Source organism: Pararhizobium sp. P1_E7 (assembly GCF_056405855.1).
In genome coordinates, this window is record NZ_JBFUBH010000009.1 from 56,837 (window position 1) to 172,179 (window position 115,343).

The following is a 115,343-nucleotide window of genomic DNA, read 5'->3' on the forward strand; positions in this document are numbered from 1 at the left end:
TTCTTGGAGGTGACGAAATCGAGCACGGCCTGGCTGTCGTCGAAATGGCCGAGCTTGCGTTCGTCGGCGCTGATCATGCCGCGAATGACCGGCATCAGTTTTTGCGCGACGGCGCGGCGTTCGGCTGCCGGAAGTACGGGCTTGACTGCGCCGCCGAAGGCCGGAGCGGTGTTTTCCGTCTCGAACCAGGCAATCGCCTTGTTGATGATCTCGACGGTGGTCTCGTACGCTTCCTTGGCGGTATCGCCCCAGGTAAAGAGCCCGTGGCTCTCGAGGATCAGACCGCGCGCATTCGGGTTCTCGGAGCAGAATTTTGAAAGCCAGAGGCCAAGCTCGAAACCGGGGCGCTTCCAGGGCAGCCAGCCGATATCGTCGCCGAAGATTTTTTGGGTCAGCTCGCGGCTGTTCTTGGAGGCAGCAATCGCGATGATTGCGTCCGGATGCATGTGGTCGACATGCTTCTTCGGCACATAGGCGTGCAATGGTGTATCGATCGAGGCTGCGCGCGGGTTGAGGTTGAAGGTGCAATGCGGCAGGTAGCCGACCATCTCGTCTTCATGCTCGAGGCCGCGATACAGGCCCTTCAGCGCTTCGAGCTTTTCCATATAGAGCGTGGAGAAGCCGTCCATCTTGATCGTGCCGACATCGCCGCCGGAGCCCTTGACCCAGAGAACCTCGACCGTGCCGCCGCCGAGCGGGTCTTTTTCCATGACCTTGGCAGAGGTGTTGCCGCCGCCGTAATTGGTGATCCGCTTGTCTGAGCCGAGAAGGTTGGAGCGGTACAAAAGCCGCTCCGGCTCGCTCATTGCGGCGGCCTTGGCGTCGTCCCAGAGATTGGCAAGGCGCGAGCCTTGTTGCTTGTCGAGCATCTGCATTTCCTCCCGGTCAATTCTGCGCAGGCCCGGTAGATTTTGCGGGACAAAGAGCGCATTCGTTACGATCAGATCACACAAAGATCGGCCGGATGTCAATCATAAACGATCAAAAACAATCATATTGCATTGCACAATGAAAAAATATGACTGATTGTGATTGACAATGCGCGATTGTGATGGAAGCATGGACACTATTGGAGGAGCCGAATGCACGAGAAAGAGCGACATAGGATTATTCTGTCAGCTGTCCAGGACAAGCCGGTCATCACCGTGCCTGAACTGGTGGATTTGACCGATAGTTCCGAGGCGACGATCCGCAGGGATATCGCGGCGCTGCATGTGCAGAAGCGGCTGCGCCGGGTGCGTGGCGGCGCTGAAGCCATCAATCCACCGCAATTCGTCGGCCTTGCCGGCCGCCCGTTCAGCGTCAACGAAGGCCTGCATGCCCGCCAGAAGCAGGCGATTGCCAAGGAGGCGGTGGCGCTCTGTCAGGATGGCGAGCCGATCATCATCAATGGCGGCACCACCACGTTCCAGATGGTGCATTTCCTGGCCAACCGCCGCATGCAGGTCTTCACCAACTCGTTTCCGATTGCCGAGCATCTGCTCAAGCATTCGAAGAACACGGTAATGCTCTCGGGCGGCACGATCTACCGCGAGCAGAACATCATCCTCAGTCCCTTTGATAATGACGTGACGCGCAATTTCTATGCGCGCCGCATGTTCATGGGGGCCCAAGGGCTCGGTCCGCTCGGTTTGATGGAGGGCGACCCGCTGCTGATCCAGGCGGAGCAGAAGCTGATCGACCAGGCCGACGAACTCGTCGTTCTGATCGACTCGTCGAAATTTCACAAACGCTCCAGCCTCATTCTCTGCGGGCTGAAGCGCATCGCCACGGTGATCACGGATTCGGGCATCGAGGACAGGCACGTCCGGATGCTCGAAGATGCTGGCGTCAATTTGGTCGTGGCCAATACGAAGTCGGCCACGCTTGAGGAGAATGCTTCCTCGTCGGCGTGAACCCGGCGGGAGGAGGGAGTGGGAACCGCCGAGGGCTTCACGCCCGCCGGCAGAGTTTGAGAGCATAAAGCCGGATGAACGCGATCATTGTGACCGCGCGGCTTCAGGGAGGAGAACGTCATGAAAATTCTAAAAGCACTGATGGTCACGACGGCGGTTTCGCTGGCGCTGATGGCTGGCACCGCGCATGCCGAAAACAAGAAGATCGCGCTGGTCGTCAAGGCGCTGGGCATCGGCTTCTTCGAAGCAGCCAACAAGGGCGCCCAGGAAGCCGCCAAGGAACTCGGCGATGTCGAGATCATCTATACCGGCCCGACATCGACGACGGCCGAGGGCCAGATCGAAGTGATCAATTCGCTGGTGGCACAGAAGGTGGATGCCATTGCCATCTCCGCCAATGACAAGGACGCGCTGGTTCCGGCGTTGAAGAAGGCGATGGATCGCGGGATCAAGGTCATCTCCTGGGACAGCGGCGTCGCGCCGGAAGGCCGGGCAATGCATCTGAACCCCTCGTCCAACCCGCTGATCGGCAACATGATTATTAAGCTCGCCGCCGATCAGCTGCCTGAAGGCGGCGATGTCGCGGTGCTTTCGGCCTCGGCTACCGCCACGAACCAGAACACCTGGATCGAGGAAATGAAGAAGGTCCAGGGCAATTACAAAGGCATCAACGTCGTTGCCACCGTCTATGGCGACGACCTTGCCGACAAGTCCTACCGCGAAACGCAGGGGCTCATTCAGTCCTACCCGAACCTGAAGGCGATCATCGCTCCGACCTCCGTCGGCATCGTTGCTGCCGCCCAGGCCGTTGAAGACGCCGGCAAGGTCGGCCAGATCAACGTTACCGGCCTTGGCCTTCCTTCGGAAATGGCAGGGCACGTCAAGGCCGGTTCGTCCAAGTCCTTCGCTATCTGGAACCCGATCGACCTCGGCTATTCCGCCACCATGATCGCCTATGATCTGATCGGCGGCGCAGAAGCAAAGCCGGGTGCGGAACTGAAGATGGGCCGGATGGGCACCGTCAAGCTCGACGACAACAACGAAGGCGCGATGGCCGATCCGTTCGTCTATGACGCCAAGAACGTCGAGGAATTCGCCAAGATCTTCTGATCTGGCGGTTTTAGCGCTCTGCCCCTCATCCGCCCTCGTCTTTCATTGAGAAGATTGGCGGCCACCTTCTCCCCGTTGTGACGGGGAGAAGGACCAAGCGGCAAACGCCGTAATCCTTTCTCCCCGCATGCGGGGAGAGAGCTGGGGTGAGGGGCAATCGCGCAAGCGATAGCTTGCCGACAGTTTTCAAATTCAATCATACCGGTGGATTGCCTCTTGCTGCAGGAAACGACCACATCGCGGATGAAACCCGCCATCGCGCTTGAGGACATCACCAAGTCCTTTCCGGGCGTGCGCGCTCTCTCCGGCGTCTCTCTCGCTCTTTACCCGGGCTCCGTCACTGCGCTGATCGGCGAAAACGGCGCGGGTAAATCGACCCTCGTCAAGATCCTCACCGGCATCTACCAGCCGGATGGCGGCACGATCCGGGTCGGTGGCGAGGAAACCCATTTTCCGACGGCCCTCTCCGCGGCGCACGCCGGCGTCACCGCGATCCACCAGGAAACCGTGCTGTTCGACGAGCTGTCGGTCGCCGAAAACATTTTCCTTGGCCATGCGCCGCGGGGTCGCTTCGGCCTGATCGACTGGAACAAGCTCAATAACAATGCGCGCGACTTGCTTGCCCGCGTCGGCGCTGAAATCGATCCGACCATCCGGCTGCGCGATCTCGGCATCGCCAACAAGCATATGGTGGCGATTGCCCGGGCTTTGTCTATCGACGCCAGCGTCGTCATCATGGACGAGCCGACGGCTGCCCTGTCGCACAAGGAAATCCACGAGCTTTACGAACTGATCGACCGGTTGAAAGCGGACGGCAAGGCGATCCTGTTCATCAGCCACAAGTTCGACGAGATTTTTCGCATCGCCGACCGCTATACCGTTTTCCGCGACGGCGGCATGGTCGGCGAGGGGCTGATTGCCGATGTGACGCAGGATCAGCTGGTCAAGATGATGGTCGGCCGGGACGTCGGCCAGGTCTTCCCGAAAGTGGACGTGGCGATCGGCGAGCCGGTGCTCACTGTTTCCGGCTATCGCCATCCGACCGAATTCGAAGACATCAATTTCGAGCTTCGCCGCGGCGAAATCCTCGGCTTCTACGGTTTGATCGGTGCCGGCCGCTCCGAGTTCATGCAGTCGTTGATCGGCATCACCCGGCCCTCCGCCGGTGCCGTCAAGTTGAATGGCGACGTGCTCGTCATCCGCTCTCCTGCCGAGGCAATCGAGGCCGGCATTGTCTATGTGCCGGAGGAGCGCGGCCGCCAGGGCGCGATCATCGGCCTGCCGATCTTTCAGAACGTCACGCTGCCCTCGCTACAGAAAACCTCGCGGGCCGGCTTCCTGAAGCTTGCCAATGAATTTGCCCTGGCGCGCGAATATACCCAGCGCCTCGACCTGCGCGCCGCCTCGCTCGATCAGGATGTCGGCACCTTGTCCGGTGGTAATCAGCAGAAAGTGGTGATCGCCAAGTGGCTGGCGACGCAGCCGAAGGTGATCATTCTCGATGAACCGACCAAGGGCATCGATATCGGCTCCAAGGCTGCGGTGCACGCCTTCATGAGCGAACTGGCAGGGCAGGGATTGAGCGTCATCATGGTCTCCTCGGAAATCCCCGAAATCATGGGCATGGCCGACCGCGTCATCGTCATGCGCGAGGGCCGCATCGCCGGGCGTTTCGAACGCGCCGAACTGACGGCTGAAAAACTGGTGCGGGCCGCCGCCGGCATCCGGGAGGCCGCATAATGGCAAAGCTGCTCAAGAACCGCGAAGTCCTGCTGGTCATCGCCATCATCGCGCTGGTCTTCCTGATCGCGCTGCGCTTCCCGGGCTTCGTTGCGCCAGCCAATCTGGCGCGCGTCTATAATGACACCTCGATCCTGATCATCCTGGCGCTCGGCCAGATGGCGGTCATCCTGACGCGCTGCATCGATCTGTCGATGGCCGCCAATCTGGCGCTGAGCGGCATGGTTGCGGCAATGATCAATGCCGCCTTTCCAGGGGTGCCTATCCCGCTGGTCATCCTCGCCGTCGTCGCCCTCGGTGCTGCTCTCGGTTCGGTCAACGGCCTGCTCGTCTGGAAGCTCGATATCCCGCCGATCGTCGTGACGCTCGGTACGCTCACCATCTATCGTGGCCTGATCTTCCTGCTCACCAACGGCGCCTGGATCAACGCCCATCAGATGAGCGACGCCTTCAAGGCGCTGCCGCGCGCGCCGCTGATCGGTTTTCCGGTCCTGTCATGGCTGTCGGTTCTGGCGATCGCCGCCGTCTATCTCCTGATGACCCGCACGCCCGTCGGCCGCGCCTTCTTTGCCGTCGGCGGCAATCCGCATGCGGCCGTCTATACCGGCATCGATGTCGGCCGCACGCGCTTCCTCGCCTATTGCCTGTCCGGCGGACTGGCTGGCTTGGCCGGCTATCTCTGGGTGTCGCGCTATGCGGTCGCCTATGTCGATATCGCCGCCGGTTTCGAGCTCGATATCATCGCGGCCTGCGTCATCGGCGGCATCTCGATTGCCGGTGGTATCGGCTCGGTTGGCGGCGCCGTGCTCGGCAGCCTGTTCCTCGGGGTCATCAAGAATGCGCTGCCGGTCATCAACATCTCGCCCTTTGCCCAGCTGGCGATCTCCGGAATGGTGATCATCATCGCCGTCGCGGTCAACGCCCGCACCGAAAAGCGCAAGGGCCGGGTCATTTTGAAGAAAGCGGAGGCGGTCTGATGGCGGGGCAAAATCTTTCACCCAGGATCATCCCGGACCGGCTGCAGAGCCGAAGCAGCCGGGTGCTGAAGAGCTGGGAAAGCCTGCTTCTGATCGTCGCGGCCCTGATCTTCGCGGTCAACTCGTTTGCTTCGCCCTATTTCCTTGACCCGTGGAACCTGTCCGACGCCACGTTCAATTTCACCGAAAAGGCGCTGATCGCCTTTGCCATGGCGCTGGTCATCATCGCCGGCGAAATCGACCTGTCCGTTGCCTCGATCATCGCCTTGTCATCGACGGCCATGGGGCTGGCCGTGACGATGGGCGCCGATACGCCGATGCTCGTTGTTGTCGGCCTTGGCACGGGGCTCCTCTGTGGTGCGGTCAACGGGGTGCTGATCACCGGCCTCGGCCTGCCGTCGATCGTCGTCACCATCGGCACGATGAGCCTGTTCCGCGGCCTGTCCTTCATTATATTGGGGGACCAGGCCTATACGGGATATCCGGCGAGTTTTGCCTATTTCGGCCAGGGTTATGTCTGGTGGGTGTTCTCGTTCGAATTCGCGCTGTTCGTGCTTTTTGCCGTTGTCTACAGCGTGCTGCTGCACAAGACGAATTTCGGTCGCGCCGTCTACGCCATCGGCAACAACCAGACAGCCGCACTCTTTTCCGGCGTGCGCGTCGGCCGCGTCAAGTTCATCCTGTTTCTGCTGACTGGCCTGATGGCCGGCATAGCCTCGATCTGCCTGACTTCGCGGCTTGGCTCCACCCGTCCGTCGATTGCCTTGGGCGTCGAGCTGGAAGTGGTGACGATGGTCGTTCTCGGTGGTGTCAGCATCCTTGGCGGCTCCGGCACCATCCCGGGCGTCGTGCTTGCAGCCTTCATCATGGGCATGGTCACCTTCGGCTTTGGCCTTCTGAACGTGCCGGGTATCGTGATGTCGATCTTCATCGGCGTGCTGTTGATTTCCGTCATTGCCTTGCCGATCCTGTGGTCACGCGCCCGCCGCCGCACGGCCCATTGAGGAAGCTAATGGAAAAATACGCTTTTCGCATGCGGCTCAACCCCGGCATGGCTGAGGAATACAAGGCCCGGCACGACGCCATCTGGCCGGAATTGTCAGCGCTCCTGACATCTGCTGGCGTGTCGGATTATTCCATCCATCTCGACGAGGAGACCAATCTGCTGTTCGGTGTTCTCTGGCGGCAGGACGATCATACGATGGCCGATCTGCCCAAGCATCCGGTGATGCAGAAATGGTGGGCCCATATGGCTGATATCATGGAGACGAAGGCGGACAACGAGCCTGTCGCCGTGCCGCTCACAACCGTCTTTCACATGAAGTAAGCGTATGAAAACCATCGCCGTCATCGATATCGGCAAGACGAATGCCAAGGTCGCTTTGGTCGATCTCGACCGTTTCGAGGAAACGGCAGTGCGCAAGACCGCAAATGCCGTTGTTGCCGAGGGCCTTTATCCGCACTTCGACGTCGAGCGCCTCTGGCGCTTCATCGCCGAAAGTCTTGCCGCGCTGAATGCTGAGACGCCGATCGAGGCGATCTGCGTCACCACGCATGGGGCAACGGCTGTGCTCATCGACAAGAACGGCGATCTCGCCTTGCCGCTGCTGGACTATGAACACACCGGACCCGATATGCTGGCTGCGGACTACGACAAGGTTCGCCCGCCCTTTGCCGAGACCGGCGCCGCCCGGTTGCCGATGGGGCTGAACATCGGCGCCCAGATCTATTGGCAGGAACAGACCTTCCCGGACCAATTCGCCGGTGTCGCCGGTATCCTCACCTATGCGCAATACTGGTCCTACCGCCTGAGCGGCATTCTCTCCACCGAACTGACGTCGCTTGGTTGCCACACCGATTTGTGGAACCCCTATTCTGCCGATTTCTCCACCATGGTCGATGCGCGCGGCTGGCGGCCGCTGTTTGCGCCGGTGCGGCGCGCAAGCGATATCCTGGGGGGACTGACCTCGCAGGCCGCGAAGGACACTGGCCTGCCGGAAGGCTTGCCGGTCTATTGCGGCATCCACGATTCCAACGCCTCATTGCTCCCGCATGTGCTGACACGGGCAGCACCTTTTTCCGTTGTCTCGACGGGAACCTGGGTGGTGATGATGGCGATGGGTGCAAGGAAGGTGGTGCTGGACGAGGCGCGCGACACGCTGATCAACGTCAACGCGCTCGGCGATCCCGTCCCATCGGCGCGCTTCATGGGCGGACGGGCATTCTCGATGCTTATCCCTGATCCGGCGGTCACGGTGTCGGAAGAAATCGAGGCGGAGGTCGCCGCGGCCGAATGGATGCTTCTGCCCTCGGTGCCGGAAGGCTCTGGCCCTTTCCCGCATGCCCGGGCAGGCTGGACCTGCGACGAGGCGTCCTTGACCGGCCCGCAGCGTCTCGCGGCCGTATCCTTCCATCTGGCGATGATGACAGCCAGTTCTCTCGATCTGATCGGCGCCCAAGGCGAGATTGTCGTCGAAGGGCCGTTCGCTGCGAACCCGGCCTATCTGCGTATGCTCAAGGCAGCAACCGGCCGGCCCGTGCTGATCGGCAGCCAGAGTGCTACCGGCACCAGTCTTGGCGCTGCGTGCCTTGCCGATGCCAGCCGGGCACAGGCGCATACGGTGGCGTTTAAAGGTTCCATTCCGGACGCGTATGTCAGGTACGCGGCCAGTTGGACGAAACGCGCCCAAGCCTTGTAGGCGCCAACTGCCGGAACACACGGATATGAGTTGGCGTGTCTTCGGCGAGCCTAGGCCGGCTGATCAGCGTTGAAGATCGCCGACAACAGTCCTGGAAACCTTGCCTCCAGATCATCCCGCCGCAGTGACATATAGATGACGCGGCCTTCAGGTCTTTGCCGGATCACGCCGGCTTCGCGCAGCACGCGCCAATGATGCGTCATCGTCGATTTCGATACGTCCGCAGCGATGTCGCTGCAGATGCATTCGCCGGTAGCGATCTGTTTTACCGCCGCCAGCCGGATCGGATTGCCCAGAGCCAGCAGGATATCGGGGAGGCGAAGGTCTTCACGTGTGGGATGATGATCGTTCATGAAGGGAAGATAATAAACCGTTCGCGTACAGTCAAACTTTTTGGGCGCCGCGCGTTGACAATAGTACGACTATACCCGTACTATCAAATTATCAAGACTGCGCAGCCTTGTCCCCGCAACAAAGAGATATCAATCATGTCATCTTCTCCCGCAACCGGCGATCACCGGCGGCTGGGCTGGACATTGTTCCTGCTCGCCTTCGCTCAACTGGTCATCGCCGTGGATTACAATATCGTCTTCGTCGCGCTGCCCGATATCGGGACGCAACTGGGTTTCTCGCGCCAGACGCTGCAATGGGTCGTCAGCGCCTATGGTGTCGCCTTTGGCGGCTTCCTGCTTTTGGGCGGCCGCGCCGCCGATCTTCTCGGCCGCCGCCGGGTCTTCATATTCGCTTTGGCGCTCTACGGCGCATCGTCGCTGGTCGGCGGACTGGCGGCAAGTCCGAGCGCCATCATCATCGCCCGGGCCATCCAGGGTGTCGGCGGTGCACTGCTGTTTCCGGCAACATTGTCGCTGGTGACAACGTTGTTTGCCGAAGGCCGCGAACGCAACCGCGCTTTGGCTGTCTGGGGCGGTGCCGGAGCCTCGGGCCTGACTGTCGGCGCGCTGCTCGGTGGCGTCCTCACCAGCGCCTATGGCTGGCCTGCCGTCTTCTTCGTCAACGTGCCGCTTGTCGCCATCATCATCGCCGGCGCCCTGATCGTCATGCCGCGTGATGTTGCGCATGGCTCGCACCGCAGCTTTGACCTACCCGGCGCGCTGACGGCAACGACTGGCATCACATTGCTGGTCTACGTTCTCGTGCAGGGGCCGGAATCGGGCTGGGCGTCCCCGCCGATCCTGTTGGCGCTGATTGGCGGGCTGATCCTGCTTGCGGCCTTTTTCGTTATCGAAGCGCGCAGCAGCGATCCTTTGATGCCGTTGCGGTTGTTCTCCAACCGCTATGCGCTGGCGGGCATGCTGTTGACACTCTTCTTCGGCGCCACGCTGGGTGCCTTGCCCTACTTCGAAACCGTGTTGTTCCAGGGAATGCTCGGCTTTGACGCGCTGTGGACCGGTCTGGCATTCCTGGTTCCGGCCATCGCCATCTTCGTGGGCACGCAACTGGGTGAACGCATGGCCACCGGCTCGGGCGTTCGCACCAGTCTTGTCATCGGCCAGGTTCTGAGCGTCGCCGGCATGGTTGCGTTCGCCTACGGGATTTTGCCGGAATGGGGCTATGCCGGCCTGGTTCCGGGCATGGCCGTATTGGGCGTCGGCCAGGGCATGGTGTGGACGGCGATGTGGATCGTGGCGGCGACGGGGGTTGCCCACGAAGAGCAGGGCGTCGCCTCGGGCATGGCGTCGACCAGTCTGCAGGTCGGGCTGGCCGTGGGCCTCGCCATCCTGGTCGCCGTCGCCAACGGCGTTGCAGGGTCAGCCGGCGAAACGGCTGCTGCAGCCGGCCTTGTCGAAGGCACGCGGTTTGCCGTTTATCTGGCCGCTGTCGGAACGGTTTTGGGGTTGATCGTCGCTCTCACTCTGCCGCGCCGGGCGGGGATCCCGGCCGGTATTCAATACGCTCCAGCCGAATGAACCTGTGGCCCGCCCTTCGGGGCGGGTCTTTTCGGTCGACCCGATCAATGAGCGCGCTCAAGCAAAAGACAAAATTGAGAGACTGCAGCCGCAAAGATATCCGGTGCTTCCTGCATCCGAGGAAATGCAACGATGCGCCGCATCTTGCAACGCATATGCTTCGAAGTTGAAGTGCGGTTTAACTATTTCTTAGAAAATCCGGGCATTCAACGACTGACGATCATCCTCGATATTCAAGAGGATGGAGACCGCTGCCAGTGTAAGGGTGGCGATAAGCGTCGCGCTTATTCCCAGAACAATCATTGCCCGTTCCTTCTACGTCATCATCATGATGCCGCTGCACTTTGTCCGGCTATGCTTGCGCATGGCTTATGCCGGTCAGAATAGGCAGTAGTTAATGGCGGGGTACCTCAAGATCAACTCTCAAGTTTTACCATTGAAAACCTGTTGTTTCTCCAGCGCCCTGAAAGCCCCGGTCCGCAGGCGGTTGCGCCCGGTCGGAGCAATACCGGGTTAATTTTAGTGAAAGAAGATACGGACCATCAACCGTTAACCTTCAAGCAAGGAATTAACCATAAACATGGTCATACACGTTGGAGTGGGAAAATCTACTTCCCTGGAAGGCATGACGCCGTACCGACGAACCGGTTCTGATCCGGTATGCACTTTCACCGGATATCTCTTGGGAACGAAGCGGCCGATCGCCGTGGGTAGCCGGCATTAAAGCCGTCCCCACTTGGCGTCTTGCAAGACGGCACGCTTGGGCACCGCTCCTTTGAAACATCCGTTGGGTGGATGCGCCGCGTGCCTTTCCAAGGCGTGTGGCCATGCAGCAAGAGTTTGATTTTCTACAGAATACCTCTGAAAGCCACATGGTTTCCAGAGATGACATACCGGACCGGGGAAAAGCGTGAGGCAGGAAACATCGCCAGATCAAACGAGGAAAGCTCAGGCAGGCAGCCTGCTCGAGCGTTTGCGTTTTGCCGGGCTTGATGACGGCCAGACCGACGTCCTGCGCAAACATCGCCAGTCGCTTGGAGCCGAAGTCGAGCTCGCCTTGCGCGACCTGTTCCAGCGTCTCCAGTCCTTTCCGGATGCCGCGCGCCATTTCACCAGCGACCGCCAGATCGACCGGCTGCACGACCTTCAGTCCTCGCATTGGAGCGTGCTCACCGATGCCCGTTTCGACAGCCTCTATGCCGAGCGCGTCAAGGTGCTGTCGGATACCGAAAGCAAGATGGGGCTCGATCCACGCTGGCAGATCGCCGGCCATGCGGTGGTGCTCGAACGCCTGATCTGTTCAATGATCGAGCAGTTCTGGCCGAAATCGATGCTGTCGCTCGGCAAGGCCAACAGGAAGGAGCTGGCCGATCTTGTCGCAGCTCTGGTGCGCACCGTTTTCGTCGACACCGAAATTTCCGTTTCCCTGCGCTTCAACGAGCAGCGCCACAGCCACCAGCGCCAGCTCGCCGAACAGCGCAAGGCGGGTGAAGCAGAGGCGTTGGCCTTGTTTGGCGATGTCACCCAGGCGCTTGGCCGCGGCGATCTCTCCGTTCGCACGCCCAATGACGTGGCCGTTGCCTACCAGCCGCTGGCCCAGGACCTGAACGGCGCGCTCGATGCCACGCAGAACGCGTTCATCGGCATCTCCGATCGCACTGCGAGGATTGAAACATCGTCGCACGACCTTGCCGGCCAGACCGGGCAATTTGCCGTAAGAGCGCAGGAACAGTCCGAAGTGCTCGGCGAGACCGTCAGGTCGCTTGGCGCAATCGCCGATCGGGTCAAGCATAATGCCGGCCAGACACGGGCGGCGGAAAAGAGCGTCGCTGCAACGCGTCAGTCCGCCGAGCATAGTGGCGAGATTGCCGGACAGGCGATTTCTGCCATGGCGGATATCGAAGCGTCGGCCGAAAAGATCGGCCAGATCATCGGTGTTATCGACGAGATCGCTTTCCAGACCAATCTTTTGGCGCTCAATGCCGGCATCGAAGCTGCGCGTGCGGGTGAAAGCGGCCGCGGGTTTGCCGTCGTTGCCCAGGAAGTTCGCGCCTTGGCGCAACGCTCGGGCGATGCGGCCCGCGAGATCAAGCAGCTGGTATCGAGCACGAAATCCCAGGTGGAAGCGGGCGTCGAACGCGTCGGCCGCACGCAGGACGCCATCAGCAGCATTGTCGAGCAGGTTCGCGGTATCAACGATGCCATCGCCGGCATTGCCAATGAAACCGCCGAGCAGGTCACCAGCCTTCAGACTGCGACCTCCGATCTTAGCCGTATCGGCGCCGAAATCGGCGCGAGTGCCCATCAGGCGGCCGGCGCCAAAGAGACCTGCGACGACCTGCACACCGTTATTCTCGAACTTGGCCAGACGATCCGCCAGTTCCATGTCCAGCGGCAGGCGCCGAAGGCCACGGCTATATCGTCCTATTCAACCCCGGCCATCGTGTCCCCAACCGGACGGCAGGACGAAATCGCCGGCGGAAGCAATGACGATTTTGAGGACGGCTACGGCCTTAAGGGTCGCCTTGCCGGGTTGGGGCGCTGATGCAGAGCCGCCGCAAACACACTCTGCCGGGATCGGCGATTTTCGAACTGCAGCATGTGCGCTGGCGTCGGCGTGCCGGAAACCAGTTGAACCATCCGTGTAAATTACTCCCAGCCAGACAAGGAAAGTAGAGATGGCAGCCAAGAAAGCCGCTCGGAAAAGCTTGAGCCTCGCACCGGTCCTCGACCTCAACGAGGCCAACGCGCTGCACGGCAAGTTGATGGGTTTGCGCGGCAATCCGCTGGTGATCGACGCATCGGCCGTCGAGCGCGTCGGCGCACTGTGCGTTCAGGTCCTGATGGCCGGGGCCAAAAGCTGGGAAGAGGATAAACAGTCTTTCACCTTCGCCAAGGTGTCGGACGCATTTGCAAAGACGACACAGCTCATCGGGGTCAATATCGACCATCTGGTGGCAAAGGAGATTTGAGACATGAAAAAGAAAGTTCTCACAGTCGATGATTCCAGAACCATCCGGAACATGCTTCTGGTCACACTGAACAATGCCGGTTTCGAAACGATCCAGGCGGAAGACGGTATCGAGGGCCTTGAAGTTCTCGAAGATGCCAATCCGGACGTCATCGTGACGGATATCAACATGCCGCGTCTCGATGGTTTCGGTTTCATCGAGGGCGTGCGCAAGAACGAGAAATACCGGGCAATCCCGATCCTGGTCCTGACGACGGAAAGCGATGCGGAAAAGAAGAACCGCGCGCGTCAGGCAGGCGCTACCGGCTGGATCGTCAAGCCTTTCGATCCGACCAAGCTGATCGATGCTATCGAGCGCGTAACCGCATAACGCCAGGATTCCCCTCATGGATATGAACGAAATCAAAGAGATTTTCTTCCAGGAATGCGAGGAGCAGCTCGCCGAACTGGAATCCGGTCTCCTGAGGCTCAATGACGGCGACCGCGATCCGGAAACGGTGAATGCGGTTTTCCGTGCGGTCCACTCCATCAAGGGTGGTGCCGGCGCTTTCGGATTGGATGATCTTGTCTCTTTCGCACACGTGTTTGAGACCACGCTTGATTGCGTTCGTTCCAACAAGCTGGAACCGACCCAGGACGTCCTGAAGGTGATGCTGAAATCGGCCGACGTGCTGGCCGACCTCACCAATGTCGCGCGCGACGGCGGCAGCGTCGATCAGGCCCGCTCGGTGCAGCTGATCCGCGAACTCGAGGCGCTTGCCAAGGGCGAAGCGCCACCTGCCGCTTCGGCTTTGGAACCGGCTGCACCCAAGGCCGCTGCGGCAAAGCCTGCTGCCGTTGCCAAGCCCGCGCCGGTCGAACCGGTTGTCAATGAGCACGGCTTTGCGCCCGTCGCTTTCTCCTTCGAGGATTTCGGCGGCGATGACGATGAAACGCCAGGCGATCTTCCGGCCTACGACATCGTCTTCAAACCGAAGTCGGAACTCTATACCAAGGGCAACGAAGCAACGCTGCTCCTGCGCGACCTCTCGCGCCTCGGTGAAATGAGCATCCATTGCAACATGGATAGCCTGCCGCCGCTCGACCAGATGGACCCGGAAGCCGCCTATTTCTCCTGGAAGGTGTCGATCAAGACCGACAAGGGCGAAGACGCCGTGCGCTCGGTCTTCGAATTCGCCGAGTGGGACTGCGATCTTGACGTGACGGCTCTGGAAACCGGTGAAACTGCGGAATCCGACAGCGACGACCTGCCGATGCAGCCGGTCCCGTTCGATCTCTCCGCGCTCGATGGCGAGCTCGATGTGCCGCTCGGCGTGGTCGAAGAGGAAGAACAGATCGCTGCAGTCCAGCAAGCGGTCGCTGCCGCCGAAGCGGCATCCAATGTCGTCCAGATGGCCGCCGGCGCATCGCGCGCTACCGCAAGCGACAAGGGCGCAGCCGCCGCAGCGGCCCAGAACAATGCCCAGCAAGCCTCCTCGGCCGCTGCCCCGACCATCCGCGTCGATCTCGATCGTGTCGACCGGCTGATCAACCTCGTCGGCGAACTGGTCATCAACCAGGCCATGCTGTCGCAAAGCGTCATTGAAAATGACTCGAACGGCGTTTCCTCGATCAACATGGGTCTGGAAGAGCTGCAGCAGCTGACCCGTGAGATCCAGGACTCGGTCATGGCGATCCGCGCCCAGCCGGTGAAGCCGGTGTTCCAGCGCATGGCCCGCACGGTCCGCGAAATTGCCGATATCACCGGCAAATCGGTTCGCCTCATCACCGAGGGTGAAAACACCGAAGTCGACAAGACGGTCATCGACAAGCTCGCCGAGCCGCTGACCCACATGATCCGCAACGCCGTCGATCACGGCCTCGAGATGCCGGAAAAGCGAATTGCCGCCGGCAAGAATGCCGAAGGCACCGTCAAGCTGACCGCCAAGCATCGCTCGGGCCGCATCGTCATCGAGCTTTCCGACGACGGCGCCGGTATCAACCGCGAGAAGGTTCGCCAGAAGGCGATCGACAACGACCTGATCGCAGCCGATGCCAACCTGTCGGACGAGGAAATCGACAACCTGATCTTCCACGCAGGCTTTTCCACCGCCGACAAGGTCTCTGACCTTTCCGGACGCGGTGTCGGCATGGATGTAGTCAAGCGCTCCATCCAGGCGCTCGGCGGCCGCATCAACATCTCTTCGAAACCGGGACACGGCTCGGTTTTCACAATGAGCCTGCCGCTGACGCTCGCCGTGCTCGACGGCATGGTCGTGACGGTTGCCGGCCAGACGCTGGTCGTGCCGCTGACGGCGATCGTCGAAACCCTGCAGCCGGATGCGGCAGCAATCCATTCGTTCGGCGCGACGCAGCGGCTGATCTCGATCCGCAACTCGTTCTGCCCGCTGGTCGATGTCGGCCGCATCCTCAACTTCCGCGCAACCCAGGCCAATCCGGTCGAAGGCGTGGCGCTTCTGGTGGAATCCGAAGGCGGCGGCCAGCGCGCTCTGATGGTCGATGCCATCCAGGGCCAGCGTCAGGTCGTCATCAAGAGCCTTGAGGCCAATTATACCCACGTGCCCGGCATCGCCGCGGCCACCATTCTCGGCGACGGTCGCGTCGCTCTCATCCTGGACGTCGATGCCGTCGTTTCGGCGTCGCGCGGCCAGTCCCTTCAACTCGAATCATCGCTGGCTGCCGCAGGGTAGGACTTATGACGTATCTGGCAAAAAATCTGGCGAATGGTGGACGCGAGCTGATCGCGTTCCGCATTGGGAATCAGGAATTCTGCGTCAACGTCATGTCCGTGCGGGAAATCCGCGGCTGGACGCCGGCAACGCCGATGCCACATGCGCCGCAATATGTCCTTGGCCTGATCAACCTGCGCGGCGCGGTGCTGCCGATCATCGACCTTTCCGCCCGTCTCGGCATGAAGCCGGCCGAACCGACAGTGCGCCATGTCATCATCGTGACGCAGGTCGAGAACCGGGTCGTCGGCATCCTCGTCGAGGCGGTCTCCGATATTCTGACGATCAAGGACGAAGACATCCAGCCGACACCGGATATGACGTCAGAGTTCGAGCGGACATTTGCCCGCGGCATCCTTGCGATCGAAGGGCGGATGATCTGCCTGATCGAACTGGAAGCCGTGTTTCCTCATACTGAAAGTGAAGCTGCATGAGCATGCCGGCCGCCTTTGACAGCAAGCTATCCCCGGACGAGTGCCTGGCGAGCGGAGAATATCCGCTGACCCGCCGCGACCTCGTGGAGATCGCTGCGATGATTTATGCCGACGCCGGCATCTACCTGAATGAATCGAAGGCTTCGCTCGTCTACTCGCGGCTTTCCAAGCATATCCGCAACATCGGCTTGAAGGGGTTTCGCGAATATTGCCAGCTGGTTTCATCGCCGGCCGGTGCCGCCGAACGCCGCGACATGCTTTCGCACCTGACGACGAATTTCACCCGCTTCTTCCGCGAGAACCATCATTTCGAGCATCTGAAATCCGACGTTCTGCCGGAACTTCTGGCGCGCGCCAGAAATGGCGGCCGGGTGCGGATCTGGTCTGCGGCCTGCTCGGACGGGCAGGAGCCCTATTCGATTGCGCTGACGGTTCTGTCGATGCTGCCGAATGCGGCGGACTACGATTTCCGTATTCTTGCGACCGATATCGACCCCAAGATCCTGGCACTGGCCCGGGCCGGCGCCTATGACGCGACCGCCCTTGAGACCGTCAGTCCGGCGATGCGCAAGCAATGGTTCACTGAAACCTCGGTCAACGGCCGCCAGAAGTGGCAGGTCGATGACCGGGTGAAGAAACTGATCACCTTCAACGAACTGAACCTGATGGCGCAGTGGCCATTCAAGGGACAGTTCGACGTGATCTTCTGCCGTAACGTCGTCATCTATTTCGACGAGCCGACCCAGATGAAAATCTGGTCACGGTTTGCCGGCATGCTCAATCCCAAGGGGCATCTCTATATCGGTCATTCCGAACGTGTGTCCGGCGACGCAAAATCGGTGTTCGACAATATCGGCATCACCACCTATCGCTACACCGGCAAGCCTCATGGAGGCCGCTCATGAGTGCTGCGCGCGTTCTTGTCGTTGACGATTCCGCCACGATGCGCGGGCTGATCACCGCCATCTTGAGCAGCGATCCGGAGGTCCAGGTTATCGGCCAGGCTGCGGATGYCATGCAGGCCCGCCAGGCGATCAAGGATCTCGATCCCGACGTCGTCACGCTCGACATCGAGATGCCCAACATGAACGGGCTGGAATTTCTCGAAAAAATCATGCGCCTGCGCCCGATGCCGGTCATCATGGTTTCGACGCTGACGCACAAGGGCGCGGAAGCGTCGCTGGCGGCTTTGGAAATCGGTGCCTTCGATTGCGTCGGTAAACCGCTGCCGGGCGATCCGCATCCGTTCCGCGATCTGGCTGAAAAGGTCAAGGCAGCTGCCCGGTCGCAGCGCAAGCACATCATCACCGGCAACAAGATCGCGGCGCCGAGTGCTGCCAACGCCAACGGGGCTTCCGATTATAGAGCTGGAAGAAAGATCATCGCGATCGGCTCGTCCACCGGCGGTGTCGAAGCACTGATTACCGTCCTGCAGAAATTCCCGGCCAATTGCCCGCCGACGGTGATCACGCAGCATATGCCGCACACATTCACGAAAAGCTTTGCCGAGCGTCTCAATCGCCTTTGCGCGCCAACGGTCACTGAGGCCACGGACGGCGCCCGGCTGGAAATCGGCAAGGTTTATCTGGCCCCCGGCGGAGAGCGTCACCTGCAGGTCGTCAATCCCACGTCACCCAGCTGCCGTCTCCTGGATCGTGAGCCGGTGAATGGCCATCGCCCGTCCGTCGATGTGCTGTTCGATTCCGTCGCGGAACTCGCTGGCCGGAATGCGGTCGGCGTCATTCTCACCGGTATGGGCCGTGACGGCGCATCCGGTCTTTTGAAAATGCGCCACGCAGGCGCCCGCACATTCGGTCAGAATGAAAAAACCTGCGTCGTGTATGGAATGCCGAGGGTTGCCTATGAACTGGGCGCCGTCGAAACCCAACTACCCCTCGGCTCAATCGGGGAAGAAGTCCTGAAAAGCACCGCCGCCCGAAGAGAAGGAAGCGAATAAATGTCCCTAGCGGAAAAAATCAAAGTTCTGATCGTTGACGATCAGGTCACCAGCCGCCTGTTGCTGGGTGATGCCCTGCAACAGCTTGGTTTCAAGCAGATCACCGTCGCTGGCGATGGCGAGCAGGGCGCCAAGATCATGGCGGCACAGCCGCATCATCTGGTGATCTCCGATTTCAACATGCCGAAGATGGATGGCCTTGGCCTGCTTGCGGCCGTGCGCAACAATCCGGCCACCAAGAAGGCTGCCTTCATCATGCTGACGGCCCAGGGCGACCGCGCGCTGGTCACCAAGGCTGCGGCGCTCGGCGCCAACAACGTGCTGGCCAAGCCCTTCACGATTGAAAAGATGAAAGCTGCGATCGAAGCCGTATTTGGGGCATTGAAATGATCACTGAGGCTGCGATCAAGCGCGTGCATGTCATTCAGGGCGAATGGAAGGTGGTCAACGATCCGGACGTCGTGCTCTCGACCATCCTCGGTTCCTGTGTGGCAGCGTGCATGCGTGATCCGGTCGCGGGCGTCGGTGGCATGAACCATTTCCTTCTGCCAGGTTCGGCGGATGCGATTTCATCAGGCGGCGATGCAACACGTTACGGCGTGCATCTGATGGAACTGCTGATCAACGGGCTCCTGAAGAAGGGTGCTCGCCGCGAGCGGCTTGAGGCGAAGATCTTCGGCGGTGCGAAGACGATCGCCCGCTTCTCCAACGTCGGTGAGCAGAATGCGCTGTTTGCGCGCCAGTTCCTGATGGACGAAGGGATCCAGGTGGTCGGTGAGAGTACCGGTGGAGATCACGGCCGCAAGCTCGAATACTGGCCGCTCAGCGGCCGTGCCCGGCAGTATGCGCTGACGGGCGTGGAAACGCAGAAAGCCGTCGCCCAGGAACAGCGCCCGAGGCCTGTTCCCAAGCCGGCCGACAATGCGATCGAATTTTTCTAGCGCTTGGGCGCTATCCCGGGGAGCCCCGGGATGTGCTTTGGCAAAGTGTTTAGCGTAGCCGTTCGGCAGGGGTAGTTCCGGACGGCATTTGTTGCCAGCGTGAGGGCGTTTAATGCTGACTGAAATGAAGAGCCATATGCCTCACGTCGATGAGGCGCTTCCGGATGTGATGATGCGCATCGTCTCGGAACTCTACGATGTGGCGTATCTCATCGAGCGGATCGAACCGATGCTCAGCGATATCCATGGCGAGGCGGTTTTGGAATCGGCTGATCGGATCAAGGTCCTGCAGGGCATCGATCTGGCCGTCCAGAAGACGCGCGGGCTTGCGGAGTTCATCGATACCGTCACCGCGGCCATTCCGCAGTCGTGGCTTGTCGATGTGACCACCGCGCTCAATCTCGTCAAGCTTGCCGACATGCAGAAATCGCTTGGAAACGGCATGCTGCGCCACGGCCATTCCCAGCCGCTGACCGAGGCGGCAGGCGATTTCGAGGCTTTCTAGCCGATATTGTCGCTCTTTCAATAGTTTGCGCCGCCTCGACAACCATATCGAGGCGGCGGTTTTGTTTTTTGAACCGTCGTTGAAGCCGCGGAAGTTTTGTACGGCAGCCAAAAGCGCGCTTCCAAGACAAGTTCGCGCAAGTTTCGTTTTCTAGTGTGCCAATCGGGACTGGTAGATTTACGCGTGATTTGACGAAGCACAGGCGCCGGATCGGCCCAGCAACCCGAATGTTTGGATCTGCGTATGTTCACTCGCCAGGCGATGTTGTCTGAACGGAACATGTGCCACTGGGTGCGGAAACAGAATGAATCTGTTGGATCAACTTTCGACGGTCACGAAAAACCTGGCCGGTCTCGGACAGGGTAAGCTCATCGCGCTGGTTGCAGCCGGAGTTATCGCAGTCGGTATCGTTCTCGCTGCCGGGCTCTACGTCAACAAACCCTCGTATGAAACGCTCTATGTCGGCCTTGAAAACAACGACCTGAACCAGGTCAGCGTTGCCCTTGCCGAGGCCAACATCAATTTCGAAGTCGGCTCCGATGGGACAAGCATTCAGGTGCCGGTTGGCACGACTGGCAAGGCCCGGCTGTACCTGGCCGAGCGCGGCCTGCCCAACAGCGCCAATGCCGGTTACGAACTCTTCGACAATGTCGGTTCGCTGGGTCTCACCTCCTTCATGCAGGAAGTCACCCGGGTCCGCGCCCTCGAAGGTGAGATCGCCCGCACGATCCAGCAGATTTCGGGAATTTCCGCCGCCCGCGTCCACATCGTCATGGCCGACCGCGGCAGCTTTAGAAAGGCCGAACAGAACCCGACGGCCTCCGTCATGATCCGCGCCAGCGCCAATATCGGCCGCAATGCTGCAGCCTCGATCCGCCATCTGGTGGCTTCGTCGGTTCCGGGCCTGGGCATTGACGACGTGACGATTCTGGATTCCACCGGCCAGCTTCTGGCCTCCGGTGACGATCCTGCCAACAGTGCGATGAACCAGTCGCTTGGCATCATCCAGAACGTCCAGAGGGAAATCGAAAGCAATATCGACAAGGCTCTGACGCCTTTCCTCGGCATGGACAACTTTCGCGCCAGCGTCACCGCCAAGCTGAACACCGATACCCAGCAGATCCAGGAAACGGTCTTCGATCCGGAATCGCGGGTCGAGCGTTCGACGCGCGTCACCAAGGAACAGCAGAAATCCAGCCAGCAGCAGCCCGACAATGCCGCGACCGTTCAGCAGAACGTTCCGCAGGCGGCTCCCACGGGCGGCGCTACCGGACCTCAGTCGAACGACCAGACCGAGAAGAAGGAAGAGCAGACCAATTACGAGATCAACTCGAAGACCGTTGCCACCGTCAAGAGCAGCTACACTCTGGAAAAGCTTTCCGTCGCCGTGGTGGTCAACCGCGGCCGGGTTGCCGCCATGGTCGGCGAAGGTGCGGACCAGGCGAAAATCGACGCCTATATCCAGGACATGCAGAAGATCGTCGCATCGGCCGTTGGCCTGGACCCGGCGCGCGGCGACATGATCACCTTGACGGCGATGGATTTCGTCAACACGCAGCTGCTCGACGAAGCGGTTGCCGGTCCGGGTATCATGGAAACGCTGACCCGCAATCTGGGCGGCATCATCAATGCGCTTGCCTTCGTCGCGGTGGCTTTCGTGGTGGTGTGGATGGGGATGCGTCCGCTGGCCCGCTCGATGGGCCTGGGTGGCGGCGCCGCTCAACTTGCCGAGAACGAACCGGTCGGTCTGGAACTGCCGGACTTCTCGCCAGCTGCGAACGGCGGTGCCGGAGGCGCGCTCATGGAAGGCTTCGGATCCGACTTCGGCTTCGACAGCACCGACGACCTGCTCAGCCTGGGGGACGACAGCGAAGGCGGCTTCAACCGGCGCGTCAAGGAAGGCCCGGAGCGGCGGCTTGCCCGCATGGTGGAAATCAGCGAAGAACGTGCCGCCAAGATCCTGCGCAAATGGGTCGCCGAGAAAGCCGCCTGACAACGGACGCTGTCTCTGTCGCATACCAAATGCTCAGAAAACCCACTTTGCCGAACCGGCCCCCGAAAGTTGGACATCAACCTTCGGGGGCCGGTTCGTGCGGGGGAATTTTTTATTTGCACAGGATAATGTGTAACCCAACTCAGGGTAGTTGGCTTCCGACAGGATTTCACCCTGGGTATAGGATGAAATTCGGACCGCGCATCTGGATGGAGCGGCAGCGGGTGGCAATGGGATTTTGCCTCGAAAAGCTAGACTCGCGGCCGTTTCCTGTATTGCTTTGTCATCCGGCCACGGCCGCAAGAATCGGGCGCAGCCTGGAAGATGTAACGCGGCATCCCGGGATTCGTTATATTTAACAAATTGTTAATTTTTCTCTGGGGAAAAGGACGTTTGTCTGCCGGTTTGATCGTGGGGAGGCAGGTATTGATTCCAGATGTCAGTACTAATTCAGTTTCTGTGAACTATTATAAGAGATGAATTTTGAATATTTCTTCGATTTGCATTCACGGAAGGGATTTAAACCGTGGGCGGCGATGATGTAATTCGGCAACATCAATTGAAACAAATAGAAAAATGAAAACTTGACAAATGGCGGCGATTCAAAAATCTCCGATTTGATTTGCTGTTTTAGTGTTTCGAAAGACACGCCGCACGGCTCCGTTTGATGAGAAACGAGGTTTTCCGGGCGAAGATTCTTCAAAAGAAAGAAATGATTACAATCATTTAGGATTTTCTGGTTTTATGACTTCCAGTCCCTCATCGATTTCCTGCGCATTTGAGTGCGAATCGATTCATGGATTTCTCAAATAGTAAACCCCAATAAGGGGGCAGTAGTTTTTCGCGAGGGGCGATGTACATTTTATGTAGTGATTCGCGTACCTGATTCGCGTGTGTCGAAGAATGCGGAACGCTTCGATACAGTTGCCGGCGGTGGCGGTGAAAACGCTTGATTGAGCACGGACGAATCCATCACGGGGGTAATGTCATGGATGCTCTACAGACAGAGGTTGCGACGTGGCCGTTGCCAGGGTCGGTCGCGCGCGGTGTTGGGCGGGTTCCTTCCAAAGAGCAGCTCATTCGCAGGCTTGGCGAGTTCGCCGGACGCGGCAATCTGAACAAGGGGCTGGCGGCCCTGACCGACTATGTGGGGGCAACCCACTATTTGCTCGCGCGCTATGATCTGTCGCAGGATGAAGGCCTGGATTTTGTCGTCTGTTCGGACTGGCCATTCGACGTGGTCAAGCGCCTCGGAAAGGTGATGTCGCAACTCCACGCCAAGACCAACGAGATGGAGAAATGTCTTTCGGTGATGCAGCCGGTGTTCATGAGCCTGCCCGACGACATCGACATCAGCCGCGGCATCAGCCGCGAATATTGCGCCATAACCTTCAATGTCGGGCGCGCCCGGCTGTCGCTGATGCTGCTCTTCCCGCAGGACGTGATCCTTTCGCAGGAAAGCCTGCGGGACGTCGGTCTGCTGACCGGTTATTTTGCAAGCTTCACAAATGAGCGCGGCGTGCGCACCGACCGAGATTTCGAACTGACGGAACGCGAGCTGGAATGCCTCTTCTGGATCGCCGAGGGCAAGACCAGCGACGAGATTGCGGTCATCCTCGGCATCTCGCGCAACACGATCAACAATTACATCACCAGTGTCATGCGCAAGACGGCAACGAAGACCCGCTCCGAGGCCATCGCCTATGCCGTCCGCAACAATCTCGTCTAGGAGGCCGGTCATGACCTATTTCCTCCCGCATGGGCGCGCAGGCGATGACGCCAGGACAGTCAGGCAACAGGCGAGGGCGTCAAGGGCGGCAACGCTGGTGACGCGGCTGCTGGCGATGCAGAAGCAGATCAACGCCAAGAATTTCGCCGTTCTGCGGCTGAACGGAAACGGCCTTCCGGCAACGCGCAAGTTGAGCTGTGTCCTCGATAATTGGGGCGCCGATACCGAGGTCATGGCGCATGAACTGGTCGCTGCCTATGGCGGCGAAATGCTCGCGCATCTCGATGCGTCGCTGCTGCCGGTGCTGTGGAACGGCATAGGCGAGCATCAGGCGGCGGAGACGCCGGACTTTGCCCGCTTCACCCAGCGTCTTTCCGCTCGCATCCTGCCCTATTCCGGGATTGCCCTGCCGGTCAGGCTTGGCGCCCAAGGCAATGGCTATGTCGTCTTCATGGGAAGCTATATCGACGTGTCGAGCGAGATGATCATCGATCTGCATGGTCGTAGCTGCCAGATCATGACCGATCTTCTCGCAGCCGACGAAAGACGCATGCTTCCGTCCGAATCGCTCAGCGACCGCGAGATCGGCTGCCTGCAAATGGCCGGCGACGGCTATATCAGCGAAGAGATCGCCGAGAAGATGGGATTGTCGGTGCATACGGTCAACGCCTATCTCGGGGCCGCGACGACCAAGCTGGATTCGGTCAACAGAATCCAGGCGATCGCCAAGGCTATTCGTCTCGGTTATATCAGCTGATTGTTTTTTGGCCGTCATGGCCTGTATCCGGAACTCTGCTCGACCGGAATTCAATTCGCCCGAAACTCAACTCGCAAGAGCGGTCGGATAGGATTTGACGAATTTCGCCGCGTTCAGGCTCTGGGCCAGGAACGCCGTATTCTCGTCCGGATCGCTGGACGGGCTTTGAAATGCGATATGGTTGATCTCTAGACCGGCCGAATCCTTGCCCAGGGCCAGCTGCGCATAGACGGTAACGCCGTCCGGCTTCAATTCGAGATCGAGCGTAATTTCCGGCTCGGTGCCCCAGTCGAGCGAATAGTTGCCGCCGATGCCGAAGTTCACGATACCGGGAAGAAAATAGAGTTCTGCGGCCGATGACACCAGGTCCGCCAGGCTCCCATGCGATTCAAAACGCAGCATCGCGATAAAGTCGGCGGCATCGATCAACCGCAATTCCGTCGCAACCGGACGGATCGCATCGGCTACTATTTTCTCGCGTTGTTCCGAATATTCGCATTTTTTCATTGGGATCACGTCATCCGTTTCGGCTGCGTTGCATAGATCCGGTGAATGAGTTCGGCGACCGCCTTGTAAAACACCGGTGGAATCACACTATCCACCGAGACTTGCGCAAACATTGAGCGTGCGAGAGGCGGGTCTTCGAAAACCGGGATGCCGTTTTTCTCCGCGATCTCGCGGATTTTCAGCGCGACGAGGTCCTGCCCCTTGGCGACCACCACCGGCGCATCGCCCTCCTCGCGGACATAGCGCAACGCAACGGCATAGTGCGTCGGGTTTGCGATAACCAGCGTGGCGCGCGGAACCGAGGTAATCATGCGCCTGCGGGCCCTGTCACGGGCAATCGAGCGAAGCCGCGCGCGGATGATCGGGTCGCCCTGCGACTGTTTCAGCTCTTCCTTGACCTCTTGTTTCGTCATTCTGAGTTCGGTGTACCAGTGGTGTCGTGTCCAGAAGAAGTCGGCGATGGCGATGACGGCCGTCGAGATCAGAATGACGATCATGATCTGGTTGAAGTCTTTCGATATCGTCCCGAAAATCGTCAAGGGATCGGAAAACATCGAATCGAGCGTGGCGTAATAGTCGTTCCACAGCGTGAGCACGATGATCACCGAAACGATCGCCACCTTTGCAAATGCCTTGGCGAATTCAACGATGCCTTGAATGCCGTAGATGCGCTTGAAACCGCCGATCGGCGAAATCCGGTTCATCTTCGGTGCAACGCGGTCGAGTACCGGGCTCGGCAGGTTCTGCAGAATGGACGAACCGATCCCGAATACGATCAAAAGCACGAAAAACGGGATGAGCAACGCGCCGGCCTTCCAGAAGAGGTGCGACACCAGCGCAACGACGTCCGTTGCCGTATTGAGCTGCCAGGCTTCCGGTTGCTCGAAAATATCCTTCAGGGATTCAGCCACTGTGGCGAACCCCTGCGGCAGGAAAAAAACGACAAAGATATAGATGGCCACGACCGAGGCGAACATGGTGACCTCGCGCGAGAAGGGCGTGTTGCCCTTCTCGATGGCGTCGGTCATTTTTTTCTCGGTCGGCGATTCTGTTTTACTGTCTTTGTCCTGATCGTCCGACATCGGATGAAGACCTCTTGCATCTGGCGGCAGCAATGATTGCTGTCAAACCTGTTGTGAGCCGGGGCAAGAGGGCATGCAAGGAAGATATGCGCGCGAAGCCAACGCTTCACAGAAAGTAGGCGGATGCGGGCGGGCGCCTGCAGTGCCGCGCGTCATTCATGACGTGCAAAGGTCGCTGTAGCAGCAAAAAGCCCTTCAACCGGGGACGGGTGAAGGGCTTTGCGTAGCGGTTCGGCGGTAAAGCAGCGGTCGGCCTAATTAGGCTGCCACCGCCTCCTTTTCCTTCAGTTCTATCTGGCCGCTCGCCGCGAGGCGAATGGCTTCCTGCGTGATCGAGCGGCGGGCAATGGCGATATCGCGCGGATTGATGCCGGTGTCGCCAGCCGCAAGATCCGATTCGATCATGCGGCGCTGGCGCGCGCCGATCGAGGCAAGCACCGATTCGCGCAGTTCCATGCTGGAGCCGCGCAGCGCCATGGTGATGATGTCGCCCGATACGTCGTTGAACAGCTGCACGCGGCTGCGCTGAGGCATGTAGAGAACGTCGTCGAACAGGAAGATCTTCGGGCGAACCTTCTTGACCGATTCGGTACTGAGCGATTCCAGCGAGGCAAGCAGCGTATCGACCTGGGTCTTTTCCAGCTCGTTCATGACCTCGGCGATCTTCATCGATCCGGCCGAGTTCCTGTCGGCGTCGATTTCGCGCATCAGTTCGACGACACGAGCCTCGATGATCTGCGCCGCCTTGGGGCTGACGCTCTTCATGTTGACGGCACGGTTGATGATGTCGGCACGGCCGCTTTCGGGCAACTGCAACAAAACCTTTGCGCCGAACGTCGATGGCATCATCGACAGGACATAGGCGATGGTCTGCGCATGTTCCTTGCCCAGGCTCTGGGCGACGAAAACCGGGTCGGAATCCTGCAGGCGGTCCCAGATATTGGCTTCATAGGCGGCAAAGGCCGTGCGGCGGCCGAGCAGTCCATCGACTTCATCCGGCGTCAGGCCTTCCTCGAGAATGCCTTCGATGGCCTTGGCATTGTCCATCAGGCCGGCGCCTTCGGTGAACAGGTCCTCGAACTCGTTCACCAGGATTTCCAGTTCGTGGGGTGGGATCGAGCGAAGCGACTGCGCTGAAGCGATGATGCCCTGCAATTCACTCTGCGTGAAGAATTTCAACAGCTTGCCGGCAATGGGCTTGCCCATTGCCAGGAGAACCGCGGCGGCTTTGTCCATCTGGGTGAGTGGCCGGGTGGGCGCCGAAGCTTCGAAATTGTCGAAATCCATCATGGATTGATCCTCATGACCCTAACCGGGTTCAAACTTTACTGGTACCCTTGATTTCGATGAGTTTTACACCGAAACGCGTTTCGTCTTCGTCGAGCACGGTGATTTCGCCGCGGCCGATGACCCGGCCGTTGACGACGATTTCCACCGGTTCGCCGATCCTGCGGTCGAGTGCGATCGTTGCACCTTCCGTCAGGTTCATCAGGCCGGAGACCTGCATGCGGCTGGTGCCGAGAACGATCTGGACGTCGATCGGAATGTCCATGATCAGGTCGAGGTTGGCCGCCATGCCGCTGCCGGGTTCGCCGGCAGGCTGATCCTCGRGCGTGTCGCCGCCGAATGCCGCTCCGCCGAACGAGCCGGCGTCGAAGGTTGACGAAGCCGTACCCTGCTCGATATCGGCAAAGCCGCTGCCGGCGCCGAAATCACCGCCGAAGCTGCTGAGATCGCTTTCAGCTGCGAATGTGCTGCCGAAATCCGATGCTTCGCCGACAGCCGGTGCAGCAGCGAAATCCATGCCGAAATCGTTGTCCAGCCCGGTCCCGGTGGCATCGCTTTGCAGGACGCCACGCAGATCGTCGATGGCCTGATCGAGCTCGGCATCGCCGCCGCTCAGAATCGCCTGGTCTTCTTTTGGTGCTTTCTTCGGTGCCATGTGCAAACTATTCCAGTTGAAACTTGCCCCAACCATGTTGCCGGGGTGGGCAGGGGGTTTTTAACTCATCAGGTGGTGGAGAATGTCGCTCTCCGAACCGTGGGTATCCTTGATCCGCACCGTGTATTTCGCGCCGGATCGCCCGAGTTCGCAGATATAGAGGTCGCGGCCGTTGGCATTGATCTCGACGCGCACATCCTTGGCATCCTGGAACGGAATGACGTCGCCGGGTTGAAGGCGGCTGATTGTGTCGAGCGTCAGGCTTTGCAGCTTGATGCGCGCTTCAAGGCTCACAGTGGAACGGCGGACCTGCTGTTCGAGCTGTTCGCCCCACGCACCCTTGGCCTTGCGGCCCTGACCGATGCCCTTGGGGAAAATGACCGCCGTCTTCAGCAGGGTCTGCTGCGGGACGATGATCGAGAAGGTCGAAAGAACCGGGCCGAGACCCATCGTGACGTTGATGCAGGCGGCATAGACATCAACGACATCCGGATCGGCAGCCGGCCGCTGGCTGGCATTGTAGGGGCGCCCGACCACCGGCTCGAAGCTCCCGGCAACGCTGACCGCCGATTTCAGCACGTCGGCGACCTTTTCGAAGATCATCGTGGCAACATCGAGCTCGATGTTGGAGAGCGACCGGGGCTTGGGTTCCTCGATGGCGTTTGCCGGTGCGCCGAGGAGTATCTCCATCAGCGTGATGATCACCGGGCTGTCGCAGCTGATGACGAAATCGGAGCACCAGTTGCGCAAGGTCGTGTCGCACAGGGCGACGCCATTGCCGAGATTGGCGATCAATTCGCTCTTCAGGCCCATGTCGAAGCCCGCGTAACCGATCTCGATGGCCAGGCCGGTTTCGTTGTGGAAAATGTCCGGCAGGAATTCGGCAAAGACATGCCCGATCTCGCCGCACAGCTTGCCGATTGTCTTGGTATCGCCGAGCGCGCCGGTCATCCGGGCGAGCAGTTTGCGGTCGAAAGTGTATACGTTGTTCTTGCTCGCTGAGGTCATCGGATCAGGCCGCCTTGCTTTCGCCGCCGCCGCCGGGGTTCATCATTTCCTGCTCCACGGCGTCGATCGAAGGACGCTCATAGGCCGAAATGGTCTTGCGGCCGTATTCGAGCGCGACCTGCGGAACCGAGCCGTTCATGTAGGCGAGCAGGGTCTGCTTGACGATGATGTAGAGGCGGTTCTGCTTGTCGCGAACGGCCTTGATGTTGGCGATCACGGGGCTGGCGATACAGTAGGACAGGAAGATGCCGAGCATGGTGCCGACGAGGGCGGCGGCGATCTTGCCGCCGAGAATCTCCGGTGCTTCGGAAATGGCGCCCATCGCCTTGATGACGCCGAGAACGGCCGCGACGATGCCGATGGCCGGGAAGGCGTCGCTCATTGTCGTCAGTGCGTGATAGGGCTTCATCTTGTCATGGGTGATGGTGTTGATTTCCTCGTCCATCAGCGCCTCGATCTCGTGCGAACGGGCGTTGCCGATGATGATGAGGCGGACGTAGTCACAGATAAACGCCGTCAGTTCCTTGTTCTTCAAGACGGTTGGAGCCGACTGGAAGATTGAGGATTCATCGGGGTTGTCGATGTGGCTTTCGATCTCGTTGCGCGATTTCGTGCGCAGGTCTCGCATCAGGCTGTAGAGAACACCCAGCGTGTCGAGATAGTTGCGTTCCTTCGGCACCTTGTGGGTGAAGGCCTCGCCGAGTGCCTTGCCGGTATCCTTCAGCACCTTCATCGAATTGGCCATGATATAGCCGCCGACGCCCGCGCCGCCGATGATGACGAGCTCGAAGGGCTGGTTCAGGACCTCCATATGGCCGCCCATGGCAATGAAGCCGCCGAGGATACAGCCCAATGTCAAGAGGAGCCCGATGATGATGTTCATTTCGATACCTGCCGCAATGGTGGATTTTCGACGGTATCGTTAGGCCGCCAGCCTTGCGTGAGGCTGGCTGTCGGCCACATTTGCGGGGCCTTGCGGGGAAACAGGTTCGCGCAAGCAACAGCCGTCAGGTTTCCGTTCAATCGGCGCGTGGTGCGTCATTTCCAATGGATGAACGGGGACACGTCGTGACGACGACTTACACCAGCTACCAGATGATAGTCGGCAACCTCACAAAGTCACTGGAGCGGGTGTCCGAGCAACCGGACGTGGCGCGCGAGACCGAATATTACCTGGCCCATATCGGCGACGTCAAAACCATCGACGATTTCTTCGCCGATACGCGTCTTTACAACTACGCCATCAAGGCCCATGGCCTGGAAGACATGGGCTATGCCAAGGCGTTCATGCGCAAGGTGCTGACCGAAGGCATCGACACGGATGACGCGTTTGCCAAGCAGCTGACCGACAGCCGCTATTCGGATCTGGTGGAATCGCTGAATTTTGCCCGCAACGGCACGGCAGCGACCTCCTTTGACAAGGCCCAGAAGGGCGTCGCCGACAAATACATGCGCCAGACGCTGGAGCAGGCGGCAGGCGAAGAAAACGCCGGCGTCCGCCTGGCGCTCTATTTCGAGCGTACCGCTCCATCGATTACCAGTGCCTTCGGATTGCTGGCCGACGACGCCCTGGCGCAGGTCACCCGCACCCTGCTGCAGATGCCGGACGAATTTGCCGCTGCCGATATCGACAAGCAGGCCGCCGCGATCGAAAAGGCAATCGACATCAAGGACTTCAAAGATCCGGCCAAGCTGTCGAAGCTGCTCGAACGCTTTACCGCTCTTTGGGAACTCAACAATTCTTCGGACCCCTACGATCCGCTCGCCGTCTTCGGTTCATCGAGCGGTTACGGCATTTCCTCCGATCTCCTCCTGTCCATCAATACGCTGAAACTCGGGGGACGCTGAGATGCAGACCGGTCTCTATGTTGCCGTCTCATCGCAGATGGCGCTTGAAAAACGCATGAACACGCTGGCCGACAACGTCGCCAATTCCGCCACGGTCGGCTTCCGCTCGACGGAGGTGAAATTCAATCAGGTTCTCGGTGACACGCGGCCGACAAAGGTATCGTTCGTTTCCGAGGGCAAGGAATTCCTCAATACCAACAATGGCGGCCTCAGCCAGACGGGTAACCAGCTGGATTTCGCCATCAAGGGCGATGCCTGGTTCCAGATCGAGACGCCCGGCGGCCAGGCGCTGACGCGTGACGGCCGCTTTACCATGACGGAAACGGGCGATCTGGTCACGCTGCGCGGATATCCGGTGCTCGACGCGGGCGGTGCTCCGATCCGGCTCAATTCGCAGGCCAGCGAAATCAAGGTGAGCGCCGATGGCGCCATTCACCAGGATGGAACCCAGGTTGCGGCGCTCGGTCTCTACGAAGCCAATTTCAACAACGGTTTTTCCCGCCACGATAACAGCGCGGTCATCCCCAACACCGCGGCGGAGCCGGTCGTCGATCGTTTCGATGTCGGCGTGATGCAGGGCTATGTCGAGGAATCCAACGTCAATCCGGTTCAGGAAATGTCGCAGCTGATCATGGTGTCGCGCGCCTTCGAGAACATTTCGGCTCTGATGCGTGACAGCGAGACGTCGTTGAGTGAAGCGATCAAGACGCTCGGCGGCAGCAAGTAACAGGCTTGTTGCTCGACAGGACTAAAGCCACGCCCGGACGCTCCTTTCCGGCATCGCGGGCAGACGGCAGGAACCGGAATGCACAACGACAAAATTCAGATCAGCAATTCATCGACGTCGCTTGCAGCGCTCGCCGGTCTCGTCGGGCGCTATTCCAATCCGGAATTCTCGATCGCACCCGGCGGCCATGTCCAGACGATCTCGGCGGGATACTATACCGTGACCGGCCTTTCCCGGCATGTTCGGCTCGGTGATTTCGTTGCGCACAAGAGTTCGACCGGCGTCCACCTTGGCGAGGTCGTCAAGGTCGAGCAGGAAACGGTGGTCGTCTGCCCGATCGAACCGGGCGATCCGATCGGCATTCACGACACTGTGATCCGCAAGGGTGCCTTCCGCATTGCCCCGACGGAATCTTGGTGCGGCCGCACGATCAATTCGCTGGGCGAACCCATTGATGGACGCGGCCCCCTACTTCAGGGCGATATCCGCCGGCCCATCTCCAATACCGCACCGCCGTCGATGACGCGCAAGCGCGTCGAACACGGATTTCGCACCGGTGTGCGGGCGATCGACATCTTTTCTCCGCTCTGCCTGGGCCAGCGTCTCGGCGTTTTCGCCGGCTCCGGCGTCGGCAAATCGACACTGCTATCGATGCTCGCGCGGGCCGACGCCTTCGACAAGGTGGTCATCGCGCTGGTCGGCGAACGTGGCCGTGAAGTGCGCGAATTCATCGAGGACACGCTCGGCGAAAACCTGTCCAAGTCGGTTGCCGTCGTGGCGACCAGCGACGAAAGCCCGATGCTGCGCAAGATGGCGCCGCTGACGGCCGTGACCATCGCGGAACATTACCGTGATCAGGGCGACAATGTGCTTCTGATCGTCGATAGCGTCACCCGTTTTGCCCATGCCATCCGTGAGGTTGCCACCGCATCGGGCGAGCCGCCGATTGCGCGCGGCTACCCGGCGTCCGTCTTTACCGAGCTGCCACGGCTTTTGGAGCGCGCCGGCCCGGGTGCCGAAGGGGCAGGGACGATTACAGCGATCATCTCCATTCTCGTCGATGGCGACAATCACAACGACCCGATCGCCGACTCGACCCGCGGTATTCTCGACGGACATATCGTCATGGACCGCAGCCTTGCCGAAGAAGGCCGGTACCCGCCGGTCAATCCGCTTGCTTCGGTTTCGCGTCTGGCGCGAAAAGCTTGGTCGCCGGATCAGGAAAAACTTGTCGCGCGCCTGAAATCGTTGATCCATCGTTTCGAGGAGACCCGCGATCTTCGTCTGATTGGCGGTTACCGGCCGGGCAGCGATCCGGATCTGGATATGGCGATCAAGCAGGTTCCCGTCATCTACGACATTTTGAAGCAGACACCCGGCGAGCGGCCGGCCTTCGACGCGTTCACCGACCTTGCAAATGCGCTGAAGGCGGCAGCCAACGCCGGTCAGGCCGGGACTATGCGGAGGGGATAAGGCATGTTTGATTACGACGCCGATGAAATCGTGCCGCAGCGCAAGCGCAGCGAACGCACGCCGCTGATCGACAAGGCGCTGGGTGCGACGGGCGTCGCGCTTGCAGCCGCTGCCACATTCTTTCCCTGGTATGCCTTCCTGCACCAGGACAAGTTCTCGATGCCGGCGCTTTGGCAGGGCAACACGCGCGACGTGCCGGGCCGAGAGGGCCACGGGGGCGCTCCGTCGCCCGCCACGATGATGAACCGCGATGCGGCAACGCAGGCGGCCATCGACCAGCTGACGACGGCCACGGTTCCCAATGCCGGCGAAGCCAAGAAACCCGGCGTCCAGGAAGATCTGGAGCAGCCGTTCCCGTCCGCCACCGGCTTCAAGCTGATGCATGTCGCCAACGGCCGCGCGCTGATCGAAGACAGCAACGGCATGTATATTGTCCGCATCGGTTCCGCACTTCCCGACAACAGCCGTCTTGCGACATTGGAACAGCGCGACGGACGCTGGGTGATGATCACGTCCAAGGGCGACGTGATCCAGGCCGATTGATCCGGCAATTTCCGCTCATCGACAATGACCACGGCCCCATCGGTCTGAGAGATGGCCCAAGGGGTCGCCGTGGCCTTCCTGGCGTCGCGTGCCGGTCGTCATTTTCCGTTTTCCCGGCTCGGGCGGGCCAATTGCTTGGCAAGCCACCCTGCTTTCGCGGCGCCGGCGTCTGCCACCGGTCAATGCGCCATCCACTTCAGTCCCACGCAAGATTGCTTGCCTAGGTTCTCCAGCAACAAGCATGGAGTCGCATGATGCAACCTATACAGCTTTTCGATCTCGCGTCCCGGCAGGCGCAATGGCTGGCAGTCCGCCAGAACGTCGTCGCCGGGAACATCGCCAATGCCAACACGCCGCATTATGCAGCCAAGGACGTCAAGCCGTTCGAAAGCGTGCTGCAGCAGACCGGCTTTCAGATGGCGGCCACCAACCCGGCGCATTTTACCGATGGCAGCAGTGCTGCACAGGTGACGGAAACCAGCATGCTTGACGATGTCGAGGTCCAGCAGTCGGGCAACAGCGTCCGGCTGGAGAAGGAATTGATGAAGACCGGTGAAGTCAAGCGCGACTACGAGCTCAATACCGGGCTGGTCAAGGCATTTCATCGGATGATGCTCATGACGGTACGGAAATAACGGCCATGGATCCTCTGGTTTCAGCTCTCAAGGTTTCGGCCTCCGGTCTCGAAGCGGAATCGACGCGCCTGCGCGTCGTTTCGGAAAACATTGCCAACGCGCGGTCCAGCGGCGATGCGCCGGGAACAGACCCGTATCGCCGCAAGACGGTCAGTTTCGCAGCGGAAATCGACCGCGCCAGCGGCGCATCGACGGTCGAGGTTCAGCGGCTCGGCACGGACGATTCCGACTTCTCCGTCGAGTTCGATCCGGGCAACCCGGCGGCCGACGGCAAGGGCATGGTCAAGATGCCGAACGTCAACGTGCTGGTCGAAATGGCCGACATGCGGGAAGCGAACCGTTCCTACGAGGCCAATCTCCAGACCACGAAGCAGGCACGTGACCTGATCTCCGCAACAATCGACCTTCTCAGGGCTTCACAATAATGATCGACGCAATCAAAACCATCAGTGCGGCAATTTCGACCGTCAAGGACACGGCCTCAACGTCGAGCGCATCGTCCGCCCAGAGCATTCTCGGTGGCGCCGCAACGGCCGGCAAGTCGCAAAGCTTTGCCGACGTCATGGGCAACATGGCGTCCGAGATGGTGGGCAGCCTGAAGCAGTCGGAAGTCAACTCGATCCAGGGCATTCGCGGCGAGGCCAATACCCGCGAAGTCATCGATTCCGTCATGAATGCCGAGCAATCGCTGCAAACCGCCATCGCCATCCGGGACAAGGTCGTCAGCGCCTATCTCGAAATCGCACGTATGCCGATCTAAAGGATAAAACAATGAAGGCTCTTTCGATCGCCGCGACAGGCATGAACGCCCAGCAGCTGAACCTGGAAGTGATCGCGAACAATATCGCGAACATCAATACCACCGGCTACAAGCGCGCTCGGGCCGAATTCTCCGACCTTCTCTACCAGACCGAGCGTGCCCAGGGCGTGCCGAACCGCGCCAATCAGGCGATCGTACCGGAAGGTGCCATCATCGGTCTCGGCGTTCAGACCTCCGCCGTCCGCAACCTGCATCTGCAGGGCAGCTTGATCAGCACGGGCAACGACCTCGACATGGCGTTGATCGGGCGCGGCTGGTTCCAGATCGAAACGCCGGATGGCGAGACCGCCTATACCCGCGCGGGGGCTTTCAATACCAATGCCGACGGTCAACTCGTGACGATCGATGGCTATACTGTCGTGCCGGCAATCACCGTGCCGCAGAATGCAAGCCAGATCACCGTCAGCGCCTCGGGCGAAGTCTCGGTCCGTGTCGGCAACGACACCATTCCGACCGTTCTTGGTCAGCTGACGATTGCAAACTTCGTCAACGAGGCAGGTCTTGAGCCGCAGGGTGACAATCTTTTCAAGCAGACGCCAGCCTCCGGCGAGGCCGTGATCGGTACGCCGGCTGATCCGGGCTACGCACAGATCAAGCAGAAATATCTCGAAGCCTCGAACGTCGATCCGGTCAAGGAAATCACCGACCTGATCTCCGCTCAGCGCGCCTATGAAATGAATTCCAAGATCATCCAGGCCGCCGACGAAATGGCTGCGACGGTTAGCAAGAACCTGAGATAAAAGAGGGAATGGCAAACATGACGTTTCGCCGGACTGCCAATCCATCGCTGTTGAAAGCCGCCACCACCCGCAAAGGTTTCCTTCTGCGGGCGCTGGCCGTCGCCGGACTAACCTGCGCCGGGCTGATGTCCTCACAGCCTGCTCTGGCCGAAAAGCGCATGGCTGTCATTCCGACCCAGACGATCTATCCGGGCGAAACCATCGATGCCCAGCGTTTGGAAGAGGTCGAGGTGACCAACCCGGCTTTGACCGGCGATTATGCCGTTTCTGCCGCACAGGTGACCGGCAAGGTGACCAGCCGCACCCTGCTTCAGGGGCGCGTCATTCTGGTTTCGGCCTTGCGTGAGCCCTACGCGGTTGAGCGCGGCAAGGCGGTCCGGATCGTCTTTACCAATGGACCGCTCACGATCACTGCCGGCGGCGCGCCGCTGGAGAATGCCGCGATCGGCGATCTGATCCGGGTGCGTAACACCGATTCCGGTATCATCGTCTCCGGAACGGTGATGGACGACGGTACAATTCACGTGGTGGCAAAATGATCTTTCGTTTCGGCAAATGGTGCCTGGCATTCGCGGCGGTTCTTTCGATGACGATTGCGCCGGCGCAGGCCGCGTCGCGCATCAAGGACATCGCCTCGCTGCAGGCAGGCCGTGAAAACCAGCTGATCGGCTACGGTCTGGTGGTCGGGCTCCAGGGCACCGGCGACAGCCTGCGTTCGGCGCCATTTACCGCGCAATCCCTGCGGGCCATGTTGCAGAATCTCGGCATTTCGACGCAGGACAACGAATCCCGTTCGAAGAACATCGCTGCCGTCCTGGTCACGGCCAATCTGCCGCCCTTTGCCAGTCCCGGCAGCCGTATCGACGTGACGGTCGGGTCGCTTGGCGATTCCACCTCGCTTCGTGGCGGCACGCTGGTCATGACCTCGCTCTCGGGCGCCGACGGGCAGATCTATGCGGTTGCGCAAGGGTCGGTTGTCGTCACCGGTTTCAGCGCGCAGGGCGACGCCGCATCCGTGACGCAAGGGATCACCACGTCCGGCCGCGTTCCGAACGGCGCCATCATCGAGCGTGAATTGCCGGCCAAGTTCAAGGATGGGTTCAATCTCGTTCTCCAGCTGAGAAATCCGGACTTCTCGACCGCCGTCGGCATGGCTGCAGCCATCAACCGCTATGGCAAGGCCCAGTTCGGCGGCAGCATCTCCGAGGCCCGCGATTCCCAGTCGGTTGTCATCGACAAGCCGAAGATGGCTGATCTTTCGCGTCTGATGGCCGATATCGAAAATCTCGTCGTCGAGACCGATGTGCCCGCCCGCGTGGTCATCAACGAGCGAACGGGCACGATCGTCATCGGACAGGATGTGCAGATCAACAAGGTCGCCGTCAGCTACGGAACATTGACGGTTCAGGTCACCGAAACGCCGACCGTCGTGCAGCCTGAACCATTTTCGCGCGGCCGCACCGAGATTGAGCCGAATACGACAATCGAGGCGTCGCAGGATGGCGGCACCGTTGCGATCCTCGATGGTTCCAACCTGCGCTCGCTGGTAGCCGGCCTCAATAGTATCGGGGTGAAACCGGACGGCATCATTTCCATTCTCCAGGGCATCAAGACAGCCGGTGCCCTCCAGGCGGAGCTTGTCCTGCAATGATGACGCATCGTTTTCCCATGGTTTCGAACGGCCTGCGCCGCCGGCTGATGATGATCGCCGCCGGCTGCACCATGCTGGCCATACCCGGCGCCTTCGCGCAGGAGGTCGCCGCACCGGCGGCCGGCATCCCGGCGAATGGGGATGAGATCCAGCAGTTCTGCACCAATATTGCCGATGCGGCGCGCGACCAGCGTTACCTCTTGCAGAAGAAGGACCTGGAGAAGCTGCAGGCCGATATCGACGAACGCATCGCAACGCTCGAGAAGCGGCGCAACGAATACGAGGACTGGCTGAAGCGCCGCAACGATTTTCTCAAGCGGGCCCAGGTCGGCCTCGTGGGAATCTACAAGACGATGAAGGCGGATGCGGCGGCGGCCAAGCTGGAGCTGGTCAATCCCGGCGTCGCAGCGGCGATTATCATGCAGCTGCCACCGCGCCAGTCGAGCCTGATCCTCAGCGAAATGAGCAGCGAGAAGGCGGCGGTTGTCACCAACGTCATCTCCAGCGCCACAGACCCGGACACATCGAAGGAACCGTCATGAGATATCCGATTTCGGTCCTTCTCGCCGCCAGCCTGCTGTCGGGATGCCAGAACCAAACGTTCAACGAGATCGGCAGGGCACCGGCCATGAGCCCGATCGGCAGTGGGCTGCAGTATGCGCAGACGCCGCAGATGGCGATGTATCCGAAGGAGCCGCGCCAGGTCATGAACGGCTATTCGCTCTGGAGCGACAATCAGTCGGCTCTGTTCAAGGATGCCCGCGCGCTGAAGGTCGGAGATATCCTGACCGTCGATATCCGTATCGACGACAAGGCATCCTTCGACAACAAGACGGATCGCAGCCGCACCAACGACAGCGGTTTCAACATCGGTGCCAATGGCAAATCCGAATCGAGCGACTTTGGCTGGAAGGGTGGGCTCGACTATGGCTCGAACACCAAGTCCAAGGGCGAGGGCACCACGGAGCGCTCGGAAAAGCTCGTCCTGCTAGTCGCGGCCGTCGTCACCGGCGTGCTCGAAAACGGCAATCTGTTGATCAGCGGTTCCCAGGAGGTTCGGGTCAACCATGAAATCCGCATTCTCAATGTCGCCGGCATCGTGCGGCCTTACGACGTCGATGCGAAGAACATGATTTCCTATGAGAAGATCGCCGAGGCACGCATATCCTATGGCGGGCGCGGCAGGTTGACCGAGGTTCAGCAACCGCCATGGGGCCAACAGGTCATGGACATCGTTTCGCCGATCTGACGGCCGACAGCGCCGCAGCCAACTCTTGATGGATTTTGAAGATGGAAGATGCCGATCTCGCCAGTGCCGGCCCGAAAAAGTCATCGCCGCTCATCGTGATCGCGGCGCTTGCCGTGCTGACATTGATTGCAGGCGGCGGTGGCTGGCTGGTCGGCGGCATGCTCGCGCCTAAACCGCTCAGTGCCGAGGAAGCCAAGATCGTCGAGGATGCCAAGGCGGCGATCGCCTTGAAAAACGCAGGGCAGAAACCTGCGGGCGAGGCCGGCAAGAAGGACGAGGGCTTGCCGAAAATCGCGACCGAGGCCAATGGCGTCGTTCAACTTGATGCGATCACCACCAACCTTGCCTATCCCACCGAAAACTGGATACGGCTTGAAGTGGCGCTGCTTTTCAAAGGTGCGCCGGACGTCGCGATGGCAGAGCAGATTCATCAGGACATCGCCGCCTATCTCAAAACTGTGTCGCTACAGCAGATTGAGGGACCGCGCGGATTTCAGTATCTCAAGGATGACATCGAAGAACGGGTTGACCTTCGCTCCGAAGGACGCGTAACCAATGTCATCTTCAGGACATTTGTTATCCAATGATTCGCTCATGATCCGGACTATCGCATTCATAGCCGCCATGGTGGCGATGTCGGGTATCGCGGGAGCGCAAGGCTTTCCCGCCGATATCCTCAACACGCCTATCGACGGCTCCGTCGCGTCCTGGATCATCCGCACCTTCGGCCTGCTGACCGTTCTGTCGGTCGCACCGGGTATTCTCATCATGGTGACGAGTTTCCCCCGTTTCGTCATCGCCTTTGCGATCCTTCGCACTGGCATGGGGCTCGCCACGACGCCGTCCAACATGATCATGGTCAGCCTTGCGCTGTTCATGACCTTCTACGTCATGGCGCCGACCTTCGATCGGGCCTGGCAGAACGGCGTCAATCCGCTGCTGCAGAACCAGATCACGGAAACGGAGGCGATGACGCGCATTTCCGAGCCGTTCCGGGAATTCATGCTAGCCAATACGCGCGACAAGGACCTGCAGCTGTTCATCGACATCGCCAAGGAGAAGGGACAGACCGTCGTCGTCGGCGACAGGGTCGATCTGCGCGCCGTTGTGCCTGCCTTCATGATTTCGGAAATCAGGCGCGGCTTCGAGATCGGCTTCCTGATCATGCTGCCGTTCCTGGTGATCGACCTGATCGTCGCGACGATTACCATGGCGATGGGCATGATGATGCTGCCGCCGACATCCATCTCGCTGCCGTTCAAGATCCTCTTCTTCGTCCTCATCGACGGCTGGAACCTGCTCGTCGGCAGCCTGGTGCGTTCTTTCAGCTGATCCCGCGTCGTGGTTAATGGTTCGTCTCTTTTTCGAGGCGGATGTATCCCATGAAGAGCCAATCAAGTAATTGAATTATATACATAATTATTGATTGGTCGCAATCTGGGTCACTCGTCTTAGCGGCCAGGGCCGGATGCCCGTCGGCGCGCCATTTAAACATATCGCAACGTTTGCCTGCGACATTACCCTCACATAACGGATTTGGATTTCCTGACAGACAGGAGCCGAGTGGCATGATGCCGAGCCGTTATCACCGGTAAGTATTTAGTCCGGTATGTCCCCAATCTTGTATTTTGTATCTAGAGGGACAACCCCAATGACAAGCATCCTGACAAACTCTTCTGCAATGGCAGCACTCTCGACGCTGCGCTCCATCAGCTCGGACATGGAAACGACCCAGGGTCGCATTTCGTCCGGCCTGAAGGTTGGCTCCGCTGCCGACAACTCCGCTTACTGGTCGATCGCAACGACCATGAAGTCGGACAACAAGGCTCTCTCCACGGTTCAGGACGCTCTCGGTCTCGGCGCTGCCAAGACAGACACAGCCTATACCGGTTTGAATGCAGCCATCGACGTCATTTCCGAAATCAAGGCCAAGCTGGTTGCCGCCCGCGAACCGGGTGTTGACAAGCTGAAGATCAACAAGGAACTGACGGAACTCAAGAACCAGCTGTCCTCGACCGCTGAGTCTGCTTCCTTCTCCGGTGAAAACTGGCTCTACAACGATACGACGACTGCAGTCGGCACCAAGGAAATGGTCGGCTCGTTCACCCGTAACGCTGCTGGCAACGTTTCGGTCGGCGTTCTGAAATTCGATGCCTCGACATCGGTTCTGATCGACACGGACGACGCAACCCGCGGCCTGCTGACCAAGGACTATGACGCCGACGCCGAGCTCGCAACCCCGACCGGTACGGCCCAGAACTTCTTCCTGGTCGACGCCGGTTCGACCACCTCTGCGGCTGGCTCGGAAATCAAGTTGACTGCGACGACCAGCGACGCTGACGTCGAAGCCATGATCCGCGTCGTCGACGCGATCCTGAGCGATGCAACGGACTCCGCTGCAACTCTCGGCGCGACCAACCTGCGCATCAGCATGCAGGACGACTTCATGGCCGACCTGATGGACGTGATCGACAAGGGTGTTGGCCGTCTGGTCGATGCCGACATGAACGAAGAGTCGACCCGCCTCAAGGCTCTGCAGACACAGCAGCAGCTCGGCATCCAGGCTCTCTCGATCGCCAACTCGGACTCGCAGAACATCCTGTCGCTGTTCCGTTAATCGAAAAAACGGCGCGGGCTGGCCATCCCCCCCCCAAACGGCCGGTCCCGCGACCTACAGAAAACCGCATCTCGCAAGAGGTGCGGTTTTTTCTTTGTCTTTGAAAAAGTTTCCGGCCTTTAGGTTTTCCTTAACCATGATGGTGTTTTCTATGGTCATCGAAACAGCGGGTTAACCAAGAAATTTAACGCGTTAGCAGGCATGAAGCTGGCTGCTGTTTCCCGGTAACGGCCGGAATGTCCCTTCCATTTCATCTGTTCAAAAGGGGCAGTTTTACCATGACAAGCATTCTCACCAATTCGGCTGCAATGGCAGCACTCTCGACGCTGCGCTCGATCAACGCCGGCATGGAAACGACGCAAGGCCGCGTCTCCTCCGGCCTGCGCGTCGAAACCGCTGCCGACAACGCCGCTTACTGGTCGATCGCAACGACCATGAAGTCGGACAACAAGGCTCTCTCCACGGTTCAGGACGCTCTCGGTCTCGGCGCTGCCAAGACGGACACAGCCTATACCGGTTTGAACGCAGCCATCGACGTCATCTCCGAAATCAAGGCCAAGCTGGTTGCTTCCCGCGAACCGGGTGTCGACAAGCTGAAGATCAACAAGGAACTGACGGAACTCAAGAACCAGCTGGCCTCGACAGCCCAGTCGGCTTCCTTCTCCGGTGAAAACTGGCTCTACAACGATACGACGACTGCCGTCGGCACCAAGGAAATGGTCGGCTCGTTCACCCGTGACGCTGCCGGCAACGTTTCGGTCGGCGTTCTGAAGTTCGATGCATCGACATCGGTGCTGATCGACACCAATGATGCCGCCGCCGGCCTTCTGACGAAGGACTACGATGCCGACGCCCTGCAGAAAACGCCGGTTGGTACAGCTCAGAACTTCTTCCTGATCAACGCCAGCTCGACCAGCACTGCTGCCGGCGCCGAAATCGTCCTGACCGCAACGACCAGCGACGCTGACGTCGAAGCCATGATCCGCGTCGTCGACAAGATCCTCGGCGATGCCACGGACGCTGCTGCTACCCTCGGTGCGACCAACCTGCGCATCGACATGCAGGACACCTTCATGGCCGACCTGATGGACGTGATCGACAAGGGTGTTGGCCGTCTGGTCGATGCCGACATGAACGAAGAGTCGACCCGCCTCAAGGCTCTGCAGACACAGCAGCAGCTCGGAATCCAGGCTCTCTCGATCGCCAACTCCAACTCGGAAACCATCCTCTCGCTCTTCCGTTAATCGGAACAGGCAAGACGATAGCGCCGGCGGGCAGATTTCATCATCGATCCGCCGGAGATTCCACAAGCCGCGTCCCTCAAGGACGCGGCTTTTTCGTTGTTACGTCCTTGGCGATGATGCCGTTAACGAAACAGCAATTGAGATTTATTTTCGTTCATTTTGATTACTGACTTGCTAACGCGCTTAATGATTTGTTAACCATATGATTGTTAAGTGTTCGTTAAGAGCGACAGGCTGTCCTTGGGCTAAACATTGGGCAGTTTGCATGACGCTGGTCCCGTCGCTACCGGTTATCGATCCGGAATGTTCCGTTTAATTTTCGAACTGGGGCAATGACCAATGACCAGCATTTTGACCAATTCCGCCGCCATGGCGGCTCTCCAGACATTGCGTTCGATCAATTCGAACATGGAAGAAGTGCAGAACCGCATTTCGTCCGGTTACCGCGTCGAAACCGCAGCCGACAATGCGGCCTACTGGTCGATCGCGACCACCATGCGTTCGGACAACGCCGCTCTGTCGACCGTTCAGGACGCGCTCGGGCTGGGCGCGGCGAAGGTCGATACGTCCTATGCCGGCATGAGTTCCGCCATTGATGTTGTATCCGAGATCAAGGCCAAGCTGGTCGCTGCGCGCGAACCGGGCGTGGACAAGACGAAGATCAACAAGGAACTGACCGAACTCAAGAACCAGCTGGCGTCCGCAGCCGAGTCCGCGTCGTTTTCGGGTGAAAACTGGCTCTACAATGACAGCACGACGCCGGCGGGAACCAAGTCGATCGTAGCATCCTTCAACCGCTCGACGAACGGCACGGTGTCTGTCTCGACACTGGACTACAACACGGCCGCATCGATCCTGATCGATACCAAGGATGCCTCGCTCGGCCAACTGACCAAAGCGATGGCGGTGGTCCAGCCGAACGGCGCCACGACCGCGGCTGCGACCTATCACCTGATCGCGGTCACCGGCGGCACGGCACCCGCAGGCTCGGATCTCGTCGAACTCACGTCCACCACCAGCTATGACGATATCGAGGGCATGATCAGGGCTGTCGATTCCATTCTCAGCAACCTGACGGATTCCGCTTCGACGTTGGGCGCCATTACCAGCCGTATCGATATGCAGGAAAACTTCGTCGCCAACCTGATGGATGTGATCGACAAGGGCGTCGGCCGCCTGGTGGACGCAGACATGAATGAAGAATCGACCCGGCTCAAGGCGCTGCAGACGCAGCAACAGCTCGGCATCCAGGCGCTTTCGATCGCCAACACCAATTCGGAAAACATCCTGCGCCTGTTCCAGCAATAGGCTCGGACGCGCCGGACCGGCGGGCATGAAACCGGTTCCGGCATCCTAAAGCATGTCGCGCAAAAGTGCGCAGCGGTTTTGCGCGACATGCATAAAATCAAAGACCTAAAGCGCAGCAAGCTTCTCTGCAAGATCGCGACGCGCTTTAGTCGCCGCCTCACATTTCATGGGGGCCGCGAACTCTTTTCCGCCCAGCCGCCGGTCATCGGTAGGTGGAAACGGTTGGACCGCGCTCATTGCCCAAGCGCGGTCCAACACCTCAATCGGTCCCGCCAGACAGAGCTTTCTCAGCGAGACCGGATATATCCGCGACCTACATTTTCGCACAAGTTTGACCGGATAGTCTCCAACCGCAGCCATCCTCGTCCAGGTTGCCAGCCGCCATGAACGCGTGCTGCCGTTGTGTGCTGCCCGCGCCGGGTTTCCCGGCGGCGGGCTGGTACGGATTGAAAATGTCGGGCCGTGCGGCACTCCCGCTCCGCAGGGTCCTGAAGGAGACATTCCGGAAGTGTCACAGTCTTATGTTTTCAGGCTTGTCAGCCCGATGCCGCCCGCAATCGAACTGGCGGTCGGCCTGGTCGTGACGATGGCTCGTGTCATCGGGGGCGGCCGATGAGTGCCTCCATCTCCCGCTATCTCAAGGATTTCAGTGCTCCGAAGGTCGATCTGTCGCTGGTTCCGCCGCGATACTTTCCGGATTTGGACGACGACTTTCCGGCCGAAGGTGCTTTTGCCATGAAGCCTCAGGTCCAGCCGCAAATCGATATCGACGCTGAGCGCCGTGAGGCGTTCGCGCAAGGACGCCGTGAAGCGGAAAGCGAGCAGCTTGCCCTTCACCAGGCCGAAATTGCCGCGTTGAACGCGCGCCATGCAGCCGAGCTTGAGGCGATGCGCGTGCGCTGCGACAACGAGATCGCCGCGATGATCTATGATCGCTTTTCCGATATGGGCTCGCAGCTTGCGACCATGCTGTCCGATCAGACGGCACGGGCGCTGGCGCCTGTGTTGAGCGACGTGCTTCTTCAGAAATCCATCGCTGACCTCGCCCGGATGATCACGCTGTCGATCGGCTCCGGCGAGGGCGCCAGGATCCTCGTGAAGGGGCCTGCAGCACTGTTTGAGGCGCTGAAGCAACATCTCGATGACGAGACTCTGATTTTCCGCCACCAGGAGACCTCTGACATCGATCTTTCGGTCGAGTTCGGCGACTCGATCCTGGTGACGCGCATGGCCGCCTGGGCCGATACCGTTGGCAAGGTGCTGGCATGAGCGACAACGAAGGCCACCACCACGGCAAGAATGAAATCATTGTCATCAAGCGTCACGGCGGCGGTCACGACGGACATCACGGTGGCGCCTGGAAGATTGCCTATGCCGACTTTATGACGGCGATGATGGCATTCTTTCTCGTCATGTGGCTGATCAACGCGGCCAATCCGCAGACGAAGGCAGCGCTCGCCTCCTATTTCAACCCTGTGCAGCTGACTGATGCCAAGCCGTCCGAAAAGGGCGTCAAGCAACCGGCCAAGGACGCCAAGGGTGAAGAAGACCAGATGAAGTCGAAGGTCGATGGCACCGAGACGAAGACCGGCGGCTCGGCGAAAAACGGCGACGACCTGACGGCGACGTCCGGTGAGGAGACCCAGTATTCCGACGCCGACTTCTTCGAGAATCCCTATTCGGTGATGTCCGAGATCGTCAACGAAGTCGGCCGCAACGCCAATATCAGCGCCAAGGGCGATGGCGGCGCATCGACGTCTGGACCCGCGACCGGCGCAGATGGCGGCGAAGCCTACCGCGACCCCTTCGATCCGGATTTCTGGACGAAGCAGGTCGAGTTGCAGAATGCGGAAAAGGGCGGTGACAGTCTCGAAGCCAAGGCCGGCGACGGTCCGGCAGAGGCTTCCCAGGAAAAGATCGTCGCGTCCGCCGATCAGGCCGAAGCAGCAAACCCGTCCGATAAGGCTGCCATGGAGATGACGGCAATCGATACGCCAGCATCCGGCGAGGCAGCCGGCGCGAACGCCACACCGGTCAAGTCCGATGAAAACGCCGCCAAGGCCCTGAAGGCCGAGATCGAAAAGGAAATCGGCGGTTCGGCCGGCAAACTCGCCGAAGGACTGCTGGTAACGCCGACCGAAGGCGGGCTGCTTGTGACGATCAGCGAACAGGCGGACACCCCGATGTTCGGGCTCGGTTCGGCCGTACCTGAAAAGGACATGGTGATTGCCATGGAAAAGATCGGCAAGCTGCTTTCTGCCCGCAGCGGCGCCATCGCCATTCGCGGCCATACTGACGGACGGCCGTTCAAGAAGGGCGCCTACGACAACTGGCGGCTGTCGTCCGACCGCGCCCAGAGCGCCTATTACATGCTCATTCGCGGCGGCCTTGCCGAAAGCCGCGTCAGTCAGATCAGCGGTTTTGCCGACAAGCGCCTCCAGGTTCCGGAAGACCCGCTGGCGCCGGCCAACCGCCGTATCGAAATCCTGCTGCAGACGAACCAGGGCTGATGGCAATGTTGAAGGCGATCCGCACCCTCCTGCTCAGCGCATGTGCCATCGGGGCAGTCCCGGTAACGGCTGCGCATGCGCAAGGCCCGGAGGATTTGCCGCCCTACAAGATGCTGCGGTCCTTGCAGTATATCCAGGATGCCATCGTTTTAGGGGATCATTCGGCAGCCGAAATGCAGCGCTTTATGCTGGCGGCGATCGACAAGAGTCTGCGGGAGTCGGACCCCAAGGTCTTTGATGACCCACGCAATGTCGATGCGGCATTCATCTATGCGATGAGCGGCGGCAACCCGGAAACCTTGTCCTATCTCGCCAACCACGACATTGAGGGCAATTTCGATACCCGTGTCGTCGATGCGCTGAGCCACTATCTGGCCGGCAAGGGCGGGCTGATGGTGGAACATCTGGCCAAGGCCATTCCGGAATACCGCAACTCCCGGGTCGGACCCTATCTCTATCTGGTCCTTGGCAATGCCACGGCGCAGCAGAGCCCGGCCAGGGCGCTGCAATATTACGACTGGGCGCGCCTGACGGCGCCGGGAACCAATATCGAGGAAGCCGCCCTGCGGCGCTCGATTGCGCTGGCGACCCGTGGCGCCATGCCGGACAAGGGCTTTGCCTATTCGCTCTCCTATGCCCGGCGCTTCCTGACGTCGCCTTATGCCAGCCAATTTGCCGACGTCTTCGTCGAGCTGGCCGTCGCCAATTACAATGCTGAGACGGAAACCAAGATCCAGGAAATTCTCGGCTTCATGGACAGGCCACGGCAGCGTGAGGTCTATTTGCGCATCGCGCGGCGCGCGGCGATCGGCGGCATGCAGGAGYTGGCAACGCTTGCCTCGACGCGCGCCCAGGACCTTTCGGATGTCGCGGATGCAGGTCCAAAGGCCCTGGCAAGCCTCTACTCCGGCCTCGTCGGAATTCCGTCCAAAGGCATTCTCGAGGCGGTCAAGGATATCAGCTCCATTCCAGAAGCCGAGCTTTCGCCGCGGGATCGCGCATTGCGTCAGGCCGCAACCGTCATCGCGCAGGAAGTCCTGCGTGCGCCCGATCCCGAAAGCCTGACGCAAGCATCTGTTTCTAATGTCAAATCCGAAATTGCTGTGGAAGAGAATACCGCAGATACAGGCAGTGGCGAAAGCCCGTTTGCAGCACCGGAGTCGCAGGCGGCCTTGAAGGTGGCCCAACCGGATGTGGTGGCGCAGGCGGCGGCGTCAGAACAAGATCCGGCTGATCCGGTTCACGATGCGTTTCTGAGCACGGGCCGCTCGAAGCTCGACGAGATTGATTCTCTCCTGAAGGGGGAAGGCGAACAATGACATTTGTGGACGACAACCTGCTGGGAACCGCCCCGGTCCGGCCGGGCAAATCCGGATCCAAACCGGCTGGCAAGTCACATGATATGGACGCCGCAAATCAACGGTCCGCCTTCGAAAATGCCTTCGCTGACGCCGGCAAGAAAAAGCAGCCGGCCGTTTCGATCGGCGCCAAGCCGGCCGTCGAAGGCAGCCTCGCACCGAACCTCACACCGTCTGCGGCCGAGGCGCTCGCTGCATCAGCCACGGAGAGCGGCATCGATGCCTTGGCTGCCGATGGTCTCTCTTCTTTGCAGGGGCTTGCAACGGAAAACGATGGCTCGATGAAATCCACGCCCGGTCCTTCCACCACCGCAGACCCTCATGCCACGGGCAAGACACCATCGGCGCATGGGTCGCCAGCCACTGCAAGAGGCCTGCAGAAATTCTCGCTAACGCAGGCCAGCCTCGCCGGCATGGGCGAGGATACCGGAAAACCCATCGATGGGCCTATCGGCGAGACGATCGCGGGCCTCATGAAAAACGCCGAAGCGAGTGCCGCCAGGAGTGGCGACAAAACCGCAATGGCGGCTGAGATATCGGCGGCGAACCCGCCGGACGACGCGGCGGACGCTCAGACTGGCGATGTCAGTCAGTTGCTCAGCCTTCTGGATGCAACACAGAAGTCGGTTGCCGCAAGCCAGCCCGCGGGGGCAGAAACGACGCCGGGAATGTCCGAGTTCCAGGCGCTCGCCGAACGCGCCGGCAAGGCGAAGCCGGCCGCGAGAGACGCGGCCACGGCCGGGGCAGATACGGCGGGCGATGCGAACGCGGTCAAGAATGCCACCCAGGCAGGGTCCGATCAGGTGTTCCGTTTCGCGCGTGCCGATGGCAAGGGGCAGGCGGTTTCGATGAGCCTCACCTCGGACGGGGACAAGGCAGTCGCCAAGAACGAGGCGTCTGCGGTGGCGGCCAAGGCTGAAACCGTCACCGTGCTGGAAGCGCGCCGCTATCTCGGTCTTGCGCCGGCCAGCAATGCAGCGGCCGTGACCAGCCAGATCACCAACAGTCCGGAATGGGCCCGTGCGCTCCAGCCCGGCGCCGGAGTTCAGGCCCCGTTGACGCAGGCATCGACGGGCAAGGTTCTCAACACGCTGAAGATCCAGATGCATCCGATCGATCTCGGCATGGTCACGGCAACGCTGCGGCTCAAGGACGACGAGTTGCATGTCGAGATCAAGGTGGAAACCGGCGATGCCTTCCGGCAGCTGAGCGACGATCAGAGCGCCATGGTCAAGGCCTTGCGCGCGCAGGGCTTCGCCGTTGATCAGGTCAACATCGTCTTCAATGCTTCGGATGCTTCCGGCAGCAGCAATGGGCAGCAGCAGGCGCAGCCTCAGGCAGGCCAGCAGGGCCGCGAGACGGCTGGAGATGGCGCCAAGGGTCAACGCAATGACAATGGCAGCCAGGAACAGGGCCGCGAAAGGTGGACGGGCAATGAAGGGACGGGCGATGCGACTTCTGCTGCTGAGCTTAACCGCGCTGGTGACGTCTATATGTAACGCGCAGGCAAGCCCCGGCGTGTGCGAAAGCGAGATCACGGCGGCGGCGGCGAAGTATCAGATACCGGCCGGTATTCTCTATTCCGTCGGGCTGACCGAAACCGGCCGGAAGGGGTCGCTGCAGCCGTTTGCGATGAATATTGAAGGAAAGGCGTATTTTGAAAACAGCGCGGGTGACGTGTTGCAGCGCTTTGCCACAGCACGGGCGCAGGGCGCAAAACTGATCGATCTGGGCTGTATGCAGATCAACTACTACTTTCATGGCGAGAATTTCAGCTCGCCGGACGAGATGCTCAATCCGAAAAAGAATGTCGAATATGCCGCCCGGTTTCTCTCCAATCTTCATGCCCGGCATGAGACTTGGACAATGGCCGTCGCCCGCTATCATGCCGGACCGAACAACGATCCCGCGCAGAAAAAATATGTCTGCCGTGTGATCGCCAATCTGGTGGCGACGGGCTATGGAAAATGGACGCAGAATGCCTCGAATTTCTGTCAATAAATTCAACTACAGGATGAATTATTAATTTCTTCTATTGCGCAATACGATTGCGTCAACATTGAGTTGGAAAAGCGGCAACAAGCGATTTCTTAATATGACGTTAACGTTTCCACATCAAATTTAGTGCCATCTTTGAGCTTGGCCACTATATCTAGTTCAAATCGGCACAGAAATCCTAATCTAGTATTAATTTCAGCCAGTAACATTCCATAGTTGTTCATGAATCCCCCGATTCGTACCTCTTAACCATAGAGGCACCATACTGATTCGGAGGCGGACGAATGATCGTGCTGGTTGATGAGCGTGAGCTTGTAAAAGACGGATATACTTCCCTGTTCGGACGGGAGGGCGTACCCTCCCAGGGGTTCGATCCAAGCGAATTCGGCGATTGGGTTTCAAAGGCGGCCGATAGCGATATCGATGCCGTCGAGGCGTTCCTGATCGGCCAGGGCGAAAGTGCGATGAGCCTTCCCCGCGCTATCCGGGATCGCTCGACGGCCCCGGTCATCGCCATCAGCGACAGCCCTTCACTGGAAACGACGCTGGCGTTTTTCGACTGTGGCGTCGATGACGTGGTGCGCAAGCCGGTTCATCCCCGCGAAATTCTGGCGCGGGTGGCAGCAATCCGCCGCCGCCTGAAGGCTTTGGTGAACTTCACCGACATCGGCCCGATCCGGGTGTTTTCGGATGGCCGGGATCCGGAAGTCCAGGGCGAGGTTTTCGCCTTGCCGCGCCGCGAGCGCCGCATTCTCGAATACCTGGTAGCAAATCGCGGACGCCGCGTTTCCAAGTCGCAAATCTTCAACGCCATCTACGGCATCTTCGATGAGGATGTCGAAGAAAACGTCGTCGAAAGCCATATCAGCAAGCTGCGCAAGAAACTGCGCAAGCGGCTCGGCTTCGACCCGATCGATTCCAAGCGTTTCCTCGGCTACTGCATCGATTGGAGTTGACCGTGTCGCGGGGTTTCGGATGTGCGGCATCCGGTGCCCCTAGACAGGTTCACGCAAGGCCCACCCCATAGTCTTTCCATAACGATGAAAACGAGGATCGGACATGAGTCTTTACGGAATGATGAGAACCGGTGGTTCCGGCATGAATGCTCAGGCAAACCGCCTGGGTACGGTCGCTGAAAACATCGCCAATGCCAACACGACAGGCTACAAGCGRGCATCGACGGAATTCTCCTCACTGATCCTGCCGACGAGCAACGGCTCTTACAATTCCGGCGGTGTCGAAACCAAGGTGCGCTACAGCATTTCGGAACAGGGCCCGACGACCTACACCACGTCCGGCACAGACATGGCCATCAACGGTGGGGGGTTCTTCATCGTCTCCGGCGCCAATGGCGCCAACTTCCTCACGCGAGCCGGCGCCTTTACGCAAAACGGCGACGGCGACCTGGTCAATTCCGCCGGCTATACGCTGATGGGCTACGAATACGAGGAGGGCGTCGATCCGACGGTCGTCGTCAACGGCTTTGACGGTCTGTCCAAGGTCAACCTCTCGTCCGATGGCCTGGTTGCCCAGGGATCGAGCAAGGGTGCCATGGGTGCCAACCTTAACTCGGGCGATGCTGTCGGTACCGAGTCTTCGACGTCGCTCAGCGTGTACGATAGTCAGGGCAATTCGCGTCTGCTCGATTTCGTCTACAAGAAGACTGGTGCAAATGCGTGGACGGTCGAAGTTCGTGACCGTGCGACCTACAGCGCCGGCCCTCCGGCCCTGGGTGTGCTGGCAAACGATACGCTGACCTTTGATGCCAACGGTGTACTGACGCCAGCCGGCAAGACCGTGACGACCACGGCAATTACCGGCCTGCCGGGAACCGGTGCAAATCTGGCGGCGCTGACGATCGATCTCAGCAAGACCACTCAGCTCGGCTACAAGTTCAATGCGGACGGCGGTTCCATCGATGGCAACGCTCCCAGCAAGGTGGCCGGCTACCAGATCGACAAGGAAGGCATCGTTTACGTCAAGTACGAAAACGGCAAGCTCGATCCGCGCTATCGCGTAGCACTGGCCAACGTCCAGAGCCCCGACAATCTCGTTCCGCAATCGGGCAATGTCTATTCGCAGGGGGTGGATTCGGGCGTCATCGTCACCGGTTTTGCCGGTTCCGGCGATTTCGGCAGCATCCAGTCCGGCGCCCTTGAGGGCTCCAATGTCGATATCGCCAACGAACTGACGGCGATGATCGAGTCCCAGCGTAGCTACACGGCAAACTCGAAGGTCTTCCAGACAGGCGCCGACCTGCTGGACGTTCTTGTGAACCTGAAGCGGTAATTGAAAAGGTACGATCTGCGTCATGTCGCTGTCATCAGCCATCAACACTGCACAGACGATATTCAACAACACGGCGGCTCAAACGGCGCTCGTTTCGAAGAATATCCAGAATGTGAGCAATGCGGATTATTCGCGCCGCATGGCAATGCTGGGCACGAGTGGCAACGGCGCGCAGATCGTATCCATTCAGCGCGCCCAGAACGACGCGCTGCTGAAACAACATTCCATCAGCATTTCGCAATCTTCCGCGCAGGACGCACTTCTGACCGGCCTGGAAGCCGTGAAGTCGGCGCTCGGCGGCAATGGATATGAAACCTCGCCGTCGAATTACCTCAAATCATTCCGCGACGCGCTGCAGACCTTTGCAGCGACACCCGGCAATACGGCCATCGCAGCGACAACCGTGTCGAGCGCATCGGACCTTGCCACTTCGCTGAACAAGACGTCTGCCTCCGTTCAGGACGTCCGCTACGATGCCGACAAGGAAATCGACGCGTCGGTTCAAAAGCTGAACGGGCTTTTGGCCGAATTCGAAAAGGCCAATAGTGCCGTGCAGGGTGCGACAGCCAGTGGCACGGATGCCAGCGATGCGCTCGACCAGCGCGACAAGCTGCTTCGCCAGATCTCCGAGATCGTCGGTATCTCGACAGTCACCCGCGCCAACAACGATACTGTGATCTATACGTCCGATGGCACGGTCCTGTTTGAAAACAGCCCGCGCGCGGTGACATTTGCGGCGACGCCCGGTTTCGGCGCGACGACCGCCGGCAACGCGATTTACGTCGATGGCGTGCCAATGAAGGCCGGCAAGGGCGCCGACACGACCGCCGAGGGCAAGCTTGCCAGCCTGCTCCAGCTGCGCGACGAGACAGCGCCGAAATTTCAGTCGCAGCTGGATGAGATCGCACGCGGTCTGGTGACGCTGTTTCAGGAAAACACCACGCCGGCGACGGTGGCGCTGCCCGGTCTTTTCACCTGGGCAGGCGGCACCGTTCCGGCGCCTGGCGTAACGGTCGCCGGCATGGCGGAATCGCTGAAGATCAACCCGCTGGCCACAACCACCCCGACGCTCATCCGCGACGGTGGCTTCAACGGCCCGGGCTACAAGTCGAATACGACAGGCAACTCCGGCTATACCGCCCTTCTCGACGGCTTCGTGACATCGCTGAGCGCCGACATGGCTTTCGACCCCGCGACGGGCCTCGACGGTACAAGCAGTATCCTGGATTTTTCGGCGTCCTCGATCGGCTGGCTGGAAGAGTTGCGCAGCAACGCATCCACCGCGAACGATAACAAAACTGCCCTTTTGTCGCGCACGCAGGACGCATTGAGCAACGTCACGGGCGTCAGCCTTGACGAGGAATTGTCACAGCTGCTCGACCTTGAGCAGTCTTACAAGGCATCGGCGAAATTGGTGAGTACGGTGGACGCCATGATGACGTCCCTTCTGCAAGCTGTAGGATAAAATAATGAAAACGTCTTTCGTTTCCAATCTGGCCGTTCAAAACGCCATGCGCCTGACCATTCAAAAGGGTCAGGTGGAAATGATGAAGCTGAACGACGAGGTGTCGACCGGGGTGCATGCGGACTACGGTCTGGCACTTGGGGCAGCCACGTCGAAATCCGTCAGTATCACATCGCAGCTTGACCGGCTGGCGACCCTGAAAAGCACCAACTCGATCGTCACGCAAAGACTTGCCGGCTCTCAGGAAGCCCTGAAGACGATGCAGGATGCAGCACAGAAATCGCTGACATCGCTGATGGCTTTCCGCGACAACAATACCGCTGACCTTCTGAAGATCGCGCAGGACCAGAACTCTGCGGCGATGACGACGTTCACATCGGCGGCCAACACCTCCTTGAATGGCGAGTACCTGTTCTCGGGCATCAACACCGATGTCGAGCCTTTTACGGAATATACGCCCACATCCGCCGCCAAGGCGTCTTACGATGCGGCGCTATCGACCTTTATTGCAGCGCAGCCACCCCAGGTGCCGCCACTGACCTCCGTGAGCCAGTTCACCAAGGCGCAGATGACCGACTTCATCGAGAATTCGCTGGCGCCGATGTATGAGGACCCGTCGGTTGCCGGTTCGAAATGGACGGATTGGTCGGACGCATCCAGCCAGAATATGACGAGCCGCATCAGCGCCAACGAAGTCATTCAAAGTTCGACCAACGTCAACGCCGAGGGAGCGCGGAAGTTTGCCCTTGCAAGCCTCATCTCCACCGAACTTCTCAGCGTCAGCCTGAGCGACGACGTGCGTGGCGCGGTCACCGGCAAGGCGATCGAGTACATGGGCGAAGCCGTCACCGGCCTGATCAGCATGCAAAGCAATCTCGGCCTGTCGCAGGAGCGCGTCAAGAAGGCCAACACCTCGATCGAGGCGCAAACCAAGATCGTCAAGGCTCACCAGCTGGATCTTGAGGGTATTGATACTTTCGCTGCCTCCACCATGTTGAAGACTTTGCAGACCCAGCTCGAGACTTCCTACACGCTGACCTCGCGGCTTCAGCAGTTGAGTTTGATTAATTTCCTCTGATGCGGTGAGGACCAGGACAAACATGAAGGATGTCTGAATGTATCAGTTTTCATACGCCGAGATCATGGAGGATGGCGTTGCCGACTCCAAGGATCGGGAACGGCAGGTGCTCGATCGCTCGATTGCGCTGCTTGCAGCCGCAAAGCGGCAGACGGGCTACTCGAGGGAGGCTATCGAGGCGATCTATTACACAAGGCGGGTCTGGATCCGGTTCATCGAGGACCTTCGCGCTTCGGACAATCAGCTGAATGACGAACTCCGAGCCAATCTTATTTCCATAGCCATCTGGATTCTCGGTGAGACAGAAAAGATCCGCAAACGCGAATCTTCGAATTTCCAAGGCATAATCGACATTACAACCATCATCAGGGATGGACTCAAATGAAAAGCACACTGCGTATTTCGCTCAAGTCTGGCGAACGAATTTTTGTCAACGGAGCGGTGCTGCGTGTCGACCGGAAGGTGGCCGTCGAATTCCTGAATGATGTGACGTTCCTGCTCGAGAACCATGTTCTGCAGCCGGAAGATGCGACCACCCCGCTGAAGCAGCTCTATTTCATCGCCCAGATGATCCTGATCAATCCGGAAGGCGCCGAGCAATCGACCAACATGTTCCGCAAGTCGGTGGTCATGCTTCTGAATTGCTTCAAGAACGAAGAGATTGTTTCCGAGCTCAAGAAAATCGACGGAATGGTCACGCAAGGCCGCGCCTTCGACGCCTTGAAGGCCATTCGCGGCCTCTACGCCATCGAAGACAAGATCCTGAACAACCAGGAAATCACCCCCGCAACGATCGAACAGATTCGCAAGGAGATCGCACCATGGCGGTAAGCGGCGTCAATTCTGCCAGCAATTACGTCCCCTCGGCGTCCGGTACGGAATCCGGCACCGACAAGGCGTCGGCGAACCTGAACTACGATAGCTTCCTGAAACTGCTGGTCGCCCAGATGAAGAACCAGGATCCGACCGAGCCGATGGATTCGACGCAGCAGATCGCCCAGCTGGCGACCTTCTCGCAGGTCGAGCAGACGATCAAGACCAACACCAATCTGGAAAGCCTGCTTCAGCGCACCTCGCTCAGCGAAGCCAATGCGGTGATCGGCAAGACGGTGACCAGCGCCGACGGCAAGACAACTGGTGTCGTCAAGGAAGTGAAGCTATACTCCGATGGAATCATCGCGGTGCTTGATTCCGGCAAGGAACTTGTCGTAGGCCCGGGTGTTACCGTAAAGTGATAGCTGATGAATGAGGCGGATGCCCTCGATATCGTGCAGGCGGCGATCTGGACAGTGGTCGTCGCTTCAGGGCCCGCCGTCGCCGCCGCCATGGTTGTCGGCGTCGTCATCGCCTTCATCCAGGCGCTGACCCAGGTTCAGGAAATGACCCTGACCTTCGTACCGAAAATCCTTGCCGTGCTCGTCACCATCGCGCTTTCCGCCTCGTTCGTCGGTGCGCAGATTTCCATTTTCACCGACCTCGTCTTTTCCCGCATTCAAACCGGGTTCTGATCTTACCGAGAAATGGGCCGGGCAGCCGCGAAAAGCGCGCCGCCCTCTTCTTTCCGGCATCGATGCCACCTTCGCGCAAGTTTGGTGCGTTAGGCCTGCTGCTTAGTTTGGGCAGCAGGTATGAATGCTGCCCGCCTCTCATGAAGAGACGGAAGTTCCGATGGCACAACCTCCTGCACTCGTTATCCCGAAACTGGCGCCAAAGGGCCGGGATATCGGATTTGCGCTCGGTATCGTAGCGATCCTGTCGATCCTCTTTCTGCCGATACCGCCGTTTCTGATCGACATCGGACTGGCCTTTTCCATCGCGTTCTCCGTTTTGATCCTGATGGTCTCCCTGTGGATCCAGAAGCCGCTGGATTTCTCGTCTTTCCCGGTCATCCTGCTGATCTCGACCATGACCCGCCTGTCGCTCAACATCGCGACGACGCGCGTCATCCTTTCGCATGGACATCAGGGCCACGATGCGGCCGGCGGTGTCATTGCCGGCTTTGCCGAACTCGTCATGGGCGGTGATTTCGTCATCGGTCTGATTGTCTTCCTGATCCTCATCACCGTGAACTTCATCGTCATCACCAAGGGTGCGACGCGTATCGCGGAAGTCGGCGCGCGCTTCACCCTCGATGCCATTCCCGGCAAGCAGATGTCGATCGACGCCGACCTTTCGGCGGGCCTGATCGACGAGAAGGAAGCGCAACGGCGCCGGCGCGAGCTGGAAGAGGAAAGCTCCTTCTATGGCTCGATGGACGGTGCCTCGAAATTCGTGCGCGGCGACGCGATCGCCGGCCTTCTCATCACCGCCATCAACGTCTTCGGCGGCATTATCATCGGTTATGTCCGTCATGACATGTCGATCGGCGAAGCCGCCGACGTTTTCGTCAAGCTGTCGGTCGGCGACGGTCTCGTTTCCCAGATTCCGGCGCTGATCGTGTCGCTTGCCGCTGGCCTGCTCGTGTCGCGCGGCGGCACGTCGGGGTCCACCGACCAAGCGGTCGTCAACCAGCTCGGCGGTTATCCGCGCGCACTGATGGTAGCGTCCGGCCTGATCCTTATGCTGGCCTTCATGCCGGGCCTCCCCTTTGTTCCGTTCGCCGTTCTCGGGGGCGGCATGGCTTTCCTCGGCTGGATGATCCCCCGCCGGCTGGAAGCGGCCAACAAGCTCAAGCGCGAGCAGGACCAGCTGACGGCGCAGCACAAGACGGAAAGCGAAAAGGACTCAGTCAAATCGGTCCTCAAGACGGCGGAAATCGAACTGCTGCTCGGCAAGCAGGTGTCCACGCGTCTGCTCGGCGCCCATCAGGAGTTGGCGTTCCGCGTCGGCAAGATGCGTCGCAAGTTCGCCGGGCAATACGGTCTCATCGTTCCGGAAATCAAGGTGTCGGACGATATCAGCATCCCGGACAAGGCCTACCATATCCGCATCCACGGCACGACGATCGCGTCGAACACGGTACGTGTCGGCGAAGTTATCGTCGTCACCGGCGGTGGCCGCAAGCCGAGCGTTCCAGGCGATGAAATCCGCGAACCCGCATTCGGCATGCCGGCGGTCTCGATCCTCGAAACGTTCACGGAAGACTTGAAGCGCGAAGGTTTCCATCCGATCGACAACGTTTCCGTGGTGTTGACACATCTGTCCGAAGTGATCCGCAACAACCTGCCACAGCTTCTGTCCTACAAGGACGTCAAGATCCTGATCGAGCGGCTGGATCCGGAATACCGCAAGCTCGCGGACGAAATCTGCACCTCGCACATGTCCTATTCGGGTCTGCAGGCGGTGCTGAAGCTGCTCCTGGCCGAGCGCGTCTCGATCCGCAACCTGCATCTGATCCTCGAAGCGGTCGCCGAACTCGCACCGCATGTCAGGAAGACCGAGCAGATCGTCGAGCATGTCCGCGTGCGCATGTCGCAGCAGCTCTGCGGCGATCTCGCCGACAACGGCACGTTGCGCGTCCTGCGTCTCGGCAGCAAATGGGACATGGTCTTCCATCAGGCGCTGAAGCGTGACGCCAAGGGCGATATCGTCGAATTCGACATCGATCCGCGGCATCTGGAGGAATTCAGCGAGCAGGCGACCAAGGTTATCCGTGAACATCTCGACCGCGGCATGCCCTTCGTACTGGTAAGTTCGCCCGAATCCCGCTCTTATGTCCGCATGATCATCGAGCGCCTTTTTGCAACATTGCCGGTTCTCTCGCATGTCGAGCTCGCCAAGGGCCTCGAAATAAAGATCATTGGCTCGATTTCATGATCACCGATCCTGAAGGCACAGTGCTGGCGCTTTTCGCCGCATTCTGCCGGATCGGCGCCTGCATCATGGTCATGCCCGGATTCTCCACGGCACGCGTCTCGGTGCAGATCCGGATCTTCGTCGCCCTGGCGATCTCGATGGCGATCCTGCCGATCATGTGGGACGATATCTATCCGCAGATTTCCGGCAAGGGTCACACCTATATCTACATCGTCGCGACCGAAACCGTTATCGGCGGTGTCATCGGCCTGATTGCGCGCTATTATGTGCTTGGGCTGCAGTTCACCGGCACGGTGATCACGATGATGATCGGTTTCAACGCCCCGCCGGCCAACGACGTTTTGGAAGACACCGCCGAAAACCAGCTGACCAACCTGATCAGCTTTGCCGGCCTGATGGTGCTCTTCATGCTGGATTTCCACCATGTCATCCTGTCGAGCATCGTCGATTCCTACAAGGTGATGCCGCTCGGCGTCGGCTTTGATCCGCAGGGCGTGCTGATCACGCTCACCAACGCACTCGAGACCACGTTCTACATCATGCTGCGGCTGGCTAGCCCCTTCATCATCTACGGCCTGCTGTTCAACGTCGCGATCGGCATGGTCAACAAGCTGGCGCCGCAGATGCCGCTCTACTTCATCTCACTGCCCTATCTGATCATGGGCGGCATGTTCCTGCTCTATCTCGGCATTGCCGCGATGCTGAAACTGTTTGCCGATGGCTTCGGTCCGATGATGCAAGGGATCTAACCAGATGAAGAGCCGGTCTGAAAAACTCAAGCGCCTCGTTGCCGTACAGCGGCATCTGGAGCAAATGGCAGAGAATGAACTGGCCGAAACGGCCAGGCAGCGCCGCGAGCTGGGTGAAACCATTGACGTTGTGGTTGATGCCATGGGGTCGGCAAGCCCGTTGCACGCGATGTTTTCCGGGCACTATGCCTCGCAGCTCGGCCGCCTTGCCATGAAGGACCAGATGCTTCTGGATATCCAGCAAGGACATGAGGCCCGGGTTCTCAAGGAACGGGCAAAGGGCGACCGGCTCAAGGAAAACATGAAGGACGCCCGCGTTCTGGAGGACCGGATCGAGGCGGACGACGCCATCTACGATCTCGTCGACCAGCATGTGATGAGCGGGTCACCAGCTTCCGGTAAGGTTGGCCGGTCATAGTACGGCTTCAGGTCCGGCCGCATATATCGACCGAACCGTTCGCTAAAATGCTGAATTTGTGGAGTTATCGCTGGCGTTGATCAACGCGTCCGCAAGGCTCCGTGACCGAGAGGACACCCGTATGGCCATTTCTCCTCCAAGTGACCTGGTGATGGATGTCGTGCGTGCTGCCGATCCGGCCGAGGTCCAGGAAGCGCAGGCGCGGCTGAAGGCCAATCGCGCCGCCTTTCAGGCGACGAGCCTTGCCGAAAATGGAAACGGTTTTGCCAACACGGTCGCAGTCCTCAACCAGGACAGCCCGACCAACAGCCTTGGCGACATCACCAATCGGGCGGAAGCCAAGAAGATCCCGGAAAGCTACCGCAAGTTCGAAGCCATGGTGCTGCAGAATTTCGTGAAGTCGATGCTGCCCTCCGAAAGCGAAGAGGTCTACGGCAAGGGCACATCGGGCGACATGTGGAAGAGCATGATGGCCGAGCAGATCGGTAACGTCATGGCGCAGGGCGACGGCATCGGCATCGCCGAGCGCATGGTGACCGACCGGATCGTCGGATCGGACGGAACCAACCGGGTCAACGCATCGCTCGACGGCAACGACAACAATGTCGCGCTGAGCATGGTGCAGGAATACGAGCGCAAGGCGGTCGCCAATTTCCTGGGAACGCAAGACAATAACGAACAAGCCTGAGGCTATCCCGGCGGATCGGCCGGGCTGACCTGACACAGAAGTTTCGCGCGCATATCACGCCAAGGGCTCAGACCCGCGTGCCGCCAGCGCCAACGGGAGCCATATGATGGAAGTTGCAGCATCGAGTGACGTGCGTATCCAGAACGTGCTGGGACGTCTCGAAATGATCCTCGACAACGAGAATAGCCGGATCGGCGTTGATCCGAGCTTCGACCTGAAGACGTCGAATGCGCGCAAGAGCCGTTGCCTCTACGAGCTGACGATGCTGCATCGCGACGCCTCGCCGGACCAGATCTCGCCGTCTTTCGTGTCGCAGACACGGCACATCAAGACCAAGCTGATGACCAATTCGCAGAAGGTCAACGCGCATATGGAAGCCTGCCGTTCGGTGGTCGATCTGCTGAAGGCTGCCGTCCAGGACGCGGACGCGGATGGCATTTATTCCGAACAGCAGTTCCGCTACGGCGATTTCTGATGCTGAAGCTTGTTTTCACCGGTGTCTGGATTTGCGCCGTATCGCTCGGATCCGTCTATTTTTCGATCCAGCATGCATCGGCGCCGGTGGAAACGGATGCGGAGACCGAACGCCGCGCCTTGCAGGAATATGTGCCGGGCGAGTTGATCACCGTTCCGGTGATCACAGATGGCGCGGTGCAGGGATACTTCCTCACCAAGCTTTCGTTCTCGGTCGACAAGGCCAAGGCCAAAAGCATGGAAGTGCCGTTCAAGGAATCTGTGACGAACGCCCTGTTCGACATTCTCGTTGGCCAGAAACTGATCAATGTCGCCGATACCAGCAATTTCGATCTCGCCAACTTCAAGACGGTCGTCAAGGACCAGCTCAACAAGCAACTGCGCGACGAGGTGATTTTCCAGGTTCTGGTCGAGCAGCTCGAATATCTGTCGAAGGCCGACGTTGCCCGTGTTGCCAATGCGGCGAACGAAAAACAGCGCAAGGCCGTGCCGATCGTCGACAAGAATGGCCAGGTTGCCAACGATGAGATGCCCGAGAGCGAGAAGCGCGCGGCCGCTGCAGGCCATTGAGCAGGGCTCAGTTTTTCTCCGGGTTGCGATACTGCTCGTTGACGCGGCCGAACTCCATCATCAGCCGCCCGCACGCCACGTAGAAATGATAGAGCCCCGCCGATGGCAGGCGGCTCGATCTCCATAGCGAAATGCCGCGAAACGGCGAGGCGGCCAAAAGGGCCAGAGATCGAGCAATCGTCCTGAGGCGGCCTTTGAACCCCGGGGCGGCGCGGTGTTCGAGCAATGCCGAAATCGCACCGTTCCTCAGGCTGCGCGCCCTGATCCAGGACAGTTCCGTCCGCCGCGCCGGAATGGTCTCGGCCACCCAGCCATCCGCTGCCCAGGCAAATGTAAAACCGTTCTCCTTGCAGCGGCGATAGAAGTCGCTGTCTCCGCCACCGATGAAATTGAACTGCGGATCGAGAAACGGTCTCGGCATGGCGTTAAGCACGGGGCGCGTGATCAGGACGTTGCCCGAAGAATACAAAATCGGCACCGGGCCCGTCGTATCGTAGTGGGGCAGGAAGACCGGATGTCGCTTGCGGTCATTGCGGGTCTTGTCCTCGAAATCGGGAAGCTGAGGCCCGCCGACTAGGTCCGCTCGCGTCTGCCTGTGTACCGAAACGAGACTGTCGAGCCAGTCGGGCGCTGCAAGTTCATCGTCATCGATCACGGCGATGGCCTGCAGATTGGGATAGGTGGCGAGCGCCATCGCCCAGCCGGCATTGTAGGCGTGGCAATTGCCGCGCTGATGCGCGATCACCACGAGCGCGCTGATCCGGTGGCCGGCAAGGAACATTTTCGCCGCGTTTGCGCCTTCCAGTCTCTCCGCGTCATTTTCAATCACAACGATGGCGAAGGGGCTGCCCGGAGCCTGCGAAATAACGGTTTTCAGCGTCTTGAGAAGGTGCTCGGGGCGCCGGAATGTCGGCAGCGTGACCACGAGCTCGATGCTCTCATCGCTATCGGCCGCCGTCCGGTAAAACACAGTCGCATCCTGGTCAGGCAGGGTCATGGCGGTACCCGTTGAAGGCAAAGTTCTGGCAAGCACTAAAGCAAATCTTCCTGAACAGATACTGAATTCCGAAGTTCGCTTTCGAACGAATGGTTTAAAGCTCGTTTCACGCCGTGTTGCTACAGTCCGGGCAGTTGTTCTCAAGTCTCGTGTGGCCGCATGCATCTGGTCTTCGTTTCCTCGCTGGTGCCGGTGGAGAACCCTTCATCGGGGTTCGACATTGCCAACCGCGCCGTCCTCGATGGCCTTCGCGCCCTTGGCCACCGGGTGAGCGTGATCGGCTATCTGCAGCCGGGGCAGACACAGGCTCCGGGTGGAGACGTGCATCTTCTGGGCGAGCTCGAAGTCACCAATGCGAAGGTTACCACTGTGACCAAACTGCGCTGGCTGGCAAAGGCATGCCTCCATCGCACAACGCTGTCGTCGGCGAAGATGCTTGCGGTCAGCCGCGAGCATGTCGAGACGCTACTGCGGCGTCTGCAGCCGTTCGACGGCATCGTCCTCAACTCCGTGCAATTGCCCGGCGCCTTTGCTGCCACCTTCCAGAAACATAGGACGATCTATGTTGCGCACAATGTCGAAGCAGGTTCGGCGCGTGAAAATGCCCTTACCGCGTCCGGAGTGCTGCAGCGGTGGTTGTTCAGTCGTGAAGCCCGTCACCTCGAAAAGCTGGAGCGGACATTGACGCAGGCGGCCTCGGCGATCTGGACCTTTGCGGAGGCGGATCGCTTCGGCTTCGGCCGCGCTGTCTCCAGCCGCGCAACCGTCCTGCCCCTGGTAACGCGCTGGGAGCAGACGGAGAGGCGCGCCGGCAAAAAGCCGGAATACGATCTGGCCCTGATCGGGACGTGGAGCTGGCAGCCGAACCGGATCGGCCTCGACTGGTTCCTCTCAGAGGTTGTGCCGCGGCTGCCGGGAGATATGTCGATCGGCATTGCCGGTCAGCTGCCGGATGCGCCGGCAATGTCCCATCCTGGAATACGGTTGCTCGGACGGGTGCCCGACGCGGGCGCCTTCGTCGAATCCGGCGCCGTTCTGCCGCTGATCAGCCGCGGCGGCACGGGAGTGCAGCTGAAGACCATCGAGACCTTCGAACTCGGCATGCCCAGCGTTGCGACGCGCGCATCCTTGCGCGGCATCGGCACGATTCCTGGCAATTGCGCGGTCAGCGATGATCCCGCCGAATTTGCAAGCTTGCTGATTGAGAAGGTCGCGCAAGTGCGAGCGGGGAATCGTCAGCGCCTGCCGGGGTCGGTTTTTCATCAGGCCCAGAAAACCAGGCTGCTCGAGACGCTGGATGAGGGGCTGTCGCGGTTCGGCAAGCCCGCCATTGCATCTGGCCCGGCTTTTCCAAGAGACGAAGCGCGGCAGCCGGTAACCAAAGCTGCGGGTACGCCTTATGGTCTTGCCGTGCATGAGGGGGGAAAATCCCGATGAATGTTTTCCCGGGCACATCGATCGTTGCCTCGCAGCGTATGATCCTCGACATGCCGGTCTGCGATTTCGGCTGGGCGGATGCCTTCGCCTTTGCCGACGAAGTTGCCTCGCTGCCGATCGGGCAGACGGTAATCTCGTTCCTCAACGCCAACAATGCCAACCTGATGCTGCATGATCCGGAATACCGGGCGGTGCTTACCCGTCACATCGTCCTGCCCGACGGGCATGGCGTCGATCTCGCGTCCCGGCTATTCCATGGAAAAGGCTTTCCGGCCAACCTGAATGGCACGGATTTCGTCCCGGCGCTGATGACCTACATGACGACGCCGAAGCGCGTTGCCATGATCGGGGCACGGCCGGAGGTGCTCAGGCGTGCGGCGGAAAACTTTCACAAGCACGCGCCGTGGCACGAGTTCATTGCGGTTGCTGATGGCTATTTCGACGTGGCCCAATCCGGCGAAGTCATGGCCAAGGTTCGCGCCGTCAAGCCGGACATCCTGCTGATTGCGATGGGTAGCCCGAAACAGGAAAAATGGATCGACCGCCATGTGGGTCCCGGCCATGCCCGGCTGGTGATCAGCGTCGGCGCGCTCTTCGACTTCATGGCCGAGGAAGTGCCGCGCGCGTCGCCAACCGTCCGGCGCCTGCGTCTGGAATGGTTGCACCGGCTGATCCACGAACCGCGCCGGCTGTGGCGCCGTTATCTCATCGGAAATCCGTTGTTCCTCTATTATATTCTCCGCCATAGGCTGAGCGGGCGTGAACCACCGCGGCAAATCGGCGGGCAACGCGCGCGATCGCGATCGTTCTGACGGAAACCATCATGCGCACTGCCGTTGTTACCGCCTCCTACGCCAATGATTTCGAGCGCTGCCGGCTGCTATGCGAAAGCATGGATATGCGGTTGAAGGGCGATTGGGTCCATTATCTGCTGGTCGCGCCCTTCGACGTCGCTCTGTTCCGGCAATTGGAAGGCTCGCGCAGGCAGGTCGTCAGCGAGAGCGATCTTTTGCCCTGGTGGCTGCGTGCCATTCCCGATCCGCTATCGGCCGGCCGGCGCAAGCTCTGGATCAGCCCCTACAGCTTGCCCCTGCGCGGCTGGCATGTGCAGCAATTGCGCCGTCTGGCTCTGTCCCGCCACATCGGCGAGGCGGCGATGCTCGCCGTCGATTCCGACGTGGTGCTGTTGCGTGATTTCGATCCGGCCGATCTGTGGCAGGGCGACCGCCTGACGCTCTATCGCAAGGAGGGCGCGATCGGCAAGCGCATGCGCTCCAACCATCTCGAATGGCTCGCCCATTCAGATCAGCTCCTGGGGATCGGTCCCTTCAGCCTGCCTGCCAATGATTACATCAACACGCTGATTGCCTGGCGCACCGACACCTGCCGGGCTCTGCTTGAGCATATCGAGGCCCTTCATGGCCGCAACTGGATCCGCGCCGTCATTCGCTCGCGCCAGTTTTCGGAATGCCTGATCTATGGCCGCTTTGTCGATGAGGTGTTGATGGGGCAGGGGCATGTAGCGTCTCCCGACGGGCTTTGCCACGTGCTCTGGTTCGACGACAGCTACGCGCGCGATATCGGTGGGCTCAGGCATTTCCTGGGTGAGATGGCGCCGCACCAGATCGGTATCGGCGTTCAGTCCTTCGTCGGCCACGATCTCGCCGACATCCGCAACATCATCCGCGAACGTGCCGCCTGATCCCCTTTAGATGACGCGGCCGGTTCCGCGCCGCAAGGCGGAATAGGTGAGGGCGAAGGAGGCGGCGTAGAGGGCCAGATAGACGCCGTTGAGCATCGGCGCCCAATAGGCGACATCCGTGCTGGTCTTGAAGAGCACGGCGAGCAAGGCGACCTTGATCACCCCGGCAATCACCAGATTGACCATCCGGCGCACCGTGCGGCCAGTCGCATAGAGCAATTCGGATTGATATTCGACCAGGTTGCGGAACGATGGGACGAGCAGCACTGCCATGAGATAGGGCGCAGCCTGCGCGACGTTGTTTCCCAGCCCGCGCGGGAAAATCCACAGATAGACCGCCATCGCCGTTATCGCCAGGAAGGATATGGCGGCCACCAATGTCTCGATCGTCAGCCGGGTGCGCCAGGATGAGATCGTTCCCGGCGTGCGCATGATCTTCTGGACCAGCAGCGTGTTGAACGAGCGCACCGGCAAGGCCGTCAGGTCGGCAAGCCGCATGATGATCGCATAGATGCCCGAAACCTCCGGCCCGCCGATCGCCAGAACCGCGATCTTGTCGAATTCCGACTGGATGTAGAACAGCACCTCGGCACCCGCGACCGAGACCGAATCCGCCCAGCGGCGAATGTAGAGCGCCGGGCGCCAGCGAAACCGGACTTTCGGAAAGAACCAGACGATCGCGATCACGAGAGCGAGCAGGTTGGCGCCCAGGTAAAACAGCGACCAGGTCCCCAGCGAAGCCGTCTGTGACAGCGAAAAGGCAAGTGCGGCGGCGGTGCGGATGCCGGTGCCGATCACCACCAGAAGGGCGGCGCGGCCAAACCGCCCGAGACCATTGAGGACGATGACGACGACCTCAAGCCCGCGCCAACAAAGGATTTCGGCGGCCATCAGGGCTAGGAAAACCACAAGCGCGATATCGCGTGCGAAAACGGCGTAGTAGGTCGCAAGGCAAAGGATGGCGATCAACGGCAATGACAACAGCGCGCCGGCGGCAAAGCCTGCGCTATAGGTGCCCACCAGCAAGGGCTTGACGGTAGCAACCCGGTAGAGAGGCGACATGAAGCCGAAGGCAAGCACCCGCGAGATCATGATGCCGGCGGCCGATGCCGTGGCGAACAGGCCGAATTCGGCGATCGAAAGCCCGTTGGCAACGCAGATGAAATAGACCAGCGACAGCACAAGCCTGCCCGCTGACCCGCTCGTCATCGAGATATAGGCGTGAATGACGCTGGCGTGGCGTGCGTAGAGGGTCTTTGCGAGATGGATCACGAGTGGGGTCCGGATGTGCTGTCCCGGTTCTAGCCGGTAAAGCTTAATGAGCGGTTCGATATCCCGGACTTGCGGTGTTTCGGGCTGGCAAATTGCAATCCGTTAACGGTTTGTTTTCCATAAAAACTTAAGCTTCGTTCACAATTCGTCACTTTGCCCAATTGCGGGCGTTTGCAGGCATCGATGTTCGACCCGGAAGACAACAAAAGGACTGCGGCGCGCCGCTCCCCGGCCGAACTTGGGTCGAAGGAGGGGGGGGTGTCTTTGCGTTCCCGCCCGACGGCGCGTAGCGGAGCGCCGGTTGCGCGCACCGCCGGCGAATTGCTGGACCGTCTGGGCAGCCCCGCCGTCAAACCGAAAATATCAGGTAGCGATCGGCAGCCCGCCAAAGCGGTGCCGGAAAAGGTCTCCGGGCGTTTTCCCGGCTGGTTCAAAAACAAAAAACCAACGCAGGCCGGTCCACCGCAAGCCGATATAATCGTCAGTCCTGAGATCCACTACGGGAAGGAGCAGGATCGGCCGCTGATCGACATCCGCACCATCATGACGTCCGTCTGGCAGCTGCGGAAGACGGTCGCGGTGCTGACGGCCGCTGGTGCCATCGGTGGCGTGATGCTCGCCATAGCGACCCCCAGTGTCTATGTTTCCCAAAGCAAGCTCTATGTCGATCCGCGCGAAGTCCGGTTGACGGATTCCGATCTTTCCAAGGAAAGCCTGGCGACCGAGGCGATCCTGGCGCTGGTCGACAGCCAGCTCGAAGTGCTGCGGTCGCGGACCGTTCTGGAGAAGGTCGCCATCGATCTGGGGCTCGACCGCGACCCCGAATTCGGCGGTGTCTCTACCGGCAAGGGCGGACTTGCCGATGGCATCGACGTCATCCGCGATATCGTTTCCCCCGGCAAGGCGCAGCCGGCGCCTGCCTCCGGGGTCAATCCGCGCACGCTGGAAAAATTGAGCGATGCCGTTACCGTATCGCGCGATCCAAAAACCTTCATCGTGACCATCGAGGTCAAGAGCCGCGATCCGGCCAAATCGGCATTGATCACCAATCGCCTCGTGGCGACGTTTCTCAACGAGGAGCAGGCCGCCCAATCCGGCTTCTTCCAGCGGACCACCAAGGCACTCGACAGCCGGTTGGCCGATTTGCGCACGGAGCTGGATACGGCCGAAAACGCGGTTGAGAAATTCAAAGCCGACCATGACATTGTCGGCGCTGCCGGGGAGTTGATTTTCGACAAGCAGTTGCTGGCCCTCAACGATCAGGTGGGCGCCGTCCGCAATCGCATCGCCGAAGCTCGGGCAAAAGCTGATCTTGCCACGAAGATCCGGTTGAACGACGTCCTCAGCGGCGCATTTCCCGAGGAGGTCAGTTCGGTGACGCTTCAGGAACTGCGCAAGCAATATTCCGAGGCGCGCGCGCAGTTGGGGGCGCTGGATGCGAGCCTTGGGCCGCGTCATCCGCAACGGCTGGCCGCCGTCCAGTCGCTCGAAGTGGCGCGCTCCGAAATCGGCAGCGAGCTTCGCCGCATCGCAGCGACGGCGCAGACCGAGCTGGACCGGGCGATCCGGACGGAAAAAGATCTCGTCCAGCAGCTGGCGGTCCAGAAGGCACAGCAGATGAATTCGTCCACCGGCTTCATCGAGCTGCGTGAACTGGAGCGCAAGGCCAACGCGACGCGGACGATCTACGAGTCCTTCCTCAAGCGGGCGAGCGAAACGGGTCAGGAAGAGAAGCTGACCTCGAAGAACATCCGGGTGATCGCCTCGGCGCAGCCGCCGCTTCAGGCCACGGGACCGTCGCGCAAGCTGATCGCGATCGGCGGTCTGATCGCAGGCTTCATGGCGGGGGTCGGATTGGGCATCGCGCTCGGTGCCTATCGCAGCTTGAAGGATATGCTTCAGCGGTCGAGCCGGCCGCTTACGGTCGTCCCAAAGCGTGATCCGCCCGGTCAGGACGATCATCATCCGGACGGCCCGGGCACGCTACAGGATATCGACGATCCGTTGCCGTCACCGGTGGCGTACCGGACGCGGATGCCCTCGGCGCATCATGCGGCGGCGTCAGCCGCAGCGCTCTCTGCTTTCCCCACGCGCGGTCATGCTGCATCGGCAAGCCTGCACGACTATCTTCGTGAGATGCAGGACGACGAAAAAGACGGCAGGGACATCGCCGAGGTGCAGGAAAATCTCCGCGCCCTGCGATCGCGTGTCGAACACTATGCGAAACTGCGGGCCGGCGGCCGGCGGTAATCCCCGAACAAGATGGAAACTGCAGGTGGGACGGCGTTGCCGCCAGGCCGAGCGGATCGGCCTTGAATTAATTCGATCTGAACAGCATAGGACGCATTGAGGCTAACGATATTTTTTGCTGAAACTAGAGTGACAGAACAAACGAGAATCTGGGAGAATACCGTGACGACCGTGATTGATGGCAAGCAAGTTGCAGCGTCGGTGATCGATGCAGTGAAAACCGCGTCGCTGGCGCTGAAGGATCAGACCGGCATCAAGACCGGTCTCGCCGTTGTCATCGTCGGAAACGACCCGGCAAGCCATGCCTATGTCTCTTCCAAGAGCAAGATGGCCAAGGAATGCGGCTTTACCTCGGTTCAGCACACTCTGCCGGAGGAAACCACGCAGGATGAGCTGGCGGCCCTGGTCCAGACACTCAACAAGGATGACAGCCTGCACGGCATCCTCGTTCAGCTTCCGCTGCCGAAACATTTGAATTCCGAGCCGATCATCCAGTCGATCCTGCCGGAAAAGGATGTCGATGGCTTGCATGTCGTCAATGCCGGTAAGCTGGCGACCGGCGATCTCGATGGCGGTCTCGTATCCTGCACGCCGGCCGGCGCAATGGTCTTCGTCAAGCGCACCCATGGTGCCGATCTTTCCGGCCTGAATGCCGTCGTCATCGGCCGCTCCAACCTGTTCGGGAAACCGATGGCGCAGCTGCTGCTCGCAGCCAACGCGACAGTGACCGTCGCGCATTCGCGCACCAAGGATCTGGCCGCAGTCTGCCGCAATGCCGATATCCTGGTCGCCGCCGTCGGCCGCCCGGAAATGGTCAAGGCCGGTTGGGTCAAGCCCGGTGCCACCGTGATCGATGTCGGCATCAACCGTATTGCAGCGCCTGAAAAGGGCGAGGGAAAGTCGCGCTTGGTCGGCGACGTCGCCTTTGACGAATGCGCCGAGGTGGCCGCCGTCATCACCCCTGTGCCGGGTGGCGTCGGCCCGATGACCATTGCCATGCTGATGGCCAACACGGTCATCGCCGCCTATCGCAAGGCCGGCAAGACGGCGCCGAAGTTCTGATCCACGGCGGCGTTTGACGGCCTACGTTTTCGGGGCAGGGCCGGTCGAGGCCCTGACGATCAGTTCCGTTCGCCACAGTTCCTGTTCCGGGTATTCGCCGGTCTTGAGGATACGTGAAATCAGCCGGGTGGCGATCCGCGCGCCCGCCGCGCGCAGCGAGGAGCGCGTTGTCGTCAGCGGAACGCTGAAGTTTTCAGGCTTCAGCATCGGCAGTACGTCGTCATGGGCAATCAGCGAAATGTCGCGGCCGATCTGCAGTCCCGCCCAGGTGATGGCCCTGACAGCACCGAGCGCAATCACCGTACTGGAACAAAGGACGGCGGTCGGAGGCTCTTGCTGTTCCAGAAAATGCTGCATGGCGCGGTGGCCGTACTCATCGGTCATCACTGAGTTCTGAACCAGAGCTTCGTCAAAGCGCAGGCCGTTTTCCTCAAGTGCGCGCCGCATGCCCTTCATGCGGCGAATGGAAAAGGTGAGATTTCCCGGCCCGTTGATCAGCGCGATCCGCCGGTGCCCCAATTGGATAAGCACGCGCGTCGCGTCGTAAAAGGCGCCGGTATTATCGATATCCAGAAACGGGTAGTCGGCCGGTTGGCCGATCGCCCGGCCGTGTACGACGAACGGGATCGACAGAGATTTCAGCATCTCAATACGCGGGTCGTTGGCGCGCACATAGGCCAGGAACAGGGCATCGACATTGCCGCTGGCGGCCAGCCGCTTGAACGTTGTCTCCTCATCGTCGGGCGCGCTCGGATTGATGACGAAATGGAAATCGTGCCGGACGGATTCTTCACCGAGCCCTGCCAGGAATTCGCCGAAATGCACGTCGGAATCGATCCCTTGCGCGATCGGCATGACCAGCCCGATCGAGCCGGCCCGGCCGGTCGCAAGCCTTTGGGCCGCACGGTTCGGCCGGTAGCCGGTCTCGCGTACCGCGCGCAGGACCCGCTGGCGTGTTTCGGCGTTCACTTCCGGATAGCCGTTGAGCGCCCGGCTGACTGTCGTTTGCGACAGGCCCAGCATCTCCGCCAGCTGCTTCAAATTCACGTTCATGGCAGGCGCGCCCTCCCAAAGCGCTTTAATTTTTCTTTTGTTTTCGCTTTCCATCCTACCGCGCGACAAATTTTGTATCACCAGCGTTACTTTTCAACCAGAAAAATCGGCCTTATTGCGCTGCAAACCTTCGCCGCGGTGCATGATTTTGGGCATTCTTCGCTACTAACGGGAAAACTCTTGACTTCCTGCCCGTCGAGATGGTTTGTTAGAAAACTCAAAGCGCTTTGAATTTTTGGGCGCAATGATGTTCACCCGGCATCAATGGGTCGGGTCTTTCTCGGGAGGAAATGACGTGAAAAGAACATTCTTATTGGGAGTGGCGGCGCTGGCGCTGATGGCCGGTGCCACGAATGCGGCCGAGTTGAAATTCAAGCCGGGTGAAGATTCCAAATTCAACTGGGCGAGCTTCGAAGAGTTCAAGAAGGGCCACGATCTCAAGGGCCAGACGCTGACGATCTTCGGACCGTGGCGCGGCGAAGACGAGGCCCTGGCGCAGTCCATGCTGGACTATTTCCGTGATGCGACAGGCGTCGATGTGAAGTATTCCTCGTCCGAAAACTACGAACAGCAGATCGTCATCGACACCCAGGCCGGCAGCCCGCCGGACGTTGCCATTCTGCCGCAGCCGGGCCTGATCGCCGATCTGGCGTCGAAGGGTTACCTGACGCCGCTGGGCAACGAGACCCAGAAATGGCTTCTCGAAAATTACGCCGCCGGCCAGTCCTGGGTCGATCTGTCGACCTATGCCGGCAAGGACGGCACAAAGGCCCTCTACGCATTCCCCTACAAGATCGACGTGAAGTCGCTGGTCTGGTACGTGCCGGAAAATTTCGAAGATTCGGGCTATGAAGTCCCCAAGACCATGGAAGAGCTGAAGGCCCTGACCGAGAAGATCGTCGCCGACGGCGGCACGCCGTGGTGCATCGGTCTGGGTTCCGGCGGTGCGACCGGCTGGCCGGCAACCGATTGGGTCGAAGACATGATGCTGCGGACGCAGCCGGCCGACATCTATGACAAATGGGTCACCAACGCGATCCCGTTCAACGATCCGGCTGTCGTCGGTGCGATCGATGAATTCGGCTGGTTTGCCAAGAACGACAAGAATGTCGATGGTGGCGCTGCAGCAGTCGCCTCGGCAGACTTCCGCGATAGCCCCAAGGGCCTGTTTGCGTCGCCGCCGAAGTGCTACCTGCACCATCAGGCGTCGTTCATTCCGTCCTTCTTCCCGGAAGGCACCAAGGTCGGCGAAGATGCTGATTTCTTCTACATGCCGCCTTACGCAAGCAAGCCCGAGCTCGGCAACCCTGTTCTGGGCGCCGGCACGCTGGCCATGATCACCAAGGACACGCCGGCGGCGCGCGCCTTCATCGAGTTCCTGGAAACGCCGATCGCGCATGAGGTCTGGATGGCCCAGACCAGCTTCCTGACGCCGCTGAAGAGCGTCAACAAGGATGCCTATGCCAACGGCCCGATGAAGAAGCAGGGCGAAATTCTGCTCAACGCAACGACCTTCCGCTTTGACGGTTCCGACCTGATGCCGGGCAAGATCGGCGCGGGCGCGTTCTGGACCGGCATGGTCGACTATGTCGGCGGCAAGTCGGCGCAGGACGTCGCTGATGGCGTCCAGAAGGCATGGGATTCGATCAAGTAAAGATCGGCTGCCCTGCTCATCGAAAAGCGGCTCCGGGCGAAAATCCCGGAGCCAATTCAAAAGACTGCGAGGCCTGAAACCCGGTTTGCGACGCTGTCCGAAAGATCGGGCAAGGCGCAGCCGCTTGGGTAAGGCTGACAAAAGAAGCCCTTTTGAACGGACACACCAAGCCAGCCTCGTTCGAGGCGGCGCAAATGAACGTGTGACTATTCTGGCCGCGCGTGATCGCCCGCAAGATCGGGAACCATGTGCCAAGGGGCGGCAGGCCGCGTATCCGGCCTTACATTCCTGGGGAGGAAGTTGCCATGCAGCAGTTGATATTCGCCATCGCCACGATGGCCGCGGGGGTTCTTGCCTGCGCCGCCTATTTCTTCGGCACGAACTGGATCCTCGACAAGCTCTTTCCGTCGAAGGGCCTGACGGGGCCTGTCGCCTCGCGCAACCTGCGCATCACCAATGCCATCCGGCCTTGGCTCTTCCTTGGTCCGGCGTTGTTCTCGCTGACCATCTACCTGATCTATCCGGTGATCGCTTCCGTCTGGCTCAGCCTGCATGACCGGGCCGGCGAGAATTTCGTCGGCTTGAACAACTTCCTCTGGATGTTCAACGACGGTGAATTCCGCCAGTCGATCTACAACAACTTCCTCTGGCTGCTGGTCGTGCCCGCTGCCGCCACGTTCTTCGGCCTGATCATCGCGGCACTCACCGACCGCATCTGGTGGGGCAATATCGCCAAGACGCTGATCTTCATGCCGATGGCGATCTCCTTCGTCGGCGCCTCGGTCATCTGGAAATTCATCTATGACTACCGCGCCGAAGGCACCGAGCAGATCGGACTCCTCAATGCGGTCGTCGTCTATTTCGGCGGCACGCCGGAAGCCTGGGTGACGCTTCCCTTCTGGAACAATTTCTTCCTGATGGTCATCCTCATCTGGATCCAGACCGGCTTTGCCATGGTCATCCTGTCGGCGGCGCTGCGTGGTATTCCGGAAGAAACGGTCGAGGCCGCCGTCATCGATGGCGCCAACGGCCTGCAGATTTTCTTCAAGATCATGATCCCGCAAATGTGGGGCACGATCGCCGTCGTCTGGACCACCATCACCATCCTGGTGCTGAAGGTCTTCGACATCGTTCTCGCCATGACCAACGGGCAATGGCAAAGCCAGGTTCTCGCCAATCTCATGTTCGACTGGATGTTCCGAGGGGGCGGCGACTTCGGCCGCGGTGCCGCCATCGCCGTCATCATCATGGTGCTGGTGATCCCGATCATGATCTGGAACATCCGCAACGCTGCCAAGGAAATGGAGGGCCACTGAGATGATCGCTTCTTCCCGCTCGCCACTCGTCTGGCTCGTTCATCTCTCCGTGATCCTGCTTGTCGTCCTGTGGACCCTGCCGACCGCCGGCCTTTTGATCTCGTCGCTGCGTGACAAGGATCAGCTCGCCGTTTCGGGCTGGTGGACGGCTCTCTCCACATCCACCCAGAACCTCGTCTTCCGCGCCCCGGGTGCCGATACGCAGGTCGAAAAGGACGGAAAATTCGTCATTGCCGGAAAAATGCTCGAAGGCCAGACCGGTCAGGTCTCTGCTTTCGGCTTCAACAGCAAGGACCCGGCCGCCTTCAAGCCCGGCGATACGGCCGAGCTGAACGACGGCGAAAAGCTGACAGTCCAGGCCGACGGCACTTTCGAGATCGTCTCGGACAAGGCCATGGAAGGCACGCGCGGCCAGCGCATCTTCTATACTGCCGCCGTTCCGCCGCGCTTTACCTTCGACAACTACCGCGAAGTCATGCGGGCCGCAGGCATCGGCGCGTCCTTCATCAATTCGCTGACCGTCGCCATTCCGGCAACGATTATCCCGATCCTGGTTGCCGCCTTTGCAGCCTACGCCCTGGCCTGGATGAAGTTTCCCGGCCGGGCAATCCTGATCGCCGTTGTCGTCGGCCTTTTGGTCGTGCCCTTGCAGATGTCGCTGATCCCGCTCTTGAAATTGTACAACGGCGTCGGCGCATTTCTCGGCGTTCCGGCCAAGACCTATGTCGGCATCTGGCTGGCGCACATGGGCTTCGGCTTGCCGCTCGCCATCTATCTGCTGCGCAACTACATGGCCGGCCTGCCGCGCGAAATCATGGAGTCGGCCCGCGTCGACGGTGCCAGCGATTTCGACATTTTCGTCAAGATCATCCTGCCTCTGTCGTTCCCGGCGCTCGCCTCGTTCTCGATCTTCCAGTTCCTCTGGACCTGGAACGACCTACTGGTCGCCATGGTCTTCCTCGGAACCGGTAACAACGAACTGGTCCTGACGGGCCGCCTGGTCAACCTGCTCGGCTCGCGCGGCGGTAACTGGGAAATCCTCACGGCCTCGGCCTTCATCACCATCATCGTGCCCCTGATCGTCTTCTTTACCCTGCAACGCTACCTCGTGCGCGGCCTGCTGGCGGGATCGGTCAAGGGCGGCTGAGATTTTTCGATATGACAAGGACGTCTACAGGAATGAATACGAGCATGACTGAGCCAAGGGGTTCTACATTGCAGGCCGACCGGGACTGGTGGCGTGGTGCGGTGATCTACCAGATCTATCCGCGCTCCTACCAGGACTCCAACGGCGACGGCATCGGCGACCTGAAGGGGATCACCGCCCGCCTGCCGCATGTCGCGTCGCTCGGCGTCGATGCGATCTGGATTTCGCCGTTCTTCACCTCGCCGATGAAGGACTTCGGCTATGACGTGTCGAATTATACCGGCGTCGATCCGATCTTCGGGCTGCTTGCCGATTTCGATGCGCTGATCGCTGAGGCGCACCGTCTCGGCATCCGCGTGATGATCGATCTGGTGCTGTCGCATACCTCGGATCAGCATCCCTGGTTCGTCGAGAGCCGCGCCAGCCGCTTCAATCCGAAGGCGGACTGGTACGTCTGGGCCGAATCCAAACCGGACGGCACGCCGCCCAACAACTGGATGTCGATCTTCGGCGGCTCGGCCTGGGCCTGGGACCCGACGCGGCTGCAGTATTACATGCACAACTTCCTGACCTCGCAGCCGGACCTCAATCTGCACAATCCCGAGGTTCAGGACGCGCTTCTGGCCGTCGAGCGTTTCTGGCTGGAGCGCGGCGTCGATGGTTTCCGGCTGGATACGATCAACTTCTACTTCCACGATCTGGAACTGCGCGACAATCCGGCGCTGGCGCCGGAGCGCCGCAATGCCAATACGGCACCGGCGGTCAATCCGTACAACTATCAGGAACATCTCTACGACAAGAACCGCCCGGAAAACCTCGACTTCCTCAAGCGCTTCCGCGCTGTGATGGACGAGTTCCCGGCAATCGCTGCCGTCGGCGAGGTCGGCGACAGCCAGATCGGCCTTGAGATCGCCGGGCAATATACGTCCGGCAACGACAAGATGCACATGTGCTACGCTTTCGAATTCCTGGCACCCGATCCGCTGACACCGGCCAGCGTCGCGCAGGTGCTGCATGATTTTGCGCGTGCAGCACCGGAAGGCTGGGCCTGCTGGGCTTTTTCCAATCATGATGTCGTGCGCCATGTCAGCCGCTGGGGCCTCGGCATCGCCGATCAGGACCCCCACGCAAAGTTCCTCGCCAGCCTGCTGATGACTTTGCGCGGCTCGGTCTGCATCTATCAGGGCGAAGAGCTTGGTCTGACCGAAGCCGACCTCGCTTTCGAAGACCTGCAGGATCCCTACGGCATCCAGTTCTGGCCGGACTTCAAGGGTCGCGACGGTTGCCGCACGCCGATGGTCTGGGACAAGGATGCCGTCAACGGCGGCTTCGGCGCGGGCAAGCCCTGGCTGCCGGTGCCGAAGGAACATCTCGGCCGTGCGGTTTCAGAGCAGCAGGCGGACCCCAATTCGGTCCTCAACCACTACCGGCGGTTTCTCGCATTCCGCAAGCACTACCCGGCTTTTGCCAAGGGCGAGATCGAGTTTCGCGCCTATCAGGCGCCGCTGCTCGGCTTCGAACGAAAATTCGGCAACGAGACGATCCTGTGCCTCTTCAATATGAGCGCAGAGCCCGTCACCACTGCCCGGCCGGCCGAAAAGCTCGATGTGCTCGAAGGGCATGGCTTCTGCTCGGCATTGAACGGCGACACCATCACGCTACCGGCCTGGAGCGGCTTTTTTGCCCGGGTGGACTAACCAGATCAAACCGGTTCGCACAAGAGAACCGGCCAAAAACGAGAGAATGAAGGGGAGGATGACATGGCAGGTTTGCAACTGAAGAATATCCGCAAGTCCTATGGCGCGGTGGATGTCATCCATGGCATCGATCTGGATATCAAACAGGGCGAGTTCGTCGTCTTCGTCGGCCCGTCCGGCTGCGGAAAATCGACCCTGTTGCGGATGATCGCCGGCCTTGAGGAAATCTCCGGCGGCGAGATGTATATCGCCGAGCGGCTGGTCAACGAAGTGCCGCCCTCGCAGCGCGGCATCGCCATGGTCTTCCAGTCCTATGCGCTTTATCCGCACATGACGGTCTATGACAACATGGCGTTCGGCATGCGTATCGCCAAGGAATCAAAGGAAGAGATCGATCGCCGCGTCCGCTCGGCTGCCGATATCCTGCAGCTGACCAAATATCTCGACCGGCTGCCGAAGGCGCTGTCCGGCGGCCAGCGTCAGCGCGTTGCCATCGGCCGTGCCATCTGCCGCGATCCGAAGGTCTTCCTGTTCGACGAACCGCTGTCGAACCTTGATGCAGCACTGCGCGTCGCCACCCGCATCGAGATCGCCAAACTGAACGAATCCATGCCGGATACGACGATGATCTACGTGACCCACGACCAGGTGGAGGCGATGACGCTCGCCGACCGCATCGTCGTGCTCTCGGCCGGTCATATCGAACAGGTCGGCCCGCCTCTGGAACTCTATGAACGTCCGGCGAACCTCTTCGTCGCCCGGTTCATCGGCTCGCCGGCGATGAACATCATCCCGGCCAAGATCGTTAGCACCGGTGCCGAGACCTCGGTTGAACTGCCGGGCGGCAAGCGTGACGTGCTGGATATCCCGACGGCGGCGTCCGAAAATGGCAAGGCGGCAAGTTTCGGCGTGCGGCCGGAAGACTTGAGGGTCTCGACCGGCGACAGCTTCCTGTTCGAAGGCACGGTGGCCATCATCGAAGCGCTTGGCGAAGTGACGCTGCTCTACATCGAAGGGCTGGTTGCCAACGAACCGATTATCGCCAAGGTGCCGGGTATCCTTGATATCAAGCGCGGCGAGAAAGTGCGCTTCACCGCCGACAAGGCAAAGCTGCATCTGTTCGATGCGAGCGGAAAAAGCTACCGCACGTAGAGCCAGGCAAGAGGTTCAAGACCCGCCTGGGCTGTGTTTCCGGGCGGTTTTTTTAGTGTGTTGTGCCAGATTTGGTCGCTGACTCACGCTCTGTTAAATCTCCGCCGCTAATGTTTCAAAAAACAAACGCGCATGGAGCAGAAAGATGCGGGGACAGGCATCCGATAAACCGACATACCTCAGCAGGGAAGAGTCCTTCATGTACGACCGGGAAGCCAATTTCCCGATGGAGGATACCCGTAACGATGCCCGGATCGAATATACCGAAAACGGCATGCTCAATCTCACCTCGCGCCGCTGCGAACTCTTGAAAATATCGAAAAGCAGCGCCGTTCTCGGCATCGCCACGCAGTTCAAGCTGCCGCAGAATTTCTATCTGGATATTCCCAGTGCCCGCATCGGCATGGTCGGCTGCATCGTCAAGCGTGTGCATGCCAACAACCTGATCGAGGCGCGCTTCCTGCGTCTGATGTCGGAGCGCGATCTCAATCGCATCTTCGTCTATTCGACGCACCCCAATCATCGCAATCGGGTTCTCGACATCTACAGCTGATCTCTTGCCGCCTCATCATTGGGATTGCGTCCGGCTTTCTCTTCCCTTGCGGGGAGCATGCCGGCGGTCCGTTGTCGGCTGTGCTTGACTTCGCCGGCAGGAGGCGGATTGATAGGGCCGAGTGACTAATACCAAGGATCAACGATGGAAATCCATAGTATGAGCCACCTTCGGTCGGCTTCTCTTCGTCTCCGGCGGCGTCGAGGCTCTTGCACGATGCTTTTGCATCGTGACTGCGACCCTCTCCTGGCCGGAAGCGAAGATCGAGTCGATCCTATGGGTTTCCATCGTTGATTCTTGGTATAAAGCGAGAGGATGACCGATGAAACGACCCTATCGCCTTTCCTGTCATTGCGGCGATTTCTGCCTTGAAGTCGATGACGAAATTTCCGAACTGGTCGAATGCAATTGTTCGACCTGCCGGCGCTCGGGCTTCCTGCATTGGAAAGTTGCCGCCAACAAGGTGACGCTCCTCGGCGAGAAACGGCGTATGTCCACCTATGTCTGGCGTTGCATCACCGAAGGCCATCATTTCTGCCCGACCTGCGGCGTTGCCTTGATGCGCAGCGGCTATCCCGGTGAAAAAGTGTCGGTTAATGCCCGGTGCATCGAGGGCATCGATATCTTCGAACTGAACTTCGAACGCTATGACGGCCGCAGCGACATGCATCCGGGGCCGCTGCCGTAAATCAGGATAGAGAAAAGCTCTCGATTTGCCGTCGAGAGCTTCCGATTTCAGTGAAAGAAGACGCTGGCGCCGTGATCGGCAGAGCCCGTCGCCGCGCGGAACGGAGCAAACAGCTCGCGTCCCATGCCGAATTCGTTGCCGGACAGATCGGCCTCGGCCGGAGCCCGGCCGGCCAGTTCTGCTGCATCGACCAGAACCTGGATCGTGCCGTGGATGGCATCGAGCCGGATGATGTCGCCTTCGCGGATCTTGGCGATCGGTCCACCATCCTTGGCTTCCGGCGTCATGTGGATCGCCGACGGCACCTTGCCGGAAGCGCCCGACATGCGGCCGTCGGTGACGAGCGCCACGGTCTGGCCACGGTCCTGCAGGATGCCGAGCACAGTCGTCAGCTTGTGCAGTTCCGGCATGCCATTGGCCTTCGGCCCCTGGAAACGGACGACGGCGACGAAATCGCCTTCCAGCTTGCCTTCCTTGAAGGCGGTGTTGAGTTCCGCCTGATCGTGGAAGATCTTGGCCGGGGCCTCGATGACGTGGCGTTCCGGCTTGACCGCGGAAATCTTGATGACGGCCTTGCCGAGATTGCCGGTCAGCATCTTCAGGCCGCCTGAATGCTGGAAAGGATGTTCGACGGTCGAAAGCACCTTCGGATCGTGGCTGTGCTCCGGCGCCGGTTCGCGGGCAACGGTGCCGTTCGCACCCAGCTTGACGTCGATCGCATAGGCGTCCAGTCCCTGGCCGAAAACGGTGCGCACGTCGTCATGCAGCAGGCCGTGCTTCAGGAGCTGGCTGATCAGGTAGCCCATGCCGCCGGCCGCGTGGAAATGGTTCACGTCGGCAAGACCGTTCGGATAGACGCGCGCAAGCAGCGGGATGACGTCGGAAAGCTCGGAAATATCCTGCCAGGTCAAGACGATGCCGGCCGAACGGGCCATGGCGACAAGATGCATCGTGTGGTTGGTCGAACCGCCGGTGGCATGCAGGCCGACGACGCCGTTGACGATCGAGCGCTCGTCGATCATTTCGCCGGCCGGGGTGAACTCGTTGCCGAGAGCGGTGATCGCCAGTGCACGCTTGGTGGCTTCGCGGGTCAGCGCATCGCGCAATGGTGTGCCCGGATTGATGAAGGAGGCGCCGGGCAGGTGGAAGCCCATGATCTCCATCAGCATCTGGTTGGAATTGGCCGTGCCGTAGAAGGTGCAGGTGCCCGGGCCGTGATAGGACTTCGATTCCGCTTCCAGCAATTCGTCGCGACCGATCTTGCCCTCGGCAAACAGCTGGCGGACGCGGGATTTTTCATCGTTCGGCAGGCCTGTGGTCATCGGTCCGGCCGGAATGAACACTGCGGGCAGGTGGCCGAAGGTCATCGCGGCGATCATCAGGCCGGGAACGATCTTGTCGCAGACGCCGAGATACACGGTGCTGTCGAACATGTTGTGCGAGAGGCCGACGCCGGCCGCCATGGCGATCAGGTCGCGGGAAAACAGCGACAGCTCCATGCCCGGCTGTCCCTGGGTGACGCCGTCGCACATGGCCGGCACGCCGCCTGCGACCTGCGCGACGCCGCCGGCTTCGTGGGCCGCCTGGCGGATCAGCGCCGGATAGGTCTCAAACGGCTGATGGGCCGACAGCATGTCATTGTAGGAGGTGATGATGCCGAGGTTCGGCACCTCGTCGCCGGAAAGCGCCACCTTTTCTGAGGGGGAACAGACGGCGAAGCCATGGGCAAGGTTGCCGCAGCCAAGAACCGAACGGGTAACACGCTTGGATGCCGCTGAGCGAACACGGGCCAGATAGGGCTCGCGAAAAGGCTTTGAGCGTTCGACGATACGGGCGGTGATCGCGGCGATACGGCTGTCGGCGGACATGGCAATCCTCTTCCGGAGTGTTCGGCACTCCTGTGGTCTGCATGGTTTCGTTTATCCGGGTCTTGGGTCCCCGGATCTCGGGCTAAAAGCATGTCGCGCAAAAATGTGCAGCGGTTTGCGGTAACGGCATGCGTAAAGTCAAAGGCCTAAGCGCAGGAAGCGATCCTGAGGGATCGCGACGCGCTTTAAGGTGCCCAGTAGATCTGAAGCGGGGAGGCGGCCCGGCGCAATATCGCCCGGATCGGCATCTCCGCCTCGTCACCGGGCGCCTCAGCCTTGGTAAGAACGTCCTTCTTGGCCATTCCCTCGATATGGAGCACCAGAAGTCGGGCATCCTGAAGGCTGGAGAATGTGAATGTCAGGCGCGGCTCGCCGGCGCCTTCGGCTTCCATCGTCATCACGCCGCGTGGCGTGGTGGGGTCAAGCGCCTCTGCCAGGCGCGAACCGCCCGGAAAGAACGAAGCCGTATGTCCGTCGCCGCCCATGCCGAGGATGGCCACATCGAACGGACAGCCGATGCCGGCGGTCTGCTTCGTGGCGGCTGCTGCGGCCTCTTCAGCCGCTGCCGTCGGATAGTAGAGTGGCTGGAAGGAGGCCGAAGCGGCGGCATCGATCAGCAGGTTGTCTTTGACAAGCTTTTCGTTCGAACGGTCGCTGTCCGGCTCTACGAAGCGTTCATCGATCAGCGTCACCGTCACCTTCGGCCAGTCGATCGCCTTGCCCGACAACGCCTTGAAAAATGCCTTCGGGGTCGAGCCGCCGGAGACGGCAATGTTGCCTTCGCCGCGCTCTGCAATCGCGGCGGACAGGGCAGCGGCCACCGCGTCTGCCAGGCCGTCCGCAAGGGCCGCTCCATTGTCAAATACATGCATCGCAGCCGTCATGGCCCTTGTCCTCAGATCACTTCATGCCATGTGCGGCCGTCACGCTCGATGAGCGCGATGGCCTGGCTCGGTCCCCAGGTGCCGGCGGTATAGGACTGGACCTGCTGGTTGACGGCTTCCCAGGATTTCAGGATCGGATCGACCCAGCGCCATGCGGCCTCGACTTCGTCGCGGCGCATGAACAGTGTCTGGTTGTTGCGCACCACGTCGAGCAACAGCCGCTCATAGGCGTCGGCGCTGCGGGCATTGAAGGCTTCGGCGAAGGTCATGTCGAGCGAGACGTTGCGCAGGCGCATGCCGCCCGGGCCCGGATCCTTGATCATCAGCGACTGCTTGACGCCTTCGTCCGGCTGCAGGCGGATGATCAGCTGGTTGGCCTCGATCCGGCCGGCGGCGTCGTCGAAGATCGAATGCGGGATCGGTTTGAAGGTGATGACGATTTCCGACATGCGGCCGGCCATGCGCTTGCCGGTGCGGATGTAGAAGGGCACGCCGGCCCAGCGCCAGTTGTTGATCTCGGCCTTGATGGCGACAAAGGTCTCGGTGTTGGACACGCCGCCTTCGAGTTCCTCGAGGTATCCCTTGACTGCGCCGCCGGCCGAAGCCCCGGCCTTGTACTGGCCGCGCACCGTCCTTTTCTCGACATTGCCGGGATTGATCGGCTTCAGCGCGCGCAGCACCTTCAGCTTTTCGTCGCGCACGGCTTCGGCGTTCATCGACGGCGGAACTTCCATGGCCACAAGGCAGAGAAGCTGCAGGATATGGTTCTGCACCATGTCGCGCAGCGCGCCGGCCTTGTCATAGTAGCCTGCACGGCTTTCCAGCCCGACCGCCTCGGCAACGGTGATCTGGATATGGTCGATATAGGAAGAGTTCCACAGCGGTTCGTAAAGCGTGTTGGCAAAGCGCAGTGCCATCAGGTTCTGCACGGTTTCCTTGCCGAGATAGTGGTCGATACGGAAGATCTGGTCTTCCTTGAATACCTTGCCGATCGTGTCGTTGAGTTCGAGCGCCGAGGCAAGATCACGGCCGATCGGCTTTTCGACGACGATGCGCGTTGTCTTGGTGATCAGCTTGTGGTCGCGGATCTTTTCCGAGATATCGCCGAAGATCGCCGGGGCGACGGCGAGATAGAAGGCACGGACGCGATCCTTGCCTTCGTCCAGAAGCGCCTTCAGCTGATCCCAGCCATTGTCCGTTTTGGCGTCGACCGGCACGTAGAAAAGACGGTCGGTAAACGTCTTGACCTGCGCGTCGTCATACTCGCCTGCCTTCAGGTGTTCCTTGAGGGCATCGGCCGCAAACTTGCGATACTCTTCGTGGCTGAGCACGCTGCGCGATGCGCCGATGATGCGCGTCGGATCGGTGAGTTGGCCATCCAGCTGGCGATGATAAAGGGCAGGAAGCAATTTGCGTTCGGCAAGGTCGCCGGTGCCTCCGAAAACCACATAGTCAAAGGGTTCCACAGGAATGATCTGGCTGCTCATGAGAATCTCGATCTCGTTCTGGTCTGAGGAGTGTATAATCTAATCGATTTAAAAGCGCTAGGGTGCGGCGCAACAAAATGCGTTTCGTCCGCCTTTCAGGGGGTGGCTTTTAAAATTTGTCGCGCAAGGCATACCAGCTGAGTGCGACGAACAAAAGCACGGAGCGGAACCGCGTGCCACCGGGGAATGCCGGAATGTTCAGCTTCCTGAACAGGTCGAGGTCTGAGCGGTTGCCGGTCACCATGTCGGCATAGAGCTTGCCACAATAGTTTGACAGCATGACGCCATGGCCGGAATAGCCGCCGATCGAGGTGACGCCGGGCATGACTTCGCGCACGAAGGGTTGGCGCGGCAAGGTGATACCGACCGAGCCGCCCCAGGCATGGGTCATCTCGATATTCGCCAGAGATGGATAGATTTCACTGATCTGGCGGCGGATATGGTCGGAAATATCGCGCGGATTGTCCGCCGTATAGGCCTCGCGGCCACCGAACAGCAGCCGGCCGTCCTTCGATTTACGGAAATAGCGCACCACGAAGCGCGAATCGGCAACAGCCTCGCCGCCGGGCAGTACATCGGGGAAATCGCTCAGCACCTTGGTGGCGCCGATGAACGAGCGGATCGGCATGACATGCCGTGCCGTGACCGGTTCGAGATTGCCGATATAGCCGTTGCAGGCGATCAGTGCGCGGTCGGCGCGGATGGTACCCTTGTCCGTTTCGATGGTCACCCGGCCACCGGCCTGGTTGACCTTCAGCGCCTTGGTCTGTTCATGCAGCGAGGCGCCGGCAAGCGCCGCCTGCTTTGCCAGGCCGACCAGAAGTTTCATCGGCTGGATATGGCCGGTGCCGGTATCGCGGATGCCGAACAGATAGCGCTCGGAGCCGAGCCGTGCCACGGTTTCATCCCGGTCCATGAAGCTCTGGTGGGCGTAGCCATAGCGCGTCGTGGCGATCTCGACACTGTCGCGATAGTCCTTCTCCAGGCGCTGCTTGTGGCAGACATTGAGCTGGCCCGGAACGAATTCGATATCGATGTCATGGAGGGATGCGAAATCGAGAAGATGTTTCTTGGCATCTTCCGCCAGATCGAACAAAGCCTTGGACCGCTCGAAGCCGAGCGTTCCCTCCATCTCTTCGGGAGACCAGCGCTGGCCGGTGCCGAGCTGGCCGCCATTGCGGCCCGACGCACCGTCGCCGAAGCGGCAGGCATCGATCAGCGTGACGCGGACCCCTTTCAGGGCAAGATTGTAAGCCGCCTGAAGGCCGGTGAAGCCTCCGCCGACGATAGCGACATCGGTCTCCACCGAGCCGGGGAGGGCAGGATATTCCGGCCGCTCCGGGACTTGTGACTCATACCAGGAGATCCCCGGCGAGATCGGGCTTTGCCAAGGCATGGCTGTGCCTTTCGTGTCAGACATTGAGAAGCAGGAATTCGCGCTCCCAGGGGCTGATCACCTGCATGAAGGTTTCGAACTCGCCGCGCTTCACGCCACCATAGATGGCGATGAATTCCGGGCTGAAAATCTCGGCAAAGGCGGGCTCTGATTCCAGCAGCGACACCGCTTCCAGCAACCCGCGCGGCAGGTCGATCGTCCCGCCATTGACGTTGTCATCGGACGGCGCCGAGGGCTCCAATGCTTCCACAATGCCGAGGTAACCGCAGCCAAGCGATGCCGCGAGTGCCAGATACGGATTGGCATCCGAACTGGGCAGCCGGTTTTCCACGCGCCGGGCAACCGGTTCGGAAACCGGTACGCGGAAGGCCGTGGTGCGATTGTCGTAGCCCCAGGCATTGTTGACCGGCGCCGACATGTCGGGCGTGAGCCGGCGATACGAGTTCACGTAAGGCGCCATCATCGACAGGGCCTTCGGGATATATTTCTGCATGCCGCCGATGAAGGAGAAGAACTCCTTCGACGCCGAGCCATCGGCATTGGAAAACAGGTTGCGGCCGGTGTTCACTTCGATGATCGACTGGTGAATATGCATGGCCGAACCGGCCTGTGCCTGCATCGGCTTGGCCATGAAGGTGGCGTAGATGCCATGCTTCAGCGCCGCCTCGCGGATCGTCCGCTTGAACATGAAGACCTGGTCGGCAAGCTCGATCGGATCGCCGTGGCGAAGGTTGATTTCCAGCTGCGCCGGACCTTCCTCATGGATCAGCGTGTCGATCTCCAGTCCCTGCTTTTCCGAGAAATGGTAGATGTCGTCGATCAGTTCGTCGAATTCGTTGACGCCGGCGATCGAATAGCCCTGGCCGCCCTGGATGGCGCGGCCGGAGCGGCCCTTCGGCGGATGCAGCGGATAATCCGGGTCCTCGTTCTTGGCGACCAGATAGAATTCGATTTCAGGTGCTACGACCGGCTTCCAGCCTCTCTGGTTATAGAGGTCGAGCACATGCTTAAGGACATTGCGCGGCGTGTAGGGAACTTTCTCGCCCTGCGATCCCGCAATGTCGCAGATCACCTGCGCCGTCGGATCGGTTTCCCAGGGGACGACCGAAAGGGTCGAAAGGTCGGGCACCAGCTTGATGTCGCTGTYGCGGCTGTCATATCGGAAGTTGCCCGTTTCTTCGGGATATTCACCGGAAATCGTGTGGCGATAGATCGCCGAGGGCAGGGCAAGCGAGGTGTTGGAGGTGAACTTCGAAGACGGCATCATCTTGCCGCGCGGAACGCCGGCAATATCGGGCGTAATGCATTCGATATCTTCGATGCCGCGGATCTTCAGCCAGTCGGCGGCTTCCTTCCAGGTTTTCACTCCGCGTGGAGCTTGCAGTGCGGCGGGGATTTTCGAGCTCTTGACGGTCCTTGCAGTTGGTTGGGCAGCATTTCTTCTGACGGGCATAAATCACCGGTTTTGGGTTCGGATGGGGCATCATAGCCACAGTTTGGCAATTGGCTAGGGTGAAAACCGGGACTTTTCATCCCGTACAGGCTGTATTTGCGCTCTTCCGAACAAAGGAGCGATTGACTTTGATGCCGCCGCCTTTGAAAGGAAGTTGAAACGGGACCGGGTATTTTGGCTGAAAAATTCGACGTGGTGATAATCGGCGCAGGGGCCGCCGGCATGATGGCGGCGATCGAAGCGGGCAAGCGCGGCCGCCGTGTCGTCGTGCTCGATCATGCCAAGGCGCCGGGCGAAAAGATCCGCATCTCGGGCGGCGGGCGCTGCAACTTCACCAATATTCATGCGGCCCCGAAGAACTTCCTCTCGGCCAATCCGCATTTCTGCAAGTCGGCCTTGGCGCGCTATACGCCGCAGGATTTTATCGGCCTGGTCGATCGCTATGGTATTGCCTGGCATGAAAAGACGCTTGGCCAGCTGTTTTGCGATGAGAGCGCCAAGGACATTATCCGCATGCTCCTGACGGAGATGAGGCAAGCCTGCGCGGTGATGCGGCTTGGCGCGCAGATCCAGACGGTCGAGAAAACCGTGTCCGGCTTTCGGATCGTCACGGCGGATGGCGCGCTCGATTGTTCATCGCTCATCGTCGCCAGCGGCGGCAAATCGATCCCGAAGATGGGGGCGACCGGTTTCGCCTATAAAATTGCCGAGCAGTTCGGCCTGCCGATGCTCGAAACGCGCCCGGCGCTGGTGCCGCTGACGCTCGACCCGGCGCAACTTGAGAGGCTGAGCGCGCTTGCCGGTGTTGCCGTCGAGGCGCAGGCGCGATCAGGCAAGACCGTGTTTGAGGAAGCCCTGCTCATCACCCATCGCGGCCTGAGCGGCCCGGCTATCCTGCAGATATCCTCCTACTGGCGTGAGGGCGGTGACATCCGCCTCAGCCTGTTGCCGGATGTCGATATCGCCGCTCTGTTGAAGGCTGCGCGCAAGGAAAATGGCCGTCAGGCACTGCAGACGGCGCTTGCCGATCATTTGCCGAAAAGACTGGCGCAGTTCTTCTCCGAAGCAGCCGGGCTCAGCAACAGGCCGCTTGCCGATCTCTCCGACAAGGCCATCGACGCCTTTTGCCTCAACATCAAGGACTGGGCGATTACGCCCGCCGGTTCGGAGGGCTACCGCACCGCCGAGGTGACGCTGGGCGGTATCGACACCAGAGCGCTCGATTCCCGCACCATGCAGGCGCGCGACATTCCGGGCCTCTATTTCATCGGCGAATGCGTCGATGTCACCGGCTGGCTTGGCGGCTACAATTTCCAGTGGGCCTGGGCGTCGGGCTTTTCGGCAGGTCAGGCGGCATAACCGGCGCAAAGCGCGCCGGATTCAGCGATTGTTAAGACATCTGGCGGAACCTGTTTCCTCTGCCAGCACAACGGCTTCATGAGACAGAAAGCATGCGCTTTTCGAGGAATGTTTCAAAAAAGTGACATTTATTTCTTTTTCGTGAGCAGTTGCAACATGAAGTGGCTGGCGGTCCGGCTCATCCGGGTCTATTGTTGTTTCAGGTCGAAAGGACATGATGCCATGAATCAGTCACGTAGCCGTTCCAAAGCCATCGCCATTGCGAAAGTGGATGAAAGCACGCGTAAGTCGCTGCTGATCCGAGCCGCCGCGATCGCCCTTTGCGCGCTTGCCGCAATCGCTGCACTTCCTTCCTTCTGGTCCTTCTGAACCCAAGAATCCCCAGCGTTTCGCCTGTGTCGCGCTGATGGCTTTTCGTTGCACCCTTGCTCGCGAGCCAAGTGATGCACGTCTGCGCCCCAAGGCCGGGCACTCCCTTTATGCGGTGCAACTGAAACGATTTAAGTCGTACTTATTCAAATATTAATCGTTCCCATCGAAGACTGTGCCGCAACGGAGTCTGCCGTGATTTTGCCTCGGCGAAGAGGCGGGTCATGCAATGAATGCCAGGCAGGCTGACGGTGATGCGCCGTATGATATCAGTCAAATTCACCAGCTTGTTGGCGCACCGGGGAAGCCTTTCACGGCTTGAGGAGGGCGGACGCAGGCTGCGAGCCAAGGTGCGTTCATGTTCATCGACAAGATTCTTGCCCGCTTCAAAATCCAGACCAAGGTGCTGCTGTTCATCCTGCCCTTCGTCGTCAGCATCTGTGCCGTTGGCATTACCGGGCTTTATGCGTCCGGCTTGCTGCAGGGACGGATGGAGATATCGAACAGCGTTCTCCAGTCGCTGAGCGGCTTCAAGGATGTCTATGCCGGCATGAACGCTTTCCTTCAGAACACATCCGAGGAAACCCGGCAGGCGGTTGTCGCAAAGCTGGAAGCGCAGCAGGTGGTGCTGTCGGATACGCTGGCACAGGTCAGCGACGAGGAGGGCCGCCTGCAGCTGCAGGAAGCCGTTGAGGGCAGCACCAAGATCGGTGACCGCGTCGGCCAGCTCTGGACGCTTTATGAGGAAGAGGTGGCGCTGCGCAAATCCATCTCCGCCAGCCTCGGCAGCCTGCTCGGCGAGCAGATGAAGGTGCTGGAAGAAGCGACCAAGATGGAGCGCATGGTCCGCAAGGATGAAGAGGCGGCAAAATCGATCCTGCGGGAAGCCGACCGGCTGACGTCGTCGAGCGATACGCTCGTCGCCTTCATGTCGGCCTTTGCCAAGGCTGCGACGCCGGAAGAGAAAATCAAGCTTGCCGGTGCTTCCTATGGCGAACTGACCAAGGTCCAGCGCAAGATCGCTTCCGGCCTGCCGGCAAACCAGAAGGCGGTTGCCGAGACGTTCAAGACGACCGTTGCCGAGATGAAGGCGCTGATCGATACGGGCGACCTGAGCGAAGAAAACGCCACTGCGGTTGGCCGGCTGGTTGCCCGCTTCCGCCAGAACAGCATCCAGCTTCAGACCGCCGCGACCGTGAAGATGCGCGATGCCACCGCCACCTTCGGCAAGCTCGACGCGCCGCTGGTCAAGGCAGCGACCGTGCTCACCGATACCCGCAAGCTGGTCAACTCGGTCTATTCCATCCGCATCGCGGCTGCGAGCTTCCTTGAAAAATCCGATGAGGAAGGCCGCAAGCGCCTGGCCCGCGAATTCTCCATCATGGGGCAGGACGTCCAGAGCCTGGCACAGACGGCCGGTGACCTGAAATTCTTCACCGATCTGGTGGGCTCGCTGAAGCCGATCATCGAGAAGATGGATCGGGACAGCATGGCTCTGGTCGCGACGAGCCAGAAGCGCGAGGCGGAATTTACGGCGGCCGCGGCCGAAATCGACAATATCTGGGGTCAGTTGACGGCCTTTGCCGAAGGCCAGAAGACCACAGCTTCGGTCGAACGCGACAAGGCCAATCAGGTTTCCGTGTTCGCAACCGTCGTTGGCATCCTGATCGCACTTCTGGCCGGCGGCGCGCTGGTACTGACGCTGAAGGGCCCGATTGGCCAGATCACCGCTGCCATGCGCCGTCTGGCTGACGGTGCGCTGGATACCTCGATCGACGGTGGTGCCCGCCGCGACGAGATCGGCGACATGGCCCGGGCGCTCGGCATCTTCAAGGAAAACGCGCTTTCCAAGGTGCGCATCGAAGCTGAAAGCGAGGAGCAGCGCGCGCAGGCCGACGCCGAACGTACCCGCAACGACACGGAAAAGCGCGCGCTCGACAGCCAGATCGATTTCGCTGTCAGCCAGCTCGCCGCCGGTCTCGGCCGTCTGGCGCAGGGTGATCTTTCCCAGCAGATCGAAACGCCGTTCACCGGCCGCCTCGAACAGCTGCGGATGGACTTCAATGGCTCGCTGGTTCGCCTGCAGGACACGCTTTTGCAGATCCGCAACAATGCCCTGTCGATCCAGCGCAGCGGCAACGACATGCACGCGTCGGCGGATTCGCTGTCGAAACGCACCGAGGCGCAGGCCGCGTCTCTGGAAGAAACGGCAGCGGCCGTCGATCAGATCACCGTTACCGTCCGCTCGTCGGCCGAACGGGCGCACGAGGCCAATGTCGCCGTGACCCATACCAAGAAGAGTGCCGACAGCTCGGCCGTCGTCGTCAGCAATGCCATCGCCGCCATGGGCCGCATCGAGGATGCCTCGCGCCAGATCGAACAGATCATCGACGTCATCGATGAAATTGCCTTCCAGACCAATCTTCTGGCGCTCAATGCCGGTATCGAGGCTGCGCGCGCCGGGGATGCGGGCAAGGGCTTTGCAGTGGTTGCGCAGGAAGTCCGCGAGCTAGCCCAGCGCTCGGCCGGAGCCGCCCGCGAGATCAAGGGCCTGATCAACAAGTCCGCAAACGAGGTCAATTCCGGATCGCAACTGGTTCAGGAAACTGGCGCGGTGCTTGCCTCGATCAGCCAGCAGATCGTCTCGGTCAGCAGCCATGTCGAAATGATCGCCACCGCCAGCCGCGACCAGGCCGCCGCCCTGCACGAGGTCAATGGTTCCGTCAATCAGATGGACCAGATGACCCAGCAGAACGCCACCATGGTCGATCAGGCGACCAGCGCCAGCCGCGAACTCGCCAACCAGGCCGATACGTTGATGATGCTGGTCGAACAGTTCCGCCTGGAGCCGGCCGATACCCGCCGGCGGGTCGGTCGCGCGGCCTGATCAGGCAGACATTCCAGACACCAGGAGAGCCCGGCGTTGCAGGACAGCCGGGCTCCTCATTTGCCGGGTTATCGCGTCCAGCGCAGGCGAAACTGCTTCACAGCCGCAGAAACCCTGCTGGACAGGCGGTTCCGGTTGATCACCTCCTGAAATTCGTGCGGCTTGCGCCCGTCTTTCGCCAGCAAGTCCGCCAACAAAACTATTCCCATCATCTCTGGCATCGCAGGTCTCCTTCGGCAACAGAAAGCCGTGGCCGGACCGGATGTCCCGCTGCCAACTTTCTTCAATCTGGGATGAGGAGGCGGCTTGGCCGCGCTCCGTTAACGCCGCAAACCTATGCTTCAGAAATCAGTTTATAAACGCAAGAAACCGGACTATGTTTTTCAATTATGAAAGACATAGCCTGGGATGCCTATCAGATATTTTTGGCTGTCGCGCGCCATGGCGGGCTGACCGGCGCTGCTCAGGCCAGCAGTCTCAGCCCGGCCACGGTCGGCCGCCGGGTGCTCGAGCTTGAGCAGGGGATCGGCCGGCAGCTGTTCTCACGCAGCCAGACCGGTTATCGCCTGACGGCCGACGGGCAGGCTCTGTTCGAGCATTTGCAGGCCATGGATGCCGTCGTTCGCAAGGTCGATGGCTGGCGGCAGGAGGCGCATGGCGCATCGGTGGTCCGACTGATGGCCGGCACCTGGGGAACCTGGCTGGTCTGCGAGAATATTCAGGCGATCCGCAGCGACAGGGATGGTTTCCGGCTCGATATGTCCGTTTCGGAGCGTCGGGCGACGCTGGCGCATCGCGAGCACGATGTCGGAATCCGCGCGGTGCTGCCGGATGAGCCAAATCTTGCCCGCCGCCACGCAGGCGAGGTGGCCTATGCGGCCTATCGTCAGCGCAATGCGCCGGATGGCCTTGCGACTTCCTGGCTGGCGGTGTCAGAGGAAGATGCGATCTCGCCCTATTTGCGCTGGCCGCATGAAAACGCCGGTACTGCGATCGCTGTCATTGTCAGCCGGCCGCGTTCGCTGCTTGATCTGGTTCGCGCCGGCGCCGGCCAGGCGGTGTTGCCCTGTTTCGTTGGCGATCTCGAACCGGGCTTGGAGCGGGCTGGCGACGAGCTGAAATCCCTTCGCCACAGCCAGTGGATCGTCACCAACAGCGAGGATCGCCACCGCCGCGAAATCCGCACCGTCAGCGATCGGCTCTACCGGCTGTTGAAAAGCCATGCCGACCTCATCGCCGGAAGGCGCCCCAGCCGGACGATCTGACATTCGCCCGGCGATGTCGAGGCCTATTGCATAACTCCTTAAACCGGAATCGGTTCAAGGAAAATTATGCAGCAAATTTAAAGTGCTACAGCGCCGTGCGTCATCAATGCTGCGCGGCGCTGTCGCCTCGGTCGATAAGAGAAACCGGCGGGTTTGCCCCGCCGGTTTCATGGGTGCGGCTGCTCTTCCCTTCAACCGCGCCCCTGCGTGACGATGACAGGGATCAGAAGATCGCCCCAATTCCCTTCGCCGCCATGATGGCGGGCCGAACGGACGAGTTCGACGGAGACGCCGGCGTCCACGGCCTTCATGACGGCCTGGTTGAGCCTGTGCAGGTCGTTGGCGACCATGCGGATCATTGCCTGCTGTTCCGGGGTCATGGCCGAGGACTGTTCCTCGGCCCGTTCCTTGACGCGTGTCTGGACTGTCATCGCATTTCTCCTCTTGTATGGGGTTCTTGAAGGGTATTTTCGGTTTTCCTCCCCGCCTTTCGGAAGGGAGGGGAGTAACTACTCCGCCGCCGGGCGGAATTGTTCGTGTTCGGTCGATTCATGCATGGCGGTGGTCGATGACTTGCCGCCGGTAATCGCCATCGAGACGGCGTCGAAATAGCCGGTGCCGACTTCGCGCTGGTGCTTGGTCGCTGTGTAGCCGTTGACCTCGGCGGCGAATTCCGCCTCCTGGAGCTCCGAGTACGCAGCCATCTGCCGGTCCTTGTAGCCGCGCGCCAGTTCGAACATGCCGAAGTTCAGCTGATGGAAACCGGCGAGCGTGATGAACTGGAACTTGTAGCCCATGGCGCCCAGTTCCCGCTGGAACTTGGCAATCGTCGCATCGTCGAGGTTCTTCTTCCAGTTGAACGACGGCGAGCAGTTATAGGCAAGCTTCTTGCCCGGATGCGCCTTGTGCACAGCCTCGGCAAACTTGCGAGCCTGTTCGAGATCCGGTTTGCCGGTCTCCATCCAGATCAGGTCGCAATGCGGCGCATAGGCAATGGCGCGGGCGATGCAGGGCTCGATGCCGTTCTTGACCTGATAGAAGCCTTCTGTTGTGCGTCCGGCGTCATAGTCGACAAAGGGCCGGTCGCGCTCATCAATATCGGAAGTCAGAAGCTTGGCCGCTTCCGCATCCGTGCGGGCGATGACCAATGTCGGCGTGCCCATGACGTCGGCAGCGAGACGCGCGGCGTTGAGATTGCGGATGTGGGCCGCCGTCGGGATCAGAACCTTGCCGCCGAGATGGCCGCACTTCTTTTCCGATGCGAGCTGATCTTCATAGTGGACGCCGGCAGCACCCGCCTCGATGAAGGCCTTCATGATCTCGAAGGCATTGAGCGGTCCGCCGAAACCGGCCTCGGCATCGGCAACGATCGGGGCGAACCAGGTATCGACCGAAAGGCCCTTGCCCTCTGCGGTTTCGATCTGGTCGGCGCGCTGCAATGTCCTGTTGATGCGCCTTGCCAGTTCCGGTGCGGCATTGGCCGGATAGAGCGACTGGTCGGGATACATCGACGATGCGGTGTTGCTGTCGGCGGCAACCTGCCAGCCGGAAAGGTAGATCGCCTTCAAACCGGCGCGGACCTGCTGCATCGCCTGGTTGCCGGTCATGGCACCCAGTGCATTGACGAAATCTTCCTCGTGGATCAGCTGCCACAGCCGGTTGGCGCCCATTTCGGCCAGCGTATGCCGGATCTGGACGGAGCCGCGCAGCCGCTTGACGTCTTCGGCCGTGTAGGGCCGGTCGAGACCGTCGAAGCGCCCTTGTGGGGCGCCGGGAACGAGGTTGTAAAAATCAGTCATAAGCATCCTCCTGCAGTTTTCGAAACGGTATTCGACTTTGGTTTAACACCGTTCATCTGTCGAATTTGATGTGACTAGCTTTACAATGCAGCGCACAATGCCGCCAGAACAAAAGGATTATTGCTTCCTCGAAAAGGGTTATTATGTCTTGTCTTTTACAAAAGGGTTCTGTAATTTTGTAAATTCTGTAAACCGATGGTTCTCGGTAAAAATTGTAAAAGGCATGACAAATGGCTGAGAACAAGATTTTTGCCGGTGCCCGCGTGCGGCGCATTCGCAATGGGTTGTCGCTGACGCAGACGGCGATGGCGGAGGCGCTCGGCATCTCGCCGTCCTATCTGAACCTGATCGAGCGCAATCAGCGGCCCTTGACGGTGCAGCTGCTGTTGAAGCTCTCCTCGGTCTACAAGGTCGATCTCGACGAGTTGCAGGGCGAGGCGACCGGCAGCGTCACGCAATTGCGCGAGGTGTTCGCCGATCCGCTGCTGTCGGGCGAGTTGCCGGGCGATCAGGAGTTGATCGAAGTGGCGGAGGCCGCACCCAATGCCGCGATGGGTGTGCTCAAGCTGTACCGCGCCTATCGCGAACAATCCCTCAGGCTGAAGGATCTGAGCGCGCTCCTCTCCGGCCAGGGGCACATGGCGGCGCTGTCGGATGCGCGCCTGCCGATGGACGAGGTCCGCGACATCTTCGAAAACAGGCCGCATTATTTTGCCGGGATCGATGAGGCTGCCGAAGCATTCCATGCGCAGTTGTCGCCCGGTGACGATCTTTCAGGCGCGTTGAAAGTCTGGTTGCGCAAGGAGCATGGTCTGACTGTCCGGACGTTGCCCGTACATGTCATGCCGGACCTGCGCCGCCGTTTCGACCGCCATTCCATGCGGCTGTTTCTCTCCGAACGGCTGTCCGCCCAGGATCAGCTGCGGGAGATCGCCATGGAAGCCGCGCAGATCGCCATTGCGGAAGCGATTGCGGCGGATCTTCAGCTGCTTGCGTTTTCGACGGGCGAGGCCCGGCGCATCGGCCGCTTCGAGCTGGCCCGTTATGCCGCCCACGCGATCATGATGCCCTATGGCGGGTTTCTGGCGGCAGCGCAGCGGGCGAAATACGATATCGATGTGCTCAGCGCCCGGTTCCAGGTCTCGTTCGAGCAGGCGGCAAGCCGGATGGTGACGCTGCAGCGTCCCGGTGCTTTTGGACTGCCGTTCTTCCTGATGGAGATCGATCATGCCGGCAACCGGTTGCGCAAGGCCGGTGCGTCAGGCTTTCCGCAGGCGCGTTTCGGCGGCAATTGTCCGAAACTCAATGTCCACACGGCATTTTCCCAGGCCGGTCAGGTTCTGGCCGAGCGGGTGGAGATTTCCGGAGGCGGGGAGTTTTTGACCATCGCCCGGACCGTCGAGGGGCCGCGGGCCAATTTTCAGGAGCGCGTTCGCCGCACCGCCATCCTGATCGGCTGCGACGCAAGCCAGGCGGCTGAGACCGTCTATGGCGGCGCCCCGCTTGCGACGGTCGCCGGCGGCACCGCCTGCCGACTTTGCGAGCGGCAGGGCTGTCTTGCCCGGGCCGAGCCGCCGCTCACCCGGCCGCTCGGGCTCGACGAGATGGTGACCGGCCTCAGCGCGTTTGATTTCCAGTAATCAGTAGCTGACCGGATGATGGGCCGGCAGCAGGGGCGCGTCCGGCGCAAAGCACTCGCAGGCAAGGCCGGTCGTATACCCGTGGGTAATATGGGCCCGGCTGGCGTAGGTGGGGTTCTTCATCAACACCGCATGCAGTTCCGGCAGGTTGTAATAGGGAACGCCGGGATAAAGGTGGTGCTCCAGGTGATAGTTGATGTTGTGGGGCGCAAAGAACAGCTTTTCCCACAGATGGGGATAGACCGTGCGCGAGCTGCCCAGCTCGTCCGAATAGTCCATGCTACCGAAATGCTCGGCAACGCTTCGCACGTAGAGGAACAGGCAGAAGAAGGTGAAGAACGGTATCAGCCAGTAGAGGGTGAAATCCGTCCACAACCCGAACACCGAGAAGATCACGGCAGCAGCGGCGTAGAAGCTGATGCGCAGCAGCTTGTAGGTCCGGGTCGAGCGGTCGTGCTTGGCGATGCGCTTGGCCATGTGCAGGATATCGCGAACCGAATTCACCGCGACGAGGTAGCCGAGCAATTGCACCACGCCGCGCCAGACTTTCTGCGGAAAGGTGAACTGCGCCATGCCGAGCTTGGAAACCCAGTCCGGGTCGTCCTCGGTATTGGTGTGCTGGTGATGGGCGAGATGGTTCATGCGATAGCCGTCGACGGTCGCCATGATCGGCCATGCCAAGAAAAGGTCGCTCATCCAGTCGCTGACTTTGCGGTTCTTGATGATGCGGTAATGGGCGGCCTCGTGCATCAGGCAGCCGAAGGCATGCATCCGGCCGGCGATAACGAGCACGGCGGCGAGATAGGCAAGTGGATGCTGCATATATTTGCTGAAGGCGATGGCGCTTGCGATCAGAGCCCAGTCGAAACCGATGGCAAGTAGCGTCCTGTGGGGCTGCAGCAGCGACAGCCGCTTCAATTCCCGTGGATCGATCCGCTGCGACTTCGCACTCATGATGGCCAACTCCGAACGCATAACCGTTGCGGCGCAAAATCGCATTCCGGGCATGGTTAAGCAATCGTAAACGCCGTGGTTCAGGATCGATTTAAGCTTATGGTTAATCCGCGCCAAGGCCAGGCCGGGTCGGCGGGCATGCGGCCATGCTGCACTGAAAAGGTTCGGCTTTTGCCATTTATCCCAAAATTTGAGATGGCGCTGAATGGTTCGGGTGGAACCAGTAAAAGCGCTTGTGGTTGTTGGAAAACATGCCTACGTTCCAAACGCGCATACGGAGGGACAGACAGGTAGGCGACGGCGGCGTGCCTGGACTGACCCAATAAAAACCAAGGGGAATTCCATGTCGCGTTCGATTGCCACTGCCTTTGCCGCGTTGATCCTTGCCGGATCCGCAACGATTGCCACCGCCCAGGAGCGTGTGGTCAACGTCTACAACTGGTCCGATTACATCGATGCCAGCATCCTGGAAGACTTCACCAAGGAAACCGGCATCAAGGTCGTCTACGACGTCTTCGATTCCAACGAGATTCTGGAAACCAAGCTTCTTGCCGGCGGTACCGGCTATGACGTCGTCGTTCCGACGGCGACCTTCCTGCAGCGGCAGATCGCAGCGGGCGTTTTCCAGAAGCTCGACAAGTCGAAGCTGCCGAACCTTTCCAACATGTGGGACGTGATCACCAGCCGCGTCGCGACCTACGATCCGGGCAACGAATACGCCGTCGACTACATGTGGGGCACCACCGGCATCGGCTACAATGTCGAGAAGGTGAAGGCTATTCTCGGTACCGACGAGAAGCCGACCTGGGACGTTCTGTTCAAGCCGGAGGTTGCGGCGAAATTCAAGGATTGCGGCATTCACATCCTTGACTCTCCGACCGACGTGGTACCGTCGGTACTCGCCTATCTCGGCCTCAACCCCGACAGCCATGCGCCGGAAGACCTTGCCAAGGCTGAGGAGCTGCTGCTGAAGATCCGGCCCTATATCCGCAAGTTCCATTCCTCCGAATATATCAATGCGCTAGCAAACGGCGATATCTGCCTTGCGCTTGGCTATTCCGGCGATATCTTCCAGGCGCGCGATCGCGCGGCGGAAGCAAAGGCCGGCGTGACCGTCGATTATTCCATTCCGCAGACGGGCGCGCAGATGTGGTTCGACGTGATGGCCATTCCGGCCGATGCGCCGCACCTTGCCGAAGCACATGAGTTCCTGAACTACATCATGAAACCGGAAGTCATCGCCAAGGCGAGCGACGTCGTCTTCTACGCCAATGGCAACAAGGCATCGCAGCAGTTCATCAGCAAGGAAGTGATGGACGACACGGCAATCTATCCGCCGGAAGAGGTGATGAAGAAGCTCTTCACGACGACGCCGTTCGACGCCAAATCGCAGCGCGTGCTGACGCGCATGTGGACCAAAGTGGTCACCGGCCAGTAAGTCCAAAGAATTGCCCGGATCCTTGAAAATCCGGGCAATTTTCTTTTGTGGCGCTGGGGGACGGCGCCGTTTGTCCGTGTCATTCGGGGATAGATGATGAAGTCACTAGGCAGTATCCGGCGCTCCTTTTCTCCTTGGGCGGATCCCAATTCCGTACCGTTCATCGCCGTCAAGAACGTCACCAAGAAGTTCGGGGATTTCGTCGCGGTCGATGACCTGTCGCTGAATATCTACCCGCGCGAATTCTTCGCGCTGCTGGGTGCTTCGGGTTGCGGCAAGTCAACGTTGCTGCGCATGCTGGCCGGCTTCGAACAGCCGACCTCGGGCGAGATCATCCTGGACGGGCAAAGCCTCGCCGGCATCCCGCCCTACAGGCGGCCGGTCAACATGATGTTCCAGTCCTATGCGCTGTTTCCGCATATGACGGTCGAAAACAACATCGCCTTCGGTCTCAAGCAGGATGGTATGCCGAAGGCCGATATCGCCAAACGCGTCGACCAGATGCTGAAGCTGGTCAAGCTCGACAAGTTCGCAAAGCGCAAGCCACATCAGCTTTCCGGCGGCCAGCGCCAGCGCGTGGCATTGGCCCGCTCGCTTGCCAAGCGGCCGAAGGTGCTTTTGCTGGATGAGCCGCTGGGGGCGCTCGACAAGAAGCTGCGCGAGGAAACCCAGTTCGAACTGATGGACCTGCAGCAGGAACTCGGCCTCACCTTCGTCGTCGTCACGCATGACCAGGAAGAGGCGATGACCATGGCCGATCGCATCGCCGTGATGGCGCATGGCAAGGTCGTGCAGGTGGCGACCCCGCCGGAAATCTACGAGGCGCCGAACTCGCGTTTCGTGGCTGATTTCATCGGCGACGTGAACATTTTCGATGGTACGGTCTCGTCAGCGGGTAACGGCACCGTCGAGATTGCCACGGAAACCGGCTTTACGGTGCGCGTCGCCTCGTCCGAACCGCCAGCAGTCGGCACCAAGGCCGGATTTGCCGTCCGGCCGGAAAAGATCCGTGTCGGCCGCGACCGGCCCGGCTGCGCGCCGCTCAATGCCGCTGAGGGTGAAATCTGGGATATCGGCTATCTCGGCGACATGACGGTTTTCCATGTTAAGTTGAAGGACGGCAAGGTGATCAAGGCTTCATCGATGAACGCCGTGCGCGCTATCGAGGACCCGCTCGGCTACGACCAGCAAGTCTGGATTTCATTCGATGAAAATGCCGGCGTCGTGCTGAAGGATTGAAGCCATGGCAAAATTCGGATCGGCCCTGTTCAACCGGCTGGTGATCATCATCCCCTATGCCTGGTTGCTGTTCTTCTTTCTCATTCCGTTCTTCATCGTCATCCGTATTTCGCTGTCGGAAACCGCCGTCGCCATGCCGCCCTATCTGCCGGTGTTCGATCTGGCGTCCGGCATTTCCGGGTTCATCGACAATATCAAGCAGTTCTCGATCGATAACTATATCTGGCTGACCGAGGATGCGCTCTACGCCAAGGCCTACGGCTCCAGCCTATGGATCGCCGCGGTCTCGACATTCCTGACCCTGCTGATCGCCTATCCGGTGGCCTATGGCATGGCGCAGGCACCCAACACCATCCGCCCGACGCTGCTGATGCTGGTGATCCTGCCGTTCTGGACGAGCTTCCTGATCCGCGTCTATGCCTGGATCGCAATCCTGAAGCCGGAAGGGCTGCTCAATCAGCTCTTCCTGACGCTTGGCGTGATCGATCAGCCGCTGATCATCCTCAACACCAATTGGGCAATCTACATCGGGATCGTCTATTCCTACCTGCCGTTCATGGTGCTGCCGATCTATTCGTCGCTGGAAAAGATGGATCACAGCCTGACGGAGGCAGCCCAGGATCTCGGCTGCACGCCGATCAGCGCCTTTTGGCGCGTCACATTCCCGCTGTCGATGCCCGGCGTCGTTGCCGGCTGCATGCTGGTCTTCATTCCGGCCGTCGGAGAATTCGTTATCCCGGACCTGCTCGGCGGGTCCGAGACATTGATGATCGGCAAGACCTTGTGGAACGAATTCAACGCCAATCGCGACTGGCCGGTCTCAGCGGCTGTGGCGACCATTCTTCTGCTCATTCTCGTCGTGCCGATCATGTTTTTCCAGCATGCCCAGGCCAAGGCTGACGGCGAGGGGAGATAGTCATGCAGCGCTGGTCCCGTTTCAATATCGCCTCCATCGTCCTCGGGTTCGCCTTTCTGTACCTGCCGATCGTGTTGCTGGTGATCTTCTCCTTCAACGAATCCAAGCTGGTCACCGTCTGGGCGGGCTTCTCGACCAAATGGTATGTGCAGCTGCTGCACAACCAGGCGCTTCTGGATGCCGCCTGGGTTACCGTCCGCGTCGGCCTGATCTCGGCGACGGTGGCAACCGTGTTTGGCACGCTGGCAGCACTCGCTATGACCCGCTACACGCGCTTTCGCGGCCGCATGCTGTTTTCCGGAATGATCTACGCGCCGCTGGTCATGCCGGAAGTCATCACCGGCCTGTCGATGCTGCTTCTGTTCGTCGCCATCGGCTTTGATCGCGGCTTCTGGACGCTGACCCTGGCGCACATCACCTTCACCATGTGCTTCGTCGCCGTCGTGGTGCAATCCCGTCTGTTGAGCTTCGATCGCTCGATCGAAGAGGCTGCGATGGACCTGGGTGCGACGCCGGTGGCGACCTTCCTGCAGGTGACCTTGCCCGTCATCGCGCCGGCGGTCTTTTCCGGCTGGGTGCTTGCCTTCACGCTGTCGCTGGACGATCTGGTGATCTCGAGCTTCACCTCAGGTCCCGGAGCCACCACGCTGCCGATGCGGATCTACAGCCAGGTCCGGTTGGGTGTCACGCCCGAGATCAACGCGGTCTGCACAATCCTGATCGGCGTCGTCGCCATCGGCGTGCTGATCGCGTCGATGGTCTCGCGCAGCCGCGAAATCCAGCGGGTCAAGGACGAGCAGGCGGCGTTCGCGCATTGAGGTGAATACGGCGTGAGCTGGTTGTTCTACTCGCATAATTCCTGAAATCGGAATCGATTTAGGGAAAAATTATGCAGCAGATTTAAGGTGCTACAGCGACCTTGCGCGACGTGAATGATGCGCGGCGCTGTCGGTGTCTTGGAATGCGGCGGTCATGGTTGCGCCGGGACCGCGGGCAGGGGGAAAATGACCGGGCTCGGCCAGGATCCCTCGACATAGAAGCGAATGGCGGACGCCGGGCTATCGTCAGGCCGGATGGCGCCGGCAAGCGCCAGTTTCCCGTTCCTGAATGGAATGATGCCGGCAACAGACAATGTTCGTCCTTCGCCGCTGATGTCCGCCGTGGTCAGTTCGACAACGCCCTTGCGCAAGGTTGCAGCGATCTCCGCCCGGGTAAAGGCCAAGGAACCATTGGTGGCATGGCTGAGGTTGAAGACATGGCCCTGTGCCGCAAGCCGCTCGAATTCCGGCACGTCGAAATTCACCATGGTGCCATTGTTCGCGAAGTAGCGAAATTCTCCGGAGACCCCGTCCGCCGTCATTTTCGACAGGGGTTCGGCGGTCGACAGGTCGACGCTCAGCACGCCCCGGCCAAGCGGCAAGGGGCCCGTCAGGCCGAGCCTGGCGGCAACGGGCGCGAGATCCGCATTCTTTAGTGCGAACTGCAATTGTCCACCCTCGACGCCGCCATTGGCAAGGGCGATGCGGCCGCTGATCGAGCCGCCGGCAAAGGTGCCGTCACCGATGTCGATGGAAGCGCGGCCATTTTCCACCATGATACCGGCGGCGACATTCGTCAGGGCGGCCGGACCGTAACTTGCCTCCTGCGCCGAAAGGCGAAGATCAAGACTGATCTGCTTGAGCAACGCCATATCCGGCCCACTCACCGGACCGGGTTGCAGCGGGAGTGGCAAAGCCGATGAGAAAAGCGCGGCCAGGTCAATCCGGTCAAAGGCGAGCGTGCCATCGATGCGCGGGCCGCGTGCAGGGTCCCAGGCGATGCCGAGGACGCCGGTCGCATTGGCGTCATCAAGAGTCAGCGACAGGTTGTCCATCTTCAAAGCCTGCGCAGATATGGTCATGCTCGTGTCAATGGTGACGGACCCGGTGGGCGCGAGCGGCAGCGGATCGCCTTTGAACCAGGCCAGCAGCGCACCGGCCGATTTTGCCTTGATCTGAAGCTGGCCGGTGGCAAAGGGATGGCTTGAACCGTTGCCATTGCCGTCGAAACTGAGGGTCAGCGGCATGGAATTGAACGACGTCTGGAACGTGCTGTTCTGGCCCGAAAGCAGCATCAGCGGTTCATCACAGCTGAGGGACCACTGAACCTTTTCACCGTTCATGAGAGCCGAGAGGTCTGCGCTCATCCGTGTGGTCGGGGTCGGCCATTGCACGGAGCCGGTGATGGCACCGACGCGATACACGCTGGACGAGACGCGGTCGGTCAGTTCGAGCGTGCCGTTGACGATCTCGATGTCGCCGATGGGTGTATTGCGGGCGGTGGAGAGTGTCTTGCCCGAAGCGTCGGCGACGGCATCGGCCATCCAGCCGGCGCGCCGCCAGTTGAACGTGCCGTCAAGCCTGCGCTCCACCTTGAAAACCGGATTGACCAGATGGAAATCGTAGAAGACCGGCGTGCCGCGCAGTGCTGCCAGGATATCGAAGCCGGCGGCAATCGCGTCAGCCTTCGCCAGGAGTTCCGGTGCGGCCGCATCGCCGCCTTCGAAGGTGACGGCGCGCAAGGTCAAGACCGGGTGCGGCCAGAAGCTGATTTGCGGATCGCCGGCAATATTTGCCCGCGCGCCCGTCCAGGAAGACAGCACGTCCTCCATGTTCGTCTTGACGCTGGCCGTCGAGACGAACAGAGGCAGAGCGATTTTAAACAGGGCCGTGAGGACGACCGCGCCGACAAGCAGCCACGCGACGGTGCGCGAGAGGAAAAATGCGCGCCATCCGATTTTCCTGCTGGCGGTGGTTAAGAATTGCCTCATGGCCGTCCGGCGCACTTTCAATCGGTTTGAAAGGCCACTGGATAGGCTTTCGTCGCTCAGAAATCAAACGGTTGACACGCGAAATGTCGCAACTGCCACAGCCATCGTTTACGCCGCCTGTTTATCTTGCGTCGCAGCATGATATAGAAGCTGGCGTGGGAAACGGAGGAAAACATGCAGTCAGATCGGCCTCTTTGGATACCGTCGGCAGAATTCATCGGACAGACGCCGATGAAGGCGTTCATCGACTGGTGCGGACAACGCTTTTCGAGGACTTTTGGGGACTATGATGCGTTCCATGACTGGTCGATCACCGAGCGGGCCGATTTCTGGACAGCGGTCTGGGAGCATTGCGGCGTCATCGGCAATCGTGGCGAACGGGCGCTGATCAACGGCGACGTCATGCTGGAGGCGCGCTTCTTTCCCGACGCAACCCTCAATTTTGCCGAAAATCTTCTGCGCCACAGCGGCAGCGGCGACGCGCTGGTTTTCCGTGGTGAGGACAAGGTGCAATCGCGCATGTCCTGGGATGAGCTGCGGGCGCTGGTCTCCAGGCTGCAGCAGGCCCTGAAGGCGCAGGGTATCGGCAAGGGCGACCGCGTCGCGGCGATGATGCCGAACATGCCCGAAACCCTTGCTTTGATGCTGGCCACTGCATCCATCGGCGCCATCTGGTCGTCGTGTTCCCCGGATTTCGGCGAGCAGGGCGTGCTTGACCGCTTCGGCCAGATCGAGCCCAGGCTGTTCATCGCCTGCGACGGCTACTGGTACGCCGGCAAGCGTCAGGATGTTGCCGCCAAGGTGCAGGCTGTGACCAGGAAGCTTGGCGTTCCCACGCTGATCGTTCCCTATGCCGGCGACGCGGAAGCGCTCGCGGCTTCGGTTGAGGCCGGCATGACACTGGCCGATTTCGTCGCGCCGTTCACCGTAAAAACGCTTGAATTCCTGCCGCTGCCATTCGCGCATCCGCTCTATATTCTCTTTTCGTCAGGCACCACGGGCGTTCCGAAATGCATCGTCCATTCGGCTGGCGGCACTTTGCTGCAGCACCTGAAGGAACATCGGTTCCATTGCGGGCTGAGGGAGGGCGAAAAGCTCTTCTATTTTACCACCTGCGGCTGGATGATGTGGAACTGGCTGATGTCCGGTCTCGCGCTCGGGGCGACGCTGTGTCTTTTCGACGGCTCGCCGTTTCATCCGGACGGCAATGTCCTGTTCGACTACGCTCGCGACGAGCAGTTCGCCATCTTCGGGACTTCGGCGAAATATATCGACGCGGTTCGCAAGGGCGGCTTCACGCCGGTCTCCACGCATGACCTGTCGTCGCTTCGGCTGATGACCTCGACCGGCTCGCCGCTGTCGCCGGAAGGCTTTTCCTTCGTCTATGAGGGCATCAAGCCGGACGTCCAGCTGGCTTCGATTTCCGGCGGCACCGACATCGTTTCCTGCTTCGTGCTCGGCAATCCGCTGAAGCCCGTCTGGCGCGGCGAAATCCAGGGGCCGGGGCTCGGCCTTGCCATGGATGTCTGGAACGACGATGGCCAGCCGGTGCGCCAGGAAAAGGGCGAGCTCGTCTGCACGAAAGCGTTTCCCTCGATGCCGGTGATGTTCTGGAACGATCCGGAAGGCGCCAAATACAAGGCTGCCTATTTCGAACGTTTCGACAATATCTGGTGCCACGGCGATTTTGCCGAGTGGACCGAGCACGGCGGCATCGTCATTCATGGCCGCTCGGACGCGACGCTCAACCCGGGCGGCGTGCGCATCGGCACGGCCGAGATCTACAATCAGGTCGAGCAGATGGACGAGGTGGCTGAAGCCATCTGCATCGGTCAGGACTGGGATGACGATGTCCGCGTCATCCTGTTCGTGCGGCTGGCGAAGGGCGTCGTACTGACGGACGATCTCGTCAAGGCAATCAAGGCGAGGATCCGCAGCGGCGCTTCACCGCGTCACGTGCCGGCAAAGATCATCGCCGTCAGCGATATCCCGCGCACCAAATCCGGCAAGATCGTCGAGCTTGCCGTGCGCGAAGTCGTGCATGGCCGGGCGGTCAAAAACAAGGAGGCGCTGGCCAATCCGGAAGCGCTCGATCTCTACGCAAACCTTGCAGAGCTTGGAAACTGACCTCGCCGCGTTAACGATTTCGCGCTTGCCGAATTAACCAAGGCTTTGGTCTTTGCCGCCAATGCTTAAAATTCGCGGGTTTCGTGGAAAGGTTTTGTTTACGAATGGCAGCGCATGTTGATCTCAACTTGAGGCCACCCGATGTGAGGGTGGCTTTGGCAGAGATGCCGGCGCAGACATGATGTCACTACTTCTCGAGCACCTGTTTTAGCATTCAACTTATCGAGGCAGCTTCTCAGCTGCCTCTTTTTTTTGTCCGCTATTTCGGGAGGCAAGATGCCACGTATTACTGGCGGTCTTTGAGAGTCTTCTGCAAAGCGTCCTGTATGAGGTGCGTGAGTTCTGCATGGATATCTGCGCGCGACCGGTTGCTGCTATCCGAGCAGATTGGATCGACTTCTCCGAATGATTTTAGCAATTCGGCACCGCCTTGCTTACATTCCGGCAGAAAACTGAAATGGTCGGCATCGGTCACGGTGGCATAGGATCCCTGTGGCGACAGAGCCGCCAGCCGGTCGGCGATCACCGCCATGGGCATGGTTCCGGCGCTGCCGAGATTGATGAAATTCATCGGTATCGCGATCTCTTTAAGGCTCTCCGCTTCAATGGCCTGGGCGAGTCCCGGGTCGACGAGAACGGCGGTTTGAACGCGGCGATCGAGGTTCGATTGTTCGAAGCGCGCCTTGTCGATCGACCGCAGATCGACTTTCTCAACCTTCACCGGTTCGTCGTTGACGTACCCCTTGCCGCCTGCGAACCAGGCGCAATCCCATTTCGTGTAGGTGTCGCAGTAGCGCGCAAAGGCCTCGAGATTTGCCCGGGCGCCGGCGATCTCCGTGGCGGCCGCCCCTCCAAGCGAGAAGCCGACAACCCCGATACGGTCAGCGTCGATGGCGCTGCTCCAACTCGTGTCTGTCGTGAGTGCGTCGATCACCGCCGACAGATCTTGCGTGCGCTCCCACAGTTTCGGCGTGTTGGCTGGTGTCGAGTCACCGCTGGTCGTGCCGGGATGATTGGGGCCGGCAACGACAAAGCCGGCCTTGGCGAGCCCGGTGGCAAGCCAGGTCATGCCTTCAATGCGGCCGCCCGAGCCATGCGACATCACGACCAGCGGAAAGGATCCTTTGACGATCGGTGCGTTGCGAAAGGCCGGCGCGCCCTTGAAGATCTTGTTGTCACCAACAAGAGCAGGTTCGCCACCAGCTTCGGCGGGATACCACACCGTGACCGCAAGATCGCGGCCGCGTTCGGGTGCGGCCACTTTGATTTCACGCATACCAACCTCAGTTGCATAGCAGGGAACGGTGAACGTGACGGGAAGGACGACGGAGCAAAAAATCTGGAAAAGGTTCATCAGGATCTCACTTGGTTGCGAAGAACCCGCTAATGATCCCAGTTGCATGGCCCACCGCTTCCTCAATCACGATTCAGGTCGTCCCGAATCGCGATATGGGCCACCATTGGCCGGTTGATAGCCACTTAAAGGACATGTCTTGATCTTCGTGCCGCTGCCGTTCGTTGTCGCATTGATGCTTCTAATCCTGCTCGCCGCGATGCTGCGTGGGGCGGAGCCCTCGAAAGGAAATCGGCCGTTCTTTGCCCTGGTTGGTCTGTGCGCCGTGCAATCGATTATCGTCGGTTTGCGATGGGGCTACGGCATTGAGGAACTGCGATACGTGCTGCCTATTTTGCCAAGCGGTCTACCGCCCCTCGTATGGGCAAGTTTCCGCAGCCTGACCCAACACGATGAGGCAGGGGTGAGCAGGATCAGCTGGTTTCATGCCGCCCCACCCTTCGGCATGGTCGCGCTGTTACTGCTGGCGCCCGCATTGATCGACGTTGCCTTGATCGTGCTGTTCGTTGGATACGCTCTGGCGCTGCTGAATCTGGCCCGCAGCGGCACCGATGCGTTGGACGAAGCGCGTCTGGAAGGTGTCTTTGCGGCACATCGCGCTCTGTTTCTCGCCGCCGCATCGCTTTGCCTGTCTGCCTTGTTCGACCTTGCGATTGTCCTGGATTTCAAGTGGAGCAAGGGGGAKAATACAGCTCTACTCGTCGGCAACGCGAGCCTTCTGGGGCTATTTCTATTGGGTGTAACCGCCCTTGTCGCCGCCCGCGAGCGGGCGGCCCCGGCGCCTGTCGCCAATGATGATCATCTCTTGTCCCAGGCAGCACAGGATCGCGAGATTTTGGAGCGGGTGGATCGTTTGCTGACTGAGCAAAAATTGTCGCGCGATGAAAACCTGACCTTGTCGCGGCTGGCGCGGCGTGCAGGCGTACCGGCCCGGCAGATATCCGGCGCGGTCAACCGGCACGCCGGCAAGAACGTTTCACAGTACATCAACGATTTTCGAATTGCCGAAGCCTGCCGGCTACTCCGCGAAACCGACATGTCGGTGACATCAGCCATGTTCGAATGCGGTTTTCAGACGAAATCGAACTTCAATCGCGAGTTCCGGCGGGTGACATCCCTCAGCCCGGCGTCCTGGCGCGAGCAAAACCGGCAGCCGCGATCATCCGCTTCGTGACTGCCGCAGTGCCCATACTCCCAGACGTTGGCTAGTTGGCCAGAACCCGCTGCGACGGGAAGGAAATTTCTACCAGCGTGCCTTCGTTGGGTGCCGAGTTGATCGAGAACTGGGCCCGGTTTGCCTCGGCCATCGCCTTGGTCAGCGGCAGGCCGAGGCCGGTGCCGTCGCCGCGCTTGCGCGCCCCGGTCGTCACCTGGCGGAACGGCTTCATCGCCTGTTCGAGTTCGGTGCGGGTCATACCGACGCCGGTGTCGCGGATGCGCAGGATAACGCTGCCATTGGCCTCATAGGCGGTCGAGACGACGATCTGTCCGCCCGACGGGGTGAAGCGGATGGCGTTGGACAGGATATTCAGCGCGATCTGCTTGATCGAGCGGTTGTCGGCAACAACGTTCGGAACCGAGCCCGAAAGCGAGGTGCGGATGATCACACGCTGGCTGTTGGCCTGCGGCTGTACCAGGGAGACAGCCTCCGACACCGCGTCGTTGATCTCGACGGCAGTGAATTCGAGATCCATCTCGCCAGCCTCGATCTTCGAAATATCCAGGAGGTCGTTGACGATATCGAGAACATGGCGGCCGGAGCGGCCGATGTCGCCTGCATATTCGACATAGCGCGGATTGCCGATCGGGCCGAAATGCTCACTCGCCATCATGTCGGAAAAGCCGATGATCGCATTGAGCGGCGTGCGGATTTCGTGGCTGACGCGGGCGAGAAAATCGCTCTTGTGGGCATTGGCCGTTTCGGCGGCCCGCTTGGCGTTGCGCAGTTCCTCTTCCGTCCGCTTCCACTGGGTGATGTCGCGGATGACGGCGCAAAAGCCGTTGGAGGAGGATAGGCGGCCCATGGTCATGAAGAGCGGAATGAAGCCGCCGGAGGCCTCGCGGCCAATGACTTCGCGGCCATCGTTGAGGACGCTGGCGACGCCGTGGCCGGAAAGGCCGGCGAGATAATCGAGAACGGCCTTCTGGCTCTCGTGAGCAAACAGGATGGCGAACGGCTTGCCGCGGATTTCGCCGTCGTCATAGTTGAACAGGGCGCTCGCCGAGCGGTTGAGCGAGCGGATTTCACCCTCGGCACCGACGACGACGACGCCGTCGGTTGCGGTCTCGAGAATGGAATGGAGTTCTTCCGCCTCCATGCGCAGCGCCTGGATTTCCGGCGCCTCCGTGGGCTCTTCGACGGCGGTCGCGGGCTGGATCTCTGCAACGGGAAACACCGGAGCTGGCAGCGCCGCCGAAAGCGCCATCATCAGCGCGTTCTTGTCTTCCCAACGGATCGACTGGAGCCGGGCTGCGACCGGCACGAGCTGGCCGTCGTTGCGGATCAGCATCATCGCGCCATCCGGCAAGTCGACAAGACCATCCTCGTCGCCTGCGAAAAGGGCATCGATCCCGCCTTCCTCGCGCAGTTCGTTAAGATCGGCATAACCGGTCAGCGCCAAAAACTCGGAATTGGCGTGAAACAGATCGTCGCCGCTATGGACCAGAAGAGCGAGCGGAAGATTGTCGAGGATTTCCGGCGTCAGGCGGCTGCTGGCGCTGGTGCGCGCCGGCACGATCGGGGCGGGCGCCTCGGGCAGGACATCCCTGGTGACCGGTTCTGCAACAGCCTCGATGCCGGCACGGCCATCCTCGCCGGCCGCTTCGGTTTTCGCTGAGGCATCGTCATGGAGCGGATTGCCCGCTGCGGTTTCGTCTTTGACCGGCCCCTCTTCGGCGACAGGCATGTCTTCGTTCGGACGTTTGCCGAAACTCTCGCCGAGTTGACGCGCGATCTCGCGAAACGCCGCCTGTTCGCTGCGGCTCAACGGTTCCGTGCCCGGCGGGCGGTGATTGTCGAGCTGGACGATCTTGTCCGATGTGCGGCGCCCCGGGGTCTGGACCAGTTTCAGCGCCGGAAGCTCGCCGCGGAAAGGGTCTTCCGGATCCTCGTCAGCCACAGGCTGGCCGACGCCGGGGACGGTCGCCAGATCACCGACGTCGTCTTCCGATGCCGTCAGCTCCGGCGCAAACTCCGAAACGTCCTTTTGATTATCTGCATCTTCGTTGTGTTCGGTTGTATGGTCTTCTGCGATCGCATCGTTTGCGGCTGCATCGCCTGCCACTGCCTCTTGACCGGCGGGCAGCAGATCCTGCGCTGCGCCATCCATCCCGTCCGCGGCATCCCCTTCACCGGCTGGCTGCGTGCCAAACGTCAGGCCGATGGCCTGTTCGTCATCGGCCATATCGGCGACGCGGACGATGCCGAAGCCGCGGAAACCGTCGAACTCGCGGTTGCGCGAATAGGTCGGAAGGGCTGCCAGATCGACCGGAACCTGCAGGCTGGTGCCTTCGACGGGCCAGTAGATGGTCTTGCCCGACCATGTATCGCGCCGCTTCAGGAGCTCGCTGATCGTATTGCCGGGGTCAAGGTGATAGCGGCCAGCGAGCTCCGTGAAGCTGCGTCCGCAAATATCGGCGGAGGCAGGGCCGACGGCGGTTGCGAATTCCTCGGAAATCTCGCTGAAACGGCCGTCCGCGTCGATCTTCCAGACGAAGCGGATAGCCCGGCTGTTGGGATTGAAGACGAAACCTTGCGCCATGTCCGCGGTGCCGGGTTCTTCGCCCGGCACGCCTTGCGGGATGATGTCGACCGGTTCCGTAGCCTCGGCACTGTCTTTGCCGTTCGCATTGGCGGAAGCATCGTCCTGTGGGGCAAACTCCGGTTCACCCAGGGCAATCGCGCCCGGCGCGGCATCCGTTTCGACATCGGCCTGCGGTGTTTCGGAAACCGGCTCCTCTGGAACCGCTTCGCGTCGCTCGGCCCCGGCGAGACTGTCGCCGGTTTCGGCTACTGCCGCTGTGGCTTGTGCAGAGGGCTCATCGGCGCGCAGCCCCGGCAGGAGCTCTGCGGTTTCGGCATCGGTCTCTGTCTGGCCGGGCGCTTCAATGAAATCATCTGTTTCCGCCGCGATTTCCTCGATCTGTTCGATCTCGTCGATGACATCGTCCGGCACGGTTGCCTGCGCGGAAAGCAACGCTGCCGCGCTCGATGAAGCGGGCTCTTCCGTGATGGACGGTGTGCCTGCACCCTCGGTCTCGTGGAAATCGGCGCCCGGATCGAGATTGCCGAGTATCGTCTCGACGGCGAAAAGCAGGTGCAGGGCAGGGTCTTCCGACAGCTTGCCGATCGCTGCGGGCAAATGACCCTTGCCAGTCGGGACCGGCCGCTTGAGCAGCCAGTCACTATCGCGCGAAACGGCGCTGACCAGCGAGCGGCAGGTTTGCGGCGTCATCGACAGCGCCGCAAAACCGGAAGAGGCGGCAAGGATGGTGCCGTCGCCGTCGAGCACGGCCATATGCGTATCCGGATCGTCGAAGCCGGAGATCATCCGCGCTGCGCGGTCTTCAAGGTTAAGCGGCTTGCCGGTACGGGGCGCTGCAAACAGGATGGCGGTTTCGCCCGGCTGCACGGTGATCATCTCGACCGACGCATGGACGGAAGCGCGCTGGAAGCCCGAGGCGATGCGCATCAGGAACGCCCGCCTGTCGCCGCTGCGGCTCAACTGCCGGGCTGCAGCCTCCATCTGGCGGTAGGCGGCGTCGTTGCGATTGGCGCCACCGTCGATGAAGTCGTAGATTGACGGCAGGCCGAACAGGAATGCCCCTTCGCCATTCGACCACAGCACCTGGTTCATATCCGGCGAAAACAAAACGGCCGCGTCGCCTTTGACAAAATGCTCCCGCACCCGCTCATGAACGGCGATGTCGATAAAGGGATACAATTTTGCGGGCATCGGCTGACCTGGTTTGCGCAACCGTCACACGGACGGGATTGTTAACAGTCTATTAATAGACGCCGGGACGCCAAGGGTCCAGCTTGCTGACCATCACGCACAGGCCTTTTGGCGCAGAAGGTTAATGCCGGTGATTTTAATGAATGTTGCGATGCACAAATATATTGCAATGCACAACGAAATCGCCTATATAGACATCATCGCACAACGGGTGCCTCATGAGAGGGCCCGAAACCAAGGAGCGCTGATCATGGCTACCAAGAAAACCGACGACGTCTTTTCGCTTGCCTCGTTCGACCCGGCAAAGGTCACCGAAACTTTTCGCGATTTCGCTGAAAAGGGTGCCGCCCAGTCCAAGGAAGCCTATTCCAAGATGAAGACCGCCGCCGAAGACGCAACGAAGACCGTTGAAGCGACCATCGAAAGCGCGCAGTCCGGCACCGTCGAACTCGGCCTCAAGGCGATCGACGCCCTGCGCACCAATGCCGAGAATTCGCTGTCGCACATGGAAGCGCTGCTCGGCGTCAAGTCGGTTTCGGAACTGTTCGAACTGCAGACCGCCTTCATCCGCAAGCAGGCCGAGCTTGCCATGGAGCAGGCAAAGTCGATGCAGGAAGCCACCCGCAAGGTTGCCGAAACCGTGACGAAGCCCGGCAAGGATGCCGCCGAAAAGGTCATCTCCGGCTTCAAGAAGAACTGATTTTGCGAGCGCCGGCATCGCCGGTGCGGCATGCCAAAAAGAGCCGGGTAATTGTTTACCCGGTTTTTTCACATCTACGGGCAAGTTATGGCTTGCAAAAAAGACGGACTGCCCGTATTTGACCCGGAAAGCGCGGCGCGACAGTGTTTCGTCAGCTTTGTTTTTGTGCGGTTGTAGCTCAGTTGGTTAGAGCGCAGGTTTGTGGCACCTGAGGTCGGAGGTTCGAGACCCCCCAACCGTACCATTCTTCTCAATGACCTAGGTCACAACTAAGTCATTGGCATAAATCCCCTTTTGTAACTCGCCGCGACTCTTCGGAATTTTGACACAGCTCTTCGGAATTTCTGTTTTTCCGGTCCTCGGATCTGTATTTTCTCTCCCGAGAGGGCAAGATTTTCAAAGACGTCTTCGACCGCCTCGAACTGGAAAGTAAAACCGGTATCGAGAGCAAATATCTTCTTGGCTCCCGCCGCTGCATCCGCGTCGCCCAACTCAAGTCGTTTCAGGACATCGTTGAACTGGCGAACCAAACTGTTGACCGGCACGCCTCGCTCCGTTCCTTGTTGGAAGGCAGGTTCGGGCTTTCGTCGAATATCATCAAGCAGGTGGATCTGGAGGCTGCTGGTTTTACCGGAGTTGACGACGTCATCCAATCAGTTCCCGACTGGAAGCTGAAATTGACGGCTCTTTTGCAACTGCTTTCGAGTACCATTCTTTCACAGAGTGCCCAGGAACGATCAGTTTATGAGGCTTACCTCAAGTCGTTAAGCTTCGGTGCTTCGCAAAAACAGGCCGTCGTGGACGTTGGCTGGAATGCCAATATGCAAGGTAGCCTCGGAGATTTATTGGGCCGCCCACTTAGGGGCTATTATTTCGCAACACTTGAAGCCGCATCACGATGGCGCGCGCAGGGACATTTCATACACGGGTATTACGCAGAAAATTGCACAATCACGGATGACGACCACATTCTGTCAAATCGGCTCGTCCTGGAGCATATGCTTTGTGACCTCATTCCAAGCGTGGTGTCTCTCAAGCGCAAAGAAGAGGGGTTCAAGCCTGATTTTGGTGGCAATCCCGTTTCGGAGCAGCGCCTTGACCTGGTTGCTCCTTTGCATGAGGGAGCCAGATGCTTCGCCGATGATGTTTGCAGGACGCTTGGACCGAACATCGCCTCTATTGATTTTCGGCCTGACGTAATGACAGCCCTTATGAAGACATTTCTGGCAACTCCAGCACCTGCAGATGCAGCTTTGTTCATCGGCCAGCCCTTGGATGATAGTTTCAGCGGTGCGCGACGCCGTTACCTCATTTCCCCTCAACTCGAAAAGTCTATTCCCAGCACAACCCCCTCTTACTGGATAGCAGGCGCCCAAGCGGCGCGGTCGCGCAAATCAACGGAGGAGAATAATTCTCAAGAAAGTACCGCTTCCCAATTCGCCGGGGAGCCGACCGGGGGAAGGCTCCGCACCGTCGATCACGGAACGCTTCCAACTGTAAAAACCGGGCGGGAGTCGTTAAGGGCGCGTACCGTGTTGGGTTTGGCATTTCCGGTACTGAGGCGGCACTTAAGCGAAGGTGAAAGGTTCTCCTACGAACATAATCCCTTGGCGTTTTTTAATCGTGTCAACCACCCGGTATTGCGGGCCGTGGGAAAGGCGGCAGGGTTACGTCGCTAGAGGTTTAATTGAAAACATTATTCGCTGATTTCAAATGAAAATGCCGTGCTCCTCGGTCACCAGCTCCTGAAGGAAGTCGACGACAGTACGGACGCGGACGAGTTCGCGGGCGCTTTCGTGGTAGGTGGTCCAATAGGCCCGGCGGATCGTCGTTTCCGGCAGGATGCGGATCAGTTCCGGATATTGGCGGGCGATATAATTGTGCAGGATGCCGATCCCGGCACTGGAGCGCACGGCCTCGGTCTGGCCTGTGGCGCTGGAAATCTCGAAGGAGGCATCCCAGCTTCGCATCACCTCGCCGGTAAAATTCAGCGATGCGGTAAAGATCAGGTCTTCGACATAGCCGATGCGGCGATGGCTCTTCAGGTCATCGACGGTTTTGGGCGCTCCATGGGACGACAGATAATCCTGCGAGGCATAGAGCCCGAGCGTGTAGTCGGTCAGCTTCGATGATATCAGCCGGCCCTGTTCCGGGCGCTCAAGCGTAATGGCAATATCCGCCTCGCGCTGCGACAGCGAAAAGGAGCGGGGGACCGGCACCAATTGGATGCGCAATTCCGGAAACCGCGCCGTCAGCTTGCCGAGCCGCGGCGCAAGAAACGAGACGCCGAAACCGTCCGGTGCGCCGACGCGGACTGTGCCGGCGACCGCGGTGTCGATCCGGCCGATCTGCGCCTGCGCGGCCAGCATCTCGGTTTCCATCCGCTCGGCGGCATGCAGGAAGATTTCGCCTTCCGCTGTCAGGTCGCAGCCATTGGTCCGGCGGATCAAAAGCCGGGTCTTCAGCGCTTCCTCCAGCGCCGTGACGCGCCGGCTCAAGGTGGCGTGATTGACACCCAGCCGCTTGGAGGCAGACAGGATCTGGCCGCTGCGGGCAACCGCCAGAAACATGCGGACATCATCCCAGTTCATCGGGCCACCCTCACTTGGCCAAGAGTGCGATGGGATCGACATCAACAAGGTTGAGCGACATCACCATGCCGGCCGTCAGCATCTTATATTTGAGGAAATGCGGCGTTAGAATGTGGGCTTCGTAGTCCTGCTGGCTGGCATAGACTTCCAGGATGCGAACGTTTTGAGGCGCGCCTTTGACCGAGACGGCATGCAGCATCAGCACGCCCGGTTCCGTCGCAACGGAGGCTTCGATCTCCCCGGTCAAAAGGGCGATATAGTCCTCAAGCTGGGCCGGATCGATTTCCAGCTCCGCGATCCTGACAATTTTCTCGGTCCCGGTTTTCATCAGAGAACCTCAATGGGGATTAGTGGCATCAATTTTTGCACAACGGTTGCTGAATATCGCGCGTTGATTTGTGCATATTGTAGTGCGACACTTCCGCCATAATCAAGATCAGGAGGATCACCCATGTACGAGATTGGTCATTTCATTGGCGGCAAGCGCGTTGCGGGCACCAGCGGACGCACAAGCAATGTCTTCAATCCGGCAACCGGCGAAGTTCAGGCGACCGTGGCGCTTGCCAGCGAAGCGGAAATGGACGCAGCCGTTCAGAACGCCAAGGCTGCACAGCCGAAATGGGCAGCCACCAACCCGCAGCGCCGCGCCCGTGTCTTCATGAAGTTCGTCCAGCTCCTGAACGACAACATGGACGAACTGGCCGAAATCCTGTCGCGCGAGCATGGCAAGACCATTGAAGATGCCAAGGGCGACCTCGTGC

Annotated in this window: 110 protein-coding genes and 1 tRNA gene (2 of these 111 running past the window's edge); 85 read left to right on the forward strand and 26 right to left on the reverse strand. The window is 60.1% G+C overall.

Features of this window, described 5'->3' with window-relative positions; all coding sequences use genetic code 11:
• Nucleotides 1-869, reverse strand: the beginning of a protein-coding gene (locus tag AC1D17_RS12480; RefSeq protein WP_477565722.1) for a bifunctional rhamnulose-1-phosphate aldolase/short-chain dehydrogenase. Its footprint begins 1,231 nt before the window's first position; only the first 869 of its 2,100 coding nucleotides appear in the window; its start codon is at nt 867-869; its stop codon lies beyond the left edge, outside the window.
• A 213-nt stretch (nt 870-1,082) separates the two neighbouring features.
• Here AC1D17_RS12480 and AC1D17_RS12485 point away from each other — a divergent pair, with 213 nt between their 5' ends.
• The 7 genes from AC1D17_RS12485 (at nt 1,083) to AC1D17_RS12515 (ending at nt 8,421) form a co-directional block, all read left to right on the forward strand.
• Nucleotides 1,083-1,895 (forward strand): DeoR/GlpR family DNA-binding transcription regulator, encoded by an 813-nt coding sequence (locus AC1D17_RS12485; RefSeq protein ID WP_477565723.1) that lies wholly within the window; start codon nt 1,083-1,085, stop codon nt 1,893-1,895.
• A gap of 120 nt (nt 1,896-2,015) precedes the next feature.
• Nucleotides 2,016-3,005 (forward strand): rhamnose ABC transporter substrate-binding protein, encoded by a 990-nt coding sequence (gene rhaS, locus AC1D17_RS12490; protein WP_264220507.1) that lies wholly within the window; start codon nt 2,016-2,018, stop codon nt 3,003-3,005.
• Between the two features lie 243 nt (nt 3,006-3,248).
• The gene (locus AC1D17_RS12495) at nt 3,249-4,745 is read left to right on the forward strand and encodes a sugar ABC transporter ATP-binding protein (RefSeq protein WP_477565724.1); all 1,497 of its coding nucleotides are present in this window, start codon (nt 3,249-3,251) and stop codon (nt 4,743-4,745) included.
• Nucleotides 4,742-5,722, forward strand: a complete 981-nt coding sequence (locus AC1D17_RS12500) for an ABC transporter permease (RefSeq protein WP_477565841.1) — start codon at nt 4,742-4,744, stop codon at nt 5,720-5,722. The genes AC1D17_RS12495 and AC1D17_RS12500 overlap by 4 nt, the downstream gene beginning before the upstream one ends.
• Nucleotides 5,722-6,726 carry an ABC transporter permease gene (locus AC1D17_RS12505; protein ID WP_477565725.1) on the forward strand — a complete coding sequence of 335 codons (1,005 nt, stop codon included), beginning with the start codon at nt 5,722-5,724 and terminating at the stop codon, nt 6,724-6,726. Before AC1D17_RS12500 ends, AC1D17_RS12505 begins: the two co-directional genes overlap by 1 nt.
• 8 nt (nt 6,727-6,734) lie before the next feature.
• Complete coding sequence (rhaM, locus tag AC1D17_RS12510; RefSeq protein ID WP_477565726.1) at nt 6,735-7,049, forward strand: L-rhamnose mutarotase; 315 nt, start codon at nt 6,735-6,737, stop codon at nt 7,047-7,049.
• 4 nt (nt 7,050-7,053) lie between these two features.
• Nucleotides 7,054-8,421 carry an FGGY-family carbohydrate kinase gene (locus tag AC1D17_RS12515; protein ID WP_477565727.1) on the forward strand — a complete coding sequence of 456 codons (1,368 nt, stop codon included), beginning with the start codon at nt 7,054-7,056 and terminating at the stop codon, nt 8,419-8,421.
• A 50-nt stretch (nt 8,422-8,471) separates the two neighbouring features.
• Here AC1D17_RS12515 and AC1D17_RS12520 read toward each other — a convergent pair whose 3' ends face one another.
• The gene (locus tag AC1D17_RS12520) at nt 8,472-8,774 is read right to left on the reverse strand and encodes an ArsR/SmtB family transcription factor (protein ID WP_477565728.1); all 303 of its coding nucleotides are present in this window, start codon (nt 8,772-8,774) and stop codon (nt 8,472-8,474) included.
• A 135-nt stretch (nt 8,775-8,909) separates the two neighbouring features.
• On the opposite strand from AC1D17_RS12520, the gene AC1D17_RS12525 reads away from it, so the two are divergent.
• The 15 genes from AC1D17_RS12525 (at nt 8,910) to visR (ending at nt 24,365) form a co-directional block, all read left to right on the forward strand.
• A complete protein-coding gene (locus AC1D17_RS12525; RefSeq protein ID WP_477565729.1) occupies nt 8,910-10,349 on the forward strand; it encodes an MFS transporter in 1,440 nt (479 codons plus the stop codon).
• Nucleotides 10,350-10,481: 132 nt separating this feature from the next.
• Nucleotides 10,482-10,736, forward strand: coding sequence for a hypothetical protein (locus tag AC1D17_RS12530; RefSeq protein WP_477565730.1), 255 nt, complete (start codon nt 10,482-10,484; stop codon nt 10,734-10,736).
• Between the two features lie 523 nt (nt 10,737-11,259).
• Complete coding sequence (locus AC1D17_RS12535) at nt 11,260-12,894, forward strand: globin-coupled sensor protein (RefSeq protein WP_477565731.1); 1,635 nt, start codon at nt 11,260-11,262, stop codon at nt 12,892-12,894.
• A gap of 133 nt (nt 12,895-13,027) precedes the next feature.
• The gene (locus AC1D17_RS12540; protein WP_477565732.1) at nt 13,028-13,321 is read left to right on the forward strand and encodes an STAS domain-containing protein; all 294 of its coding nucleotides are present in this window, start codon (nt 13,028-13,030) and stop codon (nt 13,319-13,321) included.
• Between the two features lie 3 nt (nt 13,322-13,324).
• Nucleotides 13,325-13,690, forward strand: coding sequence for a chemotaxis response regulator CheY1 (gene cheY1, locus AC1D17_RS12545; RefSeq protein WP_037156535.1), 366 nt, complete (start codon nt 13,325-13,327; stop codon nt 13,688-13,690).
• A 16-nt stretch (nt 13,691-13,706) separates the two neighbouring features.
• Nucleotides 13,707-16,010, forward strand: a complete 2,304-nt coding sequence (locus AC1D17_RS12550) for a chemotaxis protein CheA (protein WP_477565733.1) — start codon at nt 13,707-13,709, stop codon at nt 16,008-16,010.
• A gap of 5 nt (nt 16,011-16,015) precedes the next feature.
• Entirely contained in the window at nt 16,016-16,483 is a 468-nt protein-coding gene (locus tag AC1D17_RS12555; RefSeq protein WP_477565734.1) for a chemotaxis protein CheW, read from the forward strand.
• Nucleotides 16,480-17,388, forward strand: coding sequence for a protein-glutamate O-methyltransferase CheR (gene cheR / locus AC1D17_RS12560; RefSeq protein ID WP_477565735.1), 909 nt, complete (start codon nt 16,480-16,482; stop codon nt 17,386-17,388). The genes AC1D17_RS12555 and cheR overlap by 4 nt, the downstream gene beginning before the upstream one ends.
• Nucleotides 17,385-18,440: a protein-glutamate methylesterase/protein-glutamine glutaminase gene (locus tag AC1D17_RS12565; protein WP_477565736.1), complete on the forward strand. Its 1,056-nt coding sequence runs from the start codon at nt 17,385-17,387 to the stop codon at nt 18,438-18,440. Before cheR ends, AC1D17_RS12565 begins: the two co-directional genes overlap by 4 nt.
• Entirely contained in the window at nt 18,441-18,830 is a 390-nt protein-coding gene (locus tag AC1D17_RS12570; protein ID WP_037105534.1) for a response regulator, read from the forward strand.
• Nucleotides 18,827-19,381, forward strand: a complete 555-nt coding sequence (gene cheD, locus AC1D17_RS12575; RefSeq protein ID WP_477565737.1) for a chemoreceptor glutamine deamidase CheD — start codon at nt 18,827-18,829, stop codon at nt 19,379-19,381. Before AC1D17_RS12570 ends, cheD begins: the two co-directional genes overlap by 4 nt.
• Nucleotides 19,382-19,493: 112 nt before the next feature.
• On the forward strand, nt 19,494-19,886 hold the full coding sequence (gene cheT / locus AC1D17_RS12580) for a chemotaxis protein CheT (protein WP_037156523.1): 393 nt from the start codon (nt 19,494-19,496) through the stop codon (nt 19,884-19,886).
• A 304-nt stretch (nt 19,887-20,190) separates the two neighbouring features.
• Nucleotides 20,191-21,879, forward strand: coding sequence for a flagellar basal-body MS-ring/collar protein FliF (fliF, locus tag AC1D17_RS12585; protein ID WP_477565738.1), 1,689 nt, complete (start codon nt 20,191-20,193; stop codon nt 21,877-21,879).
• A gap of 988 nt (nt 21,880-22,867) precedes the next feature.
• Nucleotides 22,868-23,608, forward strand: a complete 741-nt coding sequence (gene visN, locus AC1D17_RS12590; RefSeq protein ID WP_477565739.1) for a transcriptional regulator VisN — start codon at nt 22,868-22,870, stop codon at nt 23,606-23,608.
• Between the two features lie 10 nt (nt 23,609-23,618).
• Nucleotides 23,619-24,365, forward strand: coding sequence for a transcriptional regulator VisR (gene visR / locus AC1D17_RS12595; RefSeq protein ID WP_477565740.1), 747 nt, complete (start codon nt 23,619-23,621; stop codon nt 24,363-24,365).
• Nucleotides 24,366-24,431: 66 nt separating this feature from the next.
• Here visR and AC1D17_RS12600 read toward each other — a convergent pair whose 3' ends face one another.
• The 6 genes from AC1D17_RS12600 to motA all read right to left on the reverse strand — a co-directional run bounded on the left by AC1D17_RS12600 (nt 24,432) and on the right by motA (nt 29,787).
• Nucleotides 24,432-24,872 carry a hypothetical protein gene (locus tag AC1D17_RS12600; RefSeq protein WP_477565741.1) on the reverse strand — a complete coding sequence of 147 codons (441 nt, stop codon included), beginning with the start codon at nt 24,870-24,872 and terminating at the stop codon, nt 24,432-24,434.
• Nucleotides 24,873-24,877: 5 nt separating this feature from the next.
• Complete coding sequence (flhB, locus tag AC1D17_RS12605) at nt 24,878-25,954, reverse strand: flagellar biosynthesis protein FlhB (protein ID WP_477565742.1); 1,077 nt, start codon at nt 25,952-25,954, stop codon at nt 24,878-24,880.
• 258 nt (nt 25,955-26,212) lie between these two features.
• A complete protein-coding gene (gene fliG / locus AC1D17_RS12610; RefSeq protein WP_477565743.1) occupies nt 26,213-27,244 on the reverse strand; it encodes a flagellar motor switch protein FliG in 1,032 nt (343 codons plus the stop codon).
• Between the two features lie 28 nt (nt 27,245-27,272).
• Nucleotides 27,273-27,896: a flagellar motor switch protein FliN gene (gene fliN, locus AC1D17_RS12615; RefSeq protein WP_477565744.1), complete on the reverse strand. Its 624-nt coding sequence runs from the start codon at nt 27,894-27,896 to the stop codon at nt 27,273-27,275.
• 60 nt (nt 27,897-27,956) lie between these two features.
• The gene (locus AC1D17_RS12620; protein WP_477565745.1) at nt 27,957-28,904 is read right to left on the reverse strand and encodes a FliM/FliN family flagellar motor switch protein; all 948 of its coding nucleotides are present in this window, start codon (nt 28,902-28,904) and stop codon (nt 27,957-27,959) included.
• Between the two features lie 4 nt (nt 28,905-28,908).
• Nucleotides 28,909-29,787, reverse strand: coding sequence for a flagellar motor stator protein MotA (motA, locus tag AC1D17_RS12625; protein WP_477565746.1), 879 nt, complete (start codon nt 29,785-29,787; stop codon nt 28,909-28,911).
• A gap of 185 nt (nt 29,788-29,972) precedes the next feature.
• Between motA and AC1D17_RS12630 the strand changes: the two genes are divergently transcribed.
• The 36 genes from AC1D17_RS12630 (at nt 29,973) to AC1D17_RS12805 (ending at nt 61,112) form a co-directional block, all read left to right on the forward strand.
• On the forward strand, nt 29,973-30,752 hold the full coding sequence (locus tag AC1D17_RS12630; RefSeq protein WP_477565747.1) for a DUF1217 domain-containing protein: 780 nt from the start codon (nt 29,973-29,975) through the stop codon (nt 30,750-30,752).
• 1 nt (nt 30,753) lies between these two features.
• Entirely contained in the window at nt 30,754-31,479 is a 726-nt protein-coding gene (gene flgF / locus AC1D17_RS12635) for a flagellar basal-body rod protein FlgF (RefSeq protein ID WP_477565748.1), read from the forward strand.
• Nucleotides 31,480-31,557: 78 nt separating this feature from the next.
• Nucleotides 31,558-32,952, forward strand: a complete 1,395-nt coding sequence (gene fliI, locus AC1D17_RS12640; protein WP_477565749.1) for a flagellar protein export ATPase FliI — start codon at nt 31,558-31,560, stop codon at nt 32,950-32,952.
• Nucleotides 32,953-32,955: 3 nt separating this feature from the next.
• Nucleotides 32,956-33,495, forward strand: a complete 540-nt coding sequence (locus tag AC1D17_RS12645) for a flagellar protein (protein WP_477565750.1) — start codon at nt 32,956-32,958, stop codon at nt 33,493-33,495.
• A 254-nt stretch (nt 33,496-33,749) separates the two neighbouring features.
• Nucleotides 33,750-34,130 carry a flagellar basal body rod protein FlgB gene (flgB, locus tag AC1D17_RS12650; protein WP_264220647.1) on the forward strand — a complete coding sequence of 127 codons (381 nt, stop codon included), beginning with the start codon at nt 33,750-33,752 and terminating at the stop codon, nt 34,128-34,130.
• 5 nt (nt 34,131-34,135) lie between these two features.
• On the forward strand, nt 34,136-34,555 hold the full coding sequence (flgC, locus tag AC1D17_RS12655; protein WP_477565751.1) for a flagellar basal body rod protein FlgC: 420 nt from the start codon (nt 34,136-34,138) through the stop codon (nt 34,553-34,555).
• Nucleotides 34,555-34,890 (forward strand): flagellar hook-basal body complex protein FliE, encoded by a 336-nt coding sequence (gene fliE / locus AC1D17_RS12660; protein ID WP_477565752.1) that lies wholly within the window; start codon nt 34,555-34,557, stop codon nt 34,888-34,890. The genes flgC and fliE overlap by 1 nt, the downstream gene beginning before the upstream one ends.
• Before the next feature lie 11 nt (nt 34,891-34,901).
• Complete coding sequence (gene flgG / locus AC1D17_RS12665; RefSeq protein WP_477565753.1) at nt 34,902-35,690, forward strand: flagellar basal-body rod protein FlgG; 789 nt, start codon at nt 34,902-34,904, stop codon at nt 35,688-35,690.
• Nucleotides 35,691-35,707: 17 nt separating this feature from the next.
• Nucleotides 35,708-36,229, forward strand: a complete 522-nt coding sequence (flgA, locus tag AC1D17_RS12670; protein WP_477565754.1) for a flagellar basal body P-ring formation chaperone FlgA — start codon at nt 35,708-35,710, stop codon at nt 36,227-36,229.
• Nucleotides 36,226-37,341 (forward strand): flagellar basal body P-ring protein FlgI, encoded by a 1,116-nt coding sequence (locus AC1D17_RS12675; protein WP_477565755.1) that lies wholly within the window; start codon nt 36,226-36,228, stop codon nt 37,339-37,341. The genes flgA and AC1D17_RS12675 overlap by 4 nt, the downstream gene beginning before the upstream one ends.
• A 17-nt stretch (nt 37,342-37,358) precedes the next feature.
• Nucleotides 37,359-37,883: a MotE family protein gene (locus tag AC1D17_RS12680; protein ID WP_477565842.1), complete on the forward strand. Its 525-nt coding sequence runs from the start codon at nt 37,359-37,361 to the stop codon at nt 37,881-37,883.
• The gene (flgH, locus tag AC1D17_RS12685; RefSeq protein ID WP_477565756.1) at nt 37,880-38,590 is read left to right on the forward strand and encodes a flagellar basal body L-ring protein FlgH; all 711 of its coding nucleotides are present in this window, start codon (nt 37,880-37,882) and stop codon (nt 38,588-38,590) included. The genes AC1D17_RS12680 and flgH overlap by 4 nt, the downstream gene beginning before the upstream one ends.
• Before the next feature lie 41 nt (nt 38,591-38,631).
• Nucleotides 38,632-39,177, forward strand: coding sequence for a flagellar basal body-associated FliL family protein (locus AC1D17_RS12690; RefSeq protein ID WP_477565757.1), 546 nt, complete (start codon nt 38,632-38,634; stop codon nt 39,175-39,177).
• Nucleotides 39,178-39,184: 7 nt separating this feature from the next.
• Entirely contained in the window at nt 39,185-39,922 is a 738-nt protein-coding gene (fliP, locus tag AC1D17_RS12695; protein ID WP_477565758.1) for a flagellar type III secretion system pore protein FliP, read from the forward strand.
• A 319-nt stretch (nt 39,923-40,241) separates the two neighbouring features.
• Complete coding sequence (locus AC1D17_RS12700) at nt 40,242-41,207, forward strand: flagellin N-terminal helical domain-containing protein (protein ID WP_477565759.1); 966 nt, start codon at nt 40,242-40,244, stop codon at nt 41,205-41,207.
• Nucleotides 41,208-41,485: 278 nt separating this feature from the next.
• Nucleotides 41,486-42,451: a flagellin N-terminal helical domain-containing protein gene (locus tag AC1D17_RS12705; protein ID WP_477565760.1), complete on the forward strand. Its 966-nt coding sequence runs from the start codon at nt 41,486-41,488 to the stop codon at nt 42,449-42,451.
• Nucleotides 42,452-42,790: 339 nt separating this feature from the next.
• Complete coding sequence (locus tag AC1D17_RS12710; RefSeq protein WP_477565761.1) at nt 42,791-43,759, forward strand: flagellin N-terminal helical domain-containing protein; 969 nt, start codon at nt 42,791-42,793, stop codon at nt 43,757-43,759.
• A 612-nt stretch (nt 43,760-44,371) separates the two neighbouring features.
• On the forward strand, nt 44,372-45,028 hold the full coding sequence (locus tag AC1D17_RS12715; RefSeq protein ID WP_477565762.1) for a hypothetical protein: 657 nt from the start codon (nt 44,372-44,374) through the stop codon (nt 45,026-45,028).
• Entirely contained in the window at nt 45,025-46,269 is a 1,245-nt protein-coding gene (locus AC1D17_RS12720) for a MotB family protein (protein WP_477565763.1), read from the forward strand. Before AC1D17_RS12715 ends, AC1D17_RS12720 begins: the two co-directional genes overlap by 4 nt.
• Before the next feature lie 5 nt (nt 46,270-46,274).
• Nucleotides 46,275-47,588 carry a chemotaxis protein MotC gene (gene motC / locus AC1D17_RS12725; protein ID WP_477565843.1) on the forward strand — a complete coding sequence of 438 codons (1,314 nt, stop codon included), beginning with the start codon at nt 46,275-46,277 and terminating at the stop codon, nt 47,586-47,588.
• A complete protein-coding gene (fliK, locus tag AC1D17_RS12730; protein ID WP_477565764.1) occupies nt 47,585-49,126 on the forward strand; it encodes a flagellar hook-length control protein FliK in 1,542 nt (513 codons plus the stop codon). Before motC ends, fliK begins: the two co-directional genes overlap by 4 nt.
• Nucleotides 49,077-49,628 carry a transglycosylase SLT domain-containing protein gene (locus AC1D17_RS12735; RefSeq protein ID WP_477565765.1) on the forward strand — a complete coding sequence of 184 codons (552 nt, stop codon included), beginning with the start codon at nt 49,077-49,079 and terminating at the stop codon, nt 49,626-49,628. Before fliK ends, AC1D17_RS12735 begins: the two co-directional genes overlap by 50 nt.
• Before the next feature lie 281 nt (nt 49,629-49,909).
• On the forward strand, nt 49,910-50,581 hold the full coding sequence (rem, locus tag AC1D17_RS12740) for a transcriptional activator Rem (RefSeq protein ID WP_264220466.1): 672 nt from the start codon (nt 49,910-49,912) through the stop codon (nt 50,579-50,581).
• Between the two features lie 103 nt (nt 50,582-50,684).
• Complete coding sequence (locus AC1D17_RS12745; protein WP_477565766.1) at nt 50,685-51,914, forward strand: flagellar hook protein FlgE; 1,230 nt, start codon at nt 50,685-50,687, stop codon at nt 51,912-51,914.
• Between the two features lie 22 nt (nt 51,915-51,936).
• Complete coding sequence (gene flgK, locus AC1D17_RS12750; RefSeq protein WP_477565767.1) at nt 51,937-53,379, forward strand: flagellar hook-associated protein FlgK; 1,443 nt, start codon at nt 51,937-51,939, stop codon at nt 53,377-53,379.
• Nucleotides 53,380-53,383: 4 nt separating this feature from the next.
• Nucleotides 53,384-54,457, forward strand: coding sequence for a flagellar hook-associated family protein (locus tag AC1D17_RS12755; RefSeq protein ID WP_477565768.1), 1,074 nt, complete (start codon nt 53,384-53,386; stop codon nt 54,455-54,457).
• 37 nt (nt 54,458-54,494) lie between these two features.
• Nucleotides 54,495-54,842: a flagellar biosynthesis regulator FlaF gene (gene flaF, locus AC1D17_RS12760; protein WP_264220462.1), complete on the forward strand. Its 348-nt coding sequence runs from the start codon at nt 54,495-54,497 to the stop codon at nt 54,840-54,842.
• Nucleotides 54,839-55,288 carry a flagellar biosynthesis repressor FlbT gene (flbT, locus tag AC1D17_RS12765; protein WP_477565769.1) on the forward strand — a complete coding sequence of 150 codons (450 nt, stop codon included), beginning with the start codon at nt 54,839-54,841 and terminating at the stop codon, nt 55,286-55,288. Before flaF ends, flbT begins: the two co-directional genes overlap by 4 nt.
• Nucleotides 55,279-55,692 (forward strand): flagellar hook assembly protein FlgD, encoded by a 414-nt coding sequence (gene flgD, locus AC1D17_RS12770; protein WP_477565770.1) that lies wholly within the window; start codon nt 55,279-55,281, stop codon nt 55,690-55,692. The genes flbT and flgD overlap by 10 nt, the downstream gene beginning before the upstream one ends.
• 6 nt (nt 55,693-55,698) lie before the next feature.
• A complete protein-coding gene (gene fliQ, locus AC1D17_RS12775; protein WP_264220459.1) occupies nt 55,699-55,965 on the forward strand; it encodes a flagellar biosynthesis protein FliQ in 267 nt (88 codons plus the stop codon).
• Between the two features lie 160 nt (nt 55,966-56,125).
• Nucleotides 56,126-58,213, forward strand: a complete 2,088-nt coding sequence (flhA, locus tag AC1D17_RS12780) for a flagellar biosynthesis protein FlhA (RefSeq protein ID WP_477565771.1) — start codon at nt 56,126-56,128, stop codon at nt 58,211-58,213.
• The gene (gene fliR, locus AC1D17_RS12785; RefSeq protein ID WP_477565772.1) at nt 58,210-58,962 is read left to right on the forward strand and encodes a flagellar biosynthetic protein FliR; all 753 of its coding nucleotides are present in this window, start codon (nt 58,210-58,212) and stop codon (nt 58,960-58,962) included. The genes flhA and fliR overlap by 4 nt, the downstream gene beginning before the upstream one ends.
• 4 nt (nt 58,963-58,966) lie before the next feature.
• Complete coding sequence (locus AC1D17_RS12790) at nt 58,967-59,380, forward strand: hypothetical protein (protein ID WP_477565773.1); 414 nt, start codon at nt 58,967-58,969, stop codon at nt 59,378-59,380.
• A 121-nt stretch (nt 59,381-59,501) separates the two neighbouring features.
• Nucleotides 59,502-60,068 (forward strand): rod-binding protein, encoded by a 567-nt coding sequence (locus AC1D17_RS12795; protein WP_477565774.1) that lies wholly within the window; start codon nt 59,502-59,504, stop codon nt 60,066-60,068.
• A gap of 106 nt (nt 60,069-60,174) precedes the next feature.
• On the forward strand, nt 60,175-60,543 hold the full coding sequence (locus AC1D17_RS12800) for a hypothetical protein (RefSeq protein WP_264220643.1): 369 nt from the start codon (nt 60,175-60,177) through the stop codon (nt 60,541-60,543).
• Complete coding sequence (locus AC1D17_RS12805) at nt 60,543-61,112, forward strand: hypothetical protein (RefSeq protein WP_477565775.1); 570 nt, start codon at nt 60,543-60,545, stop codon at nt 61,110-61,112. The genes AC1D17_RS12800 and AC1D17_RS12805 overlap by 1 nt, the downstream gene beginning before the upstream one ends.
• Before the next feature lie 7 nt (nt 61,113-61,119).
• Here AC1D17_RS12805 and AC1D17_RS12810 read toward each other — a convergent pair whose 3' ends face one another.
• Complete coding sequence (locus AC1D17_RS12810; RefSeq protein ID WP_477565776.1) at nt 61,120-62,109, reverse strand: glycosyltransferase family 2 protein; 990 nt, start codon at nt 62,107-62,109, stop codon at nt 61,120-61,122.
• Between the two features lie 159 nt (nt 62,110-62,268).
• On the opposite strand from AC1D17_RS12810, the gene AC1D17_RS12815 reads away from it, so the two are divergent.
• The 3 genes from AC1D17_RS12815 to AC1D17_RS12825 are packed head-to-tail and all read left to right on the forward strand — an operon-like array spanning nt 62,269 to nt 65,248.
• Complete coding sequence (locus AC1D17_RS12815) at nt 62,269-63,546, forward strand: glycosyltransferase family 4 protein (RefSeq protein ID WP_477565777.1); 1,278 nt, start codon at nt 62,269-62,271, stop codon at nt 63,544-63,546.
• A complete protein-coding gene (locus tag AC1D17_RS12820) occupies nt 63,543-64,358 on the forward strand; it encodes a WecB/TagA/CpsF family glycosyltransferase (RefSeq protein ID WP_477565778.1) in 816 nt (271 codons plus the stop codon). The genes AC1D17_RS12815 and AC1D17_RS12820 overlap by 4 nt, the downstream gene beginning before the upstream one ends.
• An 11-nt stretch (nt 64,359-64,369) precedes the next feature.
• Nucleotides 64,370-65,248: a DUF6492 family protein gene (locus AC1D17_RS12825; protein WP_477565779.1), complete on the forward strand. Its 879-nt coding sequence runs from the start codon at nt 64,370-64,372 to the stop codon at nt 65,246-65,248.
• A 6-nt stretch (nt 65,249-65,254) separates the two neighbouring features.
• On the opposite strand, the gene AC1D17_RS12830 is transcribed toward AC1D17_RS12825, so the two are convergent.
• Nucleotides 65,255-66,520: a lipopolysaccharide biosynthesis protein gene (locus tag AC1D17_RS12830; protein ID WP_477565780.1), complete on the reverse strand. Its 1,266-nt coding sequence runs from the start codon at nt 66,518-66,520 to the stop codon at nt 65,255-65,257.
• A 258-nt stretch (nt 66,521-66,778) separates the two neighbouring features.
• Between AC1D17_RS12830 and AC1D17_RS12835 the strand changes: the two genes are divergently transcribed.
• Complete coding sequence (locus tag AC1D17_RS12835; protein WP_477565781.1) at nt 66,779-68,770, forward strand: GumC family protein; 1,992 nt, start codon at nt 66,779-66,781, stop codon at nt 68,768-68,770.
• A gap of 162 nt (nt 68,771-68,932) precedes the next feature.
• Nucleotides 68,933-69,832, forward strand: coding sequence for a bifunctional methylenetetrahydrofolate dehydrogenase/methenyltetrahydrofolate cyclohydrolase FolD (gene folD, locus AC1D17_RS12840; protein ID WP_477565782.1), 900 nt, complete (start codon nt 68,933-68,935; stop codon nt 69,830-69,832).
• A gap of 21 nt (nt 69,833-69,853) precedes the next feature.
• Here the strand turns inward: folD and AC1D17_RS12845 are convergent, their stop codons facing one another.
• Nucleotides 69,854-70,885, reverse strand: coding sequence for a LacI family DNA-binding transcriptional regulator (locus tag AC1D17_RS12845; RefSeq protein WP_477565783.1), 1,032 nt, complete (start codon nt 70,883-70,885; stop codon nt 69,854-69,856).
• 295 nt (nt 70,886-71,180) lie between these two features.
• Between AC1D17_RS12845 and AC1D17_RS12850 the strand changes: the two genes are divergently transcribed.
• The 7 genes from AC1D17_RS12850 (at nt 71,181) to AC1D17_RS12880 (ending at nt 79,092) form a co-directional block, all read left to right on the forward strand.
• Complete coding sequence (locus tag AC1D17_RS12850) at nt 71,181-72,539, forward strand: ABC transporter substrate-binding protein (protein WP_477565784.1); 1,359 nt, start codon at nt 71,181-71,183, stop codon at nt 72,537-72,539.
• 305 nt (nt 72,540-72,844) lie between these two features.
• A complete protein-coding gene (locus tag AC1D17_RS12855) occupies nt 72,845-73,855 on the forward strand; it encodes a carbohydrate ABC transporter permease (RefSeq protein ID WP_477565785.1) in 1,011 nt (336 codons plus the stop codon).
• A 1-nt stretch (nt 73,856) separates the two neighbouring features.
• Nucleotides 73,857-75,002: a carbohydrate ABC transporter permease gene (locus AC1D17_RS12860; RefSeq protein ID WP_477565786.1), complete on the forward strand. Its 1,146-nt coding sequence runs from the start codon at nt 73,857-73,859 to the stop codon at nt 75,000-75,002.
• Nucleotides 75,003-75,046: 44 nt separating this feature from the next.
• Nucleotides 75,047-76,699 carry a beta-galactosidase BglA gene (gene bglA / locus AC1D17_RS12865; RefSeq protein ID WP_477565787.1) on the forward strand — a complete coding sequence of 551 codons (1,653 nt, stop codon included), beginning with the start codon at nt 75,047-75,049 and terminating at the stop codon, nt 76,697-76,699.
• Nucleotides 76,700-76,762: 63 nt separating this feature from the next.
• On the forward strand, nt 76,763-77,851 hold the full coding sequence (locus AC1D17_RS12870) for an ABC transporter ATP-binding protein (protein ID WP_477565788.1): 1,089 nt from the start codon (nt 76,763-76,765) through the stop codon (nt 77,849-77,851).
• 145 nt (nt 77,852-77,996) lie between these two features.
• Nucleotides 77,997-78,404 carry a hypothetical protein gene (locus tag AC1D17_RS12875; protein ID WP_477565789.1) on the forward strand — a complete coding sequence of 136 codons (408 nt, stop codon included), beginning with the start codon at nt 77,997-77,999 and terminating at the stop codon, nt 78,402-78,404.
• Between the two features lie 322 nt (nt 78,405-78,726).
• On the forward strand, nt 78,727-79,092 hold the full coding sequence (locus tag AC1D17_RS12880; RefSeq protein WP_477565790.1) for a GFA family protein: 366 nt from the start codon (nt 78,727-78,729) through the stop codon (nt 79,090-79,092).
• A 47-nt stretch (nt 79,093-79,139) separates the two neighbouring features.
• Here the strand turns inward: AC1D17_RS12880 and edd are convergent, their stop codons facing one another.
• The 5 genes from edd to AC1D17_RS12905 form a co-directional block, all read right to left on the reverse strand.
• The gene (gene edd / locus AC1D17_RS12885; RefSeq protein WP_477565791.1) at nt 79,140-80,960 is read right to left on the reverse strand and encodes a phosphogluconate dehydratase; all 1,821 of its coding nucleotides are present in this window, start codon (nt 80,958-80,960) and stop codon (nt 79,140-79,142) included.
• 185 nt (nt 80,961-81,145) lie between these two features.
• Nucleotides 81,146-81,844 carry a 6-phosphogluconolactonase gene (gene pgl / locus AC1D17_RS12890; RefSeq protein WP_477565792.1) on the reverse strand — a complete coding sequence of 233 codons (699 nt, stop codon included), beginning with the start codon at nt 81,842-81,844 and terminating at the stop codon, nt 81,146-81,148.
• An 11-nt stretch (nt 81,845-81,855) separates the two neighbouring features.
• A complete protein-coding gene (zwf, locus tag AC1D17_RS12895; RefSeq protein ID WP_477565793.1) occupies nt 81,856-83,331 on the reverse strand; it encodes a glucose-6-phosphate dehydrogenase in 1,476 nt (491 codons plus the stop codon).
• Between the two features lie 109 nt (nt 83,332-83,440).
• The gene (locus tag AC1D17_RS12900; protein ID WP_477565794.1) at nt 83,441-84,727 is read right to left on the reverse strand and encodes an NAD(P)/FAD-dependent oxidoreductase; all 1,287 of its coding nucleotides are present in this window, start codon (nt 84,725-84,727) and stop codon (nt 83,441-83,443) included.
• Nucleotides 84,728-84,743: 16 nt separating this feature from the next.
• A complete protein-coding gene (locus AC1D17_RS12905; RefSeq protein ID WP_477565795.1) occupies nt 84,744-86,180 on the reverse strand; it encodes a glutamine synthetase family protein in 1,437 nt (478 codons plus the stop codon).
• A gap of 174 nt (nt 86,181-86,354) precedes the next feature.
• Here AC1D17_RS12905 and AC1D17_RS12910 point away from each other — a divergent pair, with 174 nt between their 5' ends.
• The 3 genes from AC1D17_RS12910 to AC1D17_RS12920 all read left to right on the forward strand — a co-directional run bounded on the left by AC1D17_RS12910 (nt 86,355) and on the right by AC1D17_RS12920 (nt 90,795).
• Nucleotides 86,355-87,539, forward strand: a complete 1,185-nt coding sequence (locus tag AC1D17_RS12910) for a BaiN/RdsA family NAD(P)/FAD-dependent oxidoreductase (protein WP_477565796.1) — start codon at nt 86,355-86,357, stop codon at nt 87,537-87,539.
• A gap of 222 nt (nt 87,540-87,761) precedes the next feature.
• Entirely contained in the window at nt 87,762-87,908 is a 147-nt protein-coding gene (locus tag AC1D17_RS12915; protein ID WP_477565797.1) for a hypothetical protein, read from the forward strand.
• Between the two features lie 358 nt (nt 87,909-88,266).
• A complete protein-coding gene (locus AC1D17_RS12920; RefSeq protein ID WP_477565798.1) occupies nt 88,267-90,795 on the forward strand; it encodes a methyl-accepting chemotaxis protein in 2,529 nt (842 codons plus the stop codon).
• Between the two features lie 68 nt (nt 90,796-90,863).
• Here the strand turns inward: AC1D17_RS12920 and AC1D17_RS12925 are convergent, their stop codons facing one another.
• Nucleotides 90,864-91,016, reverse strand: a complete 153-nt coding sequence (locus AC1D17_RS12925; protein WP_477565799.1) for a hypothetical protein — start codon at nt 91,014-91,016, stop codon at nt 90,864-90,866.
• Between the two features lie 168 nt (nt 91,017-91,184).
• Between AC1D17_RS12925 and AC1D17_RS12930 the strand changes: the two genes are divergently transcribed.
• Entirely contained in the window at nt 91,185-92,060 is an 876-nt protein-coding gene (locus tag AC1D17_RS12930) for a LysR family transcriptional regulator (RefSeq protein WP_477565800.1), read from the forward strand.
• A gap of 191 nt (nt 92,061-92,251) precedes the next feature.
• Here the strand turns inward: AC1D17_RS12930 and AC1D17_RS12935 are convergent, their stop codons facing one another.
• Complete coding sequence (locus AC1D17_RS12935) at nt 92,252-92,491, reverse strand: SMc00767 family acetate metabolism repressor (protein WP_037119629.1); 240 nt, start codon at nt 92,489-92,491, stop codon at nt 92,252-92,254.
• A 78-nt stretch (nt 92,492-92,569) separates the two neighbouring features.
• Nucleotides 92,570-93,859 (reverse strand): isocitrate lyase, encoded by a 1,290-nt coding sequence (gene aceA / locus AC1D17_RS12940; protein WP_477565801.1) that lies wholly within the window; start codon nt 93,857-93,859, stop codon nt 92,570-92,572.
• 230 nt (nt 93,860-94,089) lie between these two features.
• Here aceA and AC1D17_RS12945 point away from each other — a divergent pair, with 230 nt between their 5' ends.
• Nucleotides 94,090-95,499, forward strand: coding sequence for a helix-turn-helix domain-containing protein (locus AC1D17_RS12945; protein WP_477565802.1), 1,410 nt, complete (start codon nt 94,090-94,092; stop codon nt 95,497-95,499).
• Here AC1D17_RS12945 and AC1D17_RS12950 read toward each other — a convergent pair whose 3' ends face one another.
• Entirely contained in the window at nt 95,500-96,453 is a 954-nt protein-coding gene (locus tag AC1D17_RS12950; protein ID WP_477565803.1) for a fatty acid desaturase family protein, read from the reverse strand.
• Between the two features lie 343 nt (nt 96,454-96,796).
• Between AC1D17_RS12950 and AC1D17_RS12955 the strand changes: the two genes are divergently transcribed.
• The 4 genes from AC1D17_RS12955 (at nt 96,797) to AC1D17_RS12970 (ending at nt 100,864) form a co-directional block, all read left to right on the forward strand.
• Nucleotides 96,797-97,891: a polyamine ABC transporter substrate-binding protein gene (locus AC1D17_RS12955; RefSeq protein WP_477565804.1), complete on the forward strand. Its 1,095-nt coding sequence runs from the start codon at nt 96,797-96,799 to the stop codon at nt 97,889-97,891.
• Between the two features lie 96 nt (nt 97,892-97,987).
• On the forward strand, nt 97,988-99,130 hold the full coding sequence (locus AC1D17_RS12960) for an ABC transporter ATP-binding protein (protein ID WP_477565805.1): 1,143 nt from the start codon (nt 97,988-97,990) through the stop codon (nt 99,128-99,130).
• A 4-nt stretch (nt 99,131-99,134) separates the two neighbouring features.
• Entirely contained in the window at nt 99,135-100,046 is a 912-nt protein-coding gene (locus tag AC1D17_RS12965; RefSeq protein WP_477565806.1) for an ABC transporter permease subunit, read from the forward strand.
• Between the two features lie 2 nt (nt 100,047-100,048).
• Nucleotides 100,049-100,864, forward strand: a complete 816-nt coding sequence (locus AC1D17_RS12970) for an ABC transporter permease (RefSeq protein WP_477565807.1) — start codon at nt 100,049-100,051, stop codon at nt 100,862-100,864.
• A gap of 152 nt (nt 100,865-101,016) precedes the next feature.
• On the opposite strand, the gene AC1D17_RS12975 is transcribed toward AC1D17_RS12970, so the two are convergent.
• On the reverse strand, nt 101,017-102,855 hold the full coding sequence (locus tag AC1D17_RS12975; protein ID WP_477565808.1) for an AsmA family protein: 1,839 nt from the start codon (nt 102,853-102,855) through the stop codon (nt 101,017-101,019).
• A 174-nt stretch (nt 102,856-103,029) separates the two neighbouring features.
• On the opposite strand from AC1D17_RS12975, the gene AC1D17_RS12980 reads away from it, so the two are divergent.
• Entirely contained in the window at nt 103,030-104,982 is a 1,953-nt protein-coding gene (locus AC1D17_RS12980; protein WP_477565809.1) for an acetoacetate--CoA ligase, read from the forward strand.
• 286 nt (nt 104,983-105,268) lie between these two features.
• Here the strand turns inward: AC1D17_RS12980 and AC1D17_RS12985 are convergent, their stop codons facing one another.
• Entirely contained in the window at nt 105,269-106,336 is a 1,068-nt protein-coding gene (locus AC1D17_RS12985) for an alpha/beta hydrolase family protein (RefSeq protein WP_477565844.1), read from the reverse strand.
• 148 nt (nt 106,337-106,484) lie between these two features.
• Between AC1D17_RS12985 and AC1D17_RS12990 the strand changes: the two genes are divergently transcribed.
• A complete protein-coding gene (locus AC1D17_RS12990) occupies nt 106,485-107,510 on the forward strand; it encodes a helix-turn-helix domain-containing protein (protein ID WP_477565845.1) in 1,026 nt (341 codons plus the stop codon).
• 31 nt (nt 107,511-107,541) lie between these two features.
• Here the strand turns inward: AC1D17_RS12990 and AC1D17_RS12995 are convergent, their stop codons facing one another.
• Nucleotides 107,542-111,291 carry an ATP-binding protein gene (locus tag AC1D17_RS12995; protein ID WP_477565810.1) on the reverse strand — a complete coding sequence of 1,250 codons (3,750 nt, stop codon included), beginning with the start codon at nt 111,289-111,291 and terminating at the stop codon, nt 107,542-107,544.
• A 250-nt stretch (nt 111,292-111,541) separates the two neighbouring features.
• Between AC1D17_RS12995 and AC1D17_RS13000 the strand changes: the two genes are divergently transcribed.
• Together AC1D17_RS13000 and AC1D17_RS13005 are read left to right on the forward strand one after the other, a co-directional pair.
• Nucleotides 111,542-111,991: a phasin gene (locus tag AC1D17_RS13000; RefSeq protein WP_264220420.1), complete on the forward strand. Its 450-nt coding sequence runs from the start codon at nt 111,542-111,544 to the stop codon at nt 111,989-111,991.
• 167 nt (nt 111,992-112,158) lie between these two features.
• Nucleotides 112,159-112,235 (forward strand) — tRNA-His (locus tag AC1D17_RS13005).
• 25 nt (nt 112,236-112,260) lie between these two features.
• Here AC1D17_RS13005 and AC1D17_RS13010 read toward each other — a convergent pair.
• Nucleotides 112,261-112,644 (reverse strand): hypothetical protein, encoded by a 384-nt coding sequence (locus AC1D17_RS13010; protein ID WP_477565811.1) that lies wholly within the window; start codon nt 112,642-112,644, stop codon nt 112,261-112,263.
• A gap of 24 nt (nt 112,645-112,668) precedes the next feature.
• Here AC1D17_RS13010 and AC1D17_RS13015 point away from each other — a divergent pair, with 24 nt between their 5' ends.
• A complete protein-coding gene (locus AC1D17_RS13015; RefSeq protein ID WP_477565812.1) occupies nt 112,669-113,670 on the forward strand; it encodes a hypothetical protein in 1,002 nt (333 codons plus the stop codon).
• Nucleotides 113,671-113,700: 30 nt separating this feature from the next.
• On the opposite strand, the gene AC1D17_RS13020 is transcribed toward AC1D17_RS13015, so the two are convergent.
• A complete protein-coding gene (locus tag AC1D17_RS13020) occupies nt 113,701-114,582 on the reverse strand; it encodes a LysR family transcriptional regulator (protein WP_477565813.1) in 882 nt (293 codons plus the stop codon).
• A gap of 10 nt (nt 114,583-114,592) precedes the next feature.
• Nucleotides 114,593-114,910 carry a putative quinol monooxygenase gene (locus tag AC1D17_RS13025; protein ID WP_477565814.1) on the reverse strand — a complete coding sequence of 106 codons (318 nt, stop codon included), beginning with the start codon at nt 114,908-114,910 and terminating at the stop codon, nt 114,593-114,595.
• 123 nt (nt 114,911-115,033) lie between these two features.
• On the opposite strand from AC1D17_RS13025, the gene AC1D17_RS13030 reads away from it, so the two are divergent.
• Nucleotides 115,034-115,343: the 5' end (the start) of a CoA-acylating methylmalonate-semialdehyde dehydrogenase gene (locus AC1D17_RS13030; protein WP_477565815.1), read on the forward strand. The gene runs 1,187 nt beyond the window's last position; the window shows 310 of its 1,497 coding nt (coding positions 1-310); its start codon is at nt 115,034-115,036; the stop codon falls past the right edge of the window.

Coding starts and splice junctions, on each gene's coding strand:
- AC1D17_RS12680 (WP_477565842.1), top strand. CDS start 37,359: ATGGTTTCGAACGGCCTGCGCCGCCGGCTGATGATGATCGCCGCCGGC.
- flgH (WP_477565756.1), top strand. CDS start 37,880: ATGAGATATCCGATTTCGGTCCTTCTCGCCGCCAGCCTGCTGTCGGGA.
- AC1D17_RS12950 (WP_477565803.1), bottom strand. CDS start 96,453: ATGAGTGCGAAGTCGCAGCGGATCGATCCACGGGAATTGAAGCGGCTG.
- AC1D17_RS12525 (WP_477565729.1), top strand. CDS start 8,910: ATGTCATCTTCTCCCGCAACCGGCGATCACCGGCGGCTGGGCTGGACA.
- AC1D17_RS12815 (WP_477565777.1), top strand. CDS start 62,269: ATGCATCTGGTCTTCGTTTCCTCGCTGGTGCCGGTGGAGAACCCTTCA.
- bglA (WP_477565787.1), top strand. CDS start 75,047: ATGACTGAGCCAAGGGGTTCTACATTGCAGGCCGACCGGGACTGGTGG.
- flgF (WP_477565748.1), top strand. CDS start 30,754: ATGCAGACCGGTCTCTATGTTGCCGTCTCATCGCAGATGGCGCTTGAA.
- AC1D17_RS13025 (WP_477565814.1), bottom strand. CDS start 114,910: ATGAAAACCGGGACCGAGAAAATTGTCAGGATCGCGGAGCTGGAAATC.
- AC1D17_RS12570 (WP_037105534.1), top strand. CDS start 18,441: ATGTCCCTAGCGGAAAAAATCAAAGTTCTGATCGTTGACGATCAGGTC.
- AC1D17_RS12880 (WP_477565790.1), top strand. CDS start 78,727: ATGAAACGACCCTATCGCCTTTCCTGTCATTGCGGCGATTTCTGCCTT.
- pgl (WP_477565792.1), bottom strand. CDS start 81,844: ATGACGGCTGCGATGCATGTATTTGACAATGGAGCGGCCCTTGCGGAC.
- fliR (WP_477565772.1), top strand. CDS start 58,210: ATGATCACCGATCCTGAAGGCACAGTGCTGGCGCTTTTCGCCGCATTC.
- rem (WP_264220466.1), top strand. CDS start 49,910: ATGATCGTGCTGGTTGATGAGCGTGAGCTTGTAAAAGACGGATATACT.
- AC1D17_RS12550 (WP_477565733.1), top strand. CDS start 13,707: ATGGATATGAACGAAATCAAAGAGATTTTCTTCCAGGAATGCGAGGAG.
- flgB (WP_264220647.1), top strand. CDS start 33,750: ATGCAACCTATACAGCTTTTCGATCTCGCGTCCCGGCAGGCGCAATGG.
- AC1D17_RS12520 (WP_477565728.1), bottom strand. CDS start 8,774: ATGAACGATCATCATCCCACACGTGAAGACCTTCGCCTCCCCGATATC.
- flhA (WP_477565771.1), top strand. CDS start 56,126: ATGGCACAACCTCCTGCACTCGTTATCCCGAAACTGGCGCCAAAGGGC.
- AC1D17_RS12860 (WP_477565786.1), top strand. CDS start 73,857: ATGATCGCTTCTTCCCGCTCGCCACTCGTCTGGCTCGTTCATCTCTCC.
- AC1D17_RS12925 (WP_477565799.1), bottom strand. CDS start 91,016: ATGCCAGAGATGATGGGAATAGTTTTGTTGGCGGACTTGCTGGCGAAA.
- AC1D17_RS12690 (WP_477565757.1), top strand. CDS start 38,632: ATGGAAGATGCCGATCTCGCCAGTGCCGGCCCGAAAAAGTCATCGCCG.
- AC1D17_RS12960 (WP_477565805.1), top strand. CDS start 97,988: ATGAAGTCACTAGGCAGTATCCGGCGCTCCTTTTCTCCTTGGGCGGAT.
- AC1D17_RS12675 (WP_477565755.1), top strand. CDS start 36,226: ATGATCTTTCGTTTCGGCAAATGGTGCCTGGCATTCGCGGCGGTTCTT.
- fliF (WP_477565738.1), top strand. CDS start 20,191: ATGAATCTGTTGGATCAACTTTCGACGGTCACGAAAAACCTGGCCGGT.
- edd (WP_477565791.1), bottom strand. CDS start 80,960: ATGTCCGCCGACAGCCGTATCGCCGCGATCACCGCCCGTATCGTCGAA.
- AC1D17_RS12735 (WP_477565765.1), top strand. CDS start 49,077: ATGCGACTTCTGCTGCTGAGCTTAACCGCGCTGGTGACGTCTATATGT.
- flgA (WP_477565754.1), top strand. CDS start 35,708: ATGACGTTTCGCCGGACTGCCAATCCATCGCTGTTGAAAGCCGCCACC.
- AC1D17_RS12485 (WP_477565723.1), top strand. CDS start 1,083: ATGCACGAGAAAGAGCGACATAGGATTATTCTGTCAGCTGTCCAGGAC.
- fliI (WP_477565749.1), top strand. CDS start 31,558: ATGCACAACGACAAAATTCAGATCAGCAATTCATCGACGTCGCTTGCA.
- AC1D17_RS12875 (WP_477565789.1), top strand. CDS start 77,997: ATGCGGGGACAGGCATCCGATAAACCGACATACCTCAGCAGGGAAGAG.
- AC1D17_RS12505 (WP_477565725.1), top strand. CDS start 5,722: ATGGCGGGGCAAAATCTTTCACCCAGGATCATCCCGGACCGGCTGCAG.
- AC1D17_RS12820 (WP_477565778.1), top strand. CDS start 63,543: ATGAATGTTTTCCCGGGCACATCGATCGTTGCCTCGCAGCGTATGATC.
- AC1D17_RS12495 (WP_477565724.1), top strand. CDS start 3,249: ATGAAACCCGCCATCGCGCTTGAGGACATCACCAAGTCCTTTCCGGGC.
- fliE (WP_477565752.1), top strand. CDS start 34,555: ATGATCGACGCAATCAAAACCATCAGTGCGGCAATTTCGACCGTCAAG.
- AC1D17_RS12805 (WP_477565775.1), top strand. CDS start 60,543: ATGCTGAAGCTTGTTTTCACCGGTGTCTGGATTTGCGCCGTATCGCTC.
- AC1D17_RS12825 (WP_477565779.1), top strand. CDS start 64,370: ATGCGCACTGCCGTTGTTACCGCCTCCTACGCCAATGATTTCGAGCGC.
- AC1D17_RS12755 (WP_477565768.1), top strand. CDS start 53,384: ATGAAAACGTCTTTCGTTTCCAATCTGGCCGTTCAAAACGCCATGCGC.
- AC1D17_RS12900 (WP_477565794.1), bottom strand. CDS start 84,727: ATGCCTTGGCAAAGCCCGATCTCGCCGGGGATCTCCTGGTATGAGTCA.
- AC1D17_RS12845 (WP_477565783.1), bottom strand. CDS start 70,885: ATGAACGTGAATTTGAAGCAGCTGGCGGAGATGCTGGGCCTGTCGCAA.
- cheD (WP_477565737.1), top strand. CDS start 18,827: ATGATCACTGAGGCTGCGATCAAGCGCGTGCATGTCATTCAGGGCGAA.
- fliP (WP_477565758.1), top strand. CDS start 39,185: ATGATCCGGACTATCGCATTCATAGCCGCCATGGTGGCGATGTCGGGT.
- AC1D17_RS12645 (WP_477565750.1), top strand. CDS start 32,956: ATGTTTGATTACGACGCCGATGAAATCGTGCCGCAGCGCAAGCGCAGC.
- cheY1 (WP_037156535.1), top strand. CDS start 13,325: ATGAAAAAGAAAGTTCTCACAGTCGATGATTCCAGAACCATCCGGAAC.
- flgG (WP_477565753.1), top strand. CDS start 34,902: ATGAAGGCTCTTTCGATCGCCGCGACAGGCATGAACGCCCAGCAGCTG.
- AC1D17_RS12945 (WP_477565802.1), top strand. CDS start 94,090: ATGGCTGAGAACAAGATTTTTGCCGGTGCCCGCGTGCGGCGCATTCGC.
- AC1D17_RS12855 (WP_477565785.1), top strand. CDS start 72,845: ATGCAGCAGTTGATATTCGCCATCGCCACGATGGCCGCGGGGGTTCTT.
- AC1D17_RS12955 (WP_477565804.1), top strand. CDS start 96,797: ATGTCGCGTTCGATTGCCACTGCCTTTGCCGCGTTGATCCTTGCCGGA.
- AC1D17_RS12530 (WP_477565730.1), top strand. CDS start 10,482: ATGCGCCGCATCTTGCAACGCATATGCTTCGAAGTTGAAGTGCGGTTT.
- fliQ (WP_264220459.1), top strand. CDS start 55,699: ATGAATGAGGCGGATGCCCTCGATATCGTGCAGGCGGCGATCTGGACA.
- AC1D17_RS12975 (WP_477565808.1), bottom strand. CDS start 102,855: ATGAGGCAATTCTTAACCACCGCCAGCAGGAAAATCGGATGGCGCGCA.
- AC1D17_RS12995 (WP_477565810.1), bottom strand. CDS start 111,291: ATGCCCGCAAAATTGTATCCCTTTATCGACATCGCCGTTCATGAGCGG.
- AC1D17_RS12930 (WP_477565800.1), top strand. CDS start 91,185: ATGAAAGACATAGCCTGGGATGCCTATCAGATATTTTTGGCTGTCGCG.
- AC1D17_RS12985 (WP_477565844.1), bottom strand. CDS start 106,336: ATGAACCTTTTCCAGATTTTTTGCTCCGTCGTCCTTCCCGTCACGTTC.
- AC1D17_RS12700 (WP_477565759.1), top strand. CDS start 40,242: ATGACAAGCATCCTGACAAACTCTTCTGCAATGGCAGCACTCTCGACG.
- flgK (WP_477565767.1), top strand. CDS start 51,937: ATGTCGCTGTCATCAGCCATCAACACTGCACAGACGATATTCAACAAC.
- flaF (WP_264220462.1), top strand. CDS start 54,495: ATGTATCAGTTTTCATACGCCGAGATCATGGAGGATGGCGTTGCCGAC.
- visN (WP_477565739.1), top strand. CDS start 22,868: ATGGATGCTCTACAGACAGAGGTTGCGACGTGGCCGTTGCCAGGGTCG.
- AC1D17_RS12965 (WP_477565806.1), top strand. CDS start 99,135: ATGGCAAAATTCGGATCGGCCCTGTTCAACCGGCTGGTGATCATCATC.
- AC1D17_RS12790 (WP_477565773.1), top strand. CDS start 58,967: ATGAAGAGCCGGTCTGAAAAACTCAAGCGCCTCGTTGCCGTACAGCGG.
- flgC (WP_477565751.1), top strand. CDS start 34,136: ATGGATCCTCTGGTTTCAGCTCTCAAGGTTTCGGCCTCCGGTCTCGAA.
- rhaS (WP_264220507.1), top strand. CDS start 2,016: ATGAAAATTCTAAAAGCACTGATGGTCACGACGGCGGTTTCGCTGGCG.
- flbT (WP_477565769.1), top strand. CDS start 54,839: ATGAAAAGCACACTGCGTATTTCGCTCAAGTCTGGCGAACGAATTTTT.
- AC1D17_RS12800 (WP_264220643.1), top strand. CDS start 60,175: ATGGAAGTTGCAGCATCGAGTGACGTGCGTATCCAGAACGTGCTGGGA.
- cheT (WP_037156523.1), top strand. CDS start 19,494: ATGCTGACTGAAATGAAGAGCCATATGCCTCACGTCGATGAGGCGCTT.
- AC1D17_RS12920 (WP_477565798.1), top strand. CDS start 88,267: ATGTTCATCGACAAGATTCTTGCCCGCTTCAAAATCCAGACCAAGGTG.
- flhB (WP_477565742.1), bottom strand. CDS start 25,954: ATGTCGGACGATCAGGACAAAGACAGTAAAACAGAATCGCCGACCGAG.
- AC1D17_RS12870 (WP_477565788.1), top strand. CDS start 76,763: ATGGCAGGTTTGCAACTGAAGAATATCCGCAAGTCCTATGGCGCGGTG.
- AC1D17_RS12980 (WP_477565809.1), top strand. CDS start 103,030: ATGCAGTCAGATCGGCCTCTTTGGATACCGTCGGCAGAATTCATCGGA.
- AC1D17_RS12915 (WP_477565797.1), top strand. CDS start 87,762: ATGAATCAGTCACGTAGCCGTTCCAAAGCCATCGCCATTGCGAAAGTG.
- AC1D17_RS12555 (WP_477565734.1), top strand. CDS start 16,016: ATGACGTATCTGGCAAAAAATCTGGCGAATGGTGGACGCGAGCTGATC.
- visR (WP_477565740.1), top strand. CDS start 23,619: ATGACCTATTTCCTCCCGCATGGGCGCGCAGGCGATGACGCCAGGACA.
- AC1D17_RS12795 (WP_477565774.1), top strand. CDS start 59,502: ATGGCCATTTCTCCTCCAAGTGACCTGGTGATGGATGTCGTGCGTGCT.
- flgD (WP_477565770.1), top strand. CDS start 55,279: ATGGCGGTAAGCGGCGTCAATTCTGCCAGCAATTACGTCCCCTCGGCG.
- AC1D17_RS12600 (WP_477565741.1), bottom strand. CDS start 24,872: ATGAAAAAATGCGAATATTCGGAACAACGCGAGAAAATAGTAGCCGAT.
- fliK (WP_477565764.1), top strand. CDS start 47,585: ATGACATTTGTGGACGACAACCTGCTGGGAACCGCCCCGGTCCGGCCG.
- AC1D17_RS12720 (WP_477565763.1), top strand. CDS start 45,025: ATGAGCGACAACGAAGGCCACCACCACGGCAAGAATGAAATCATTGTC.
- AC1D17_RS12540 (WP_477565732.1), top strand. CDS start 13,028: ATGGCAGCCAAGAAAGCCGCTCGGAAAAGCTTGAGCCTCGCACCGGTC.
- AC1D17_RS12970 (WP_477565807.1), top strand. CDS start 100,049: ATGCAGCGCTGGTCCCGTTTCAATATCGCCTCCATCGTCCTCGGGTTC.
- AC1D17_RS12710 (WP_477565761.1), top strand. CDS start 42,791: ATGACCAGCATTTTGACCAATTCCGCCGCCATGGCGGCTCTCCAGACA.
- cheR (WP_477565735.1), top strand. CDS start 16,480: ATGAGCATGCCGGCCGCCTTTGACAGCAAGCTATCCCCGGACGAGTGC.
- AC1D17_RS13020 (WP_477565813.1), bottom strand. CDS start 114,582: ATGAACTGGGATGATGTCCGCATGTTTCTGGCGGTTGCCCGCAGCGGC.
- zwf (WP_477565793.1), bottom strand. CDS start 83,331: ATGAGCAGCCAGATCATTCCTGTGGAACCCTTTGACTATGTGGTTTTC.
- AC1D17_RS12515 (WP_477565727.1), top strand. CDS start 7,054: ATGAAAACCATCGCCGTCATCGATATCGGCAAGACGAATGCCAAGGTC.
- AC1D17_RS12715 (WP_477565762.1), top strand. CDS start 44,372: ATGAGTGCCTCCATCTCCCGCTATCTCAAGGATTTCAGTGCTCCGAAG.
- AC1D17_RS13000 (WP_264220420.1), top strand. CDS start 111,542: ATGGCTACCAAGAAAACCGACGACGTCTTTTCGCTTGCCTCGTTCGAC.
- aceA (WP_477565801.1), bottom strand. CDS start 93,859: ATGACTGATTTTTACAACCTCGTTCCCGGCGCCCCACAAGGGCGCTTC.
- fliG (WP_477565743.1), bottom strand. CDS start 27,244: ATGATGGATTTCGACAATTTCGAAGCTTCGGCGCCCACCCGGCCACTC.
- AC1D17_RS12935 (WP_037119629.1), bottom strand. CDS start 92,491: ATGACAGTCCAGACACGCGTCAAGGAACGGGCCGAGGAACAGTCCTCG.
- AC1D17_RS12620 (WP_477565745.1), bottom strand. CDS start 28,904: ATGACCTCAGCGAGCAAGAACAACGTATACACTTTCGACCGCAAACTG.
- AC1D17_RS12810 (WP_477565776.1), bottom strand. CDS start 62,109: ATGACCCTGCCTGACCAGGATGCGACTGTGTTTTACCGGACGGCGGCC.
- rhaM (WP_477565726.1), top strand. CDS start 6,735: ATGGAAAAATACGCTTTTCGCATGCGGCTCAACCCCGGCATGGCTGAG.
- motA (WP_477565746.1), bottom strand. CDS start 29,787: ATGAACATCATCATCGGGCTCCTCTTGACATTGGGCTGTATCCTCGGC.
- AC1D17_RS12705 (WP_477565760.1), top strand. CDS start 41,486: ATGACAAGCATTCTCACCAATTCGGCTGCAATGGCAGCACTCTCGACG.